Here is a 114,245-nt window from a genome sequence, read left to right as displayed (position 1 = left end):
TCGGCGCTGTCGATCGGTGACAGCGACAACGGCCAGCCATTGATCGCGCCGCCGTCGGACATGCTGCTGGTGCTGGACGAAGGCCATCACATCGGCAACGTGGCGATCGACCAGGGTGCGGCCAGCCTCGCGCTGGACGAGATGGCCAAGCGCACCGGCCGCCTGCAGATCCTGATCGCCGGTGCCTACCGCGCGGTCGACAAGGACCGCCTTGGCAACCTGTTGCCGAACGAAGCGATCGAGGTCGCCAGCAACGTCGCCAAGCAGCTGCGCGCGTTCCGTGACCACATCGAACGGGTGTGGATGCCGGCGCCGGCGGACGAAGAGCCGATGTGGCGCGCGGCCAATGGTCGCCTGCCCGAGGCCTGGCGCGAGCCGATCGAAGCGCTGGCCGACGATACCCGCAGCCTCTACAACTGGGCGCATGCCGCCACCGCGCAGGTGGCCAAGGGCAAGCCGGACGATGCCGCGCGCGAGCGCCTGCAGCGCAACCTGGGCATGGCGCTGGAAATGATCGAGCAGCAGTACAACCTGTGGCAGGCGTGGCGCCGCGAAGACAAGGACGGCGCACCACCGATGGCACGCTGGGTGACTGCCACCCGCGATGGCGACCTGGTGCTGCACGGCTCGCCGGTGTCGGCCGCGCACGTGCTGCGCAAGCTGCTGTGGGACGAAGTGGATTCGGTGGTGATGACCTCGGCGACGCTGACCGGTGGTGGCGACTTCCAGTCGCTGGCGATCGACAACGGCATTCCGGAAGAGGCCGAGATGGTCTCGCTGTCGTCGCCGTTCGACCTGCCCAACCAGGCCGAGCTGATCGTGCCGAAGTTCCCGGTCACGCCGGACGACCGCGAAGGCCACCCGCGCGAAGTGGCGCGTTACCTCGACACCGAACTGGACTGGGCCAAGGGCTCGATGGTGCTGTTCACCTCGCGCTGGAAGATGGAGAAGGTGGCCGGGCTGATGTCGGCCGCGCGCCGCAAGCAGGTGCTGGTGCAGGGCGAGATGTCCAAGACCCGGCTGATCGACGAGCACCTGCGCCGCGTGGCGGCAGGCGAAGGCTCGGTGCTGTTCGGGCTGAATTCGTTCGGCGAAGGCCTCGACCTGCCCGGTGAGGCCTGCACCACCGTGGTGATCACCCAGGTGCCGTTCGCGGTGCCGACCGATCCGCAGACCGCCACCCTCAGCGAGTGGTTCGAGGGGCGCGGGCTCAACGCGTTCAACCTGATCGCTATTCCGCATGCGCTGCGCACGCTGACCCAGTTCGCCGGCCGCCTGATCCGCACCTCCACCGACACCGGCCGCGTGGTCATTCTCGATTCGCGGCTGCTGACCCGCCGCTACGGCAAGCGCATCATCGACGCGCTGCCACCGTTCAAGCGCGTGATCGGCTGAGAAAAGGGGACGGAGGGGATTAAGTCGCAAGTGGCACTAACGACCTGATCCCATCCGTCGCCGGTGGCTATCGCCGCAGCGGCAGCCATTGCCCTTCGCTGGCACTGCGCCACAGCCATTCGACCGGCCCGAAGCGATGGCCGCGCAGCCACCACGCGCTCGCCCACAGCTGCAGCGGGAACACCACCGCCGCCACCAGCAGCACTGGCCACAGCCCGTACTGCGGGCCGATACCCAGCCCGAAGCCGGCAAACAGCGGCACGCAGATCGCGCTTTGCAGCAGGTAGTTGCTCAGTGCCATGCGCCCGGCCGGCACGAACACGCGCAGCATGCGCTCGGCCCACGGGCGCAGATAGAGCAGGGTGAAGATCGCCGCCGCAGCAATGCCCAGTGCCAGCGGCGCAACGCGATAGGACACGCGCAGCAGATAGCCGGGCATGCCCGAACGCAGCGCCGGCCATGTCGGTTTGAGCGCATCGGCCTGGGCATCGATCCACAGGAATACCGCTGTCAGCAGCAGGCTGCCGATGGCGATCGAGCGCAGCAGCGGCAGATGCGCCTGCGGCTGCTGCAGCAGCCCGCGACGGCCGGCCCAGTAGCCCAGCAGGAAGCGGCCGAGCACGAAGAACAGCAGCGCCCAGTTGCTCAGCTTCAGCCATGCGGCCAGCTGCAGGTTGTGCCACCACGCCTGCGCCAGCGTGCCGTGCGCCAGAGCATCGAGCGCCATGGCGTTCATCTGCGCGCGCGGTGTGAGCAGGGCGACCCATTCGCGGATCCACGGCGACAGCAGCGGTGGCAGCAACAGGGCAATGAACACCCCGCTGAACAGCAGTGCGCGATCACCCAGGTGACGGAACAGCGGCAGCAGCAGCCCCACCAGCGCATACACCAGCAGGATGTCACCCCACCACAGCAGCACCGAATGCAGCAGGCCGATCACCAGCAGCACGCCCATGCGTCGCAGGTGCGCGGCCATGCTGCCCTGGGCATTGCCATCCATCTGCATCGCCACGCCCATGCCGAACAGCAGCGAGAACAGGGTGATCGCCTTCATGTCCACCAGCCATTCCATGCCGGTACGGATGGCGTGGTCGAGCGCCGCGCTGGGCAGTGCCTGCTGCGCGGCCTCGGTCATCAACGCATCGAGCGAGAAGAAGCGCAGGTTGACCAGGAACACGCCGAGCAGTGCGAACCCACGCAGGGCATCGATGAGGGGCTGGCGCGGCGGGCGATGGGTCATGCCGCGCAGCGTACCGGATCGGTAGTGCCGGCCGCTGGCTGGCAACCTCATTGATGTGCAGACGCATTGTGCAGATGCCGGCCAGCGGCCGGCACTACCGCACTGGGATCAATCGCCGAGCAGCGCGGTGTTGCGTACGGCGCCCTTGTCGGCACTGGTGGCCAGCAGCGCGTAAGCCTTCAGCGCGCTGGTGACCTTGCGCGGGCGCGGTGCGCGCGGTTTCCAGCCGCGTGCATCGGCGTCGGCGCGACGCTGGGCCAGTGCGGCTTCATCCAGCAGCAGGTCGATGCGGCGGGCCGGGATGTCGATGCGGATGCGGTCGCCGTTTTCCACCAGGCCGATGACACCGCCGCTGGCGGCTTCCGGCGAGACGTGGCCGATCGACAGGCCCGAGGTGCCGCCGGAAAAGCGGCCATCGGTGAGCAGCGCGCATTGCTTGCCCAGCCCCTTCGATTTCAGGTAGCTGGTCGGGTACAGCATCTCCTGCATGCCGGGGCCGCCCTTCGGGCCTTCGTAGCGGATCACCACCACGTCACCCGGCTGCACTTCGTCGGCGAGGATGCCGGCGACGGCGGCGTCCTGGCTTTCGTAGACGCGCGCAGGGCCTTCGAACACATGGATCGACTCGTCCACGCCGGCGGTCTTCACCACGCAGCCATCCACGGCCAGGTTGCCGCGCAGCACGGCGAGGCCGCCTTCCAGTGAATACGCGTGCTGCAGCGAGCGGATGCAGCCTTCGGCGCGGTCCACGTCCAGGGTCGGCCAGCGCGTGGCCTGGCTGAAGGCCTCCTGGGTGGGGATACCGGCCGGGCCGGCCTTGAAGAAGGCATGCAGGGTGTCGTTGTCACTGCGCACCACGTCCCAGCGTTCCAGCGCGTCGGCCAGGCTGGTGCTGTGCACGGTCGGCACCGTGGTATCGAGCAGGCCGGCGCGGTCCAGCTCACCGAGGATGCCGAACACGCCGCCGGCGCGATGCACGTCTTCGATGTGGTACTTCGGCGTGTTCGGTGCCACCTTGCACAGCTGCGGGACGCGCCGCGACAGTGCATCGATGTGGGTCAGGTCGAAGTCGACTTCGGCTTCCTGCGCGGCAGCCAGCAGGTGCAGGATGGTGTTGGTGGAGCCGCCCATGGCGATGTCCAGGGTCATCGCATTGGCGAAGGCGGCCTGGGTGGCGATGCCGCGCGGCAGCGCGCTCGGGTCTTCGCCGCCATACCAGCGGTGGCAGAGTTCGACGATCAGGCGGCCGGCGCGGCGGAACAGCGCCTCGCGGTCAGCGTGGGTGGCCAGGGTGGTGCCGTTGCCGGGCAGCGACAGGCCCAGCGCTTCGGTCAGGCAGTTCATCGAGTTGGCGGTGAACATGCCCGAGCAGGAACCGCAGGTGGGGCAGGCGCTGCGCTCGAACGCGGCGACCTTCTCGTCGGAGGCGCTGTCATCGGCGGCCACCACCATCGCGTCGACCAGGTCCAGCTTGTGCTCGGACAGCTTGGTCTTGCCCGCTTCCATCGGCCCGCCGGAGACGAACACCACCGGGACGTTGAGGCGCAGCGCGGCCATCAGCATGCCAGGGGTGATCTTGTCGCAGTTGCTGATGCACACCAGCGCGTCGGCGCAATGCGCGTTGACCATGTATTCCACGGCGTCGGCGATGATCTCGCGGCTGGGCAGCGAATACAGCATGCCGTCGTGGCCCATCGCGATGCCATCGTCCACGGCGATGGTGTTGAATTCCTTGGCGACGCCGCCGACCTGCTCGATCTCGCGCGCGACCAGCTGGCCGAGGTCCTTCAGGTGCACGTGGCCGGGCACGAACTGGGTGAAGGAGTTGGCGATGGCGATGATCGGCTTGTGGAAGTCGCCGTCCTTCATGCCGGTGGCGCGCCACAGGGCGCGGGCGCCGGCCATGTTGCGACCGGCGGTGGAGGTGCGGGAACGGTATTCGGGCATGGCTGGCGGAACGGGCGGGCCGTACGACGTGGGGGTCGCCTGATCATGGCCAATTTTTTCGGTTGCTGCTGCAACCACCTTCACCGCTTGCAGCGGCTTGGTGGTCCGCGCATTTCCCCTTATCCCCGCGCCTTCGGCGCGCCCCCTTGAACAACAAGGGGGCTTCTTGCCGGAGACTTGGCTGCGCGCGCCGGGCCTAGCGGGGCGTCGCGGGGTGTGTGCCAACCAAGGTTGGCACACACCAGAGCGGTGCGCCGCCCGGGGTCGGATCCCATCGCGGCGCGATGGGCTCTGGCCCCAATAACCGACGAAAATGAAAGTCTGTTCATCTTTCCAACTTTGCCGATTCCGGTTGCTGGTCCGGATTTGGCATCATTGGGGCATTGATCCGTCGACAGGGCATGAGGCCATGAAACGTTCCCGCACCACCGCGCTGCTGCTGATGAGCGCCGCGCCGCTGCTGTTCACCGCCTGCCAGAAGGAGCCGGAGGTGAAGGTGCAGGAAGGCCTGTATACCTCGGTGGAGGCCTGCACCGAGGCCACCGGCGATCCGTCGTCGTGCCGCAATGCGTTCGCCGAAGCGCAGAAGCAGGCCGCCGATGCGGCGCCGAAGTACGCCAGCAAGGAAGCCTGCGAGAAGGACTACAAGCCGGAGCAGTGCGTGCAGCAGCACACCTCGGCCGGTACCTCGTTCATCGGCCCGATGATGATGGGCTTCTTCATGTCGCAGATGCTGAGCAACCGCGGCGGCCTCGCCCCGCAGGCGCCGGCCGCGTCGCCGGCCTACCAGGACAAGAGCGCCGGCTGGGCGCGCCCGGCTCCGGGCGGCAGCGGTGGCCTGAACACCGCCAGCGGCATTGGCGCCGGCAAGGCCGGCCTGGCCCCGGTCACCAGCGAGCCGAACCGTGCGGTCACTGCCAGCCGTGGTGGCTTCGGCAACACCAGCGCGCGCCGCAGCACCAGCGGCAGCTACGGCGGCTGATCGACCCATGCAGCGCATCCGGATTGCCGAGCGTGCCCAGTGGCGGGCACGCGCGGAAGAAGCGGGTTTCCGCTTCCACACCATCGACGGCCAGCCGTACTGGGATGAAAGCGCGTACTACGCCTTCACCCTGCGCCAGATAGAGCAGGACATCGAAGACCCCAGCGCCGAGCTGCACCAGATGGCGCTGGACCTGGTCGGTGATGTCATCGGCAGCGAACGGTTGATGGACCAGTTGGCGATTCCGTCGCACTACCGCGACTGGATCGCCGACAGCTGGCGCCAGCGCCAGCCGCATCTGTACGGTCGCCTGGATCTGGCCTACGACGGCACCGGCCCGGCCAAGCTGTACGAACTGAACTACGACACGCCGACCTCGCTGTTCGAGGCCAGCTTCTTCCAGTGGCAGTGGCTGGAAGACCAGCGCAACGCCGGTCGTCTGCCGCAGCACGCTGACCAGTTCAATGCGATCCATGAGGCGCTGGTCGAACGCTTCGGCGAACTGGCCACGCAGCTGCCGCCGCCGCTGTATTTCAGCGCCGTGGGCAGTTCGGAAGAGGACCGTGGCACCGTCGACTACCTGCGCGACTGTGCATCGCAGGCCGGCCTGCATGGCCAGGCCATCGCCATCGAGGATATCGGCCTGTCCGAGGACGGCCGCTTCACCGCGCTGGATGATTCGGTGATCGGCACGCTGTTCAAGCTGTATCCGCTGGAAGACCTGATGGCCGAAGAGTTCGGCCGCGCGCTGCCCGGTTCAGGCGTGCAGCTGCTGGAGCCGGCGTGGAAAGCGGTGCTGAGCAACAAGGGCATCCTGCCGCTGCTGTGGCAGCGCAACGTGGGTCATCCGAATCTGCTGGAAGCGCATTTCGATGACGGCAGCACGCTGGCGTCGGGCTGGGTACGCAAGCCGCTGTTCTCGCGCGAAGGTGCCAACATCGAGATGCACCTGGCCGATGGCAGCACCCAACGCAGCGACGGGCCCTACGACGGCCCGGCGATCATCCAGCGCGCGCATCCGCTCACCCGCTTCGAAGGCGGCTATCCGCTGATCGGCAGCTGGGTGGTGGGCGACCACGCCTGCGGCATCGGCATCCGCGAGGACGACAGCGCGATCACCCGCGACAGTGCGCGCTTCGTGCCGCACGCAATCGTTGATGAGGCGCCGACGCGGATCTACGTCTGATGGCGGTGCGGCGCAATCGCGACCTGCGGCCTGCGCCACTGCCGGGTCGGCATCTGGATGACGGCCACGCCCTGTGGCGCTATGCCGACCGTATCGCGGTGCGTTGCCACCGCTGCGATACCCCCGGCTGGGTGGTGGGTACGTCGGAATCGCGACGCTTCCGCTGCCTGGGCTGCAGCGAAGCACTGAACGGAGGCTGCGGCTGCAGTCGTTGTGGCCCGGGTGACTGGGTGGGACCGGTGCGCTACGGCGGCTACCGGCCTTGCGGCTACTGCGGCCACAAGTGGGTAAGCGCTGAAGTGCATCGTGCACGCGCGACGCCGCCACTGCGGACGCTGGCGGCGGACTGCAGTCAGTGCGGACGTAGCAGCGAGGTGGAGGTCACGCTGTCGCGATGGCGTGGCAATGAGGCGATCGACCCGCATTTCGGCCTGCCGCTGCGGTTGGTCGAAAAGACGGCGGCGGGCGTGCTGTGGGCCTACAACGAGGCCCATCTGCAGGCACTGCACGATTATGCCGCCGCGCCTCTGCGCGAGCGCGCGGGCGTCACCAATGGCTCCATGTTCTCGCGCCTGCCGCAGTGGATGAAGCTGGCCCGCAACCGGGTGTTGCTGCGGCGCGCGGTGGAGCGGTTGCAGCGGCGATTGCTGCAGGGGTGATGCCGGCCGCTGGCCGGCAATCGGTGTTGGTAGATGCCGACCTTGGTCGGCGCTGTGGGCTTCGTGCCAACCAAGGTTGGCACCTACCCGGGCGATGCGTCGGCTGTTGCAGGGGTAGTGCCGGCCGCTGGCCGGCAATCGGTGTTGGTAGATGCCGACCTTGGTCGGCGGTTTGGGTTTCGTGCCAACCAAGGTTGGCACCCACCAGAGCGATGCGTCGGCTGTTGCAGGGGTAGTGCCGGCCGCTGGCCGGCAACCGCCGTGGGTAGATGCCGATCTTGGTCGGCGGTTTGGGTTTCGTGCCAACCAAGGTTGGCACCCACCAGAGCGATCGTTGGTATCAGAGCAGCCCTTCGCGCTTCACCGCCAGGTAGCGCTCCACCAGCGCGCCGGGCAGGGCATCGGCGGTGACGTCCAGCACCATCACCTTCTCGCTGCGCAGCGCCTCATGCGCCTTCGCGCGCTGCTGCAGGTACAGCGCCGCGGCACCGGCCTGGGTCGCGTCTTCCAGCGTCTGCACTTCGCCCTCCAAGGCGCCGTCCAGCTCACGCTCGCGCAGGCTGGCCACGCACACCAGGTGGCGCCGCTGCAGCAGGCGCACCGCCGCCAGCAGGTCTTCGATGTCCTCGTCGCGCACGTTGCTGACCAGCATCACCAGCGCGCGCCGGCGCTGGCGCAGCGACACTTCGGTGGCGGCGGCCAGATAATCGGTGGCCACTGCACGTGGCTGCAGGTCGTAGCTGGCGCGCAGCAGGTGCTCGACGGTGCCCATGCCACGCTGCGGCGCCACCCAGCGGCGCTCGCCACCGGTGGCGAACAGGCCGGCGGCATCGCCCTGGCGCAACGCCAGGTAGGCCACCACCAGTGAGGCGTTCAAGGCATGGTCGAAGTGCGAGAGCCCGCCTTCGCTGGCCAGCATGCGCCGGCCACTGTCGAGCATCAGCAGCAGCTGCTGGTTCTTCTCGTCCTGGTATTCGCGCGAGATCAGCTTGCGCGCGCGTGCGGTGGCCTTCCAGTCGAGCTGGCGCAGGCTGTCGCCGATGCGGTACTCGCGCATCTGGTGGAAGTCGGTGCCTTCACCGCGGCGGCGCTTCACGTGCGCACCGACCAGCCGCGAGGCCTGGTCGGCACTGAACAGGGCGAAGCGGGTGAGCGGCACGAAGTTCGGATAGACCCGCACGTCCAGCGCCGGTGGCAGCGTGCGTTGCTGCCACCACAGCCGCCACGGCGAGCGCATGCGCAGGTGCACGCCTTCAAAGCGGAAGTGCCCACGCTGCAGCGGCTGCAGGTGGTAGTGCAACGTGGAGGCACTGCCGGCCTGCAGGCGCACGCGCTGCGGCAGCGCTTCCAGCGGCCAGCCACCGGGGACCAGATCGAACACCTGCACCGTCATCGGTGCGTCCGCCTGCAGCCGCAGCGCGGCCTCGCGGCGCACGCCCAGCGCAAGTGCTTCGGGCAGCTCGCGTTGTACATGCGGCGACGGACGCCGCGACTGGCGCCACAGATCCATCAGCGCCGGCACGGCAATCGCCAGCGCCGCCAGCGCCCAGCTCCAGCGCGGCAGCAACCCGCCCAGCACCAGGCCACCCAGGGCAGCCCAGGCCAGCAGCAGCGCCAGCAGCAGCGGGGCCGGCCTCATCGGCGCGGCGCTTCCACCTTGGCCAGCAACGCGCCCAGCACATCGTCGGCGTCCTGGCCTTCGATCTGCAGTTCCGGGGCCAGTGCAATGCGGTGGCGCAGCGCGGGGCGCGCGATGTCGCGCACATCGTCCGGAGTGACGAAGTCACGGCCGGCCAGCACCGCCTGCGCGCGCGAGGCACGCACCAGCGCGATGCTGCCGCGCGGGCCAGCGCCGACCGCGATGCCCGGCCACTGCCTCGTGGCGGCCACAATCCGCACCGCGTAGTCGATCACTTCGTCATCGACGGTGATCGCCGCGGTCGCGCGCTGCAGTTCCAGCAGCTCGCCAGCCCCCAGTACACGCGGCACCTGGCTCAGGTCGAAATCGCTGGCGGCACGGCCACTGGTGATCGCGGTCACCATGCGCTTCTCGTCCTCCAGCTGCGGGTAGTCGATCAGCACCTTCAGCAGGAAACGGTCCAGCTGTGCTTCCGGCAACGGGTAGGTGCCTTCCTGTTCCAGGGGGTTCTGCGTGGCCAGCGCCATGAACGGCGGCGCCAGGGTGAAGGCCTTGCCTTCGATGGTCACCTGGCCTTCCTGCATCACTTCCAGCAGCGCGGACTGGGTCTTGGCCGGCGCACGGTTGATCTCGTCGGCCAGCAGCAGGTTGGTGAACACCGGGCCGCGGCGGATCTTGAAGCTCTCGCTCTTCGGGTCGTACACCGCATGGCCACTGACGTCGCTGGGCATCAGGTCGGGGGTGAACTGCACGCGGCCGTAGTCCAGCTCCAGGGCCTGTGCCAGTGCGCGCACCAGCAGGGTCTTGCCCAGCCCGGGCACGCCCTCGATCAGCACGTGGCCACCGGCCAGCAGTGCCACCAGGATCTGGTCCAGTACATCGGCCTGGCCAATGAAGGCGTGGCCGACGGCATCGCGGATGGCATCGACGCGTTCGATCAGGCGGGCGTTGGCGGCCGCCGGCAGCTCGGGGACTTCGGTCATAGCAGGGATCTCATCTGGAGCAGCAAGCGGATGCGCTCGCGCAGGGCGGAGGAATCGTGCGGCGGAGGGGGCGTGAGCGCGCTGGCAACGCGGCCCTGCGGCCAGGACAGCAGTTCGGCGATGGCCTGTTCGCGCGGCGCGCCCTCCAGGGCGGCGGCCACCGGTGCGCGCAGGCGCAGGCGATGCAGGAACATGGCGAGCACGGCGTCATACAGGCGCGCGCCGTGGCCGAAACGCAGCAGCAGTTCGCCGCTGGCACGCACGTGTTCCAGCAACGAGCGACGTTCCAGCACCGGCGACGGCAGGCGGCTGCCGAAGCGTTGCGAACGGCCCCACAGCCAGCCCAGCAGGGCCAGCAGCAGCGGCGCCCACACCGGCCAGCCCAGGTAGAACACGCGCGCCCACAGCGACGGCGGGCGGCTGGCGTAGACCAGCCAGAAAGCGCCCTTGCCGTAGTTCGGATCGAGCAGGTAACGGGTCAGGTCGCGGTGCGAGAGATCGTGCAGGCCGTCGCTGGCCTTGCCCGCGGCCGACGCCAGGCGTGCCGCCGGCGAATCCACCTCGCCGCGCATGAATTCCATGTCGGCCAGCACGCTCACCTTGCCCTGGCCATGGCGCAGTCGCGCGAACACCAGGTTGCGCTCGTTGCCCCAGCGTCGTTCGGCCTGCGCACGGGCGGCAAAGCCCAGCGTGAAGCGACGGCCGCCGCAGAACTCCACATGGCTGGGATCGTCGATGACGTGGAACGGCTGGCAGTCGCTCTGCTGGTACAGGCTGTCCACGCCCAGCTGGTCCAGCAGCGGGCCCTGCGTGCTGCTGGCGTCGTCCTCGGCCGGTGGCGGCGTCCGCACCAGCAGATGGCCACCACCATCGACCCAGGCCAGCAGGGCCCTGGCCGCCGGCGCCGGCAGCTCGCTGCTGTCCTGCAGCAGCACCACCGTATCGTGCGGGCCCAGCGCCATCTGCTGCAGGTCCAGCCGCGGCCGCGCGTGCACGTCGATGCCATCAGCGCGCAGGGCCTGGCCGAGCACGTACAGCGGGTTGTAGCCCGCTTCGCCCTGCGGCGGCAGCTGCACGGTCTCGGTCACGCGTTCGTGCGTGCGCAGGTAAAGGATCGTCAGCGGCACGCCGAACAGCACCAGCGCGCCCAGCAGCAGCGACCAGAACAGGCGCGGGCTCATGCCAGCCACCTGTACTGCTGGCGCAGGGTATCGGCCAATGCATCGAAATCGGCGCGGCTGGGCAGGCGGCCACCGTAGGCGGCGTACTGCCACATGCGCACGATGCGCGCGAACAGGTCACGGTCGGTGGCATCGGGCATGCGCCGCGAGGCGCGCAGGCATTGCGCTTCGGTGGCACCGGGCGGAAGCGCGATGCCGCTGCGCTCGCCCACCGTGCGCACGCTGGCGCGGTACAGCAGGGCCAGCGCCTGCCGAGGCCGCCCCTGGTCCCACAGCAGGCCGGCCTGGGTGGCCACGTCCGGCGGCAGTACGACCGGCAGCTCCACCTGTTCCTCCACCACCTGCGGTGCAGCGTCGGCCTTGCGCCGGCCACTGCCGCGCAGCCACGGCAGCCACAGCCGCGCGGTCAGCAGCAGCACCAGCAGCAGGATGCCGAGCAGGCCCCACAGGCCCCACTCGGCCAGGCGCGCCAGCCAGGCGATGCCGGCCTTGCGGTTGCTGCGCTCGCCCTTGTTGCTGCTGTCGCCCTGTGGCGACGCATCTTCCTTCTTCTTTTCCTCGGCCTGTTCGATCGGCTTCCAGCGCGTGACCTGGCGGGTAGGGCGCTGCAGCGGATCTTCATAGGCGCGGTTCACCGCCTGGCGGAAGCCGGCGGTGTCCACTGGCGCCGCACCGAAGATCATGGCCGGTGCATTGGCCGGATCGTTCGCCGCGGTGGCGGGTTCCTCCGCGCTGTCTTCGTCCTCGTCGGCATCGTCTGCCTGCTCCGCGACCGTCTGCGCGTCCTGCGCATGCACCGGCATGGACACCAGCGGCAGGGCTAGGCACAGCAGCAGGGCCAGCGTCGACGCCGCCGGCAGCAGCCGCTCGCGCAGGCGGCGCAGGGCGATCTCCACATCCCAGGCTTCCATCTGCGTGCGCCGGTTCAAGTAGAGGCCGAAGCCGGCGCCGACGTAGAACGGCCCGATCAGCACCGACGCCAGCCAGCACGCCAGGTTGAAGCCCAGCCGCGCCCATGCAGGCGTGTCCTGGCCGATCATGTCCCATGCGGCCCGCCACGATTCGGACATCAGCTCCAGTGGCATGAACATGAACACCGCGCCGATTGCGCCGGACACCAGCACCGCTTCAAAGGCCATGCAGGCCATGGTCAGCACGACAGCGGCGCCCGCGGCACCGGCGACCACGGCGCGGCGGCGTGCGCCGCGCTGGGCCGGCGCATTGCCTTCCAGCAGGTTCACCGGCAGGCACAGGCTGCGCAGCACGCTGAAACGGCGCCAGCCCAGGTAGCCCCAGAATCCGCTGTTGCCCCAGTGACGTTGCGCGCGCAGCGCCGCCAGCGTACCAACCGGCTCGCCGAAGATGCCGCGCGACAGCACGTACAGCGGCGCACGTTCGAACAGCGGCTTGCACCACCACATCGCCAGCCAGGCCCAGCCGAACGCATCCAGCCACCAGCCCAGCGCGTTGAAGACCACGAACAGCGGCGCACTGGCCAGCAGCCAGCTGCCCCATACCGCGCGCGCGTGGCGGCGTGACAGGGCACTGCCCAGCTCCATCGCTTCCCAGCCGCTGCGCGCGCGCAGCACGACGTCCAGGTGGTCAATGCGCATTGCCGCCTCCGCGTCCGCCGCGCCACAGCCACAGCAGCACGCCGGCCCACAGCACGCCGGCCACGCTGAACTTGCCCCACGCCGGTACTTCGGCAATCGACGACCAGAAGGCCTCGATGAAGGCGGCCACCAGCAGCATGAACGCCACGCCCAGGCACAGGCGCGCACCGATGCGGCCGCCCTCGACCAGCGCATCCAGGCGGCTGCGCCGGCCGGGTGCCAGTAGTTTCATGCCCAGCTGCAGGCCGGCACCGCCGGCGATCACGATCGCGGTCAACTCGAAGGCGCCATGGCCGACCACGAAGCGCCAGAACGGGCTACCGTGGCCGATGTGCTGCAGGTGGCCGGCCACCGCACCGATGGTCACGCCGTTGAACAGCAGTACCAGCAGCGTGCCCAGCCCGGCCAGCAGGCCGCTGGCGAAGGTGCGCAGGGCGATGCTGATGTTGTTCATGACGTAGTGGCCGAACATCATCCAGTCGGTGCCGCTGTCGCGCCCCAGGCGCTCGGCGGCAGGATCGTACATGCGCTCCATCTCGGCGATCTGGCGGTTGTCCATCACCATGTGGATCAGGTCCGGATAGACCTGCGCCAGCACGAAGCAGGCCAGCGCCGGCAGCGCGAACATCGCCAGCGCCACCCACATGCTGCGCGCCTGGCTGCGCACCAGCAACGGGAAGTCGGCCACCAGGAATTCCAGTGCACCGCGCCAGCGCGTCGGCGGCGTGCGGTACAGCACGCTGTGGCCCTGCTGCATCAACTGCTGCAGGCGCTGCACCAGCTGCGGGCTGTAGCCGCGCTCGCGGGCCAGCGCCAGCTGCTGGCACAGGCGCCGGTAGCGCTGCGGGAAGGCGGTATCGTCCAGCGCCAGCGCGCTGGCCTTGCGCCGCGTGCGGCGCGAAGCACCGGCGCGCAGCAGCAGCCAGTGTTCCAGGTCCTGCCATTCCTGCTGGTAGCGGGCGACGAACTGTTCCTGCTTCATCGCCGCCCCAGCAGCCAGTTGGCCATGGCATACAGGCGCAGCACGCCGACCTGGCCGTGGGTGCCGGTCAGGGGCTCGGCAATGCCAGCCAGCTCCTGCTGGCGTGCCGCCGACAAGCGCGGCGCGCGCTCGGCGAAGGCCATCAGTGCCGCCTGTTCCTCCGGCCGCAGCGGCTGCGGCGGGGCCAGCACGCTGTCGATGGTGGGCGGAGGCGGCAGGTACAGCACCGGCGCATGCACCACCACGGTGCCGGCCACCAGATCGCCGAGGCGGCGGCCGTGGGGATCGAACAGACTGCTGACCAGGCCCAGTGCATAGCCGAACGGCAGCATGTCCACGGTGCGCAGCAGGTTGCGGGTGATCGACGCCATCCAGCCCACCGGTGCGCCATCGCGCGACAGTACGCGCAGGCCCAGTGCGCGCTTGCCCAGGGTACGGCCCCACAGTGCCTCGCAGACGATCGGGTAGGCCCAGTAGACCAGGAACATCAGCACCAGGTAGAGGCCGGAGCCGAACTTGTCCAGCAATGCCAGCGGGATCGACATCATCACCAGCACCGCGATGCGCACGCCCAGATCCACCAGCCAGGCCATCGCCCGTGGCACCGGGCCGGCCGCCGGCAACTGCAGCGGCACACCCTCTGGCGTCACCACCTCGCGGTAGGTATCGAGCATCGGTGCGGCCATCAGTGCGATGGCCTTCGTTGTGGGCGGCGGAGTCCTCTCCGGCAGGCAGCCACAGGCATGGGGGGTCTCGACAGGTCCTGGTCGGGCCCAGACTTTAGCAGAGCCGCATGGCGGCGTTGGCCGCTCAGCCCAGGTATTCGTCCTTCAGCCGCACGTAGTGGTCGGCCGAGTAGTGCAGCGACTCGATCTCCTTGTCGCTCAGCGTGCGCGCCGGGCGGGCAGGGTTGCCGACCCAGAGCTCGCCTTCGCCGACCACCTTGCCCGGGCCGACCACCGCACCGGCACCGACGAAGCCATGGCGTTCCACGCGGGCGCCATCGAGGATGCAGGCGCCCATGCCGATCAGGCTGTAATCACCGATGGTGCAGGCGTGGATGATGCAGCCATGGCCGACGGTCACGCCTTCGCCGATCAGGGTCGGGTAGCCGGCCTTGTTGTAAGGGCTGTGGTGGCTGACGTGGATGATCGTGCCGTCCTGCACATTGGTGCGCGCACCGATGCGCACGTAGTTGACGTCGCCGCGGATGATCGTGCCCGGCCACACCGACACATCCTCGGCCAGTTCCACGTCACCGATGAGGGTGCAGGCCGGATCGATGTACACGCGCTCGCCGAGGACGGGCATCTTGTCGCGGAAGGGGCGCAGCGGGTTCATCGGTGTCTCCGGAAATCAGGGCGTTCACCGCGATGATACCCGCGTGGTCCGCACGCCGCGTGCGTGCCAGGGGGTAGTGCCGGCCGCTGGCCGGGAACTACGGAAATCCAGGCGCGCCATGAGGTTGCCGGCCAGCGGCCGGCACTACCAGGCGCAGCTGCGGCGCTTCATGCAGGCGCGTGTTCGGCCAGCATCTTCCGGAACAGCGCGTCCAGCCACGCGCTGTCGCCCTGTCCAGCCGGCAGCGACGGGGCCTGCGCGGCGCGCACGGCCATTGCGTGGTCGATGTAGTCGCTGATGATGACGACGCGCGGACGGGCCGTGACTTCGGCGCTGGCTCGCTTCACCACCAGCAGGGCGTCGATGGCGTCGCGCACGGGACCGTCCGGCAGCAGCCGGTCCAGCAGATCCTCGAAGGCCATGGGCGGCGGCGTGGGCTCGCTCTCGATCCACTGGCAGGCAAGCAGGGCACGCAGCACGTACAGGTACTTCTTGGTACTGATGGTGGGCTCGCCCAGATGGCGGTTGTACGTGGTCTTCGCCATGCTCATGTAGTGCCACCAGCTGCCCAGCGGCGAATAGAACTCCTTCGCCGCCTCCCACAGCTGCGCCACCGCAGCGTCCTCCTGCCGGTACACGATCGGCGAACGCAGCCACTCGATCAGCGTTGGATTGGATTTGGAGACCAGCCGCAGTGCCTTGCGCAGGTCCCAGCCGCTGACATCGAGCTCCTCGTCGATCGGCAGCTCGATCACATCGCGCTGTGCTTCGCCGGGGCCGGTGGATTCGTTGACGCTGAGGTACCACGACTGGCGATGCACGTAGATGAAGCGCGCATCGTAGTCGCTGTCCGGCGAAGAGAAGCCCCAGCCACGGCTGCCCGATTCGCAGGCCAGCAGCACACGCACATCGTGGCGCTGTTCGATCCCGGCGAGGGTGGAAAGGAGGGCGGCGCGCTTGTCCGGCGCGATCGGGTGGATGTCGTCCATGCAGTCGTGATTCGTTGATGTCGAGCGTGCTCGACTGTAACGCAGTTGCGCACGGGTCGTGCCGGCCGCTGGCCGGCAACCTCATGGGCGCAGCTGGAATTCTGCGGTTGCCCGCCAGCGGCCGGCACGACCGGTTAGGGTTCGTAGCTGTAGCCCATCCCGTATACCGAACGGATCGGCTCGCCTTCCATGCCGGCGTCGGCCAGCTTGCGGCGCAGGTTGCGCACATGGCTGTCGACGGTGCGGTCGACCACCACGCGGTGGTCCAGATAGAGGCGGTCAAGCAGTTCGTCGCGTGCCCAGATCCGGCCTGGCGTGGCCAGCAGGGTGCGCAGCAGGCGGTATTCCACCGGCGTCAGGTCCAGGCCCTTGCCGTTCCAGGTGGCGCGTGCCGCCGGTTCGTCGATGTGCAGCCCGCTGTTGGCGCGTGCAGCGGGGTCCGGGCGATAGCGGCGCAGTACCGCCACCACCCGCGCGACCACTTCGCGCGGGCTGAACGGCTTGCAGATGTAGTCGTCGGCACCGATGTCCAGACCGAGCAGGCGATCGATCTCTTCCACCCGCGCGGTGACCATGATCACCGGCACGTCGCTGCTGGCGCGCAGTTCGCGGCACAGGTCCACGCCATCGCGTTGCGGCAGCATCAGGTCCAGCAGCACCAGGTCGGGCTGGTAGCGCGTGAACGCGTCGATCACCAGGCCGCCATCATCCACCCATTCGCTGGTCATGCCGGCGGCGGCCAGGTAGTCACGCAGCACCGAGGCCAGGCGTGGCTCGTCCTCGACGATCAGGATCTTCGCGGACGTGGCGGCGGACGTGCTCATGCAGACTCCGGCAGGGTGATGACCACGCGCAGCCCGCCCAGTGGCGAGGGTTCGGCGTGGATGTGGCCGTGGTGGGCGAGGATGATGTTGTGGCTGATGGCCAGGCCCAGCCCGCTGCCGCCGCTGGCACGGTTGCGCGAACTCTCCACCCGGTAGAAGCGCTCGAACAGCAGCGCGCATTTGTCGGCCGGCACGCCCGGCGCGGTGTTTTCCACGATCAGCTGCACGCCGGAAGGTACGCGCGCGGCCTGCACACGTACGCGGCCGCCGGTATGGGTATAGCGCAGCGCATTTTCCAGCAGGTTGGCCAGGACCTGCTGCAGGCGCCGTTCGTCGCCGGATACCTGCAGTGGCGTCGCGGGCAGCGCTTCTTCCAGGGCCAGCCCCGCCGCGGAGAAGCGTACGCGCATGCCATTGAGCTCGCTGCGCAGCAATGCCACCAGGTCCAGCGGGGCGAAGCGGTAGGCCAGGCCCCCGGACTGGGTCATCGACAGGTCGTGCAGGTCGTCGATCAGTTTGCCCAGCTGGCGGATCTCGCCCTGCAGGGCACCGAGATTGGCGCGGTCCAGCGGGCGGATGCCGTCTTCGATCGCCTCCAGTTCGGCGCGCACCACCGCCAGCGGCGTGCGCAGTTCGTGCGAGATGTCGGCGATGAAGGCGCGGCGGTTGCGCTCGGTGTCGTCCAGCGCCTGTGCCATCCGGTTGAAGTCGTTGACCAGTGCATCGAGCTCGTCATCGCTGGTGCGCTCGATGCGGGTGGCGTAGTCGCCAGCGGCGAGCCGGTGGGTGGCGGCGGCCAGCTTGGCCAGGCGCTGGCGCAGCGCGCGCGACACCAGCCAGGCCAGCAATACCGTCACCAGCAGCAGCGAGATGCCGATCACCCACCATGCGCGCATCTGGGTGTTGTAGAAATTCAGGTCATTGGTGGCGATGACGGTCTGGAACGGCACCATGCCCAGCCAGCCGACGGTGTGCCCATCCAGCAGCACCGGATGCGGATCATCATCACTGGTGGCATCGGGATTGCCGGCCACGAACCGATGCTGCGCATCGAACAGGCCGAGCCGCGAGGGAACGCCGGTCTGGTCGGACAGCGGCGGCACCGGGCCTTCGTGCCCATGGGCCAGGTCCGGGCGCAGCAGCCGCGCCCAGCGGTCACTGTCACCGCGCAGATGCTCCCAGCCGCCGTGTGCGCTGTACTCGCGCTGCAGGTGCGGCATCAGGCGCTGCATGCGCAGGTCGCCCTGGTCGTTGAGGTAGTCCAGGAAGCCGGTCTGGAACGCCACGCGGCTGGCAATGCCGTTCACTGCCAGCACCAGCAGGCAGGCGGTGAAGATCGCGAGGAAGGTCTTCGCGGTCAGGCCGAATTTGAGTCGAATCTTCGCCATCGCGGGGGCCATTAGCGGCGCATGCGGCGCCGAAAGCAAGCGCCAGCTGAGCCGGTCGCACAATCTCCATATTCTCTGCACAGTTTCACGGCAGCGTGCGAGGGTCAACGAAAGGCCCCCACGCCCCCCATGTCACTCCTGCGTCCGCTGTCCCGCTCCCCCCGTCCGCTGTTGTTGCCCCTGCTGCTGGCCCTGGCGGCCTGCTCGGCGGGCCGGACCGAGGCCCCGGCCACCCCCGAAGTGGGCGTCATCACCGCCAGCGCGCAGCCGCTGGCACTGCAGCAGACCCTGCCCGGCCGGGCGGTACCGTTCGAGGTATCCGAGGTGCGGCCGCAGATCGGTGGGCTGATCCGCCAGCGGTTGTTCACCGAAGGCCAGCAGGTCAAGGCCGGCCAGCTGCTGTACCAGGTCGATCCGGCGCCGTACCAGGCCGCCTTCGATACCGCGCGTGGCCAGCTGGCGCAGGCCGAGGCCACCGTGCTGTCGGCGCAGCCGAAGGCCGAGCGCACCCGCACGCTGCTGGGCATGGACGCAGCCAGCAAGCAGGACGCCGACGATGCCACCTCGGCACTGAAGCAGGCCCAGGCCAATGTGATCGCCGCGCGCGCTGCGCTGCAGGCCGCCCGCATCAACCTCGACTACACCCGGGTGACCGCACCGATCGAGGGCCGCATCGGTACCTCCAGCGTCACCGCCGGCGCGCTTGTTGCTGCCGGCCAGGACGCGGCGCTGGCGACCATCCAGCGGTTGGACCCGGTCTATCTGGACGTCACCCAGTCCAGCACGCAGATGCTGGCGCTGCGCAAGCAGCTCGATGCCGGCCTGGTGAAGGCCATCGATGGCAAGGCGCAGGTGAAGGTGCTGCTGGAGGACGGCAGCACCTATGCCCATGAAGGCACGCTGGAGTTCGTAGGCAGCGCGGTCGATCCGGGCACCGGCAACGTGGTGCTGCGCGCGGTCATTCCGAACCCGGACGGCCTGCTGCTGCCGGGCATGTACCTGAAGGCGGTGCTGCCGATGGCCACCGATGCGCGCGCGCTGCTGGTGCCGCAGAAGGCGGTGGTGCGCAATGAACGTGGCGAGCCGCTGCTGCGCCTGCTCGACGCAAAGGATCGCGTGGTCGAGCGGCGGGTCAGCACCGGCCAGGTGGTGGGCAACCAGTGGCAGATCACGCAGGGCCTGAAGGCCGGCGAGCGGGTGATCGTCAGCAACGGCAGTGCGGTTTCGCTCGGCCAGCAGGTGAAGGCGGTGGCGGCCACCACCGCACAGCTGGCAGCAATGCCGGCGATCGACCCGAACGGCAACACCGACGAAAAGTCGCACTGAGGCCTGCCGCGCATGGTTCGTTTCTTCATCGACCGGCCGATCTTTGCCTGGGTGATCGCCATCGCGGTCAGCCTGCTCGGCCTGCTCGCGATCCTGATCCTGCCGGTGGACCGCTACCCGCAGATCGCCCCGCCCACCATCACCATCCGCGCCACCTACACCGGTGCCTCGTCGCAGACCGTGGAAAACGCGGTCACCCAGGTCATCGAGCAGTCCCAGCAGAGCCTGGACCACCTGATGTACATGACCTCCACCAGTGCCTCCGATGGCTCGGCGCAGGTCAACCTGGTGTTCGCCACCGGCACCAACCCGGACACTGCGCAGGTGCAGGTACAGAACCAGCTGCAGGCGGCCATGGCGACGTTGCCGCAGGCGGTGCAGCAGAACGGCCTGACCATCACCAAGTCCAGTGGTTCGATCTTCGAGGTGCTGTCGTTCACCAGCGAAGACGGCAGCATGGACAACTTCGATGTCGCCAACTTCATGGAAGCGCGCATTGACGACCAGATCAGCCGTGTCAGCGGCGTCGGCAACATCCAGCCGATCGGCCAGGAATACGCCATGCGTATCTGGCTGGATCCGGAAAAGATGCGCCAGTACGCACTGATGCCGTCGGACGTCGAGACCGCACTGCAGGCGCAGAACACCGACGTGTCGGCCGGTGAACTCGGTGGCCAGCCGGCGCTGAAGGGCCAGCAGCTGGATGCCACCGTGACCGCGCGCAGCCGCCTGCACACCCCCGAGCAGTTCGCGCAGGTGGTGCTCAAGGCCGATGCCAATGGCAGCGTGGTGCACCTGGACGACGTGGCGACGATCGGCCTGGGGCCTGAGAGCTACGACAGCATCAGCACCTTCAACGGCAAGCCGTCGGCCTCGCTGGGCATCGAGCTCAATGCCGGTGCGAACGCCATCGCCGTGTCCAAGGCCATCGATGCACGGCTTCAGCAGCTGCAGAAGTACTGGCCGCATGGCTACACGGCCCACGTGGCATTCACCACCACGCCGTTCGTGACCATCTCGCTGAAGGAAGTAGTGATCACCCTGATCGAGGCGATCGCGCTGGTCGTGCTGGTGATGTACCTGTTCCTGCAGAACTGGCGGGCCACGTTGATCCCGACCATCGCGGTGCCGGTGGTGCTGCTGGGCACGTTCGGCGTGCTGGCGGCCTTCGGCTATTCGATCAACACGCTGACCATGTTCGCGCTGGTGCTGGCCATCGGCCTGCTGGTGGACGATGCCATCGTGGTCGTGGAGAACGTGGAGCGGGTGATGACCTTCGAAGGGCTGGCACCGAAGCCGGCCACGCTGAAGGCGATGGGCCAGATCACCGGCGCGCTGGTCGGCATCGTGCTGGTGCTCACCGCAGTGTTCCTGCCGATGGCGTTCTTCAGCGGTGTCACCGGCGTGATCTATCGCCAGTTCTCGGTGACGATCGCCGCGGCGATGATCCTGTCGGTGCTGGTGGCGATGACCATCACCCCGGCGCTGTGCGGCAGCATCCTGCACCAGATTCCCAAGGGCGGCCACCCGCATGGTGACCACGGCGGCGAGCCGAGCCTGCTGGGCAAGTTCTTCATCTGGTTCAACCACCGCTTCGAGCGCACCTCCAACGGCCTGCGCCATCGCGTGGATGGTTTCCTTGGCCGGCGCACGCTGGGCGTACTGTTCTACCTGGTGCTGAGCGTGGCCACCGGCCTGCTGCTGTGGCACCTGCCCGGCGCATTCCTGCCCGATGAGGACCAGGGCATGCTCAACGCGCTGGTGAAGCTGCCAGCCGGCTCCACCCTGGAGCAGACCCGTGCAGTGATGGATCGCCTCAGTGCCGCTGCGGTGAAGGACGACAGCGTGCTCTCGATCCAGGCCACCGCTGGTTTCAGTGTCACCGGCAGCGGCCAGAACGTCGGCCAGGCCTTCATCCGGCTGAAGGACTGGGATGACCGCAAGGACGATGCCGATACCATCGCCGCGCGCTTGACCGCGGCCATGGCCAGCGTGCCCGATGCGCAGGTATTCATCACCTCGCCACCGGCCATTCTTGGCCTGGGCGATGCGGGCGGTTTCACCCTGGAACTGCAGGACGAAGGCGGTGCCGGCCATGCCGCCGCCGTGGCCGCGCGCAACACGCTGCTGAAGGAGGCGGCCAAGGATCCGAAGCTGGTCAACGTGCGTTATGCCAGCCTGGAAGACGCGCCAGTGTACGCGGTGAAGGTGGACGACGCGAAGGCACAGGCCATGGGCGTGAATCCGCAGGACATCAATGACACCTTGAACGCGGCGTTGGGCGGCGACTTCGTCAACAACTTCATCTACAAGGGCCGCATCAAGAAGGTGTTCATCCAGGGCACCGCTGAAGCGCGCATGCAGCCGCAGGACATCGAGCGCTGGAGCGTGCGCAACCAGGCTGGGCAGATGGTGCCGCTGTCGTCGCTGGTCAGCGCCCACTGGACCAGCGCGCCGGCCGCACTGCAGCGCTACAACGGCGTATCGGCGATGGAAATCACCGGCCAGCCGGCGCCGGGCGTCAGCTCCGGTGAAGCGATGGCCGAGATCGCGCGCCTGGCCGACACACTGCCGGAAGGCTTCAGCCATGCCTGGTCGGACATGGCCTACCAGGAACAGCTGTCGGGCAATCAGGCGCCGATGCTGTACGCCATCTCGCTGCTGTTCGTGTTCCTGTGCCTGGCCGCGCTGTATGAAAGCTGGGCGGTGCCGTTCGCGGTGATGCTGGCGGTGCCGGTGGGCGTGTTCGGTGCCGTGCTGATGATGAACCTGCGTGGCCTCAACAACGACGTGTACTTCCAGGTCGGCCTGTTGACCACGATTGGTCTGGCCGCGAAGAACGGCATCCTGATCGTCGAGTTCGCGCGCATCCTCGAACAGCAGGGCAAGCGCACCCGCGAAGCGATCCTGCAGGCGGTCTATCTGCGGCTGCGCCCGATCGTGATGACCTCGCTGGCGTTCCTGATGGGCGTGCTGCCGCTGGTGTTCGCCACCGGCGCCGGTTCGGCCGCGCGCCGTTCGCTGGGTACTGGCGTGGCCGGTGGTACGGTCGCCTCGATGGTGCTGGGCATGTTCTTCGTGCCGTTGTTCTACCTGCTGGTGCGCCGCCTGTTCCCGGGCCGCGCACCGGCCGAAGCCACTGCCACGGAGGCAAGTCCATGAAGCCGATGCTGCTGCGCGCCCTGGCGGCCGCAACGATGACCACCGTGCTGGGCGGCTGCGTGAGCATGGCACCGCACTACCAGCGCCCCGAGGCACCGGTGCCGGCGCAGTTCGGCAATGCCGCCACCGGCGAGGCCGGGCCGGCACTGGCGATGCCGGCCTGGCGCGAGGTGTTCCTGGAACCGCGCCTGCAGCAGGTGATCGCGCTGGCGCTGCAGAACAACCGCGACCTGCGCGTGGCGGTGCTGCAGGTGGAGAAGGAACGCGCGCAGTACCGCATCCAGCGCGCGGCGCTGCTGCCGTCGGTGGATGCCAGCGGCAGTGTCACCCGCGCGCGGGTGAGTGATGCCAACAGCGAGATCGGCGTCAGCCAGGTGACCGAATCCGATGCCGTGCAGGTGGGTATCAGCAGCTGGGAGCTGGAACTGTTCGGGCGCATCCGCAGCCTGAAGAACGAGGCCCTGCAGAACTGGCTGGCCAGCGCCGAGAACCAGCGCGCCGCGCGCACCAGCCTGGTGGCCGAAGTGGCCACGGCGTGGCTGGCGCTGGCGGCGGACGAGCAGTCGCTGGCGTTCACCCGGCAGACCCTGGACAGCCAGCAGCAGACCCTGCGGCGCACCGAGGCCCGCCACGCACAAGGTCTGGCCTCGGGACTGGACCTGTCGCAGGTGCAGACCAGCGTGGAAGCCGCGCGCGCTGCGCTGGCCAGGCTGCAGACCCAGCAGGCGCAGGATCGTGATGCGCTGCAGTTGCTGGTGGGTGCGCCGCTGGACGCGGCATTGCTGCCGAGCGCGCAGGCACTGGACGGCACCGTGGCGTTGGCGCCGTTGCCGGCCAACCTGCCGTCAAGCGTGCTGCTGCAGCGCCCGGACGTGCTGACTGCCGAACACGCGTTGCAGGCGGCCAATGCCGATATCGGTGCGGCGCGCGCCGCGTTCTTCCCGACGCTGACGCTGACCGCGAACTACGGCCACAGCTCCACCGCGTTGTCGACGCTGTTCTCGGCCGGCACCCGCGGCTGGTCGTTCGCGCCCAGCATCACCGCGCCGATCTTCCACGCCGGCGCGCTGAAGGCCTCGCTGGATGCCTCGAAGATCGGCAAGGACATCGGCGTCGCCCAGTACGAGAAGGCGATCCAGCAGGCCTTCAGTGAAGTGGCCGATGCCCTCGCCACGCGCGATCACCTGGCCACGCAGATGGACGCCCAGCGTGCACTGGTCGCCGCCAGCCAGCGCAGCTACACGCTGGCCGATGCGCGTTACCGCACCGGGCTGGACGGCTATCTGCAGGCACTGGATGCGCAGCGCAGCCTGTTTGCCGCGCAGCAGGACCTGATCGCCCTGCAGCAGCAGGAGGCGGGCAACCGGGTGACGTTGTTCAAGGTGCTGGGCGGTGGCGCGGACGCACGGTAACGCGCCCGCCAATGTGTATATGTCTTCCGCTCCGGTGGGTGCCGACCTTGGTCGGCACGGAAGCATGCGATCAGATGATTCGTGCCGACCAAGGTCGGCACCCACCAGGGCAGAGTCATGTGCCGACCAGGGGCGGCACCCACCAGAAGCAGATTCGACCGCGTTACGCCACGCGGCCGCGGCGCGCCCGCTCCAGGTGCACCAGCAGCAGCGAGATTGCCGCCGGGGTCATGCCCGGGATGCGCTGCGCCTGGCCGATGGTCTGCGGGCGCACGCGCTCCAGCTTCTGCAGCGCTTCGGCCGACAGCCCGCGCACCGTCGCGTAGTCGAAGGCTTCAGCGATCGGTGTGGCTTCATGCCGCTGCTGGCGCTCGATCTCCTCGCGCTGGCGGTCCAGGTAGCCGGCGTACTTCACGCCGATCTCCACCTGCTCGGCCACCTTGCCGTCGGCCACGGCCGGGCCCAGCGACGGCACCTGCATCAGCTGCGCGTAATCCAGCTCGGGGCGCTTGATCAGGTCCAGCACGTTGGTTTCGCGACTGACCGCCACGCCCAGCGTGTCCTGCACCTCGCGGCCCAGCGCATTGGCCGGGGTTGCCCACAGTGCGCCCAGGCGTGCGCGCTCGGCGGCGACCGCGGCCTGCTTGGTCTCGAACGCGTTCCAGCGGCGGTCATCCACCAGGCCCATCTCGCGGCCGGCCGGGGTCAGGCGCTGGTCGGCATTGTCCTCGCGCAGCTGCAGGCGGTACTCGGCGCGGCTGGTGAACATGCGGTACGGCTCGTTGGTGCCGTGGGTGATCAGATCATCCACCAGCACGCCGAGGTACGCCTCGTCGCGGCGCGGGCACCAGCTGTCCAGCCCGCGCACCTGGCGCGCGGCGTTGAGGCCGGCCAGCAGGCCCTGCGCGGCGGCTTCTTCATAGCCGGTGGTGCCGTTGATCTGGCCGGCGAAGAACAGGCCGTTGACCAGCTTGGTTTCCAGCGAGGCCTTCAGCCCGCGCGGGTCGAAGAAGTCGTACTCGATCGCGTAGCCGGGGCGGGTGATGTGCGCGTTCTCGAAGCCGCGGATGCTGCGCACCATCTCCAGCTGCACGTCGAACGGCAGCGAGGTGGAGATGCCGTTGGGGTAGATCTCGACGATGCCCAGGCCTTCGGGTTCGACGAAGATCTGGTGGCTGGCCTTCTCGGCAAAGCGCACCACCTTGTCTTCGATGGACGGGCAGTAGCGCGGGCCGATGCCTTCGATCTGGCCGCTGTACAGCGGCGAGCGGTGCAGCGCGTCGCGGATGATCTGGTGGGTCTGTTCGGTGGTGTGGGTGATCCAGCAGCTGACCTGCTGCGGATGCTCGTCCACCGAGCCGAGGAAGGACATCACCGGCCGCGGTGTGTCGCCGGGCTGCTCGTCCATCACACTGTAGTCCAGCGAGCGGCCATCGATGCGCGGCGGCGTGCCGGTCTTCAGGCGGTCGACCTGGAACGGGCGCTCGCGCAGGCGCGCCGCCAGCGTGGTGGCCGGCGGATCGCCCATGCGGCCGGCGGCGTACTGGGTCGGGCCGACGTGGATCTTGCCGGCCAGGAACGTGCCGGCCGTCAGCACTACGGCCTCGGCGTCGAAGCGCAGCCCGGTCTGGGTGATCACCCCACGCACGGCGTCGCCTTCGATGACCAGGTCATCGACCGCCGCCTGGAACACGGTCAGGTTGGCCTGGCCTTCGACGATGGCGCGGATCGCCATGCGGTACAGGTTGCGGTCGGCCTGGCAGCGGGTGGCGCGCACAGCCGGGCCCTTGGAGGCGTTGAGCGTGCGCCACTGGATACCGGCGCGGTCGGCGGCATGCGCCATCGCACCGCCCAGGGCGTCGATTTCCTTGACCAGGTGGCCCTTGCCGATGCCGCCGATGGCCGGGTTGCAGCTCATTGCGCCCACCGTCTCGATGTTGTGGGTCAGCAGCAGGGTGCGCACGCCGGTACGGGCCGCGGCCAGCGCGGCTTCGGTGCCGGCGTGGCCACCGCCGATGACGATGACGTCGTAACGATGGAAGGACGGGTTCATGGGGGCTGTTCAGCTGGGGGCGGGCGCGGACCGGGGGCGGCGCCGGGGTGGCGATTTTAGCGCCATTCGGGGCCGGGACGTCGGTGCCGGCCGGCCGGCGTCGAAATCAGCCCTAAAGTTGGCAGGATTTTTGCAGATAACCCAATAGCACCCACCGTGGCTGGCGCCGTAGGCGCCCGTGACCGGAATTGGAACAGGGGCCGGTACAGGCGCACGGTGGGGGAGCAGAGGGCCGGCAGTCGGGGGACTGTCCGGCCCTGTTTTTTGGGGCTGTCGGGAAGGCCCCATCCACGCATGGCGTGGATCTACTGATGCTGGGGCTCTCGCCGAAAACAAACGACCCCGCATTGCGGGGCCGTCTGCCTTCAGAGGTGCCGACATCCGACAGGGCCGGAACAGGGGGGATCCAGATGTTCCTGTCGGATATCGACGTAGAGCTTTTTGCGGCGGCCCGTGTCGTTTTTGTCACTTTGTGACGCGGGCCGTCACTGGTCCCGTAGAGTGCGGCTTGGACCGTGTGAAATGCAAGACGGTTCAGCGCTCAACTGTGCGCTGCGTCCCACGATCCATGTTGCGCCAGGGGGAACCGTTCATCCTTGGCGCACTGGGCGCCGGGGCCGGACGGGCCTGCGGCGGAGGCGCCGACGGCTGGATGTTCGACTGCGGCGGGCGACGCATCGAGTCCATGTTCCGCCACGGCGAACCGCCGTTGTACGACGGCCGCGACGGCGGCGGCGGACGGTTCTCGCCACCATTGCCGGGCGGGCGCGGCGGCGGGCGGTGGTTGTGCGGCGGGCGGTAGACCGGGCGCGAGTAGTACGGATTGCCATAGCCGCCGTAGTAGCCGCCATAGCCGCCGTAGTACGGGTAGCCGTAGTTGTAGGGATAGCCGGCCGGGTAGCGGTATTCCACCGACGGCGCACCGTGGTAGTAGCTGCCGCTGCGGCCACCGCCGACGTAGTCGTAGGTGGTGCAGCCGGTCAGGGCCAGCATCAGGCCACCGGCAAGCATCAGGCGCGTTTTCATGGTGGGTCCCCCCAGAGGACGGGTTGTGCAGTCAGCTTCGTGCGCAGGCGTTGAATCGGCCCTTAACTTCACTGGCCAGGATGAATGGAGGTGAAGGCCCTCATGCTGGCATGACCTGTGCCGGGGTCGCCAGCGTGGAGCCATACGTTAATCTTGCGTCATGAGCGATTCACTGTTGCCCCGTGCCGACGATGTCCTGGTTGCCGCCGCGCGGATCGCGCCGCACGCCAGCGTGACCCCGGTGCTGCGCTCGCGCACGCTTGATGCGCTGGCCGGCGCGCAGCTGGCGTTCAAGGCCGAACACCTGCAGCGCGGCGGCGCATTCAAGTTCCGTGGTGCCTGCAACGCGGTGTGGTCGCTGGATGCCGATCGCGCCCGTGCCGGCGTGGTCACCCATTCCTCCGGCAACCACGGCGCTGCCCTGGCCCTGGCCGCGCGCACCCGTGGCATCCCCTGCCACGTGGTGGTGCCCGAAGGTGCGGTGGCGGCCAAGCTGGCCAACATCGCCCGGCACGGTGCCACCCTCTGGCGCTGCCCGCCGACCATCGCCGACCGTGAGGCTACCTGCGCCAAGGTGCAGGCCGATACCGGCGCGACCCTGGTCCATCCGTATGCGGACCCGGCGGTGATGGCCGGACAGGGCACCGCGGCGCTGGAACTGCTGCACAGCGACGGCCCGTTCGATGTGCTGGTGGTGCCGGTGGGGGGCGGTGGCCTGGCCAGCGGTACCGCGCTGGCCCTGCAGTACGCCAGCCCGCAGACCCGGCTGGTGCTGGCCGAACCGGCCGGTGCCGATGACACCGCACGCTCGCTGGCCGCAGGCGAGCGCCAGGCGGCTTTCACCCCGGACACGATCTGCGATGGCCTGCGTACCCTGATCGGCGCCCCCAACTTCGCGCTGCTGCGTGCGGCCGGCGCCGAGGTGATCGTGGTCGACGACGCCGCCACCACGGCCGCGATGCGCCTGCTGTGGGAGGTGCTCAAGCAGGTGGTCGAACCGTCCTCGGCCACCGTGCTGGCTGCGGTGCTGGCACAGCCGCAGCAGTTCGCCGGCCTGCGCGTGGGCCTGGTGCTGTCCGGTGGCAATGTCGACCTGCCCGCGCTGCGCTGGGGGGCGCCTTGAGCCGCGACCGGCACCGGCATCGCACCGGCCTGCTGGGCTGGCTGTGGCGGCTGTTCGTGCTGCTGGTGATCTGGCTGCTGGGGGTGACCGCCTGGATCGTCTGGGTGGGTGAGCGTGATCAGGCGGCCAAGGCCGACGCGATCATCGTGCTCGGCGCGGCGGCCTATGACGCCAAGCCGTCGCCGGTGTTCGAAGAACGCATCCGCCATGGCCTGGATCTCTATGAGGCCCAGTACGCGCCACTGTTGATCTTCACTGGTGGCTATGGCGGCACCGGCGCGCGCTTTTCCGAATCGCAGGTGGCGCGGCGTTATGCGCTCAAGCATGGCGTGCCGGACGACGCGATCCTGATCGAGACCGCCTCGCGCAACACCGTGCAGAACCTGGTCGAAGCCAAGCGGCTGATGGACCAGCGCGACCTGCACCGGGTGATCATCGTCAGCGACCCGCTGCACATGGCGCGCGCGCTGCGCCTGAGCAAGGCGCTGGGCATCGATGCGCTGGCTTCGTCCACGCCCAGCACGCGCTTCCGCAGCTTCCACACCAGCTGGCGCTTCCTGGTGCAGGAAATCTATTTCTTCCACCGCGACCTGGTGCGCCCGCCGCTGAGTTCGCCGGCCAATACCTGATTGGTTGCAGTCGGTAGTGCCGGCCGCTGGCCGGCAACCTCATGATTCCATGGTGGACATCTGCCGGCCAGCGGCCGGCACTACCGGATGATCGGTAGAGGCCAACCAAGGTTGGCACCCGCCAGAAGCAGGCGCGCGGTCGCGCGATCAGGTCTGCTTGCGCCGGATCGGAATCGCCGACACCGGTACCGATGCCACGTCATGCCCGCCTTCGCGGATCGGTGCGCCCGGGTCCGGTGCCCAGGCGTGGGCATAGATCACTTCCCAGCTGCTGGGCAGCTTGCCGTCGGCGCGCCGCATCGGTTCATACGCTGCTGCCGCAGCGGCGAAACGGCCACGCCCGGTCAGCGTGTGGCGGCGGTCCACCCGCGCATTGGTCGCGCCCATCGCGCGCAGCTCGCGCATCAGCGAGGGCAGGTCGTCGTAGGTCAGGGTGAACAGATCGCGGTCCAGCACCGGGTCGCGGAAGCCGGCCATCATCAGCGCATCGCCGAACTGGGCGATCTGCGCGAAGCGGCTGACGTGCGGGCGGTCATCGGCGGCCGCGAAGGCTTCGTTGAGTTCGACCAGCGTGTCCGGGCCGAAGGTGGAGCACAACAGCAGGCCACCGGGCTTGAGCACGCGACGGAACCCGGCGAACACTGCCGGCAGGTCGTCCACCCACTGCAGGCACAGGTTGCTGAAGATCACGTCCACGCTGTTGTCGGCCAGCGGCAGCGCGGCGGCGTCGCCGCACAGGCGCTGGAACGGCTTCCACCAGCCAGCCTGGCGCTTGGCCTGGTCCAGCATCGGCAGCGCCACGTCCAGCGCGATCACCTGCGCCTTCGGCCAGCGCTTCTTCATCAGTGCACTGGCGTGGCCGGTGCCGGCACCGATGTCCAGCACCACCTCCGGCTTGCGTGCCTCCAGGTAGTCCAGCGATTCGATCAGCCGCGCCTGCACCTCGCGCTGCAGGGCGGCGGCGGCGTCATAGCTGTTGGCGGCGCGGGCGAACGCGCGGCGGACATGGCGGGCATCGAAGTGGGACGGCATTGCGAAAGTCTCTTAGAACGTACCGGGGTAGGCGCCGCCGTCGATCAGCAGGTTCTGCCCGGTGAGGTAACCGGCCTGTGCACTGCACAGGAAGGCGCAGGCGGCGCCGAATTCATCCGGCGTGCCGAAGCGGCCGGCGGGGATCTGCTGGCGGCGGCGTTCGGCCACTTCCGCAGCATCGCCGTCCTTGCCCGCAGAGTGGGCGAAGTTGGCGCGCAGGCGGTCGGTGTCGAACTGGCCGGGCAGCAGGTTGTTGATGGTGACGTTGTGCGCCACGGTGCGGCGCGACAGCCCGGCGACGAAGCCGGTCAGGCCACTGCGCGCGCCGTTGGACAGCGCCAGGATGTCGATCGGGGCTTTCACTGCCGAGGACGTGATGTTGACGATGCGGCCGAAGCCGCGCGCGATCATCGCGTCCACGGTGGCGCGGATCAGCGCGATCGGCGCCAGCATGTTGGCGTCCAGTGCGGCGATCCAGTCGTCGCGCTCGAAGCTGCGGAAATCGCCCGGCGGCGGGCCACCGGCGTTGGTGACCAGGATGTCCACCTGCGGGCACGCGGCCAGCGCCGCGGCACGGCCGGCCTCGGCGGTGACGTCGGCGGCGACCACGCGGACTTCCGCGGCGCCGGGCAGGGCACGCAGCTCTTCAGCGGCGGCCTGCAGGGTGGCTTCGCCCCGGGCCACGATCACCACGTTGACGCCCTCGCGCACCAGTGCCCGCGCGCAGCCCAGGCCCAACCCCTTGCTTGCGCCGCAGACCAGTGCCCAGCGGCCGTTGATACCCAGATCCATGCGTCAATCCCGCGGAATGAGGAAGGCGCTCATTGTCCGCCATCGGCCGGTGACAGGCCGGCAACGAAGTGTTGCAGGGCCGCGGCGACCTCGTCGGCATGGCCGAGGAAGGGCGCATGGCCGCCGTGGGCGATGGTCAGCGCCTGCCCGCCCGGGGCCAGTGCCGCAGCGGCCTGCATCGCCGTCGGCGACACCAGCCGGTCACGCTGGCCGGCGATCCACAGGCTGGGTTTGCCCAGCGTCGGCAGTGCGCCGCGCAGGTCGGTGCCTTCCAGCAGGCGCAGGCCTTCCAGCAGGGCGCGTTCGGTGGGTGCACCGCGCTCGACCAGGCGCTGGCGCAGCGTGCGCAGCTCCTCGCGGGCGTGTGCCGAGCCCATCACGTCCAGCGCCAGGAAGCGCTCCAAGGTGCCGCCGAAATCGCTGGCCAGCTCGCGCCCGAACTGCTCGAACACCGCCGGTTCCACCGCATGCGGCCAGTCTTCGCCACGCACGAAGCGCGGCGTGGCCGCGATCATCGCCAGCCCGCGCACCTTCGGCAGCGTTGCGGCGGCGTGCAGTGCGAACAGGCCGCCCAGCGACCAACCACACCACACCGCCGGCGGCGTGGCCGCGGCGATGGCGTTGACCACGAACGGCAGGCGCAGCGGCGTGGTGTCCTCGCGGCTGTGGCCATGGCCCGGCAGATCAACCAGATGCAGGGTGAAGCGATCGGCCAGGCGTTGCACCAGCGGCGCGAACACGCCGCCCTGCAGGGCCCAGCCATGGATCAGTACCAGGTCCGGCCCCTGGCCGGTGACGTCGATATGCATGGGAAAACGGCAACAGGCTCAGGCAAAGACCGGCAGCGGCGGTGGCGCGGCCTCACGCGCGGCCAGGTCGACGCGATCGCGCGCGCTGGCAATGGCTTCGACCACGCCACGCACCTGCTCGGGGGTGTGCAACGCGGACAGGGTGACGCGCAGGCGCGCCTTGCCTTCGGGAACCGTGGGCGGGCGGATCGCGCCGACCAGCCAACCGGCCTGTTCCAATGCCTTGGACATCGCCACGGCGCGGTGGTCGTCGCCGCACAGCAGCGGCTGGATCGGCGTTTCCGAGGCCATCAGGTCCAGGCCATGGCGGCGGGCTTCGCCGCGGAACAGCGCGATCAGGTCGGTCAGTTTCGAACGCCGCCAGTTGTCACGGCGGGCCAGGCGCACCGCTTCCAGTGCTGCGGCGGCCAGCGGCGGCGGCATCGCGGTGGTGTAGATGTAGGGGCGCGCGGTTTCGGCCAGGTGCTCGACCAGGTCGTCGCGGCCCAGCACCAGCGCGCCGGAACCGCCCAGTGCCTTGCCCAGCGTGACCAGCTGTAGCGGCACATCGTCCACGCCCAGTCCGGCAGCCGCGACCGCGCCACGGCCATCGCCCACCACGCCCACGCCATGCGCATCGTCCACATAGAACAGCGCCTGCTGCAGGCGTGCCACAAGCGACAATGCACGCAGCGGTGCGATGTCACCATCCATGCTGAAGACACCATCGGTGGCCAGCATCGCCGCGCCATCGGGCGCGTGCTTGAGCTGGCGCATCGCGCCTTCGGCATCAAGGTGCGGATAACGGCGCAGGCGCGCACCGGCCAGCCGCGTCGCATCGAGCAGGCTGGCGTGGTTGAGCTTGTCCTGCACGCACACATCGTTCTCTTCGCTCAGCAGCGCCTGCTGCACGGCCAGGTTGGCGGCGAAGCCACTGCCGAACAGCAGCGCGCGCGGGTAGCCCAGCCACTCTGCCACTTCGCGCTCCAGCGCGTCATGCAGGGCGTGGTGGCCGCAGACCAGATGCGAGGCACCCGCGCCGGTGCCTTCGCGTGCGGCCGCATCCTGCAGTGCGTTGACCACGCTGAACTGCTGGGCCAGGCCCAGGTAATCGTTGCTGCAGAAGCCGGTCAGCCACTGGCCGTCCACTTCCAGGCGGACGCCGTCACGACGGGTGACCGTGCGCCGCGTGCGGCGACGGCCTTGGGCATCGCGCAGGGCGCGTTGGGCGTGGAGGCGGGCGGTCAGGTCGGGGCGGGCCATGGCGGCTGAATGCGGCGACGGGGCGGCTAGGGTAGCGCGTTGCCGCGGCGCCTGCTTGCGACCCGTCTCAGGCCGCGTGAGCGCAGCCACAGGCCGGCGCATCGGCGCTGATATCGGCGTGCACGGTACCGCCGTGGTCATGACCCTCGGCATCCACCTGCACCGCCATCGGTTGCAATCCCAGCCGAGCGAACAAGGCCAGGTCGCGCTCGCTCTCCGGGTTGCCGGTGGTCAGCAGCTTGTCGCCGTAGAAGATCGAGTTGGCACCGGCCAGGAAGCACAGCGCCTGCAGTTCGTCGCTCATCGCCTCGCGCCCGGCCGACAGCCGTACCATCGAGCGCGGCATGGCGATGCGTGCCACCGCGATCATGCGCACGAACTCGAACGGGTCCAGCTCGGCGCTGCCGTGCAGCGGCGTACCCGCCACCTGCACCAGCTTGTTGATCGGCACCGAATCGGGATGTGCCGGCAGCGTGGCCAGCGCCAGCAGCAGGCCGACGCGCTGCGCGCGCGTCTCGCCCATGCCGACGATGCCACCGCAGCAGGTCTTCAGGCCGGCATCGCGCACGTGCTCCAGCGTGTCCAGGCGGTCCTGGTACTGGCGCGTGTGGATGATCGAATCGTAGTAGTCCGGCGCTGTGTCGAGGTTGTGGTTGTAGTAGTCCAGGCCGGCGTCCTTCAGCGCACGTGCCTGTTCGCCGCTGAGCATGCCCAGCGTGGCGCAGGTCTCCAGGCCAAGCGCCTTCACCCCGGCGATCATTGCCGCCACCTTCGGAATGTCGCGGTCCTTCGGCGAACGCCACGCGGCACCCATGCAGAAGCGCGAGGCACCGGCGGCCTTGGCCTGGCGTGCCTTGGCCAGCACCGCATCGGTCTCCATCAGCTTCTGCGCGTTCACGCCGGTGCTGTAGCGCTGCGCCTGCGGGCAGTACGCGCAGTCTTCCGGGCAGCCGCCGGTCTTCACCGACAGCAACGTGGAGACCTGCACCTGCGATGGGTCGAAATGCTCGCGATGGACCGCGGCGGCGCGGAACAGCAGCTCGGGAAACGGCAGATCGAACAGCGCCTGCAGTTCGTCGTGTTGCCAGTCGTGGCGGATGGCAGCAGCCATGGCGGGACCTTGGGTACGAGTGGAGCGAGGGCGGCAGTGTGGGTGGGCTGGCGAGGCCTGTCAACTTAAATATTCTTGTGCAGTTTACAGAAATCGACCGCCAGAAATGCGCGCTACGGTGTAAGTTCATTGCTGCATACGGACTCGCGAGCATGAGCCATGGACAGCTACCAGCCCTACCCGATCCGCCCCGATGCGGTGCTGTGCAGCCTGGCCGAACTGCCTGACGGCGGCCTGCGCGTGGTGATGGATGATCTGCGCCAGACGAGTGAACCCGGTCACTGGCAGAACCGCATCTTCGTGACCTTCAAGGACTACGCGGCGGGGCAGCTCGATCCCTCGACGCTGCCCGACGAGGAGTTGCAGGCGTTCGGTCTGTACGTGCTGGTTCGCCTGCTGGCCATCAATGGCTGCCTGCGCGACACCGAGGAGGAGCCCGACAGCGATGCCCACCTTACCGAGCAGCAGCGGCAGAACATCGCCGCGCTGACCGACGAGGACATCGCCTGGATCGATGCGCAACTGCTTTCCCACTGCGATGGGCAGTTCCGGAAAATCGCCTTCATCGTGGGCAACGCGATGTCGCTGGACCCGCAGCGCCGCCCCGGCATTGCCGATGTCTTCTACGCCCAGCGCGTGCGCAAACTGGTCGCGCGCGGCGTACTGGAAGCGCAGGGCGACCTGGCGCGCATGCGCCATGGCGAAGTGCGCATCCGGCAGCAGCCCTGACCGGTGATGCGAGCGATGATGAGTTGGCACATCTGCCGCGCTATCTGGATTGGCTGCGGTAGCAGCCCAACGTGCGCAGCGTGGAAAAGCGCCGGTGGCGGGAGCGCCTGCCCGTCCAGCGGTGCACGCACGGGGCAGGCTGTCAGCAGGATCCACGGCCGGGCATTTCACCGCATCCTGCAAGGCCTTCAGCCACAGTAGCCGCTGTCCGCCTTCCTCCGCAGCGTCCAGACTGCCCCGCATGACCGATCTCCATCGCCTCCGCGGCCGTATCACCGCGCTGGTTCTCAGTGAGGCCTGGCGCCGCCGCGCCGCACTCTGGGGCGGCGCCGTGGCCGTGGCACTGGTGGCCATCCTGTTCGCCAAGGCCAGCGACGCGGCCTTCCACCTGTTCCAGCGCATCACCTCGCATTCGCCGTGGTGGGCCCTGCTGCTCACACCGGGCATCTTCGCGTTGTTGGCGTGGCTCACTTCTGGCGTGCTGAAGCCCACACGGGGCAGCGGCATTCCGCAGGTCATCGCCGCACTGGACAAGCCGGATGAGTCGTTCCGCAGGACCAATCTTTCGCCTGCGGTCTCGGCGGGCAAGCTGTTGCTGACGTCGTTGTCGCTGCTGGGCGGCGCGTCGGTCGGGCGCGAGGGCCCGACGGTGCATGTGGGTGCCAGCCTGATGTACCTGTTCGGCCGCTGGTTCGGCTTCAAGGACCCACGCGAGCTCTCGCACTTCCTGCTGGCGGGCGGCGCGGCGGGCATTGCGGCGGCGTTCAACACGCCGCTGGCCGGCATCGTCTTCGCCATCGAGGAGCTCAGCGGCCGTTTCGAGCATCGGTTCTCCGGCACCTTGCTGACCGCAGTGATTGTCGGTGGCGTGGTGTCGCTCGGCCTGCTCGGCAACTACACCTACTTCGGTCATGTGAGCGCGCGGCTGCCGCTGGGACAGGGCTGGCTGGCGATCCTGCTGTGCGGCGCAGTGGCCGGATTGCTGGGTGGATTGTTCGCGCGCGCGGTGCTGGCGAGTGCGGCGGGCCGCCCGCGTTGGCTGGGCCAGCTGCGGCAGCGGCATCCCGTGCTGCTGGCTGCAGGCTGCGGCCTGGTGGTGGTGGCGCTGGCGTTGACGTTCGGCGAAGGCGCGTTCGGCACCGGCTACGAGCAGGCGCGCAGCCTGGTGCAGGGGCAGGCGATGGTCGGCCATGAATTCGGTCTGATGAAGCTGCTGGCGAATCTGGCGTCCTACGTGGCGGGTATCCCCGGTGGCCTGTTCTCGCCGGCGCTGGCGGTCGGTGCCGGCCTTGGGCATAACCTGGCGGTACTGATGCCGGGCGTGGATCCGCGAGCATTTGTACTGTTAGGCATGTGCGCCTATCTGACCGGCGTCACCCAGGCACCGCTGACCTCGGCGGTGATTTCGCTGGAGCTGACCGACAGCGGCGACCTGCTGCTGCCGATCCTGGCCACGGTGCTGATCGCGCGTGGTGTGTCCGGGTTGGTGTGCCGGGTGCCGATCTATCGTGGGTTGGCGGAGTTGTTGATGATGCCCGTCGTCGCGCCACACTCGCCTTCCAGCGGAAAGGATTTCACGAAGTGAGCTACACCATCGCCCCTGAACAGGTCATCGATTACCCGCCCGAGCGCTTGCGCGAGTTCCATGGCAGCGTGGTCGAGTACATCGACAACCGGGTGTTCATGCTGGATCCGGGGCAACTGGTCGGCGAGGCTGCCGCGCAGGCCTACCGGGAGACCGCAGCCGGGATGTTCACCGCCCTGGGCTGGCAGGGAGATGGCCGCATCGAGCTGTTGTGGCTGCCCGCCTTTGTTTTCCCGCTGTCGGAGCACATGGCGGATGTCGGTGTTGGCGTCTGGCACGTCAAGCAGGAAGAAGACGGCATCTCCTACCTGTTGTCGCCGGTGCCGATGCCGTTCGAGGCACTGCACAACACGCCACACTGGAAGGAGGTCCGCCAGGCGGCAGAACGCAGGCGCGGTGCACTGGGCCGAGCGGTGGATGAAGTCCTGCACTATGTATGGGATCCAATAGGCATCCAGGCCAATCCGGACTGCCGTGGCGAGTACGCCGCCTACGCAGATCGCATCGAGTCCCAGCTGCTGCGCGGTGCAGGCGAACAGGAACTGTGTGCGGCCCTTGCCGGCATGGCGCGCAATGAAATGGGCGTCAATCCGGATGAGTACAGGACCCAGCGCGCCGCCGCCGCCCTGGTGGCCTGGCGGGCATCCCTGCGTGACTGACCCGATGAGACGACCGACGGTACTGCGTCCGCTTTCCTGACCGTCCGGTGTGGTTGCCGGTGATGGTTCCGGCATCGCTGCGCGGGCAGGTTGGGGTATGCCTCTTGCCTACCTCCCTCTACCGGCGGATTGGCCCGCAGCGCTGCTTCGCGTGCTCCTGCCACTGCGGTGTCTGGTCTGCGGCGACCCGGGCCACGATGATCTTGACCTGTGCCGCGCCTGCCTTGCCGACCTGCCGTGGTCCGGCCGTGCCTGCCTGCGCTGTGCGTTGCCGTTGCCCGACACGGCGTTGATCGTCTGCGGCAGCTGCCGCGAGGAAGCACCACCGCAGACGGCCACCCATGCCAGCCTGTTGTACCTGCCTACGCACGTTAGAAATGATTGGCGGCAGAACTCCACAATGTTTGTCGCTGATCTCTTCAGATAGTTGCGGTAGAATCCAAAAGCTACGTGCCACTCCATTCTGGCTGAGTTCCACCTTTGGAGCGTCGAGTGGCCATAGTTGGTCCTATATCGGACGCTCTGTGTTCCAGGCGCAGATGAAATGCTCCTGCTCACGTGTCTCGATCGCACCAGGTCGAACCTGACGGACTAGGTCCATTGCCTGCATGCCAGTCGCAGCCATCCCCGTTTCCAGTAGCAACATACAAGCAATGGTGCCAGCTCTCCCGAGTCCGCCCTTGCAATGCACCACAACTCGACGTCCACCCAGCAGCTCCTGACAGAGTGCTGGGCTAAGTACCTGCCATTCCTTCAGGAAGATCCTGTCGGGAGCTGCACCATCCACAATTGGAAGTCCATGCCATGCGATACCTAGAGCTGTTGCTCGCTGAGGCAGCTCCACGATCCTGAGCTCATCGAACTCCCAAGGCTCAATGAGGGAAATCAGGTGTGTGGCCCCCCATCTGTGAATCGCGCGTAGATCCACGTCGAGATCGCGGTTCCATGTTCCCGTCATGGCCGCCTCCTGATACTTCCCCGGTGCGAATGTCACGCCTATCGCGCCGCCATTACTTCCTACGGCGAGCGTAGCGACATGTAGCGGATGGGAGAGGCTAGTTCTAAACATTACGGCACCCTCGTCGCGGGAAGAAAGAGAGCCGTGATGCAAGCGGGCGATGCAAGGCTTGCTGCGTTGATCCGTCAGCTCTGGCATTGTCTTTCGCCAGAGTGGATCGCCGGGACACGGCTTGGTTAAGGTGGTCCCTTTGCGACCTACATGCAAGAAGTACCAGTAGGCTCACGCAATGTGCGTACCAGCAAGAACAGACTCGCGTACCAGTAGGCTCACGCTATGGACAGTGATTCACCTCGGGAGCAAGGTATACGGATGCACCCTTAGCAGAGGCAGCAAATGAAGCCGACCATCTTGGCGTTAGACCTTGAAGGAACGCTTATCTCCAATGCGATCAGCCAGATTCCAAGGCCTGGCCTCCATCAGTTCTTGGAAGATGTTCAATCGCAATTCAGTCAGTTGATGATGTTCACGACTGTGTCGGAGGAGCGCTTTCGGAGCATTGCCAATCTACTGGCTCGGGAGGGCAGTGCCCCCGATTGGTTCGCAGGTCTGCGCTACGTTCACTGGACGGGAAAGACAAAGGACCTTCGTCTTGTAACGCCTTGCCTAGGCGAGGCGTTGCTGCTCGACGATCATGGTCCGTACGTACACCCTGGACAAGAGCACCTCTGGGTTCAGATTCCGCTGTTTGGATCTCCCTATTCGCATGACGACGATGGTTTCAGGGTTGCACGTCGACGATTGGTCGAACGGATCAGAACGGAGAACACCTTGGCCCCGACCCATCAAAAGGGGCCAGCTCGGCCAGGCGGGTTCTAACAGGGAGTAACACAGCTTGGGAGCCCCATGAGAAAGGTACAATGAGAAAGCCCAATGAAAGCAGCGCGGCCGGCATTGCGACGCCAGCCCTGCGGGTGTTCATGGAAATTGCAGAAGCTTGGAAGCTAACCCATCAAGAACAAGCGGGTATTCTTGGAGTACCTGTGGGCGTCGCGCAGGCACGATTGGAGGCCTTCGAGGTGAATGACCTTCTGCCTGAGACGCTAGAGAGGATCAGCTATCTGCTCGGTATCTATCGCGCGTTGCACACGTTGTTCCCTAATGAGCAGCAAGCAAACACTTGGGTACGCCGTCCAAACACCGGTGCTCCGTTCAACGGAGACACAGCGTTACGCTTGATGTGTGCGGGTCGGATCGGCGAACTTGCCACTGTTCGTGAGTACCTGGAGGCTCAAGGGATCTCGGCCCCCTGAAGTTTCCTACATCAGCCAACAGAACCGGCGCTGGAGAAGTGGACACAAAACCAGCCCTCATTTTGCCTTTCCGAACTTCTTCAAAGCAGCGTTCAGATCTCGGGCAGGGTCTGACGAGAGCGGACGCCGAACATAAGGGCAGTGCGCTCGCGATGAGGTCACCAAGTGAAGAATGTGCAGCACTCATAGTGCCGATCAAGTTTGGATTGTCACGTCATCTACCATCTTTCGCTGATGATCTGCCGAAGTCGGCCAAGCTCAGCGAGCGTGGCGTGACGGCGCCTACAGAGATAGAGCGAAATGGGATCAACCTGAGTGGTATGCGGACTCAACCTCGCTGGGCAGCGATTCCAGATCTCAACTTCGGCGAATGAACCTGCGTCATAAGGTGACAGGCCAATTCCCATTGACCGCAGAAGACGTTGGTGTATTGCAAGGTGACGCGGATGCTCGTCCTGGCTGCACCCCCTCCAAGAGAGAGCGGCCTCACCTGCGATGCGCATCTGTCCGAGGCGCGCCGCGGAACGCGTGCGAACACGTAGAACTTCGATGACCGGAGTCGACAGCATTGGCTCCACCCTCGCCCAAGTGACACTGCACTCATCCATCTCGACATGAGACCTTGCTCTGATGCGATCTACTGCGCCAACTCCGGCAAGAACTAGCTCGTGGCTGACACAGCCGAGCTGCTTCAGCGGAATTGCGAGTTCGGCTAACGTCCCTGAAATCTCATAGCGGCACTTGCCGTTGTTGAGCGCATGAGTAAGCACGGCCTGTGTCGCGACCGACAGCTTGGCACTGGGAAGGGGAGCGGGAGTTCTTGCGGCAGTGTTGACGCTCAGACTTGGGATGAAGATCTCTCGATCTATGATGATGTAGGACAGTCCGGCGGACATCAATGCAACCCGCTCCGCGGCCAGAAGACTCTCAGCGGAGACGGTCACTATGTCGTACAGCCCTGATGTTCGGTAGGCAAGGTGCATGGCTACTATCCAGTCAAGCTTGTACCCGCCGCGCGAGCAGGCCAGGAGTACGCGCATTCCGCGCATCTCAAACTCAAGGAAGCTGAAGCTGTTACTGAGGATCTCGTCCTGATCCAATGAATGGATTGAAGGCTTGGAAACTTCACTAATCTCACCGATCCTTGCAAGTGCTGAGAAGGCACGCTTCGAGATGCTGCTCGGAAGGTGGGGCATGATTTCCACTCCATTGAGCCTTGCTGGACTAAGGATGGGGTCAGTGCGCTGAGGTTTGGCAGTCTAAGGAGTTCGGGCGGTGCGCCTCCGCCTACATTGACGAAGCAGCGTGCGGGCTGATCCGTGGCTCATGTCGAGCTCTTCCTCGAGCATGCTGAGCACTTCTCCATCGGTGAGGTATGGGAGTTTTCCTTCTTGGTCAAGACGCTCAATTAGCGCCATGCCCGTCTCTCGCCGTAGCATCAGTTGCGCCTGTCGTCTAACTTTCCCCACGTAGCTCTGAGCAAGGTCTGGGAACTCAAGTCGGAACGAGAAGCTGCGCAGGTGAAACAGTGTCGAGATCTCAGCGAGTGTTGGGATGCGGATTCCATTGGGGGCAGCAAGTCCCCTCTCCATTAGTGCGCGAACGTCATCGATGATCTCGTTGTAACTACGCCCTTCGAAGGGCATCCCTTTGCCTGGGCAGGCCAGAGCCAGTCCGAAGGACGCTTTCGCAGCAAGCTCAGGATCAGTCGCAAGCTGCGCGATCGAGACTTGGTGTCGCACGGAAATATCGATCAAGTTGCTCAAAGTCGAGGAGTTCTTCACTCCCCGAGAAGAAACTTTCTCCTTCATCTTGCGCCTATCAATTCGGTGCAAAGGTGCGCACATCGCATCCAACGTGCGATAGAACCTGGGGACAACATCGGGGGCGATACTGGAGATGTCTCCGGATGCAATAGCGGAAACCAGCTCTACGCACTCCTGCTCTCCGTAGTGGGGATGAAAGTCCGGCTGGATGAGACTTCTATCACCAACGAGAAACGAACTGCATGAGTAGCAATGGTCAAGGCCGAGCCTCATGTTGTGGTACTTTTGAGGCTGGAAGCAGGATGGGCAGCTGGCGCGAAGCCGCACCCGATGGAATGGACATCTTTCGATGTAGCTGATGGTCCAGATCAGCCGATCATGTGCACCGATATGGTGTCTCGCATCTTCCAACAAGCACATCTCGCACCAGGTGCGTAGACGTGCGATGTTCTTTGTTCCAGCACGCACGCTCCGGCCCGTCCTGGGGAGGTGTGACGGAAGCGCGAACAGCGTGAGCCGGTTGAGATCGGTTCTGCCAAGCCCCCGTTCTAGGAGATCCGAAACTCCCCTTACCCACTGACCTGAGCCATTGAGCCCATTGCCCGTGTAGAGCCTGGATTCGCCGTCAGCGGCGGCGTCTGGATTGAAGGCGCCTCGCAGCGCTCGGAGGAGTTGCGAGCTGCCATATCCGTGAAGAATCGCCACTCTGGAGTAGAAGGAAGAGAGCGACTCGGTCTCTACAGTTCCAAACGATAAGGGTTGGACAGGTAGCAAGAAGGTGTTCATCAGTCAGCCTCCTGGGACTCGTGCAGGCTTTCGCTGGAATGGACGACTACCGGCGAGTCGCTTCTTACGTGTTGGGCTGGTGCTGCTCTTTGTGCCCTCAGCGCGCTTTGCGGCGCGGCCGCCTTCGCGGTTCGAGTCGATGTGGGGTGCCCCAGGCGTGATTACATCGGAAACCTGGGCAAGGGCGGCCTTGCCAAGCTCGATGTCCCTCGCGATCGTGGACCATTCGGCTTGCACCGGCTTGACTGCGCGAATCATCTTAGTGTTGATGCTTTCGTTACAGGCGGCTGCGAACGCAATCACCTGCTGGAGGCGTTTGTCCAGAACACCAATGCACCCATGGCATTGGATGTAAAGTTCGCGACTGCAGGCTCTCAGTGCGCCACTCTCGCCGATACCATGGGGGTTCGCCTTCTCAATAGCTTTGATGATGCTCTGCCAAGCGCCATAGTCAGCCTCGCCCTCATAGGGGGCCAGATGGACAATCGTGACTCTCGCGGCCAGGTGTGCTCTGTGGGCTAGCAGTGGGCCAAGTAGCTCATATCCCCCGGTGAGGACGAGGTTCTGTCCCGGCCCTGACAGTACTTTCAGGGCCTCCAGAAGCGTGGCTCCGAACTCCTCGTTCTTCGTGCGTGCAATGCTCTGTGCGTCATCCAGCAGTACGAATTCGATCCTGCTAATGGAGAACAGGTTCCTGAGCAGCTTTAGGTGGTCGCCCTCAGTCTTGGATCCAGCACTTCCGCGATGGCGCGACTGCTCTAGCTTCACCGGATCGTAAAGAGGATGGCGAGCATCACCGAGAAGCATCTGAATCACGTACTTCGGCGTTACGCGGGTATCATTAGAAGGCAGGACGAAAGCGCCAATGATGGGAGTTGACTCTGGCTTTGCCGCTTTGAAGACAACCTCTCGGAGATGCTTGGCTAGCCTCAGGAGAAGAAGAGACTTCCCGCAGTTTGATGGGCCAATGATCGCAATGATGTTTCCTCCGCCGATGTTCTCGCAGAATGTTCTAAGGAACACCTCTGTCGCTATGAAGTTGCGATGCCCGACAACTCCGATGAGTCTTGGCGTGATGCGATCAAGATCGCGCTCGAATGACGTTGGCTCTGCCGTCATGAGACACCTGTCGCAGGATCCACAGGTGCCGGCTGGACGTCATCCCAGCCATCGTTCACACACAGGCTGGATGTGCAAGTCGGAGGAAGCTGTTCACTGTCGGCCAAGCCCTGTCTGGACTGTTCCGCGAGCTCCGAATTCCTGCCTGCCTTTACAGAGCCTTCAGTGGGAACGAAGTCATCAGCCCGCGCCGCCCGATCGTATGCTCTCTGCTCTATCTCTATCGCCCTGTGCATTGGATGGATCCCCCTTTTTGACGAGGGCCTGGTGGCGAATGGTGCAGTTCCGGACAGCAGTTCGTCGCTGATGCCTGTGCGAAGACTGTGCTTCCGACAGACTGCCCTATGCCAAGCTTTATCGAGATAGAAGTAGATGACATTGCCGTCACTCTCTGGATCCAGTCGAGGTGAGAGGTTCGCAACCGCGATGGATTTCGAGATAAGGACAGTCGAGGTGAAGTAGCGCTGATCCCAGCGGATAGCGCCCCGAGGGTTGGTGTACCCGCGGATTTCAATGAAGGGTGAAGTGGTAATGAAGAAATGGAGATCCTTCTTGACCGGAACACCCTGTTCTCCATAGATCTTCTCTAGGTTATGGCGCGTGTCGATGAGGCTTGGCGCGCCCTCCCACGCAGTGCCCTGGTTGATCATGTCTATAGCCACGGAGACTTTCTTGAGAACTCGGCTACGCAGTTGCTTACTCCTGGCCTCAGGGCTATGACTAGCAGATACGGCGCGGCTGCTCTTTACGTCTACCTTGAAGCCTGTTGCTCCACGAATGGCCGCTTCCTGAACTAGGTTATGTCTACGCTCAACCTGACTCCCACTTTTCGGGTGTGCGGCTCCTCGCTGGAGGAAGTTGATCTTGAGATCCCAAAGGGATAACTGGAAGGCATCACTGCGGAAGTCGCTACCGCCGTCGGAGTAGATCGTCCTAGGAAGCCGTCCATGCCTGCGGACGCAATCGCGCAGGAGTAGAGAGTTTGTAGTCGAGCTTGGCGGTGAGAACAGAATTATCCAAGCGAGTACTTCCTCGTTCACTTGGTCAACTAGCATGCTGAGGATCGCGTCGCCCTTCACCTCGCAGGCCACGGGCAAAGTGCAGTGATCTACCTGGGCGATCTGGAATGGCATGACGGCAAGTGGAGCTTGCTTCTCAGTGGCCACACGCCCCGCGTCCGCATTGGCAGCTCGCTTCCCTCCAGCCCTCAGTGCGTCGATCCTGTTGTGATCGCGTAGGTGCCATAGCCGGTTGTAGGATGCCTTGGACATTGGATGAAGCCCATGCGTCCCTGCGCTCATGCTCTCCACTGTCACGCAGTAGCTCGCATAGGACTTCTCAATCGTCACCCCATTCCCTGACGATCGGTCAGACGCTATCTGGCAAACTGCGATGTCAAGATTGGCATCCGTAATCGAGCGGGGGCGGCCGGCGTTCTCTGATCGTGGCGCGAGTCCTGCTAGTCCATGATCTCTATAGCTCGCGCGCCAGCGCTGAACAGTTCGTTCGCTAACCTCAGCTGATTCGGGAAACAGGGCCAGGGCCTGTCCATTGATGACGGCAAGCCGGAACCCAATTTTCTCAAGGTATCGCGGATTGAACAGCTGCTCGGCCTCGCCGAGGCCTCTCTGCAGCACGTGATCCCTCTGCTCGATCGCAATGCCAATCTTTGTAGCGCGGTCAAGCGTTGAGCAGATTGTGGAGGAGTCGGGTTCCCACAGACAGCACCGGGAGAGATCCACGTATACCTTCTGCAGCAGAATGGCCTGGAGTACCGGCAGTCCGCTCGCCAGACCGCAATGGTTCATTACCCCTTCAATGGACACCGGCTGCCTGCGATGAACCGCACGTTGCACTGCCTTGATCGCCGCCTGATCGGCATCGGTGATGGGGTGTGGGACGGGTTCCAGCAGAGAGAGGTTACGGGCGAGAATCCAAGGGATTGTCTCAGTCGGAACAACTTCGTGGTCGATACCGATGGATCCGAAGTGGTCTTCGGCGGGGCCGAAGGAGAATCTTCCATCGCGGAACGTCCAAAGGTCTGGGCGACGTTGGTGGTTTTGCAGGAGTGCCTGTAAGGGTTTAACTTCAATCGCGACCACTCTATCAGACATGACCAATAGGTAGTCTGGCGTATACCTGCGTGGCTGTCGGCGACCAATTGAGTCGGCGTAGGTCACTGCGACAGTGCTGGGCTGATCCAAGAGGATCAACGTAGACGGATTGCAGGACACGATCTCCGCAAAGGCCATCTCACCATCTGACTCGGTCTGAACGCGCGCTTCAGAGTCTTCTGAAAGAAAGCTCCCCTGGACGTAGCCATGGCGTTCGCCAACTCGGTTTGTTCCGTGCGAGTTTCCGACCTTTCTGGCCGGGGGGAGCAGGATGGCCGAGATCAGATACTCGATCCCAGGAGGAGTCACACCAAGAGATCTTGCGTGGCGCTCTACTTCCTCTTGGGGCAATGGCGCAATGTGGCTTTCACGCGTGCGGGGCGTGAAAGCTGGGGTCCACACCAGCAGATCGGAGCGCACCAAGTCCTCCGCTCGTACTGAAGGTGTCGTTCCTTCGCTCTCCCCGGCCTGATCGACTTGTCGCGGTACATTTGACTTGCCCATTTTCTAGGCGCAAAGCAAAGCCGTCCCGCCTTGACGGGCACCCAAGAAGATCCTATCTTGGGCTCGTCTAGCCTCCAAAGCAGACAAGCCCAGTTGTAGGCGAAGCCCGTGCCCCTAAGCACGGGCTTTGCTTTTCAGGTTCGGCCTATTTCAGTGCGCAGCCTCCTGTGCTGGTTGCCGTACTTGTGGTCATGCTGACCTGCCAAAGTGACGGAAGAGCCAATGGGCCAGATCGACAGATCTCACCACGCGGGCCCTTCTCCCTGGGATCTGAATGCACTCCATGCCCAGCCTGTCGCTGGCGGCCGCTCGGCGCGCAGCTCCCTGCGACGGATAGCCCAGTGCCTGCCAAGCGTCAGCCACTGGCACGAAGAGGCCGTGATCCATCGTGATTTGCTCTGCCAGATCGTCTTCGCTGGTTGCGCGAAGGGCCAGCAACTGGATTGAACTGTGCATCGGGAGAACCTAAACGATTTCCCGCGGATAGCAAAGATGAGTAGCACCGGTTCCGCGTGCTTTTCTGAAGAGCATCCACCTGAGGCTTGCGACAGAAATTTTGACTTCCCGACGAATCAGCAAGTTGCGAGGGCTTAAGGTGTGTTGCGAAAGCGCGTTTGCGGATCGCAACTTCGATGTCGTGATGCGCGATTTCTCACGGACGAGGTCGAATGTGCGCAAAATTAACGTTGCTGCCTTGGTGACCGCACGCTTCAGAGATGTTTCCCCGGGGAAACACTTGGATGCTCCGCGCACGGTGTGGGCCAACTTTGTTTCCCCGGGGAAACAAAGTTGGCCGCTGCGCCCTTGGTAGCAGGTTTGTCGGGCTTCCGATTCCGATAACCTCCTTTCGAACTAACCAAAGTCCGTGTGCGCCAATGCTAGGCTGCGTCCAAATGCCAGTTATGCTCCAAGCGCCAGGAGTCGTCCGAAGATGATCCTGCTGTGCGGTACTATCGTGATCCGCTGCGCCGTGGATCACGGGCCGGTGCCTGATGAAATGAGACTGGCACGCCAGAATGTTCGAGGAAGTAGCTCTGGATGTGTCGTGCTGGATCAGAGGTCAGGAGGGTCGATCGTAGATGAGTACGCTCACGTCCACGTTGGGATATACGTGATAGAGCGGATGCGATCGATAATCACGCGCTGGTCTAATGGTGATACTTGTGCGGTCGCCCCCTCGGGCGACATAACCTTTCCTCGCCTTCTGCTGCTAGCCCAGCCGCAGTGTCAGCGCGCCCGAATGAAAAATTTCAATGTCATTCAAGGTTTTACCCGACAACCTTGTAGCGCTAAGGATAGGGCCGGGCTTGATCTCGTTACCAAAAACTCTCTCGAATATTTCCGCCTTGATGATGCGACTCTTGGATTGATCGCCATGCTGGGCGAAAATGTAGGAAAGTGCGAAGTTTCCAAACACGTCAGCCAATTGGATGACGCGCGATTTTGCGTCACTCAACGCACGAATGCCGCCAGCGCCGAGTCTGGGTGAGCCTTGAAACTGTTGTTTTCTATGCGCCTCGTATGCCCAGCGCAGAAGATTGGCTGCCTGCACGGATCGTCCATTGGTCGAGACTGTATTCAGTGAGAGTTTCTTGGAAACATGATCTGAATCTATCTCAATATCGATAGCTTCCAGATTTGATGACGCCGTAAGTCGCTGGAAAGTGATAAGGCCGGGAAAGAGGTGCTGGGCTATCGCTAGCGCATCGCTATCATTCACGCCCGCGCCTTCCAGTCCCCCGGAAACTAGGCGGTTTGAGAACTCAATGAATTCACTCTTCCAGGAAAGATCAAGAAGTGTAAATGTTAGAGATGAATTCTGATGCTTAAGCAGCTCATTCCGTGCTGCAGAAAGAAAAGTCTCATACTGCGACTCTTGCGCCTTCTTGAATTTCTTTCCGTGAAAATTTTTGACGTTACAACTTGAAACGGCATGATCAATAGCTGAGATGGCGATGTCAGGTAGGATGGCGTAAGTCCAGCCTTCTGACATTTGAGTTTCGGAACCTACTTCATCGACACCCGCAATCCAGTTCATATGCCGTCACAGTTGATTTACAAGCTCTCATTGTATATGAGAATGCGCTATCGACTGCCTGGTGATTCCGGAATGCCCTGATCTCAGGAGTAGAGATCAGGGGAGTCCAAGTCGCATTGCAGTGGCCTTGATCGCCATCTGTTGGGCTAGGGCAGCTGGTGCCAAGTGCTCCGCATCTTCCTTGGCCGTTCGACGTCGTATTCCCGCCATCAGGTTTCGATCTCGGTGCCGGCGTGCAGTACTGTCTCCTTTAGGCATTCGTCGCAGAGGCGGTCGTTGAAGCTCTTGTTGTTGGTGTCTGATTCGGTTTTCATCGTTGGGTCAAGCTCAACCTCTGTCACGACTCACATTTGACGCGACTGGTTCATAAATTGCGCGACTGGCAGTTAGATTGCGCATACCAAGCCCCTAGCCCCCCTCTGTAGTTTTAAGCACTTAGGCGCCCTGGGCTTGCCCTCTAGAACTGAATTGCCCCCGATATGAGTAGCGGCTACCCAGTGCCTGGGACCGGCGTAGGATCTGGCGCCCCTTTTTGGAAGCCGCCGCAAGGACCGGCCGCGGAGAAGTGATGTTCGGGGAGCGCGGTCGACCAAAGACATCGCTCTCTGTAGCTATACTCTCGCTAGCATGGGTCGCTCGGGGGCGCAACAATGGGACGGGCAAAGCACGAATGGCTGGAGGATCAGGAGAGAGGCTGGAGCTCCATCAAGGGGAGCACCTGCGAGGATTGCCTGAATCAGGCAGATATCTGGCGACTGTCGAAGGCCAACATTTGCCAAGGCGAGTGCGACTACTGTGACAAGAGCAGCATCCCTGTTCTTCCTGTCGAACACGTTCAAGAACACCTCTACGAAGTGGTGGGAAAGTACTACGCCGAGCCTGCAAATGCGGGTACTCCCTGGATGGACGGAGGGTGGATCGTTCCCACCCTGGACACGGACGATGTTCTGGACGTGCTCGGCTTCTATCCGGCCGACGCGCTGCGTAAGGATATTGTCGAGGCTGATGTCACTGGATACTGGGTTGAAGCTGCGCGCGGGCATTGGGCGGATGTCCAGGACGAGGAACTCATGCTCCACTCTTGGAAGAGCTTCTCCTATGCGGTGAAGCATCAGACTCGATTCAACTTCCGAAACGTTCGTGCGGATACGGACTCGCAGGAGATACCCGTCGCCGACATGCTGGAAGTCGTCGGTGTGGAAATAAGCTCCTTGATCAGGCCGCTCGAAACCGGAACGGACCTGTACAGGGCAAGGTATCTCCCGGCTGACGGATCCATTGAGGTATCAGGGTCGACCCTAGGGCCGCCTCCGAAAGAGCGGGCCACGGCCGGCCGTATGAACCCTGCAGGGATCCCATACTTCTATGCCGCATTCGATGCGAAAACCGCCCTTGCGGAGATCGGCGCGGCCCCCGAAGGCACGTTGCCCGCGACCGCGGTCTTCCGTACCGATCGACTGCTTAACGTTGTGGACCTAGTGGAGCTTCCTCGAGCGCCCTCTGTCTTTGCAACTGACCTAAGGTCTGAGCGCATCAGGGCGCTGTTCTTGGCCGGCTTCGTGACGGCAATCACACAGCCTGTCGATAAGGATGGCAGAGAACATATTGACTATGTCCCCTCGCAGATCGTTTGTGAGTACGTAGCTCAGTCTTTTTCCCGAGACGATGGCGTTTCCATCGACGGACTAATCTTCCCAAGCGCGGCCCACCCAGGCGGAGTGAATCTGGTAATTTTCCCGTCAGGGAGCCCCTTCCAGCACAATCGATTCAAGGCTATCTCTTTCAGTAGTGCCGTCTCGATGTGAAGGCGCTGTTCCAACCCACCGCTTGGGTGGGATCCACTAGCCCTGCTTGGGGATGGCCTTCTTTCTGCGGGCTTAGACTTTCTGGCAACGTTCTCGATTGATCGGCTTCCATCGCGCCAAGGTTGCCGCAGGCGGCGCCATGCTGGAGTACGCCATTCTCGTGACTCAAGCCACTGCGTTCAAGTGGCTGAAACTGGACAGCACCCGACCGGCCCGATCATTGCCGTCTACCGGTAGTGTCGATGGTTGACGTTGGAGCCACAGGCATAGCAGCGCCGATAGGCACCTCCCATCCGGGCGCGGCCGGCACGCTCGGGGCCGAGCGGCCCACCGCAATGAGAGCAGTCATGGCCCGCACCACGCTGCCACCTGTGCAGCCGGTAGGTAGCCATCCCCATCAGCCCCAGGCTTGCGGCCACAAGGCCGACAGGCACCAAGCTGGCCATGGACTTCAGACCAGCAAGCAGAGGGTTCTGGGGCCAAGCTGAAAGCATGGCTACACATAGCGCGGCCAGTACCAGCAGCGACGCCGATAGACCGTACGCTCGCACCACCACCCAGTTTCCTCGTTCCATGATCCCCGCCTATCTCGTGGTTGACTGAGCGATCATCAGCATCAGGCGTCTCACAGCGTGAGATTCTGGCCGACAGCAGACATGCCGGCGCCAGGCGGCGCGACCAAGAATGCTAGAGTCCGCTATCGACCCGTAGCGGCCATTGATGCCGCCGCCAAGCCTAGTGCTGCGTCAGGCTATCGCTGTCTTGTTAGCCGGACACAGCCGCCCTAAGATCGAGCTGTATCAAGGGAAAAGCCCATCATGCGGTGCTTCTTGGGTAAGTCGTATGCACGGACCCACGGGTCCGTCTATTAGGTATTCGGCCATCAGGGAGGTGTCATGGCGACCAAAAATTTGAAGGATCATGCAATAACAGCATCGCTCAACATATTACTAGAACTGTTGAGTGACAAATCATTGCAAGATCCTAAGGTCGCTTCGGATGAAGCAGCTCAGTTCAATCGAGACAAGCTTCTTAACGTCGTACGAAGCTTAAGAACCCTTGTAAACCAGAGTTCGGCGACCATGGTTTCAGAGTCAGCTCTGAATCAAATGAACTCAAACCTTCAACTGCCAATATCTGAGCTAACATCATTCGTTTCCAATCGAAACGTCGGCCACCTTGCAAACGCAGTATCTTATATTGATCAGAACGTCCTAAATTACGCATGGGCCTTCTACCCAAGAGCTTCGCCTGCCTCCAAAGCTGAAGTTGCTGAAGTTCTTGATGCTGTCCAAGAAAAATCAAGAGAAACCTTCGGAATTCTGGACGAGCAGAAGAATGAGCTCGCTGAGCAGATTGGCCAACTCATCAAGCAGATTGAGGCGCAAAAGAATCGGCTCGACGAGATTCAAGACGCATCCACGAGGTCAAAAGCTGAGATGACAGCTGCTCTCGCGAACCTCGAAACAGTCTTCAACAAAGATCAAACTAAGCGCGACACTGAGTACGCCGAGTTTCTGCAGCAAGTGAGAGGTGACTTTTCTACGGCCAAGACTGACTTCTTCAGCAACGCCGAAGCAGTTCTGTCCGCGCTTGAGGGCCATAAGAGTGATGCGGCAAGAATTGTTCAAGTCGTCGGGGATATTGGCGTAACCGGCAACTACCAAGCCATTGCAAATAAAGAAACAAGTCAAGCGAACCTGTGGCGCTGGATCACTATTGGTCTTTTTACATGTGGGCTAGCAATGGCAGGCATCACCTTCAATAAGTTCTATCATGAGCCGGTAACGCCAACTAACACATTAGCGATTGCCGTCCGCCTGCTCTATGCACTTGCTATCGCAGCGCCAGCGTTCTACACCGCGCGTGAGTCAGCGCGCCATAGGACAAATGCTGATCGAGCTCGTCAAACTGAACTTGAACTGGCCTCGTTGGGACCGTTCATTGAGCTCCTACAAGATCAGGACAAAGACGAGATCAGGAAGTCACTGATCTCTACCTACTTCGGACGCCCTGTGGACCCACACGAGATCCGAACCATTCTTGACCCAGGCAAAAAAACTGATGGCTAATAATTCGTTCAAACCGACGCCGCGGTGCGGTGCAGCTTTACTCAAGCGTTGAATGGCCGCTGCTGGCCGAAAGAGGATGTGGGTGCAACGTTGAGTGTTTGCAGTCTGGCGCCGATAGATAGTTTGTCTTGCGACGCTCTACAGCTGCCTGGTCGTTTTGCCAAGGACCTAAAATGGGGTAAAGCATTGCCTATAGGTATCAATCGCTGGCCACCGAGAAAGCGATAGCGGTCTTCATATTTTTGATGCGCTTATTAAATATTCTGGGGGGGTCTTTGCGACGCCGAAAGCGCCCTGTAGGCATATATGTCGCCTCGGCCCCCAGCCGACCGATCCCCCTTTTTTCCCGCTCAGAGCTTGGAAGCTATGTCTCTCTTTGATGATCTCCTCGGCCGAGGCTATTTTCCGATTCAACTTCCGCCGGGCTTCACCACTTCGACCTTCAGCAGCGAGCGTGGCTCATACGAGGACGACTGGCCAGGGAAGCCACCTATAACGATGGCGGAGCGGTTCTCCGTGCCACGGTCATCTTTTTATCGACGCAATACCGCCATCCTTAATCCGATAGGTTTCTACCATCTTGCGCATAGAGTTAGTCTCTATTGGGACGAGATCAAAGAGCATTACGAGAAGAGCAATACATCGAGAAGCATCCCGAAATCTGGAGGAACGCTTCGTGCGATCAAACTCACCAAGTTCAGTGAGCTACAGGAGGACAAGGTCACTGAATCCTCAGGATTCAGGTTTGCTCTCGTGACCGATATCTCCAGCTTCTTTCCATCGATCTATACGCATTCGATTCCATGGGCCCTTCACGGAAAAGTGGTTGCGAAGGCCAATCGAGGGAAGACCGACGAATTATTTGGAAACTGGCTAGATGCGCGCAGCCAGAACGCGCAAGACGGCCAAACTATTGGGCTGCCTATTGGTCCCGATACATCACATATCATTGCCGAGACGATAGGTGTCGCCATCGACATCGAAGTCGCAGCTTCTTTGGGCGCCAGACCTGCTGGATTTCGGTATGTCGACGATTTCTATCTCTTCTTCAATGAACGCGCAGATGCAGAGCGCGCGCTAGCCGCCGTTGTGAAGGCGGCTGGTATCTACGAGCTGCAGATAAATCCGGCCAAGACGCGCATTGTAGAAGTTCAGGATATCGTTGAGGACTCTTGGAAATTCTCCGTCAAGAAGCTCCGTATCGGCCCAAAGCGGCGTGCGCAGCGTAATGACCTGCACCACTACTTCGAGGCACTCCTTTCTCTCGAGAGACGCTTCAAAGATGAGAGCATTGTCAAGTATGGCCTTAAGCAACTTTCCTCAATGATCGTAAAGAAGCCCAACTGGGACGTTCTTGAGGCCTACCTGTACAAGTGCGGTTATGGGTTCCCGAACACAATTCAGATCGTGGCGCACTTTCTTGCCACGTACAAATTCCATGGTTACGACATAGATCATGCGGCTGCTACGAGATTCTGTAACAATCTTTTACTTTCCTGCGCAGCCTCAGATCACCACGGCGAAGTTGCCTGGCTTCTGTGGATAAGCAAGGAGCTCGAAGTGACGCTCACCGATGACGCCGTCTTGGAAGTCGCGAAGATGGGGAGTCCAGCATGTACGCTGATCCTACTTGACCTCCATCACAAGGGAATCGCGCCGAGCCCGATTCCTGTTGAGTACCTACAGCCCCACACGAATTCGCTCGCCCTCAGAGGACAGCATTGGCTTCTCGCCTATGAGGCAGGACGCCGCAAGTGGCTCGGCAACACGAATATCAGTTACATAAAGAATGATCCGTACTTCGGGCCGATGCTCCGCGCGGGTGTTGAATTTTACGACGCAGATCACCGGTTGCCCCCCATTTTTAAGCTGAAGGACGATGCGGACCAAGCCTTCGAGTTTGACTCCGATGACGATATCGCCAGCGATTTCGACTTCGACGACATGGATGAAGAGTACTTCGACACCGACGATGAACACGACGACGACGACGACGACGACGACGACGAGGACGAGGACGAGGACGAGGACGTCGACGAGGACGAGGACGATTAACCCTCCCCTCAGTTGGAGTTACAGCCTGGCCTACGCATACTCAAGCGAAGTGGCGACGGCGGGCGTTATCTGTCATGTCCGCTTCTGGCCGGAAGCGGACATCAGCTCTGCGTCGGCGCTTGGCCTGGTGCTATTCTCCGCTTTCGACCCTAAGCGGACCTTGTTGCGTTCCCGTGAGCAAATTCCGGTAACTTGCACGGACTTGCACCAGGCGTAGGAGATGAAGGTGGGGGAATTTACGAAGCGAGTCCGCGACGGCGATATCGCCGGGCCGCTGAGGCGGGCATTCACGCCTGACAAGTGGAACCGCGCATTCGGTGACCTGCCCGCGCCGGACGCCGTAGATCACGACATACATGCCGCTGGGCTAGCCCTACACGAAAAGCTCGCGGTGATTCGCGGGGTCCTGAAGCTTTCCTCATCCGACACGATCTCCGCGACGACCAAACTTCGGGCGTTTCTTGCGATCGCGAACTACGACTTATTCGTCACGCGCGATAAGACCAAGCTCGCGATCGAGAAATTTCAGGCGGATAGAGAGGGCGAATCGGATGAGATCTACGCCATGGAGGAAATGGCGGGGGTGAAACTCAGCTTGCCAGGGGGATTCGACTGGATGCCCAACGAGGTCGTGGAAAGCCTTGTGGATGGGATCGAACTACCAATCCGGGTTGTTCTGCAAGCCAACCCTGGCTTGGCCGGCAATCCTCGAATGAATCAGATCCCGTGGATCGAGGCCGGCCGCGAGCTGAACCTAGGCATCCTGTATCGCTTCGCCGAGGACGTGTGGGATGACTGCCTCTGGAACAGTTACAAGATGGTCGACAAGGGGCGAGTCAAGGTTTTCCTGCCGCAGGATATCGATGTACTCCGCGCCTATCGAATAGGCCTGGCGCGCCGGACTTCGCTCTCAATGGCTTTTAACGTAGTGGCGACGCACTTCCAGCGCGACGTGCTCGCTAGCGGTGCGCGGCTGAGAGTCCGTGAGGTCTACGGCATCGAGCGTCGTGGTAAACGGCAAATCATCAAGGTCGCCAAGCACGGCGTCTCTACCGAGGTGATCCAGGACCTCACTGTCCTGCGCACCCATGCCGCCGAGCCGTATTACGGAGAGTTGCTTGAGGAACGTCTTGAATCTCTCCAAGGATTGACCTTGTCCGCGCTCATCGACGCCTGGACGGTCATCTCGCGCGCCGCGCATGTGCTGGTTCAGTCCATTGGCGAGAAACATGCCCGTAATGTTGGGGACGATCGTGTGCATGCCTGGATGCCCGAATACGCGCCCACGCTGCAGGTCGGGGCGCTAGTGGACGCACTAGCGGCCGCGACCGGGATCAACAAGCCGGAAGGTAGGCAAATCGTGGAGTTCTTCACGTTCCGTGGCAATGCGGGACAGGAGATCTGGGCGCAGCCACTGGTACCTGTTGGGCCGGAGACCGTGGTACCTATCTTCGCAGCGGTCGTATCCCCAAATTTGAGGCGGCTAGTCGATGTGTGGATGCGACAGGCCGGCGTGGACCTAGGCAGACGAGGACCCGCGTTCGAAACCCACATTCGGAAGGTTGTCATAGACGCAATTCGGGGATCGAAACTCTTGTCCCCCGTAGCCGCGTGCATTACGGACGACTATACGTTCAGAGCCGCTGGCAGCCGCGAGGAGCAGATCGATCTGATCTTCTCCATCGGCAACACCGTGTTCGTGGCGGAAGCCAAGTGCATCCTCGAGCCCACCGATGCCAAAGGCATCGCCATGCACCGCAAAACAGTGCTGGGCGCTGCCGAGCAGGCGTTGCGAAAGGCCAAAGCGCTTGAGGATAACCGCACTGCCTTCATTGGGGATGCGCGCCGGCTCGGCATGGCGTTGGCCGAAGACTTCAAGGTCAAACCCTTGGTCATCGTGAGCACCAGCACCCACGTTGGCATTGCCGCGCGGACTGTGCCTGTAATCGACGAGTACATTCTCGGCCGCTTTTTGGATGGCGAGCTGGAGGACATCGCCTATCAGCCGGGCGATCCGTCTTCCTCGAAGCGACTCAAGACCCGGTTCTACTCCAACGCTGCTGAAGCTGAAGAGCGCGCTCCCGGTTACTTTGCATCTCCGCCGCAGATGAAGCGCTTCATCGATGGTGTGCGCGGACGTGTCGTGCCGATCTGCGCCGCGAACGGAAGTGATTGGGAGGGCCACATCGTGACGATGGAATGCGTGACGGGAGGTGTCCCACTCTCACTTCAAAAGCAGGCGAGCTCGGAGATCGCAGTCGTACCCGTCGCGGGAATCGCTCACGAAGACCAAGTCGGCGAGCCAAACGAAAATTGACCCGTCATCGCGCGCCGCAAGGTAGCTTCGGCTGACATTCGTTACGGGACACCTTTGCATGTCCGCCCGAACATTGCTTGGGCCGAACTCATTAACAGACAGCTACTGGAACAGACAGCTACTGGCCGCTCCTGGACCTTCGATTGGCGAGGAGCGACCCTTATGGACTCAGACATCAGTCTGCTCGCAATCTCTAAGGCATCATCGACCTCGATGCCTAGGTAACGCACGGTGCTCTTGAGCTTCGTGTGCCAAGCAATAGCTGGACAGCCCTGAGGCTTCGCGTCCTGCCGTAGGTCAACGAAGCTTTGGTCCTGCGCATCGTGTGCGTGCCATAGGAGCCCGGCTCGAGACCAGCTTCCTCCACCCAGCGGTGGGCAATCCTAGCGTACTGCCTCGTCGAAAGGTGGGGCGAGTCCGACACGCGGCTCGCGAACAGGAAGTCCGAGGCCTTCAGGTCAGCATGAGTGATCCAAGCCTGTACAGCCTCGCGAGTCGATTGGGTAATTTCGAACTGGACAAGGCGACCGGTCTTCTGTCGCATCACCATAACTCGCGAAGCCATCTGCCTGCCGTGAGATACATCGGACACCCGGAGTTTCACCATGTCGTAGGCGCGGAGCTAGGAGTCGATTGCCAGATTGAACAGGGCTAGATCTCGAACCTTGTGGCCAAGCTGAAGTCTGATCCGGATGGCCCAGATATCTTTCAGCTTGAGCGGCGCCTTCTGGCCGATCAGCTTTCCCTTGTTCCAGGGCTCGTGGGGCTGGTGTGTGTAAACAATTGCCATGACCTACTCCTGTTGAAGGGAGTGGTCAGGCTTCGCCCGAGCCTAGAAGCAAGGCGTGATGCGACCCGAAGGAGACGTTCACCAGCTTTCGGCTAGACCCAATCGAAGGTGCGGGTGCTCACCATGTCGGGCGCACAAGTCAAGGCAATACGACCGGCCGCAAGTCCAGCTGACGAACCACGAGCAGCGACTCAAATCCCAGCCCGGCGACGATGTCGTCCGCATCGACCTGCAGCAGGGCGATGACTTCCTCGACATCGATCAGGTGTCCGTCCTCGGGGTGTTTCCATTGCCTGGACGTTGCAAGCGAAATCATCAGGCAGCCCACTCGGCGCGCTTCCGGCACCATGTATCGACCCACCAGCTGGTCGCGCAGGGCCTTGCGCAAGTCCGCCACCGAGTAGTCCTTGTCACCCACCTTCAGCTCGATCACGGCCTCGATGGGATAGCCGGAGAAGCGCAGGCGAACGTCCGTTTCCTTCTCCTCTCCGGTGACTTGCTCTTGCGACACGCTGTACGCGCCGTTGGCCAGGTGCTCGAGCTCTGCGGCAACCAGCCGTCGCAGTTCCGTCTCTTCCCGAAGCCGAGCCCACAGTTGCCGCGGGGAGGAATCCTGGCGCAGCCGATCATCAAGCTCGCTCAGGCGATCAAGCAGCAAGGCCGCCATATCCGCCCGCGTAACTGGCGCCATTTCATGGATCGATTCGAGCGCGGCCACGTCCGACAGGCGATACAGCGGTGCATCCCATTCTTGCGCCATGGTCTGCTCCGCCAGGGCGGTGACGCGTTCTCTGAAGCGCGCCGCCAGGGGATCTCGCGCGAACTTCAACTTGTACTCCCAAGCGACCGCACCTTTACTTTCGAACAAGAGTTGGGCCAGTCGGCTTCGGGCGACTTCGGCATTGCTGCGCGAATCTGATCGCCTAGGCCCATCGTTCTCGCGATCGTCAGCGACACGGACATGGCGGTAAGCCAGCAGCACTAGGCGATACAACAGCTCGGGGTCCGTCAGCAGCTCCGTGGTCACGGCCTCGCCGCGTGAGTGATGGCCGAACAGCACGCCGAGCCAATCGGTCACGATCGACATGAGGGCGGGCGTGACGGGCGCTGCCAACCGCTCCATCTCGTCCACAGCCTGGCGCGGGGCAAGCCGCAACAGCAGGGGCAGCCAGAACAACAGCCCTTGTTGATCCAGGCCACGCGCTATGAACGTTTGCGCGGCGGCAACAATCGACGCCGCATCTCCGGGCGTACCGTGGATGAGCAACAGGTCGATAGCCCGTTCGAACTTGTTGGATCCGTGGAGGGAGGCGCCGGAGGCCAAGGCAGCGGTGAGCCAGGCCCGGATCGTGTCCACGAACAGGGCGTTGACGCTGGGTCCGGAGTGTTCGGTGTTCGGTCTCAACGATGCAAGTGAGACCTTGGTAGACCGCTTGGGAAAGCATCGTACGCCAGGCGCCACACGGTCGTCGGGTCATTGAACAGATGAGCGAAGCGGGCACCGAGGGGTGCCCGCTTCCTTTTCGGCAGTCATCGAGTTGACATATGGCAAGGCAATACTTCGATTATTCTAGATAAATGGTTGCGATGACATGCGTCCCCTGAATGTTCTGTTCCTTTGCACAGGCAACTCGGCGCGCAGCATTCTTGCCGAAGCACTGGCCAGCCATTTAGGGCGTGAACGTATCCGCGCTTACAGTGCGGGCAGTCATCCCAAGGGCGTAGTTCATCCGGTGGCCCTGCAGGTGCTCTCGGAGATTGGCTTCGACGTTGCCGGGCTGTCGAGCAAGCCGTGGGATGCATTCGCAGGTCCGGAAGCACCGCAGATGGATCTCATCGTAACGGTGTGCGATCGTGCCGCGGGTGAAGCGTGTCCCGTGTGGCCAGGCCACCCGGCTACCGCCCACTGGGGCATCCCCGACCCGGCCGCAGTGCAGGGCAGTGCTGATCTGGTCCATAAGGCGTTCCTGAGCACGCTTCACCAGCTCCAGCACCGTCTCGGATTGCTGTTGGCGCTTAAGCCTGAAGCGCTGGACCGCATGGCCCTGCAATCGCAGGTGCGGGCGCTGGGCAATGGCGCCGAGGCTCACGCGCCAGATAACACCGGAGAAGCCTCCCCGATGTAGTCGCTGATCTGCCTTACTGCCTCGCGCGCGTATCGGGTCACCCCGATCAGCGTGGCCGATGCTGCGCCATTCCAGTCGCCATAGCCAAGCAGCCAAATCGATGGCGCTGCGACCGACCGAACCTGGGTGTCATCCACGTCGATCCGACCACGAGCGTTGACAATGCCCAGTCCTTCCAGGTGCGACAATACCGGCCGGAAGCCGGTGCACCATATCACCGCGTCGAAGTTGCGTTCGCTGCCATCTGCCCACTGCATACCGGTGGCGGTGAAACGGACGGGTGGCGGCATGGAGACCAGCACGCCGCGGCGCCGTGCGTCCACCACCGGCGGCACCATCACGATGTCGCCAAAACCATCTCGCTGAATATCCGGCTCGCGTCCTTCCTGCTGAGCCCTCCACTTCTCGGTTGCGCGTGCGAAGAGAACGCGCCCGTCGACATCGTCGGCCAGGAAGGCTGGCTCCCGCTGGGTGATCCACGTGGTCTTGGCCACCTTGGAGACCTCGGCCAGAATCTGTGCGCCTGAGTTGCCGCTGCCGATGATGGCCACGCGCATTCCGGCGAAGGGTTCGGGATGGCTGTAGTGGGCCGAGTGCAGCTGCACGCCACCGAAAGCGTTCAGACCTTCATATCCGGGCGTGCAGGGATGCCGCCACGTACCCGTGGCGCTGATCACTGCACGTGTCTGCCACTGCCGGCCGTCATCTGCTTCCACCCGCAGCCGGCTCCCCGAGCGGCTGATGCGTTTTACCTGCACGGGACGGATGACAGGCAGCGCATACTTATGCTCGTAGCGCGCGAGGTAGTCGAGCACTTCCGCCTGCGACGGGTACGGTTCCCGGGTAGCAGGCATCGGCCAACCGGGAATCGAGCTCCAGCCCGCCGGCGAGAACAGATGCAGGGATTTCCACGCATGCTGCCACGCCCCGCCAGGTGACGTTTCGGCATCAAGAATCACATAGGACAGCCCGCTGCGACGCAGAAAGTAGCCAGCCGAAAGACCCGCCTGGCCACCTCCGATCACCACGACATCGACGCTTTCCATCGGGACTTCCTCATGCTGCAGCACCTAGGCGGTTCAGCGGCTCCGTGCATCGGCAGGAAAGTAGCTTTTGCCCAGGCGCAGGGCGACGTGGACCAGCAGAATCAGCACGGGCACTTCCACCAGCGGGCCGATAACAGCCGCGAAGGCTACCGGGGAAGCCAGCCCGAACGCCGCGATCGCCACGGCGATGGCCAGTTCGAAGTTGTTGCCTGCTGCGGTGAACGCGATCGCGGTGGTGCGGGGGTAGTCTTTGGCGATCAGCTTGCCCATGAAGAAACTGATGACAAACTGGATGATGAAGTACAACGTCAGCGGGATCGCGATGCGTACCGCGTCCATCGGAATCCTCAGCACATCGCCGCCCTTCAGGCTGAACATCGCCACGATGGTAAACAGCAGTGCGGCGAGGGTTACCGGGCTGATGGCGGGCAGGAACGTCTCTTCATACCATTGCACGCCCTTGCGCGCCTTCAACCATCGGCGGGTGAGGAAGCCCGCCAGGAACGGGATACCAAGGTAGATCAGAACAGCCTCGGCGATGGTCCAGAAACTGACATCGATGACGCTGCCCTGCAGACCGAACACCGGCGGCAACCAGGACAGGAAGAACCACGCGTAGACGCTGAACAGCGCAATCTGGAAGATCGAGTTGAATGCCACCAGCCCAGCGACGTACTGGCCGTCACCGCGGGCAAGCTGATTCCAGACCAGCACCATGGCGATGCAGCGTGCCAGCCCGATCAGGATCAGGCCGGTCATGTACTCGGGGTAATCGCGCAGGAACAGCACGGCCAGGCCGAACATCAGGAACGGACCGACGATCCAGTTCTGCAGCAGCGAGAGCATCAGTACCCGTTTGTCGGCGAAGACCCGCGGCAGTTCCTCGTACTTCACCTTGGCCAGCGGCGGATACATCATCAGGATCAGACCAATCGCGATCGGGATGTTGGTCGACCCTATGGAGAGGCTGTTCAACGCGCTGGGCACACCCTCGAACAACGCCCCCATACCAACGCCGAGCGCCATGGCGGCGAAGATCCAGAGCGTGAGATACCGGTCCAGGAAGGACAGGCGGGAGGTATCAGTGGTCATGGGGATTTCCGGAAGGACGGTCAGTTGATCTGTGCGATCGGGTCGAGCCGGGCCTTGAGGGCCTCGCTGTCATCCCAGACGCGATCGGAGATCTCCAGGAAGGCCCTCAGGCGCGCCTTGATGATCTGGTGCGCGCGATCGAAGGCTTCGGCTTTCTCTCCGTCCGAGCCTTCAACGCCGGCCGGATCGAACAGGCCCCAGTGCACCCGTACAAAGTCGCCGAACACTACCGGGCATGCCTCGACCGCCGCGCTGTCGCAGACGGTGACGATCAGATCCATCGGCGCGGCATCCGCTTCGGCGAACTCGTCCCACGACTTGCTGCGAAGGCCGTCCACTGGGAAACCCTCGCGCTGCAACTGAGCAATGGCAAACGGGTTGACACGGCCGGCCGGCTGGCTGCCGGCGCTGAAGGACTCGTAGCGGTCTTGGCCCCACTTTTTCAGGGTCGATTCGGCCAACACACTGCGAGCGGAATTACCGGTACACAAGAACAGGACGCGACGGGTCATCTGAGCGATCTCTAAGGTGGGTTGGTCAGCAGCCTGCGGGGCGTTCACAGGCCTGTTCGTCGGCACAGCAGTTTTCAGTGAGGTAGGCCACCAGCTCGTTCATTGCCACGAACTCGGCCCGGTAGCAGATGGTCCGGCCACGTTGCTCGGCGCTGATAAGTCCCGCAGCCAGCAGTTCCTTCAGGTGGAAGGAGAGCGTGGCGCCAGGCAAGCAGAGCGTCTGGGCAATGTCACCGGCCAGCTTGCCGCCGCTGCCGGCCTGTACCAGCAGGCGGAAGATCGACAGGCGGGTGGCGTGGCCCAGGGCAGCAAGAGCGTGGGTTGCAGTGTTATGTTCCATAATTCTAGAATAATGGAATCGATATCGCAGGACAACCCCGTGCAGCAGATCCCCAACGTGGTCCCAGGTGCCTTGGACATCCCGACGGCCACCAAGCTCAACAACCCGGCGGCGCAGCCGCACCGCCCGCGCATCCTGATCCTGTACGGCTCGCTGCGGCCTCAGTCGTTCAGCCGCAAGCTGGCGCTGGAGGCGCAGCGGCTGCTGGAACAGCTCGGGGCGGAAACCCGCCTGTTCGATCCACACGAGCTGCCGATGCTTGACTCGGTGCCAGCCACCCACCCAAAGGTGCAGGAGCTGCGCCAGGCCTCGCTGTGGTCGGAGGGCCACGTGTGGGTCAGCCCGGAACGCCATGGCACCCTTACCGCGGTATTCAAGAACCAGATCGACTGGCTGCCACTGGAAGAGGGCGGCGTGCGCCCCACCCAAGGCCGCACGCTGGCCGTGATGCAGGTCTGCGGCGGTTCGCAGTCGTTCAACGTCGTCAACGCGCTGCGTGTGCTCGGCCGGTGGATGCGGATGGTGACGATCCCCAACCAGTCCTCGGTCGCCAAGGCCTGGCAGGAGTTCGACGACGAAGGTCGAATGAAGCCTTCGGCGTACTACGATCGCGTGGTGGACGTCATGGAGGAACTGGTCAAGTTCACCCTGCTGGTGCGTGGGCGCAGCGACTACCTGGTGGACCGTTACAGCGAGCGCAAGGGGGCCATCGAGGCGGCGGCGCTGGCGGCCGCTGCAGGGGTGGTGGAAACTGTTTTTAACGAGGAGGAAAGTGCGTGAACGCGGTCATCTACCACAACCCCAAGTGCGGCACCTCGCGCAACACTCTGGCGATGATCCGCTTCGCCGGGATCGAGCCGGAAGTGATCGACTACCTGGCCCACCCGCCCAGCCGCGCGCGCCTGGTCGACCTCATTAGGGCCGCGGGCTTGAGCGTGCGCGACGCCATCCGCCAGAAGGGCACTCCTTATGACGAGCTAGCACTGGGCGATGCGGCACTGAGCGACGACGCGTTGCTTGATGCCATGCTGGCGCACCCAATACTCATCAATCGTCCTTTCGTGCAAACCGATAATGGCACGCGCCTGTGCCGGCCTTCCGAACTGGTGCTGGATATCCTGCCGAAGCTTCCCGGACCATTCCGGAAGGAAGATGGAGAGTTGGTGGCCGAGCACAGGGGAGGCCCGGCGACCTAATCTGGGTGCTGGGCCGGGCTGGCCGCCTTTGAGAACAACCGGAGATCCTGCCCCATGCCGACGCTCCATCCCGCAAAAAGCGAAAGTGCGTGGCGTGACTTTCTGGTGTTCCTATGACTGGGACTGACCTCGTTCGGTGGCCCGATTGCCCATCTGAGCTACTTCCGCCTCGAGTTTGTCGAGCGCCGCCGGTGGCTGACGGACCGTAGCTACTCGGATCTGGTGGCCTTGTGCCAGTTGCTTCCAGGCCCAGCCAGCAGCCAGGTTGGGGTGTTGCTGGGCTTGGCCCGCGCCGGCTGGCTTGGCCTGCTGGCCGCCTGGGCAGGTTAATCGCATGGGTCAGGTCGCGTTGGCGCTGCACCAGTTCGGCTACGCGCGCCGCCATGCGGTTGGAATGATCGATGATGACCCGGATCTGCGAGCGCGGCGAGACCGGGCAGCGTCGAATCCCCGCTAGGAAGCGGATCCTGCCAGATCGGAGGGCAGCTGTCGGCCAGAAGTGGATACTGCAATCATTGCTGCCTGAGCCCACTCTCCAAAGGCAAGGGGGAGCGCCTGCTGTTCGCCCGCTGTCACATCAACTGCGACTAGCTGAAATCTTTGATCGCCTACCTGGCAGGGCATTGCGCGCACCAGCATCCTGTTCGATCTGATGACTAATGATTCTCAGGACTTGCTGCGGTACCGGTGTGCGGCTACCTCGCTATCACTACTTGATCAGGAAGTCATTCAGTGATTTTCCACTTGCTACCAGCTCGGCTATCCATCGCGGTTGCCGCCCTCGACCGGACCACGTCTGGCCGCGCACTGCAGGATTGCGGTACTTGGGAGCGATCTTGGACACTGTCGATTTGGCAGGCCTCCGATCACCTCGCTTCTTGGCGGTTTCGGAGGGCACGATCACTGAAGCGCCGTAGAGTTCCTCTATCGTGTATCCATGATCCTTGACGTACTTGTTGATCTTGGCGCGCATCGCTGTGGCCTTAGGGCGTGACAGCACCTTGGACTGCTGCTTCTCCGCCTGAGCAATCAGTGAGCGAAGCTCCTTGGCAGAAAGGCCGCTGATATCAATAGTCATGAATTCTTCCCCGATGTCGAGGCCCTAGCCTATTCTCAAATGACATTGCGTGTCACTCCATGTCCACTATGAGTCGCTCAATCTCAGGATCGACTACTAAAAAGTGGATCGTGTTAGCTACTCTCTCACTACACATGATTTTCACGTGGCATATGGACCTGAGGACTAAAGACGCGCCGTGAGTGATTGCTGTGGCGTCGCCAAGAGTTCTTTGAGATCGCCAGTTTGAGGCATTGGATGAATCGACGTTAGACTCAAGCGCTTTCCGTAGCAGATCAGGGAGGCAAGGCGCATAACCGTGAGATCAATTCCCTTCATTGTCGCTGCCGCGTTGGCGGGAACTTCGCTGGCTGCAGATGCTTCTGAGGATAACCTCCATAGAGATCCTTACTTTGATCCAGGAGGCGCCGTCAGGTTCAACTATGGCTGGCTCGACTACGGGCCGTCCAGCCGCCTGCAGCTTGAACTGCTGCGTGCAGACCTTGACGCTGGAACCGGACCGTTCTCCTTTTCTGCCCAGTACCGCTGGTATGATGGCTTCGACGCCGTGCATCACGCGTACGCGGGCTGGCAGTTCTCCGATGCTACCCAGCTGAAGGCAGGTATCCAGCAGATCCCGTTCGGGCTGCTCCCTACCGTTTCGCAGAGCTTCTGGTTCGGCTCCGGCTACTACTTGGGCATTGAGGATGATTACGATCCGGGCCTTGTAGTGATTCACCGCACCGGCAGCACGACCTGGCATCTCGGCTGGTTCTCCGGAGACGAATACGGGTCCGGGGCTCGCTATGATCGCTACTCCTTTGATGTCGCGCAGACCGAGGCGTTGCCGTATCGCGAGCGGCAACGACTGCATGCACGCGTGGAGAGTGCGCGCGCCTGGGGCGGCGGCGAGCTGTTGCTGGGCGCATCAGCGTTTGCTGGCAAGGTGCAGAACACTCAGACACGGCGTCACTACGGTCATCAGGGCGCGGCCCTCCATGCACAGTGGCAGCGCGATGGTTGGACCGCGCAGTTGCAGTGGGCGCGGTACCGGTATGACGTGCCCGGAGATCGCATCGCAATGTCGGCGTTCCAATCCCCCTTCCAGGTTGCAGCGCAGGCGGATGTGCCAAGCGCCAACATCGCCTATTCGTTCGGCCAGAAGGGCTGGCTGGATGACATCACCTGCTATAACAACCTCAGCATGACCCGCCCGGTCGGGCACCGCGCTGGCCTTCGTGATTCGTGGCAGAACGTGACCGGTTGCAGCCTGCAGAAAGGCATCATGCTCACCTATGTCGACTGGATCGCTGGCCGCAACATGTGGTTTGCCGGTGGTGATGGTATCGGCATCGACGAAGGAGGCCTTTCCAGCTGGCATTCGCGGCTGAACCTCAATATCGGCTTCTACTTCTGATCGGCCTCGCGCAAGCCGCAGGTTTTTCCACCCAATAACACGGAGGTATCCATGCAGAGCACGGCTCCGCAACATCCCCCCGTTCGCCAGCGGATCCTTTCGCAGGTGTTCATTCCCACGGCAGCCATCGTCATCGCGCTGCTGGCGCTTGCCGCCTTCGCGCCCGAAATGGCCACGCGGTGGTTCACCGCGGCCAAGTCATGGGCCGCCAATGATGCAGGTTGGTTCACCATCCTTGCAGTAGCCGGCTTCCTGGTCTTCGTCGTCGGCGTCGCCATCAGCAGTTACGGCCGCATCAAGCTCGGCCCTGACCACAGTACGCCGGACTACAGCTACGGCTCCTGGTTCGCAATGTTGTTCGCTGCCGGCATGGGCATCGGTCTGATGTTCTTCGGCGTTGCCGAGCCCATCATGCACTACGCCACGCCGCCGGTTGGTTCGCCTGAGTCCGCCGCCGCTGCCCGCCAGGCAATGCGCATCACCTTCTTCCACTGGGGCATCCACGCATGGGCGATCTACGCGGTGGTTGCGCTGTCGCTGGCGTACTTTGCGTACCGACACAATCTCCCGCTGCGTGTCCGCTCCGCGCTGTATCCGCTCATCGGCGACCGTATCCACGGCCCGTTGGGACATGCCGTAGACACGTTTGCCGCGCTGGGTACCATCTTCGGCCTGGCCACCTCGCTGGGACTGGGCGTCATGCAGATCAACGCCGGCCTGAACTACCTGTTCGGCCTGGAGGTCAGTACGCTCGTCCAGGTTGGCTTGATCACCGTCATCACACTGGTGGCCACCGGCTCCGTCGTGGCTGGCCTGGACAGCGGCGTACGCAGGCTGTCCGAGCTCAACATGATCCTGGCGGCAGCGTTGCTGGCCTTCGTGCTGGTCTGTGGACCCACCGTGCACCTGATGCAGGCACTGGTGCAGAACACCGGCATGTACGTTTCCCAGCTGTTCTCGATGACCTTCAACCTTTATGCCTACGAACCCACGGGTTGGCTGGGTGGCTGGACGCTGTTCTACTGGGGCTGGTGGATTGCCTGGTCGCCCTTCGTTGGCATGTTCATCGCGCGCATCTCACGTGGACGCACCGTCCGTGAGTTCGTGGTGGGGGTGTTGCTTGTGCCGCTTGGCTTCACATTCCTCTGGATGACCATCTACGGCAACACCGCGTTGCACATGGTGCGGGCGGAGGGCATCCAGCAGTTGGTGCAGGCGGTCTCAACCGACAGCTCGATGGCGCTCTTCGAGTTCCTGGAGCACCTGCCGCTGACCATGCTGACCTCTTCGCTGGCGGTCATCCTGGTTGCGCTGTTCTTCGTAACCTCAGCGGACTCCGGTGCCCTGGTAATCGACATGCTTACCTCGAAGGGTGAGGAGGAATCGCCGGTCTGGCAGCGGATCTTCTGGGCGCTGCTGGTCGGCGGCCTTGCGATTGCCCTGCTGGTGGCCGGCGGCTTGGAATCATTGCAGGCGGCCACCATTGCCAGTGCGTTGCCATTTACGATCGTCATGATCCTGATGTGCTGGGGACTGCTGAAGGCCATGCATCTGGATGCAACCAAGCGCTCGATCCTGCGCGAGGCACGTATCTTGCCGGGTACCAGCGAGGATTGGCGGGCGCGCCTGCGCCTGCTGGCGCACAATCCGTTGAAGATCGAGGTGACCGGCTTCATCGAGCAGCGTGTCATCCCGGCATTGGAAGAGGTTGCGGCTGAGCTGCGCAAGCAGGATCTGCCGGTCCAAGTCTCCAAGGGGGAGGATGGTCGTGCGTGGCTGCAGGTTGGCCATGGCGAGGAGATGGACTTCTTCTACTCGGTACGGCCCCAGCCCTATGAGCCGCCGACGTTCGCCCTGCAGGATCCCCGTCGGCCGGTCAGCGAGGGTACCCGTCATTACCGTGCGGAGGTCTATCTGCGGGAGGGCGGGCAGGACTACGACGTCATGGGATGGACCAAGGTTCAACTCATCCACGATGTGCTCGATCAATACGAGCGCCACCGTCAGTTCCTGGACAAGGTGCGCTCGTAGAATCTGCACACAGATGCCGCCCGGAGTAGCGGCATCTGCCTTGGGTCGGGCATGACCCTGCGTTGACGTGGCCTCGGCGCCCGGCCGTGCTATTGATGGTCGAACTTCCCAGGAAGTAGCCCATGCTCACCAGATTGAGGCTTGCAGCCAGCAAAGTTACAAAGCGGATGTGGTTCCGCTCGACCCTGTATGGCGCCCTAGGCATCATCACGGCGTTGGCGGGCGCGTTCCTGAAGTTCCTCATTCCCGTCGGCCTAGCCGCACGGATCGGCGCAGATTCCGTCGGCAACATTCTTGGCATTCTTGCCGCGTCGATGCTGACGGTAACCACCTTCTCGCTGTCCACCATGGTCTCGGCATACGGGTCCGCGTCCAGCAGCGCCACCCCGCGCGCGGCCCGCCTGCTGATCGAAGACACCCGGGCCCAAGGTGCGCTGGCCACCTTCATTGGTGCCTTCCTGTTCTCGATCGTGGGCCTCATCGCGCTCAGCACCGGCATCTACGGGGACAGCGGCCGGCTTGTGCTGTTCGGGGCAACCATCGCGGTCATCATTGTCATCACAGTGACGTTGCTCAGGGCTATCGAGCAGTTCTCACGCTTTGGCCGCGTTGGCGAAACCATCGATCTGGTGGAGCGGGCGACCAAAGCGGCAATGAAGCGCCGCGCCGCGGAGCCTCGGCTCGGCGGAGCCAGTGCTGTCCCGGTAGGGGAGGGGGCGGTACTGCTGGTTGGCGATCAGGTTGCCTACGTTGAACATGTGGACGTCGCCCGGATCGACGGCATTGCACAGGAACATGATCTGCGCGTTCATCTGCTCTGCCAGCCGGGTACGTTCGCAACTCCGGCCCGTCCCTTGATAGCCATCGAGGGAAATCCACTTCCGGACGTGCAGAGTGAAGTGATCTCAGCCATTTCCTTTAGCGACGCGCGCTCCATCGAAAATGACCCACGGTTCGGGCTGGTCGTGCTTGCGGAAATTGCCCAGCGAGCCATGTCACCTGCGGTGAACGACCCTGGGACCTGCATCGACGTCATCGGGACATGTGTCAGGCTGCTCTGTGCATGGTCCAGCCACGCAGGGGACGCTGCGACAGGCGAGGTGCTGTATCCGCGCGTGCACGTGCAGTGTCTCGACGTACGCGACATGTTTGAGGACGCGTTCACTCCGATTGCCAGGGATGCCGCCGCGTCCCTGGAGGTCAGTATCCGGCTGCAGAAGGCCTTCGCAGCGTTGGCAGGGTCCTCGAATGAAGCGACAAGAGTCGCATCACAGGCGCATGCCCGCATCGCGTTGGAGCGCGGCCTATTGGCCATGGATTTCGAAGCTGATCGCGAGGCGCTTCGAGCCGTCGCATCTTATTTGACTCTGGAAGATGTGGACCACCGTTCGTAGTGTCTTCCTATCAAAGCCTTTGAAGCGCTGCGCTGGCTATCAGTGCTCGGCTGTGGTCTGGAGCACATCCGGTCAGCTCACCTTCCACAGCATGTATGCGGCAGTAATGAAGATCAGTACTGCAAATACCGTGTTCAGAGCTCCACGATAGTTGGCAAGCTTCGTCGAAATTGCTGCTCCTGCAGTACCGCCAGCCATCCCGGCAACGACGAACACTGCCGCGAGCTTCCAGTTGATCAGGCCTGCATGCGCGTAGTTCAGTGCGGTGGTCATGCCGAATGCGGCGACGGCGAGGAGCGAGCTTCCGACTGCGGCAATGATCGGCATTCCCGTCGCGGCCACAAGTGCGGGCACGATGAGGAAACCTCCGCCAATGCCAAAGAAGCCAGAAAGCCCACCGGCAGTGGCGCCCAGCCCAATCAGTGCGGGTGCATTGCGCCTGCCGAGCCGAGCGTCCGCGAAGCCAAGCGTGTTGCGCCTGCGAAGCATGGCGATGCCGACAATGACCATGACCACAGCAAACAGAGCCAGCAGTCTCTTGCCGTCGAACGCCTTGCCCAAGCTGGAACCCAGGTAGGCGCCCGCGATCCCCGCCAAGGCGAAGACCGAGGCACAGGGCCAGCGAACATTCCCTTTACGGGCATGCATCACCAGATTCGACACCGCATTGACCGCCACTGCCAGGGCGCTGGTGCCGATAGCCACATGCGGATCTTCCACCCCGACCACGTAGAGCATCAGTGGTACCGCAAGGATGGATCCGCCCCCACCAACCACGCCAAGGACGAAGCCGACCAGGACGCCAGACAGGCCGCCCAGCGCCCACTGCAGCATAGATAGCGTTTCCATATGTCAGTCGGCGGACGCCGGACCTTGCTGCAGCCGTGTTGCGATGGAGGAAAGGTCGTAGCCTGCGTCCGAAGCAACAGACAGGACGTCAGCAAATGCCGCTCCATTGTGAACGACTTCCGACAGCGCCCACAGCATCGCAGCACGGGTGCCGGTTCTGCAGTACGCGACAACAGGGCGTGGCAGCGCGTCGATCAACTTGGCAAAGGTATGCACCTGATCATCGGTAATGACACCAGGCACTACCGGAAGATAGGCAAACTGCATGCCCGCCTGGTCGCAGGCAGCCTGCAGCGCATGGTGACTGGGCTGCTCCGGCTGTTCGTCGTCGGGCCGGTTGCAGATCACGCTCGCAAAGGCCTGCTCCTTCAGGGCTTCAATGTCCTTTGGCAGGAGCTGACCGGACACCTTGAGGCTGGCAGAGAGTGGCTTGAGGTTCATGGTTGTCCCGTAGTTGCGGTGGGGCGATGAATGAGGCCATGCAGGAGCACGCCAGCGATCATTGCCGTGGCAAAGATGATCGCGAAGGGCTGGCCGGTTCCCAGCAACGCGATGGCCGGGCCGGGACACACTCCGGCCAGTCCCCAACCCAGGCCGAATATCGCCGCACCGATGACCAGGCGCCGATCGATGATGCGAAGGGTGGGAATGTGCAGCGATGCGGCAAGCAGTGGTGTTCCTCGGGCGCGTATCCACAGGTAGGCTGCGCCGGAAGGAATCAGTGCGCCCAGCATGACCAGCGCCAGGGAGGGGTCCCAGGCGTCGCTCACATCCAGGAAAGCAAGCACGCGGGCTGGGTTGGCCATATCGGATACGACCAGGCCCAATCCGAAGAGTGCGCCGCACAGGAACGCGGCAAGACGGATCATGCCGGGCCTCCGGTCGCAATCTGTACCAGGGTTGCCGTGGCCATGCCCACGAGCATGAACACGCAGGTCGCCACCACCGAACGCGGCGATGCCCGGCCTAGTCCGCAGACACCGTGCCCACTGGTACAGCCAGCGCCAAGGCGAGTTCCGTAACCCACCAGCAGTCCGGCAATCACCAATACCACTGCTCCGTTTGCGGAGAGCGCCGGCAGGGGTATGGGCCTGGCCACCATTGCCAAGCCTGATGCCAGGGCAAGTCCCGCCAGGAACAGGGCAGCACTGCTGCGTCCGCCGTCACCCGGCATGCCCAGTGTCCTGGCAAGCAGACCCGAGATGCCAGCAACGCGCCCGAGAAGGAGTAGATAGGCTCCGGCCGCTGTTCCGATCATGGCACCGCCAGCGAGCGGCCAATACCAGGCCAGATGAGAGAGCGTCATAGCAGGTCCATCGGCAGCTTGAGGTAGCGCACGCCGTTTTCTTCGGGTTCGGGCAGATGGCCGGCGCACATGTTGACCTGCACTGACGGCAGGATCAGCCGTGGCATCGGAAGCGTGGCATCACGAGCCTCCCGCAGTTCCACGAACATGGCTTCACTCACGCCCTCGTGCACATGCATGTTTGTTGTCCTTTCGGCACCGATGGTTGTTTCCCATGCGAAATGGTCCCGGCCGGTGGCTTTGTAGTCATGGCACAGGAATACGCGGGCGGCGTCGGGCAGGGACAGCAGGCGCTGGATCGAGCGATACAACTGGCGCGCCGAGCCACCTGGAAAGTCGCATCGGGCGGTGCCGTAGTCCGGCATGAACAGCGTGTCTCCAGGAAATACGGCGTCGCCGATCACGTACGCCAGACAAGCGGGGGTATGGCCTGGCACGTGCAGCGACATCGCGTGCAGATTACCGATGCGGAAGGAGGCACCGTCGGCGAACAGGCGATCGAACTGGCTGCCATCCCGCTTGAATGCAGTGCCGGCGTTGAAGACCTTGCCGAAGGTTTCCTGGACTGCGGTGATGTGTTCGCCAATAGCCAGCGCGCCTCCCACCTGCTCCTGCAGCCATGGAGCCGCGGACAGGTGGTCGGCATGCGCGTGGGTTTCCAGCAACCATTGCACCTGTAGGCGCTCGGCCCGCACGTAGTCCACCAACGCCGATGCGGAGGCAGTGGAGGTGCGGGCTGCGGCCATGTCGAAGTCAAGGACGCTGTCGATGATGGCGCACGCTGAAGAAGATGGATCGCGTACGACGTGACTGGCAGTGAAAGTGGCAGGATCGAAGAAGGTCTTTACATGAGGCGAGGGGAGCAGGCCGGCACGGGCATCGTTGACGACGCGGACAGCCTGCTCCAAGGGGGCGTCTACCGCTACGGATTGGTTCACGACTGGCTCCGGGGGGATTGGTTGCTTAATCATTACATAGTTACATAAGGTGTGCAACTATAGAAGCATGCTAGACTGGGCGCCTTCCCCATGGTGTTTGCATCACATCACCCGGCCAAGTTGCCCTTACCCGTGACCAGCCCCCCATTCAGCCCGTCAGACCTAGCCACGATGAAGGAGCGCGTGCCCGAAGTGGCCGAGTTGCTGCGCTTCATGGCCACTCCCTCCCGCCTGTTGCTGCTGTGCCAGCTCGCGCAAGGTGAAATGACGGTGAGCGGACTGGAGGACGCCACCGGCATCCGACAGCCGGCGCTCTCCCAGCAACTGGCCGAACTCCGCCAACGAAAGCTTGTAGCGACCCGACGGGAATCGCGGTCGATCGTCTACCGCATGGCAGACCCGCGCGTTGCAGCACTGCTGGGCGCGATGCATGGGATCTTCTGTGCGGACGATACATCAACTTGAAGTGGCCTAAGGCGTCTAGAAGGGACGGGCTAGACTCACTGACCTAGGGGAATTTAGGCCATCGGCGTAGTCTGCCCCAAAACCAATTGACCGCAGCAGGCTCGAGGTCTGCTGCGGCCTAGGGATGTTTATCAGGGATGGGGTGGATGTCTGCTTATGGCCGAAAGCGGACGTCGATTGGGAGTAGCGCGTATCAACTGTCATCGCAGGGGCGCAAGGCAATGTGTTGGGAGACCTACCGTTCCCGGTCGAAGCTCTTCTTGTGCTCGGGCGTTCTGCCCAACTCAGCGGATCTCTCCCATGAGCGGGTTCTTGGCATATCAAGGAGCTGCTCCAATGAATCAGCCGAACGGATTCTGTAGCCTTGCGCCGTACTGGCGACGGCTAGCCACTGCGCTGGCGGTTCTCCGCTTCCCATCAGCTTCCTCATTACGCTGAGTCGCCTCAGATAGGATTCGAGGACCCTTGGTGCCACGCCAAGCGGAGACGTTTGTCTATCAAGCCCAGTGCAGTTAACCAGGAGATCCACCATCGCCGTTCCTCTGGTGGCCTGACCTTTGCTCGCTTCGGGGTCCCGCAAGAATGCGGAGTAGCGCATTGCACCAATCGTTATTTCATCTTGATCCTTCGCGCCGAAGCACAAGAAATGGGCCTTCTTGGCGATATCCTGCATCTGCTTATCCTCCAGATAGCGCTGAAGGTTGGCTGGTGGCCACTTGCCGCGTTCTGAGCGTGCGGCCGGCCAGCTGCGCTTGAACTCCAACGCCACACACCAGTCCCCCCCCGCGATGAGATCGCCGAACGTGCCGTCGAGAGGGGTCTGCTGGAACAGATTCACAGGCAAGGGTTTTCCAGTTCTACCGCTCTCGTAACCCAATGCGTAGATGAAGGCACCTAGGAGCTGGTTCTCGTAGGCGATGCCTGGACGTGCAGCCGATTGAAGACTGGTACTCAATTGCTTCTCTCCTGATGACACGATTCGCGCGCTCGGTTCGACTGTCCGCACGGGTCGCTCGCGGGATTTGATGGCTTGATAAGTCCGGAGAGGGGGCGGCCGCATCCAGGCACCGCCCCTCCGACCTAGCTCAGCGCTTTGTCTTGGTGGGATCGACCAGTCGGTAGGTTGATCCGCGGGTCGGCGTCGGTGGCAGGGGTTCCCGGCGCACTACGGTGCGCTCGGGACCTTGCCCCCCACGTGGGCCGATGATCTGGTACTGACCCGACGTCGGGGCGGGCTGACCCGGCTTGAGTCCACTGGGCTTGCTCATACTGGCCTCCTTGGGCGATATCGGTATTGCATGAGTGGATGTTCGGTGGACCGAACAAGGCGGAGTGTGCCGTGCATATTCGCTACTGTCAAAAATCTTGTTCGGTATAGTGCAACTTGCGATTGCACTGACCTTATGCACAAACATGAACAAAGCCTTTCAGACCAAGGTCAAAGATCTTCGGAAAAAGTCCGGCCTCACACTCGACGCCTTGGCGGATGCCAGTGGCATCAGTAAGAGCTATTTGTGGGAGATAGAGAATCGCAAGGAAGCTCCCAGTCCCTCAGCTGAGAAGCTGGGTGCGATCGCTGGCGTCTTTGGCGTTACGGTCGACTTCCTGCTTCACGAAGAAGCCGGGAGCCCGGAGGAGAGGCACTTGGATGAAGCCTTCTTCCGCAACTACAGCAACCTTGAGCCGGAGGACAGGGAACGTGTCCGGAAGATCGTCGACAGCTTCAGAAAGGGATAGGTCCGCGGCGCTGACCCCGCCGAAGGCCGCTTACAGGCTTACGAATCTGCTAAATGCCATCTCGCAAGCCCACGGCACGCCTAGATTTCCTATAGACGTGCAGGGCCTGGCGTTGGAGGCCGCGAACATCTTCAAGTGGGATGATCCCATCACCGAAGTGCGTGGGGAGGCGATCAACAACTTCGACGGCGCTCTGTTCCCGGATGACAGGCGCAAACGCTGGCTTCTTCTGTACAACAGTGCCCTAAGGTCACTCGGCAGGATCAAATTCACCCAGGCTCACGAACTAGGGCACTATTTATTACACCGCCATGAACGCGAGTGCTTTCAGTGCACCGATGAAGATATGGTCGATCTCGACCTGGATGAACGGGATATTGAAGCCGAGGCGGACTACTTCGCGTCGACATTGTTGATGCCGCTAGACGACTTTCGTGCGCAGATGGGCACTGACGCTAGTCTTGATGCCATAAGCGGTTGTGCCGATAGATACGGGGTATCTCTGACTGCTGCACTACTTCGCTGGATTGGTTACACAGACCACAACGCTGTGGTAGTTATTCACCGCGATGGGTACGTCCTGAAGTCCAAAGCAAGCCAGTCCGCGTTTCGTAGCGGGGCGTTCTTCCCGTCGCGGCGGAAGGTCATCGCAGTCCCAGACGATGTACTTGCGTCTAGTGACGTGCCGAAGAATACGATAGGCGTTGAAACGGACGCTAAGCTCTGGTTTCCATATGTGGCAAGTGGAACAAGTCTTCGTGAAATGAAGGTCACTGCCGACCACTATGACTTCGCCATCTCACTCTTGGTTCTGCCACGAGGGACCTCTGCTTGGAAGCCGCGCTGCTCAGACAAGGCATGATTCAGTGGGATTCGCGGTCAAGCTGCTGTAGATGAGACGTCTCCTTTTGGCCGAGAGCAAACTTTGCCGCACTCGCTGAGCTGTACGCTTTGGCTGCTTAAGGTCTATGGCACTCAGCTCCGATCTGCTCAGTGAGAACTGTTAGGGATTGCTGGAATGCGGCCGCAAATTGCTGACCACCGACTCTCTCGTGGCTATGAGCGATCGAGGGAAGCAGTCTGGTTCACGTGTCGAGAAGGATCTCTTGGTCTTTGTGTGTTAGAAACGAAACCCGCAACCCATACTCCATTGCTTTGAGGTAGCCGCGGTGCATCTCAAGCGCGGCCTCGCAAGCGTGGAGGCGCTCAAGGATTTCTGTGATCTCGGAGGTCATGGCAGTCTGGACAGGCAAGGGGCGGGAAGGCGATAGTCTGCGATCGTCTAGACGAGTTCGCCATGAGCATCCTCAACCTTTTGCTCACTCGTGACCACCTTGTCGTTGCGGTAGATACCTTGGCAGAGGATGCTCTCACAGGGGCACATTCCGCTGGGGCAAAGCTGCTGCTGATCCCTCAGCACAACCTTGTGTTTGCTACGCGAGGTTCTATGCAGTTCTTCCTTCGCATTTATGAGTTGGCGCTGCAGGCCAGCTTTCGCGCAGATTTCTCAATGGAGCAGTTATCTGCCGAGCTGGGGTTTGTGGTGGACCAGTTGTGGCCGAACTACGAGAAGGCGGCGGCCAAGGCGGGATTGCCAATCGAGCAGCTCGGGACCGAGTTGGTGCTTGGTGGCTGGTCGCCGAAGAACGGCCGGATGATGGCCACGGCATATGCCAAAAGCGGCAACCAGCGCCCTTGTGTGGCCCAGCCGATTGGGGGGCAGCTGGCGTCGCCAGGCGAACCGCTCCAGGCTGTGATTCCTAGCATGGCCCAGACGGATCTACTGGCCCATGCGCGCCTGCAGGCCAGCCACCTCAACGAGCAACTGGGCCGGCGGGTGGCGGGAGGCCGGCTGCTGGCTGGGTTCCTGCAAAAGGGGCAAGCCGTGCTCAAGGATCTAGGAGAGATCTAGGTCGTTGGCGTTAATCCGGCCAAGGCCAGAATTCCCGCCGCGGCGAACTGGTCGAAGTTCTTTCTGACTGGGCCCGACCGTCGTTTCCACTACACATCATCTATCCACCGGGAGGACTTCGAAGTGCGCGTCTCCCGGAATTCATCGACTGGATGTTGCGGTGGCCACCACTGCCGCTCAACGCCTGAATGTCAATCACCGTGTACCAGCACGTCCGTCTGCAATGGAAGACCTTTACTCCGGACACCGGCCCTTGGGGGCGGCAGCAACGATCAGCTCGACCAGGGCTGCCAGGTACTACATGGCCGTTACTGGCGGAGCCGTCCCGCCAGTGCGCTGCATCAAACTGGTCTAATCCGAACGTGCAAGTCGCAGCCACGCTCCTGCGGAACTCGCTGGCAGCACATTGGCCAGTATGCGAGGCGCCGTGGTCCGATGCGCCCACGGCAAAGCAATACCAGCTCGGTGTGGCTGGTTGAACATAAGCAGCGCAAGTATTCAGCCGAAACGCCGCTCATTGGTCCCTCCGTGTAGGAGAGGAAGCGGCAGCCATCGAGCAGGGCGACCTCACTGACAACTACTTCTCGAATGAAGCAAGACGCGTCGCACATGATGGCCGAGAGTCGATATTGACTGAGATCTGCGGCCACTGAGATTACAAACACCACAGGCGTATTTGGCACGATCCCCCCGCTGTGAACTTGGGAGTGGACGTCCAGACACACTACAGTTCATGAACGTGCTGCACCCCGCGCTTGAGCATGAATTCTTGTCGCCTGCGTGGCGCAGTGTACGTGAGATTCATGGATCAATGACGTACACGAATTCAGCGACACAAATTTCGAATATGTGATGAATGTTTGTCATGGGCGACAACAATTTGGGACGTGCATACTGCCACCGGTCGACCAGCTGCTGGTGCGCTACAAGTTTCATCAGGACCTGGCGGCCGGCCGCCTGCTGGCGCAGTTGATGCGACGCGCACCGCCGCCCTGGTCATGCCCACCGCTGGTGCCGGTACCGCTGCACCGGCGCCGCCTGCGCCAGCGCGGCTACAACCAGGCCGCCGAACTGTGTCGCCTGCTGCCGATGCCGGTCTGGCACGGGCTGTACCGGCAGCGGCATACGGCGCCGCAGTCCGAACGCACGGCCGAACAGCGCCGGGAGAACCTGTTCGATGCGTTCGATGTACGCGATCCGGTGCCACCGCGACTGACCGTGGTCGACGACGTGATGACCACCGGCAGTACGGTGATGGAGATTGCCGAAACGCTGCGCTGCGTGGGCGCTGAAGAGGTGCGGGTATGGGTGTGCGCGCGGGTGCCGTGATCGTCCTCTTCATCGCCAGGGGCTAGGATGAGGCCGGTTCCGGATCGAAGGAGTGGCCATGAATTCCCCCTTGTCTCCCTTGTTGTCGGCGGTGGGTCGCAGCTGGTGGATCCTGCTGCTGTATGGGCTGGTTGCGCTGGGCTTCGGCATCATCGCCATTGGCTGGCCGCTGTCCGCCGCCATGGCACTGGCGTGGACGCTGGGCGTGATGGCCATCGTTGAAGGTGTCATCAGCCTGTTCGCACTGGTCAGCGGCGGCAGCGGTGCGTCGCGTGGCTGGCTGGCACTGTATGCCATCGCCTCGCTGGGTTTCGGCATCCTGGCGGTGATCAATCCGCTGGCCACCGCCAGCGTGCTGGTGCTGTTCCTGGCGGCATGGCTGCTGGTGGCCGGCATCTATCGCATCGTGTTCGCGATCCGCGTACGCAAGCAGATCCAGGGCGAGTGGCTGCTGATTCTCAGTGGCGTGCTGGCGGTGGTGCTGGGCCTGCTGTTCGCTGCCAATCCGTATGCAGGCGTGGCGGTGACCACGCTGTGGATCGGCATCGGCAGCCTGCTGTACGGGCTGTTGCAGGTGCTTGTGGCGTTCAAGCTGCGGAAGCTGAAGTGAGGGTTGCGCTTCCGCTTCTGCTGGGGGCGGCGCTGGTGCTGGCCGGATGCATGCCAGGTGCCGCGCCCGGTGCGCTGGCAGGCAAGGAGCATGCGCCACGCCCCGGCGTGGATGTGCGCCTGAGCGCGGTCGATGCAGACGGCAAGGGTACCCAAGCGCAGTGGCAGGGCGAGACGCTGGCCCTGCGCGAGCCGCCGATTGCCGGCAGCGCGGACATCGCCGATGTGCGCTATGTGCTGGATGAAGGCAAGCAGCCGGGCCTGCAGATCCGCTATCGGCCGGAGGCGCACCAGCGCATCCACGATGGCACCGCGGCCCTGGTGGGCCAGCGGGCGGCGATCAGCGTGGACGGCCGCGTGCTGATGGTGGCGACGGTGCAGGGACCGTTCGGCGAATCGATGATGCTGAGCGGGCTGTCCAGCGTTGCCGAAGCGCAGGCGCTGGCCAGGCACATCACGGGCGAATGACGGGCGCGCCTGCAACCCCGCGCTGCGCGCGGAGGTCGACCCAGGTCGACTGCTACCGCGCGAAGCGGGCCTCGATCTCTTCCAGCGACTTGCCCTTGGTCTCCGGCAGCCAGAACGCGGCTACCAGGAAGAACACGAAGGTGCACGCCGCCCAGAACACGAACATGCTGGCGTAGCCGTAGTGGCCCACCGTGGGCAGGAAGATCGCGGCGATGGTGGTCGACACGAACTGGTTGATCAGCAGTGCGATGCTCATGCCGTTGGAGCGGATGCGGTTCGGCATCAGCTCCGACAGCGCCAGCCACACGCAGACGCCGGGGCCGACCGCGAAGAACGCGACGAACACCAGGATGCAGGCGGCCACCGCCCAGCCGTGGGCCGGCGGCGGCACCGGGCCGATGCGTGCCTGCTCGATGCGCAGCGGTGCCTGCGCGGCCTTGGCCGGGTCGGCGAACGGGTTCAGATGCAGTTTGCGGAAGAACGCGCCGATCACGCTGTCCGGCTGCACGGTGCCGGCACGCTCGATGCGCAGCTCGCGGTCGGTCAGATTGTCGCTGCGCAGGGCGCGCACATTGGTGAAGTCGCCATAGGCATACGACACGGTCAGCTGCAGCGGCCTGCCTTCGCTGTCGATGCCAACACCCAAGCGCTGCCACTGCGCGTCATCCAGTACCAGTTGCAGGCCATCGCCGCTGACCGCCGCCTGCAGCTGCGGCTGCACGTCGGTACGGCCGCGCTCGGCCTGGAAGAACAGCGTGGCGGCGGCCAGCAGGGCCACGCAGATGCCGCCGCTGCCGAGCATCAGCAGGAATTTGCGGCCCTTGCGGTCGACCAGCAGCAGCGCGACCACGGTCATCACCGCATTGAGCAGCTTGATCGCCACGTCAGCGCCATTGGCCACCGAGCCGGACAGGCCCGCCTGGTTGAGGATGTTCACTGCGTAGGCCAGCACCGAGTTGATGCCAGTGGCCTGGGTGCAGGCCAGCACCACGCAGGCGAGCAGGAACGGCACCACGTAGCGGCGGCTGAGCAGCGGGTCGCGCTTGCCGCTGCTGCTGCGCGATTCCGGTGCCTGGATCTGTGCAAGCGTGGGTTCCACCTCCGCAGCCGGCAGCACGCGCTGCAGGCTGCGGCGCGCGTCATCGATGCGGCCGCGCCGCACCAGCCAGCGCGGTGACTCGGACAGCCAGAAGATGCCGGCGCAGAACAGCAGGCCCGGCGCCAGGCACGTCCAGAAGATGGTGCGCCAGGCGTGGTCCTTCACCGCAAACAGCTCCTGCGCCTGCTGCGCGACCGGCAGTGAGCGCACGGCTTCGGCGGCGGCATCCACTGCATGGGCCTGGTACAGGCCGATCAGCGCCGCCAGCACCAGGCCGACGGTCAGCAGCAGCTGGAACATCGCCGCGCCGCGCCCGCGTCGTTCGGGGCTGAGCACTTCGGCCAGGTACAGCGGAATCACCACGCCGATCAGGCCGCCACTGATGCCCTGCAGCAGCCGGCCGAGCAGCAGCGGCGTGTAGCCCGAAGCCAACGCCATGATCGGAATCGAGGCGGTGAACAGCAGACCGGCCAGCAGCATCGCGCCGCGGCGGCCAATCAGGTCGGCGACCATGCCGGCGAACAGCGAGGACAACACACTGCCCAGCAGCACTGCCGCGACGACGAAGCCGAGCTGCTGGCTGCTGAGCTGCCACGCGTGGCTGGCCGTTGCCTCCAGGTAGGGCAGGGCACCGGCGATGATGCCGATGTCGATGCCGTACAGCAGGCCACCGAGGCCGCCGATGAAGAGCAGGTAGCGTACGGGCCAGCGCGGGGTGGTGGAAGCGGGTACGGCAGGTGCGGCGGCTGCGGTCATCGGCGTATTCCTGGAATAACGGGGATGGTGCGTGGCTGAGGCATTGCGCTTGCGCGCTTCATGTAGAGCCGAGCCATGCTCGGCTTGCCGCGCGAAGCGCGGCACGGACGTCATCGATGTCGGTATGAAAAGCAGCCGAGCCTGGCTATGCCGATCGTCCTGATCGGCACCCTCCGGGCCGTCGCAAGCGACGTTGGCAATGGCTCCTGCCATTGCCTTCGGCTCTACAAAAACGCAGATATCAGGCGTTTGCGGCGTTCAAATCGACTACCCGCCCGCCCACCACCACCTGCTGCAGGCGCAGTTCGGCATCCAGCACCACCAGGTCGGCGCGGGCGTCGGGCGCGATGCGGCCGCGATCGTCCAGGCCGAGATACGCGGCGGGGAAGGTGGAAACACGCTGCGACGCGTCGGCCAGCTCCAGGCCGACCCGCACCAGGTTGCGCAGCGCCTGGTCCATGGTCAGCGCGCTGCCGGCCAGCGAACCGGTCGCCAGGCGCACGCAGCCGCCGCACTTGTGCACGCGCTGTTCGCCCAGCGCGTACTCGCCATCGGGCATGCCCGTGGCGGCGGTGGCGTCGGTCACCGCGTACAGGCGCGGGATCGCACGCGCGGCCAGGCGGATCACGCCGGGGTGGATGTGCTGCAGGTCGGGGATGATCTCGGCGTACTGTGCATGTGCCAGCGCCGCTGCGGCGATGCCCGGGCGATAGTGATCGACGCCGGTCATGCCATTGAACAGGTGGGTGAAGCCGGAGGCGCCGGCCTGCAGCGCGGCCACGCCTTCCTCGTAGGTGCCGGCGCTGTGGCCAAGCTGCACGCGGATGCCCATCGCCGAAAGCGCAGGTATCAGCGCGGTGTGCTCGCCGATTTCCGGGGCCAGCGTCATCACCCGGATCGGTGCCAGCGCATGCAGCTGTTGCACCAGCGCCAGCGTCGCCTCGATGGTGCGGTTGGGCTGCGCGCCCAGGCGCTGCGGGCTGATGAACGGGCCTTCCAGATGCACGCCGGCAATGCAGGCGGCGTCGGCATCGGGCGCCGCCATGGTGGCGGCCACACCCTGCAGCGCGTGCTCGATCTCGTCCAGCCCGGCGGTCATGGTGGTCGCCAGCAGCGTGGTGGTACCGAAGCGCAGATGGGTGCGGGCGATGGTGCGTGCCACGTCGCCGCCCTGCATCAGGTCCACGCCGGCCGCGCCGTGCACATGCAGGTCGATGAAGCCGGGCAGGATCACCGGCAGCTGCAGGTCGTCAGCGCCGCTGTGGTCATCCACCTGCAGCTGGCGCACCTGCGAATCGAAGTGGACGTGACCACGCCGCCAACCCAGCGGGGTGAGGATGCGGCCATGCAGGGTGCGGGTGTCGGTCATGCGGTGGGCTCGGCGATGATCACTTCGATGCCCAGCCGCTGCAGCCCTTCGCGGGTTGCATCGTCGATGCCGGCGTCGGTGATGATGGCGTGGATCTGATCCAGCAGGGCGATGCGGTGCAGGCTGACGCGGCCGAACTTGGAGGCATCGGTCAGCACCACGATGCGGCGCGCGCGCTCGACCATGCGGTGGTTGAGGCGGGCTTCGGCCTCGTCGTGGGTGGTCAGGCCGAACTGCAGGTCCAGGCCGTCCACGCCCAGGAACAGGGTGTCGAAGCTGTACGAGTTGAGGCTGGCCTCGGCCTGGCTGCCCTGCAGCGACAGCGACTGCTGGCGCAGCAGGCCGCCGGTCAGCAGCACGGTGATGCCTGCGGCATTGGCCAGTTCCCAGGCGATGTTCAGGCCGTTGGTCATCACCGTCACGTCGCGATGCGCGCGCAGGTGGCGGGCCAGGGTCATCGTGGTCGAGCCGGAGTCGATGATGATGTTGTCGCCGGGCTGCACCAGGCGCGCGGCGCGCGCACCGATCGATTCCTTCAGCGGCAGGTTCAGTGCGTCCTTCTCGTGGATGTCCTGTTCCTGCGGCGGCGTACGAACGAGCGTGGCACCACCGTGGGTACGGTTGGCCAGGCCCTGCGACTCGAAGTGGGTCAGATCGGCACGGATGGTCACCGTCGACACGCCGAAGCGCTCGACCAGATCGGCCACCTGTACCGAGCCGTGCTCGATCAGCAGCTGCAGGATCTGTTGCCGGCGGGAGCGGGTGTTGCGCATGGCCATTCTCGGTTTCGCGGGAAAAGGTAGAGATTAGCCGTTCGCAGGAACGCCGGCAGCCGAACCTGCGCTCTGCACGCGGGTGCCGGCCTGGTTGGCGCTGCAGGCGCGGGCGTACTCGCCCAGGCACAGGCCGATGCGGTGCTGCACCAGGGCGGTGGGGGTGTTGACCAGGCGGCCTTCGCGCACGGCGCGGTACTGCTCCGGCAGGTACTGGCTGAGCAGTACCAGCGGCGGCGCGTGCTGCTCCAGGTTGTCGAACAGGGTCTGCACCGCCTGCACCAGCGCCGGCTCGCCCCAGTAGTAGCGGCAGCGGTCGCTGAAGGAGTAGCTGCGCAGCAGCCGCAGCGCGGCGTCATCGCCCTGGTAATAGGACTGCCAGTACTTCGGCTGCGCCACCATCACCTCGTCCAGCACCTGCGGCAGGCGCGAGCACTGTGCGGCCGGCAGCAGTTCGGCTTCGATCGCGGCCAGCGCGAACAGCGCCTCGCGGTAGGCGAAGGTGGCGGCCGGGCCGACCTTCAGGATGGCGAAGTGGTCGCGTACCAGCGCGTGCAGGCCACTTTCGCGCTGGTAGTCGGTGGAATGCGCTTCGAACACGATGCGCGGCTGCTGTTCGAGGAAATCGGCCAGCGCACTGGCGGCGGCCGGGTCGTATTCGTGCACGCTGCTGTGGTCGAAGTCCACGCCGGGCTGCACCACCATCGCGATCACGCGCTGCCACGCGTCGCGCAGCTGCGGGGTATCGAACGCCTGCTGGTGGATGGCCAGGGTCTGCGCGGCGGCGGCCGGCGTGGTCACCTGCAGGCCTTCGGCCAGCGAGGCTTCGCCACCGGGAATCGGCACTTCGGTGCCGATCACGTAGACCGGCGGCGGCAGGCCGTGTTCGGCGGCGGTGCGCTCGGCGATCTCGGCCAGCTCGGCCGAACGCGCGGCGACGATGGCATCGGGCAGCGGCACCGGGTCGTCGGCGCAGGACATGCTGCAGTCCAGGTGGATCTTGTGGAAACCGGCGGCGACGTAGGCTTCGATCAGCACGCGCGCGTGGGTCATCGCTTCGGCCGCCGGGCGCTTCTGCCAGGCATTCGGGCCGAGATGGTCACCGCCCAGGATCAGCCGCTCGCGCGGGAAGCCTTCCTCATCGGCCAGCGTGCCGACGTAATCGCGGTACTGCGGCGGGGTCATGCCGGTGTAGCCGCCGAACTGGTCGACCTGGTTGGAGGTGGCCTCGACCAGCAGCACGGTGCCATGTGCCTGCGCCACGTGCATGGCTGCGCGCAGCACCTGCTCGTTGCTGCAGCAGACGCTGTACAGGCCGACGTTGGCACCAGCGCGGTGGGAGGCAAGCAGGGTCTGCAACGGGGACATGGTCAGGCTCCGGACATCAGGAAAACGAGGGTTGGCAGGCGAGCAGGGCAGCACCACGTGCGCCGCCGGCATCGCCAAAGCGTGGCGGCACGATCGGTGGCACCTGCACGCCCTTGAACAGATGGGCGGCGATGGCGGCGGGCAGGTGCTCGTAGAGCGGCGCGTACTGCGAAAGACCGCCGCCGAGCACGATCACGTGCGGGTCCAACGCCAGCACCAGCGCGGCCAGGCTGTGGCCGAGCAGGTCGCGATGGATGTCCAGCGCCTTGCGCGCGCGCGCATCACCGGCTTCGGCCAGGGCGATCACCGCACTGGCGTCGGCGGCGCTGCCACCAAGGTGGCGCTCGATCATCGCCACGCCACTGCCGGACACATAGCGCTCCACGCAGCCCTGCAGGCCACAGGCGCAGTCGATCAGCGGCAGGCCGTGGCGCTGCAGCAGATGCCCGGGCACGCTCCAGTGGCCCCATTCGCCGGCCAGCCCGTTGAAACCGGACAGCAGCCGGCCCTGCAGGCAGAAGCCACCACCCGCACCCGTGCCGAGGATGGCGCCGAACATGCTGGGGTAGCCATCGGCGGCGCCGCCGTGCGCTTCGGAAAGGGCAAAGCACTGCAGGTCATTGCCGAAATGCAGTGGGCGCTGCAGCCGGGCCTGCAGATCGGCGGCGACGCTGTGGCCGGTCAGTGCCGGCACGTTCGCACTGAGCTGGCGACCCGTGCGGCGATCACGCACGCCGGGCAGGGCGATGCCGATGGCCGCATCACTGCGGCCAAGTGCAGCGTCTGCCTCGGCCACCAGCGCCACCACCGCCTGCAGGAAACCGTCGTAGTCGCCCTGCGGCGTGCTGACGCGACGGCGCCAGGTGACCTGCATCGCCGCATCGCACGCCACCAGCTCGATCTTGGTGCCGCCGATGTCGATGCCGTAGCAGGCGTGGGCGATCAGCTCAGCCATGGTGGATGGTGACGCCCTTGACGACGCGGTTGACGGTGCCGTCCGGGAACGGGTTGTCCGGGGTCAGCCCGAGCGCGGCCGAGCGCTGCAGCGCGAACAGCTGCGCGAAGCCCAGCCATACCGGCGCCAGCCACGGATCGTCCAGTGCCGGCACGATCAGGGGGTATTCGTCATCGGCGCCGATGTCCGAATGCGGGCCGATCGCCAGTACCTGGCCGGCCACGCCGTCGCGGCGCAGCTCTTCCAGCAGGTCCTGTTCGTAGCGGCGCGCCAGCGGCTGCACGCTGCGCAGCACCACCACCAGGGTGTTGCCGTCCAGCGTCGATTTCGGGCCATGGCGGAAGCCCAGCGGGGTGTTGGCCAGCGCCAGCACGCGGCCGGCGGTCAGCTCCAGCACCTTCAGCGCGCACTCGCGTGCCAGCGCTTCCAGCGGGCCGCTGCCGAGGTAGATGATGCGGTTGAACGGGCGTTGCGCCAGCGCCGCCACCGGTGCATCCCACTGTGCCTGGCCTTCGCGGGCCAGCGCGGCGATCTGCTTCAGGCGCGCCACGCGCGCATCCCACGGCGAACGATCGAACACGGTCAATGCGGCCAGCAGCATGCAGGTCAGGCTGCTGGTCATGGCGAAGGCACGGTCGCAGCTGGCGGAGGGCATCAGCAGGGTGCAGGTGTCGGCACGGCCGGCGCCACGACGGGCCAGTTCGCCATCGGCGTTGCAGGTGATGTCGAGGAAGCGCGCGTCATCCACGTCGCTGCGCACGCGGTCCACTGCCGCCACGCTCTCCGGGCTGGAGCCGCTGCGGCCGAACGAGACCAGCAGGGTCGGGCGGTCGCGCTGCAGGTACAGCGCCGGGTGGGTCAGCAGGCTGGTGGTGTGCACCACGCGCACATCAGCTGGCCACTGCGCGTTGATCGCGTCGGCCACCATCTCGGCAATGAAGCCGGAGCTGCCGGCGCCGGTGAACAGCACGCGCTGGTTGGGATCGTTGAGGCTGTCGCCAAGGAAGGCCTGCAGGCGGTCGCGGGCACGCGACAGGTCCTGTGCGAGGGCTTCCCACAGCGCGGGCTGCTGGGCGATTTCGGTAGCGGTATCGGCTCCGCCAAGGCGCTGCCAGGCGGACACATCGGAAAGCAGGGTGACGTCCATTCGGAGGTTCCAGTTGGGCCAGCGCACCATCTGCGTTTTCTTTCGAAATGTCAAACATCGAAAGTAAAAAGAAAGAAAACGGGTGGGTGGCTTTTCCCGTCGCGAGGTGCCCAGGAAAACGAAAGGATCGACGAAATGCCGTATCGCACAATGCTTAACAGGCGACTGCAAGCGCTTACACAAAGTATTGCGACGCAACAACTTTCGTTTCAATGGAATATATCTTCCTTTTTCCTTTCAATTTGTTGACATCTTTCGAATCGCTGCCCTAGAGTCGGCCCAACCGCTTTCGAAACGCCCGGTGAACGGGTTGGGAGTCCGCGTGGAAAACTGCGTTCGTCGCTCGCCGCTGATGCTGGCCCTGTTGCCGGCATTGATGCTGGCGTCCATGCCGGCCAGCGCCGAGCCGGTCGGCAACCTGCGTTCGGTCAGTGCCAGCGCCAGCCGCGACGGCGTGCAGGGCTGGGACCTGCAGACCGACAAGGGCGCGCGCATCCGCATCGAACTTCCGGCCACCGACATCATCCGCGTGCAGGCCGGTCGCAACGGCACGCTGACCGGTGCCGGCGACAAGGCCGCACCGATCGTGCTGCCGCAGCCCAAGGCGAGCGTGCAGGCGCAGCTGGAAGAAGACGCGCAGGAAATCCGCGTGCGCACCGATGCACTGGTGCTGCATGTACAGCGGCAGCCGCTGCGCCTGCGCCTGGAACGCCTGGACAATGGCCAGCCCATCGCGCTGTGGCAGGAACTGCAGCCGCTGGACCTGGATGCCACGCAGAGCGTGCAGGTGCTGTCCTCGCAGGCCGATGAAGGCTATTACGGCGGTGGCCAGCAGAACGGCCGCTACCAGTTCAAGGGCCGCGAGCTGGAAGTGTCCTACTCCGGCGGCTGGGAAGAGGGTGACCGCCCCAGCCCTGCACCGATGCTGCTGAGCAGCCGCGGCTGGGGCATGCTGCGCAACACTTGGAGCGATGGCAGCTACGATCTGCGCGAGGCCGACCAGGCCACGCTGCTGCACCGCGAAGACCGCTTCGACGCGTACTACTTCGTGGGTGCCGATCTGCCGAAGCTAATCGAACGCTACACCCAGCTGACCGGCCGCCCCAACATGGTGGCGCGCTGGGCGCTGTCCTACGGCGATGCCGATTGCTACAACGACGGCGACAACCGCAAGAAGCCCGGCACCGTGCCTGAAGGCTGGAGCGACGGCCCGACCGGCACCACGCCGGATGTGATCGACAGCGTGGCCAGGCAGTACCGCGCCAACGACATGCCCGGTGGCTGGATCCTGCCCAATGATGGTTACGGCTGCGGCTACAAGCAGTTGCCGGAGACGGTGAAGGGCCTGGCCACGTACGGCTTCCGCACCGGCCTGTGGACCGAGAACGGTGTCGACAAGATCGCCTGGGAAGTGGGCAAGGCCGGCAGCCGCGTGCAGAAGCTGGACGTGGCCTGGACCGGCAAGGGCTACCAGTTCGCGATGGATGCCAACCGCCAGGCGTTCAACGGCATCCTCGACAATTCTGATTCGCGCCCGTTCCTGTGGACGGTGATGGGCTGGGCAGGCATCCAGCGCTATGCCGTAGCGTGGACCGGCGACCAGAGCAGCAGCTGGGACTACATCCGCTGGCACGTACCGACCCTGGTCGGTTCGGGTCTGTCCGGCATGGCCTACGCCAGCGGCGACGTCGATGCGATCTTCGGCGGCAGCGCCGAGACCTTTACCCGCGATCTGCAGTGGAAGGCATTCACCCCGGTGCTGATGGGCATGAGCGGCTGGTCGTCGAATGCGCGCAAGCACCCTTGGTGGTACGACGAGCCCTACCGCAGCATCAACCGCGATTACCTGAAGTTGAAGATGCGCCTGACCCCGTACATGTATGGGCTGGTGCACGAGGCTGCGCAGACCGGTGCACCGCCGGTGCGTGGCCTGATGTGGGACAACCCGCGCGACCCGCACGCGCAGGATGAAACCTACAAGTACCAGTTCCTGCTCGGCCGCGACCTGCTGGTGGCGCCGGTGTACCGCAGCCAGGCGGCCAGCCGTGGCTGGCGCCGCGACATCCACCTGCCGGCCGGCGGCTGGATCGACTACTGGGACGGCCGCCGCGTGCAGGCCACCGCCGATGGCCGCCAGCTCGACCGCCAGGTGGACCTGGCGACGCTGCCGGTGTTCGTGCGTGCCGGCGCGATCCTGCCGATGTACGCGTCGATGCTGTTCGACGGTGAGAAACCTCTCGACGAAGTGACGTTCGACCTGTACCCGCAGGGCGATTCGCAGTACACGCTGTACGAAGACGACGGCAACACCCGCCGCTACCAGCAGGGCGAATCGAGCACGCAGCAGATCCGCGTGCAGGCGCCGGCACAAGGCAGTGGCCCGGTGCAGGTGCAGATTGACGCCGTGCAAGGCCAGTACAACGGCCAGCTGGCGCAGCGCCGCTATGGCCTGCGCGTGCTCAGCCGCCAGGCGCCGCGCGCGGTGCAGGCCGGTGGTCGCGCGCTGCCGGCGCTGGCCGATGCCGCCGCCTTCAACAGCGCCAACGAAGGCTGGTACTTCGACGCGCAGGAGCGCCGCGGCACGCTGCATGTGCGCACGGCCACACAGGATATCCGCCAGCCGCTGCAGCTGCAGCTGGAATTCGCGGTGGCCGCCGCAGCCGCCGACGATGCCTATCCGGCCGCGCCGGTGCTGGGCCGCGAACTTCCGGCCGACAGCCTGCTGATGGTCAACCGCCCGGCCGAAGAGCCCGGCCATGCGCTGGAAAATGCCTTCGATGATGATCCGGGCACCTGGTTCCGCAGCGTGCGCAACCAGGCCGTGCGCACCGGCGCGCACGAGTGGGTGATCGGCTTCGGCGAGCGCAAAATGATCGATGGCATCGACATTGCGCCGCGCAACGACAAGAACTGGAAGCACGGCCAGGTGCGCGATTACGAGGTGTACCTGGGCGACAGCAATGGCGAGTGGGGCGAGCCGGTCGCACGTGGCCGCCTGCAGCTGAAGGAAGGCGTGCAGCGCATCGACTTCCCGGCGCATGCCGGCCGACTGCTGCGCTTCCGCGTGCTGAGCGTGCAGAACCCGGAAGGCGACGGCGCCAGCAGCACCGACCCGATGGTGACCGCCGCACAGGGCAGCGCCCGCGCGTTCGATGCATTGCAGCCGCGCGATGTCGGCCCGATCGCACTGTCCACCTTCCACATTCTTGAACACCAGGAACCGGAGCGACCGGCCCGGCAGCGCTATCTCTCCGAGCTGCCGGTGCCGGCCGCGCTGGCCAGCCAGGTGCGCACCGACCAGTCCTTCCGTGGCGACGCCGGCATGCGCATGAACGGGCTGCAGTTCCGCCGTGGCCTGGGCGTCGGCGCCAACAGCCGCATCGACCTGCGCCTGCAGGGCGGCTGGCACCTGCTGCGCGCCGACCTCGGCATCGACGACGCCTGCCGCAACGCCGGTGGCCTGCAGTTCCAGGTCTGGGGTGACAACCGCCTGCTGTACGACAGCGGCCTGGTGAAGGCGCCCGGCGTGGTCAAGCCGGAGCTGGACATCCGAGGCCTTTCCACCCTGAGCCTGCGCACGCTGGGTGCGCAGGGCAGCCAACCCGCCCAGGTCTGTGCCAACTGGGCCAACGCCGTGCTGATCGGCCAGGAGGGCGACTCCGCCAGCATCGTCGCCCCATGACTCCCTCGTAACACCGCTCCTCCCCCCGCCCATTCCGACTACGGCCCTCATGGCCGTGGCCCGGGAGCGTTTTGCCCGCCGAACGCCCACGCGCTCACTTTTTGCGCCGCACCCCTGCCAGGAGAGAACCCCGATGTTGCCCGCCCGCCACCACCGCCCCCCCTGTCGTTCGATCGCTCCGCTGTCGCTGGCCATCGCCGGCGTGCTGCTGTCGGTCGCCGTTCCTGCCTTCGCCCAGGAGAGCAAGGACAAGGCCACCGACCTGGCCCGCATCGAGGTCACCGGCTCCAACATCCGCCGCACCGACGTTGAAACCGCGTCGCCGGTGCAGGTGATCAGCAAGCAGGACATCCAGAACATGGGTGCGCGCACGCTGCTGCAGGTGCTCGACAACCTGCCCGCCGCACGCCCGGCGCAACAGGACGCGCGTTCGCTGTTCACCGGCTCCGACGGTGCCTCGCAGGCCAACCTGCGTGGCCTCGGCGCACAGGGCACGCTGGTGCTGCTGAACGGTCGCCGCCTGTCGTACTACGGTGCGCCGGCCGGCTTCCAGACCCAGTTCGTCAACATCGATGCGATCCCGGCCGCGGCCATCGAGCGCATGGAAGTGCTGACCGACGGCGCCTCGGCGGTGTACGGCACTGACGCGGTGGCCGGCGTGATCAACGTGATCACCAAGCGCAACTTCCAGGGCGCCGAGATCAGCTTCACCAACGACACCTCGTCGCGCATCGATTCCTACGGCGAGCGCCAGGCCAGCATCACCGCCGGCTTCGGTGACCTGACCGAGAACCGCTTCAACATCTACGGCGCGGTGAACATGTACCGCCGCGACGCGATTCCGCTCAGCGACTTCTACGACAAGCGGCCCGACCAGTACTACGTCAACAACCCGAACTACCTCAACAACCTGCGCCTGGGCGTGGGCAGCAAGCCGGGCGAATTCAACCCGGGCAGCTACTTCGCGTTCGATCCGGTCACCGGCCGTCGCGTGCAGGAAGCGGCACCGGGCTGCAAGAACGTGCTGACCAGTGAAGCGGCCGGACCGCGTTGCGTCTGGGAAACCTGGATGAACAACGAGATCGATGCCGGCGCCAAGTCCGAGCGCAACACGGCCTACCTCAACGGCACGTTCCTGGTGGGCGACAGCACCGAGATCTTCGCCGAGGCGACCTACACCGACATCGACCTGCGTGCCAACGGCGGCACGCCGCGCACCTACGGCACCACCACCGGCAACCCGACCAGCTGGTTCTCGCGCAACACCGGCAACAACGTCAACCAGTTCCTGTACCCGTTCCTGGGCCCGAACAACGAGTACAACCACGCCAGCCCGGAAATGAAGGCGATGATGGGTGGTGTGGTCGGCCTGAACTACCTGCTGCAGGATGCCGGCCCGAACTACTTCGGCCAGCGCAACACCGACAAGAGCTACCGCGTGCTGGCCGGCGTGCGTGGCGACGTGGGTGACTGGAACTGGGAGACCGCGTTCGCCAGCGCCGGTACGCATTCCACCACGTACCAGACGATCAACGTCAACATCAAGGGCTTCGAAAAGGCCTTCGGCCCGTACTCGATCGATCCGACCACGGGTCGCGTGATCATCTCCGACCACCCGGCGTACAAGTTCGGCGAGATCAGCGACGCCAACGCTGCGCTGATCCGCGAAGCATTCCCGACCTTCGACATCCAGTCGTGGACGCGCCTGCACACCCTGGACGGCAAGATCGAAGGCCCGCTGTTCCAGCTGCCGGCCGGCGAGATGCGCGCCGCGTTCGGCTTCAACGCCAGCCGCGAAACCTTCTACACCCCGGGCAACGCCGATGCAGCCAATGGCCTGATTTCCCAGCAGGGCGGCTCGTGGTTCGACGGCAAGCGCAACACCTACGCGCTGTTCGCCGAGACCGTGGCACCGATCACCGACAAGCTGGAACTGGATGCCGCGGTGCGCGTGGACAAGTACCCGAACTTCAGCGCCAACGTCGCGCCGAAGATCGGCTTCAAGTACCAGGCGTTCGACCAGCTGATGCTGCGCGGTACGTACTCCACCGGTTTCCGTGCACCGAGCCTGGCCGAGTCCGGCAACGGTGGCGTGTTCGCTCAGCTCGGCGGCTTCCGTGACGAGCTGCGCTGCAACGAGACCAACGCCATCGCCAACCTGTTGCTGAAGTCGCAGCGGCCGGGCGATGTCGATCTCGGCAAGACCCTGCTCAACGTCGACTGCAGCCGCACCGTGGCGCGCATGACCCAGCCGAACAAGGACCTGAAGCCGGAGAAGGCGAAGATCGCCACCCTTGGCTTCGTCTACGAGCCGGCGAGCTGGCTGTCGGTGTCGGCCGACTACTGGTTCATCTACCGCAACAATGAAATCGTCGCGCCGGACTATCGCCGCATGGAAGACATCATCTCGATGTCGCGCTCGCCGATCACCGACAGCGACCGTGCCAACCTGGCCCAGCTGGCGGCGATGTGCGCCGACCCGGCCAGCGGCGTGAGCTGCCCGGCGAACCTGCCGGGCTACTCGGCCGGCAACGTGGCCAGCGTGGTGGGCCAGTACAAGAACCGCGGCAAGACCCTGATCGACGGCTTCGACATCGATGCGCGTAGTCGCTTCTCGCTGGGCGACTGGGGCAACCTGAACATCGGCCTGGCCGCCACCATCGCCAACCGCAACCGCTTCTACATGGACGCCGAGAACGGCTGGTACTACGGCGACGTGGTCGGCTACTACAACAACCCGCGCCTGCGTGCCACGCTCAATGCCGACTGGACCTACAAGCAGGTGACCACCAGCATGTTCGTCAACTACGTCGGCGGCACCAAGTGGGCCACCGACCAGGTCGATGAAGTGAGCAACAACAAGGAGACCTGCACCGGCGGCTACCTGGCCCTGCAGAAGAGCAAGTGTGACGGCGCGCCGTCGTGGTGGACCGCCAACATGAGCGTCACCTGGCGCCCGGATGATGCGTGGAACCTGAGCTTCACTGTCAAGAACCTGTTCAACCGCCTGCCGTTCTACGACCCGAACAGCTTCCTGGGTGACTCCAGTGACTACGCAACCATCTTCGGCCGTGGTTACAGTGTGACCATCGGCTACCGGTTCAAGTAATTCCGTTTGCGTGACCTGGCGTGCCGGCTACGGCCGGCACGCTGCCAAGAGGAGAGATGTTTGCCATGAAGCGTAGGGAATTCATCGCGGCCAGTGCCGCTGTCGCCGCCAGCAGCCTGCTGCCGCAGACCCCGGCCTGGGCACGCGGGCGCAAGGTGCGCCTGGCCATGATCGGTACCGGCATGCGTGGCCTGGTGCTGCTGAAGGAACTGGTGCGCCGCGACGACGTCGAAGTGGTTGCCGTCTGCGATATCGAGCCGATCATGCTCGGCCGCGCCGTGGACATGGTGGCCAAGGCCGGCAAGCCGGCGCCGAAGACCTACGGCCAGGACCGCGACACCAATGCGTGGAAGCGCCTGCTGGAGCAGAAGGGCATCGATGGCGTGATCATCGCCACGCCGTGGGAATACCACGCGCCGATGGCGATTGCCGCGATGCAGGCCGGCGTGGCCGTGGGCTGCGAAGTGGTGGCCGGCATCACCCTGCAGGACCACTGGGACGTGCTGAAGACCCAGCTGGGCACCGGCACCCCGTACATGCTGCTGGAGAACGTCTGCTACCGCCGCGACGTAATGGCCGCATTGCAGATGGTGCGCCAGGGCCTGTTCGGCGAACTGGTGCATCTGCAGGCCGGCTACCAGCACGACCTGCGCGGCGTGAAGTTCAATTCCGGCGACCCGAACCAGCCCTACGACAGCGGCGTGGAATTCGGCCCCAAGGGCTGGAGCGAAGCACGCTGGCGCACCGAGCATTCGGTGGAGCGCAACGGCGAGCTGTATCCCAGCCATGGCATCGGCCCGTGCGCGATGTACACCGGCATCAACCGTGGCAACCGCTTCACCCACATCAACGCCTTCGCGACCAAGGCGCGCGGCCTGCATGAATACACCGTGGCCAAGAGTGGCGGCACCACCCACCCCAGCACCAAGGTGAAGTTCAAGCTGGGCGACATCGTGACCACCACGCTGGCCTGCGAGAACGGCGAGACCATCCTGCTGCAGCACGATACCTCGCTGCCGCGCCCGTACTCGATGGGCTTCCGCGTGCAGGGCACCAAGGGCTTGTGGATGGACGTGAACCATTCGATCCACATCGAAGGCCGCAGCCCGCCGCACCAGTGGGAAGAGTTCAAGAAGTACCAGGACGAGTACGAGCACCCGCTGTGGAAGCAGAATGCCGACACCGCTGCCAGCGCCGGCCACGGCGGCATGGACTGGTTCGTCATCCATGCGTTTGTTGAAGCGCTGAAGGCCAAGGCACCGATGCCGATCGACATCTACGACGCGGTGACCTGGAGTGCGATCACCCCGTTGAGCGAGCAGTCGATCGCGAACAGCTTCCAGACGCTGGAGTTCCCGGACTTCACCGCCGGTGCGTGGAAGCAGCGCAAGCCGATCTTCGCGTTCGACGGCAAGTACTGAGGTTTACCCCTTCCATGCTGTGACGGAAACGCCGGGCCATGCCCGGCGTTGCTGTATATGGCGTACTGGCCCCTGTAGCGCCGGACCCACGCTCGGCCGCCTGTTCGGTCGGCCGCCCGCTTTATCAGAAAACTCTGAAATCCGACCCATTCCACAGTTTCTGACTTGAATGTGTAAACCACATCGGAGATAACGTCCCCCGTGCGGTCAGCCCGCATTCCGGACCAGGGACGATCCGAAGCATGACGTGGTGAGGCAACCGCCCCACGTTCTCGTTCCCGCCGGCGCTGTGTTCGTCCAGGAAGGAGAACAGGGATGTTGAAGCGATTGAAGGATCTGTCGAGCACAGTGCTGGCGATGGCCGCGCTGGGATGCATGGGCACCTCTGCGGTTCAGGCGCAGGAGGTGAAGAAGCAGTGGTTCGCGTTCGCGTCCGGCAACCAGCCCCGCGCGACGGAGAAGCTGGTACAGAAGGACATTGAAACCCGCTTTGCCGCCCATCAGGCCTATGGCCCCTTCAGCTGGGAGATGCGGGGGACCACTACCCTGACCGACAAGATCATCTATGACTACGCGATCAAACCCGCGAAGCTGATCAAGACCGATTGGACATACCGCTTCGACAGCCAGGCGCATGGCTCGGAGGAGGCCCTGTTCGAGGCGCTCAGGCTGACGGTGCCCAAGGAGCCCGCCTGCCCGGCGCCGCAGGTTTCGATGACGCAGGCGTGGACGGGGATCCCTGGCGGTGGCGCAGGTGCCGGCGCCGATGGCAGCAATGTGGGTGAGCAGGGCGTGGCCACCGTTTCCTACCACTTCTTCAATGCAGGCAGTGCAACTGCGAGCCGATGACAGCGCCACGCCCTGTCCAGCGGACACGGGAAGTGAAGTGCCCCAATACCAGCAGCACCATCATGAAGTGGCGTGAAGATCTGCAGATGTGCGGCATGCCCCCGGCGCTTGAGACGGGGACGGCGGCGATGACCCGCCGATACCACAGCCCGATGATCGCGCAACAGTGTGATGCACCTGGAAATCCATGCGACCCGACAACAGGTGACAAGACCCAGCCCGAGCCCGATTTCGATCTGGGCTGGATCAGCTTCCGCCGTCACTACCACTCGCTGACCAGCACGCCTGGAGCCGCCTTGGGCACGGGTTGGACGCACTCGCACAACCTGCGGTTGACGGTCGGTGTGGACAGCACCACGTTCCCACCGGGCACCGAAGTGAAGGTCGGTCGGATCGGTCAGGACGGCACGCACCTCGCTTTCCCCAAGCGCGGCGCCTACTACGAAGCCAATGACGGCAGCGGCGAGCGGGTAACGCAGCAGGGTTCCAACTGGCTGCTCTCACGCGCCGGGGAGCGCATCCTGTTCAGTTCCACCGGCCTGATGCAGCGTCGCGATTTCGAGGACGGAACGTCGCTGACCTATGCGCACGACAGCCGTGGCCGCCTGCTCAGCGTCACCCATTCAACCGGGCGGCGTCTGGATATTCAGTACCTCCTGCCAGGTGACGACTCGCTGATCTCCGCGGTGATGGTCGCCGGCCAGCCTGTGGTGAGCTACGCCTATTCACCGGCCGGCGAACTGATCCGTGCGACCTACGCAGACGGCGCCAGTCGTACTTACCATTATGAGGACGCCCGCTTCCCGGGTTACCTGACTGGCATTACCGCCGAAGACAACCAGCGCTACAGCTGGTACGGCTATGACACGCAAGGGCGGGTCACCTGCAGCCGCCATTCCGGCGATTGCAGCCAAGCCGACGTGGGCATTGATGGCGTGCGCCTGGAGTACACCCCGGCAGGCACCACCATCGTCACCGACGCACTGGGCAAGCAGAGCACCTACGCATTGACCGCCAGCGGTACCAGCGGCCTTCCGCGCAAGGTCAATGGCATCACCGAAAGCAACGGCAGCATCACTCGCGCCTATCTGCCCGAGGGCACCGATTTCCGGCGTCGGCTGCAGTCGTTGACCGATCGCCGTGGTGTTGTCACCAACTACGCCTATGCCGAGGCCAGCGATTCTGCCGCAGGCGCCGTCAGCGTGACCACCACGACGGAAGCGGCGGGTACCCCGGATCAGCGCATCAGCGAAACGCGCGTGGCCATGGACAGCAATCGGCTGGTGCAGCAAACCGTCGGTAGCCGTGAGATCCGCATCGCACGCAATGCACGCCTCCAGCCGACCACCATCACGGTGCGCGACATGGTGACCGGTGACACCCGCGTCACCACGCAGACCTACTGTGAGGCAGAGGGCCCGGAGTGCCCGCTGGTAGGACTGCTGCGTAGCGTGGATGGCCCACGCAGTGATGTGGCGGATGTCTCCACCTATGCCTACTACACCGCGGACGACGCGGGATGCGCGGCCAATGGTGCCTGCAGTTATCGCAAGGGCGACCTGCGCAGTGTGACCAATGCGCTGGGCCAGACGGTTGAGACCCTGGCCTACGACGCACTCGGGCGGCCGTTGTCGGCGAGGGATGCCAACGGCGTGGTCACCGCCTACACCTACCATGCCCGTGGCTGGCCGACCTCGATCACCGTGCGCGGTGCCACTACAGCCGAGGACCGCGTTACCCAGATCAGCTACTGGCCGACCGGCCAGGTGCAACAGGTCACCGAGCCTGACGGCAGCAGCGTTACCTATGTCTACGACGCCGCCCAGAGGCTGACGGACATCGCGGACAGTGCGGGCAGCACCATTCACTATGCGCTGGACAACGCCGGCAACCGCCTCAAGGAAGACACGCTGGATGCCGGCGGCACCCTGCGCCGTACCCTGGCACGGACGTTCAACACGCTCGGCCAGCTGACCGCATTGAAGGACGCAGGCAATCACGCCACCGGCTTTGTCTACGACGCCAACGGCAACCCGCAGACGATCACCGACGCCCTGCAGCGCGTGACCAGCCAGCAGTACGACCCGCTGAACCGCCTGGCGCAGACCCTGCAGGACGTCGGCGGCGTCGCGGCCGAGATCCGCAGCCAGTACAACGCGCTGGACCAGGTCACCCAGGTCACCGACCCGAAGGGCCTGCATACCACCTACGCCTACAACGGGTTCGGTGACCTGACCGGCCAGGTCAGCCCGGACAGTGGCGCCAGCAGCTTCACCGTGGATGCGGCAGGCAACCGCAAGACCACTACCGATGCACGCGGCGTCACCGCCACCTATCACTACGATGCACTCAACCGCCTGATCGGCATTGCCTACCCGGACCCCAACCTGGACGTGGGCTACAACTACGACGTGGCACCGACCGCCTGTGCCGCCGACGAGCGCTTCGCGAAGGGACGGCTGGGGCAGGTGCTGCACGCCAATGGCAGCACCCAGTACTGCCACGACCGCTTCGGCCAGGTCACCCGCAAGGTGCAGACCGTCAACGGCGTTGCCAGCACGCTGCGCTATGCCTACAGCAAGTCGGGTCGCCTGACCGCGCTGACCTACCCCGATGGCAGTGTGGCCGACTACGTGCGCGATACCCAGGGGCGCATCAGCCAGATCGGCCTGACCCGGCCCGGCCAGGCGCGCCAGATCGTGGTGAACAACGTGACCTATGCGGCCTTCGGCCCGGCGACCGGTTGGACTTATGGCAATGGCCGCCAGCTGCAGCGTCCGCTCGACCTGGACTATCGCCCGCAGGCGGTGCACGACCCGGCCGCGGGCGGACTGTCGCTGGGCTACGGCTATGACCCGGTGGGTTCGATCACCGAGCTGAAGAACGGCGCAGGCTCGGCGGTGCTGGCCAAGTACGCTTACGACGCGCTGGGTCGCCTGACCCAGACCCAGGACGGCGCGACCGGCACGCCGATTGAAACCTATGCGTATGACGCCACCGGCAATCGCACCGCCCTGACCACCTCTGCAGGCACCGCCAGCTACACCTATCCCGCAACCAGCCACCGGCTGACTGCCGTGGACGGCGAGGTACGCAGCCATGACGCGGTGGGCAACACCACCGGCATCGGTGGCAAGACGTTCATCTACAACGATGCCAACCGCATGAACGCGGTTAAGCAGGGCAATGCCGTACTGGAAAGCTACGCCTACAACCATCGTGGGGAGCGCGTGCTGCGTACCCCGGCTGGTGGTGCAGCGCAGATCACGCTGTACGATGAGGCCGGGCAGTGGCTGGGCAATTATTCCGCCACGGGCAAGGCCCAGCAGCAGGCCATCTGGCTGGACAACTACCCGGTGGCGCTGATCAACGCGCCAAGCGCTGGAGTGCCGGAGTTGGCCTACGTCCAGCCGGATCATCTGGGTACGCCGCGCGTGGTGATCGATCCGGTGCGCGATGTGGCGATCTGGGAGTGGAGCAACAAGAGCGAGGTGTTCGGTAATCAGATTCCGAGTGCTGACCCGGATGGCGATGGTGTGGTGTTCGAGCTGGTGCTGCGCTTCCCAGGCCAGCAGGCGACGGATGCGAGTGGGCTGTTCTACAACTATCAGCGGGAATACGACCCGGCGGTGGGGCGGTATTCGCAGAGTGATCCGATTGGGTTGATGGGAGGGATTGGTACGTACCCGTATGCCTCCGGGAAGCCTCTTTCGAAGGTCGATGAAAAGGGGCTGGTCGATGTCTGGGTATGGATGCCACTCCCCTATGAGGGAGGGCTGCCGAGCTATGGAAAGCTGCATTCCTCTTTCGGGCACATATCGACAACTTCAAATGGTGTCGATTACTCATTTGGCCCTGCGGGCAACTCAATAAGTACAAACTATGTTTCATCTCAGCTTAATTTGCGCACTGGAATTAAGCACACAATAGAACTTACACCGCAGCAGGAGTCAAAACTATCGGCATGTCTCGCGAGGCCGCAGGGGGCGTACAGTGCAATAAATAATAACTGCGGGACGCCGTTGCAGAATTGCATGCGGGAGATTGGCAAGGAGCTTCAGCCTGTGAACATGATTCTTCCGGAATCAATAAATCACCTACTTTGGTGGATGTCTGATGAATCAACCATTCAGCGCGGGAAAAGATGATGAAATTGATTCCTTGTATTTTTTTTATCTTCTCAGTATTCACTGTCACCTCTTGCGAGCACAAGGGCAGGGAGGTTGTGCCGGAGGGCGTGATCGAAGTTTATGATTCGGCAGAGGGGGGTGCCGTAATTGGTACAAGTACTACTCCGGTTCCGGTTGTTGGATATGTTTATCCGGACAAGACTCGTTACGTGCTGAAGGTCTGCCATCTGGGTCACATAGGATATGTGCGGGATGGAATACGAGAGCTAAGAGCAACAGTAAACCGGAGCTCATCCTGCCCGGAAACCGCGAGGAGCGCGGACTAGAATTAACTAAGCGGGGCGAAACTGAGATCATCAAGCTGGAGACTGTGGCGAAACAGGCGCTGCCACTGCGTGAATTACCGGGTTGGATATGGGCCAGGGCGTACCCCAGCCAGGTTGGGAAGACACAGTGATGGCAGGGCACCTCGGTGCGGTGAGGCCTGCTGAGGGATGCACGGGGGCTCGGCGCCCCCGCCAACTACACCTGTCCCGCAACCAGCCATCGCCTGACTGCGGTGGACGGCGAAGCGCGCAACCATGACGCAGCGGGCAACACCACCAGCATCGGCAGCAAGACGTTCACCTACAGCGATGCCAACCGCATGAGCGCGGTGAAGCAGGGTGATGCTGTACTGGAAAGCTACAGCTACAACCATCGCGGTGAGCGCGTGCTGCGTACCCCGGCTAGTGGCGCAGCGCAGATCACCCTGTACGATGAGGCCGGGCAGTGGCTGGGCAACTACTCGGCCACGGGCCAAGTGCAGCAGCAGGCCATCTGGCTGGACAACTACCCGGTGGCGCTGATCAATGTGCCGGCTACCGGCGTGCCGGAACTTGCCTACGTGCAGCCGGATCATCTGGGTACGCCGCGCGTGGTGATCGATCCGGTGCGTGATGTGGCGATCTGGGAGTGGAACAACAAGAGCGAAGTGTTCGGCAACCAGATTCCGAGTGCGGACCCGGACGGCGATGGCGTGGTGTTCGAGCTGGCGCTGCGCTTCCCGGGCCAGCAGGCGACGGATGCGAGTGGGTTGTTCTACAACTACCAGCGCGAGTACGACCCGGCAGTGGGGCGGTATTCGCAGAGTGATCCGATTGGACTGGACGGGGGCATTAATACCTTCGCTTACGTTGAGGGAGATCCCCTTCTGGGAGTAGATCCACACGGGTTAGCGAACTCGGGCCGAACCGAGAAAGTTACTGGTGGGCGCCCGACCACTGTTCGAGTGGATAATCCGCATGTTGAGGGGCAACAACGTCACGCCCACGTTTGTGCGAAAGGCTGTAAGGAGATCGTCGTGAACCAGGACGGAAGTGGGAGTCACGGGACGGACCCGGCGGGCCTTTCTGATAGAGTCAAGCAGTTCCTTCGTGGGAAGGGATTTTCGCTCTCGATGTGTGGCGGAGCTCTGAATGTAGCCAAAGAAATTGCTCGCGAGGGATGCGAGCGTGGTGATCCAGTCAAGTGCGACATATTCAAGGCTCTCGGCGGAGAAGTCATAGTGGAAGGAAACGAAGGGGCATGAAATAGATGAAGATTTACGGGAAAAGACAGCTCGTTGATGACCCCGGTCGGCTAGAGGAGGTGGTTCTACAGGTCGGGCCCGCTGAAGCGCGCCTCCTTGCCGCGTTCCTGACTGAGTGTGCTCAGGAGATGGAAAGTAGCGATGCATGGGAGCATCGCCACTTCTCTGATTGGCAGAGAGGTGCGGATGTAGAGGGGGCGTGTGAATTGATCGTCTTCAGGCCATGACAGCCTGAAGCGGTAATCCGTCCGAAGATGAATTAGGCACAGTCTCCAAGTGCAGTCCGGCCGCTCGCCGCGCGTGCTGCGCTCTCCGGCCGGTGGCGAAGCGCAGATCACCCTGTACGACGAGGCTGTATGGTGGATTTGTAACTACTCGGCCACGTGCCAAGAACAGCAGCAGGCCATCTGGCCTGAATGTGCTGGATTGATACGGAAGCTCGAAGTCGGACGGGCAAGTGCGGCCGTTCTCGGCAGGATGCGGGAAATATGCAGATAGTGATTTTCAGATACTCTTCGTCTCACCTACAGTATGGGGCGCAGATGCCCGCTGTGGGTCGGTAGGCGCAATCTTCTTTTCAGTACCACCCTGGCCCTATGAAATTCGAATTTGGTGTCTAGCATTAAGATGAATTTGGACACCTTGGAAAAGGTCTCATCAATATTGTTCGACGAGCTGTGCTCCAAGGGCTTGCAAGAGATTGAAGTGGAGGACGTGTTTTACCGCGTGGTGCCATGGTCGGAACGTCACTCCATGGGCGGTGAGCGGGTGGAGCTTGAAGTTGGAAGTCTTTTCGATGACTACTCTGATATTCAAAGAGTCGCATTGGGGCAGCAGGAACCACTGGCCTATCATCTTTCCGCCCTGGCCTGCCTTCTCTACGAGATAGGGGGGAGGTTGAGTGAAGAAGTGTGATTGCAGATATGCGTGCAGGTTCCGGAGCATCCCATGCACCGTGTGATCGCTGTGAGCTTGAAGGAGAAGCCCAGCAGTGTCTTCGCAGGATGTTCTGCAGCGCGCTGACAGCTCTGTTCGTTGTCGCCGGTCCAGAGTAATCAGTGCAAAGGCTGGAATGGGATGGGTAATCCAAATGACGTGGTTGAATGGACGGTGATTTACCATGGAGCTTGAAGCGAAAAGGGTAGTTTTCTTTTCTCAACAGGATGAACGGTTCTTCTTCGAGTGGATTGGTCGAATCGGCTGCATCGGGAATGTGGTCGGCAGAGGGGATGTCATCTATCTACCCCTGGATCCAGATGCGGTTCTGGAGGAGGAGGTCTGGGAACTGGCTGCACTGTTCAGGAGATATCGGATTCCGCTGGTCCAGCTGCAAATGCTGGAGGCAGGCAGGTACTCTCGAGCGCTGCGCGATGCATTGCGCGAGTAGGGCGCCAAGCGGGAGGCAAGGTGCATGAGCTCCCGCGCTCCTCCACAAAAGAACGCGATCGGTCTGCACGCTCTCGGAGAGATACAAGATGAAAGCCAGGCAGATTCTTCGGTACGGGCTGGCCTACGCGGTGTCGTGTGGAGCGCTCTGGCTGTTCCTGCACATTGTGGGCAGGGCGCTTTACGCCTTCGACTCACATCAGGTTTTCTTCTGGCTGTATGCCGTCAGCCTTCTGTTGCTGGGATTTGGCGCACGGGTTCCCGCCGCTGGCCGCCTGACGATCAGGCGGCTTGCCAAGGGGGCTGGCTTGGGGCTGCTCGCGGGCCTTCTGGCCCAGGTCGTGGTGCTTGCACTGGAAGCCTATAGATTCAGCGGGTTCAGGTCATCGCTGCTCTGGCAGGTACCGGTTTCGCTGACGGTGATGAACGTCGTGCTGCTCACGCCGCTCTGGGGCGTAGTGCTGGTTGCCCTCACCGCCGCATGCCGCCGCGACAACAACCCACATCAGGCCTCGAACCCATGAAGCGACTGACTGCCTTTTGCCTCGTGGTTGCACTGACATCCTGTGCGGCGCATCCGAACCGCACCACGAAGTGTCCGCCGGCCCATTTCACCTATGTCGGCACCGAGAGAGTCGACGGGTTGACCTACGGGCGCTTCCAGATCACCCACAACGCTGATCAGCCACTTCAGCTGTGGGTGGATGAAAGACGCAGGTTGAACTCAAGGACTGCTCGCGCAGAGATGAGGCGTACAGGCGAGGATGCCTGGCGGCCTTACAACGTGATCCTTGAGGAAATCACACCGGGAGCGATCGGGCTGTCGATCGGGCAGGGTGAACAGCAGAGCGTTTTGTTCGATGGTGATGGCGTATTCCTGCCCGGCCAATCCAGCGCGGACACGGAGTACTCCATCGTGGTACGGGATGCAGCCGGTTGCGAGCGTCGCTCGGCATCGTTCATTCCCTGACGTTCCCGCCGTGTGCGAGATTCACGGGCACCACTCGTTCAGTGGCACCCGCCGCATGCGCAGCGGGTACGCCACAGCGGGCAGCGCGAGCTCAATCGGCAGACCAGCGCTCATTCACCCGGTACGCCAGCACCAGCTCGGCATCTGAGGTCAAACTACAATAAATGCCAATGTCCGGCGAACTGATCTTCATAAGGTGCATGAAGGGCGCAGCTGCAGTTGGAGCGTTGGCGATCTGCTGCGCGCTGATTGAGTCCATGATGAGTATGGGCTGTCCAGTCGTTGGATACTCTCCATCAGTTATGTTTGCTCTTTTTGTGGCATTGCTGGTGCTGTTTGTGTATTCCAAGTTCGAACTGGCGAGAAGGGGAATTCTGTCGGTTGAGGTTAGGCGAGTGCGATTCGCATTCGCCATGGCTTTCCTGGCCGAGATGTTCATGATTGGGTTGCTGGTCGCCCGCAACCTCGAATGCGATAGCTTCGTTCGCGCGATTCCCATTCCTGGGGCACTACTTGTTTTCTATACAGCTGCCGCCTTCTCATTTGTATTCAGTGACTTCTATCTTGGTGCCGCGCGAAAAATCATCAGACATGGCGCTCGGCCGAGGAACTTCTTAAGAGACAAATAGTTGGCACTGCCTTTGTGGTGCTCCGCAGGGATAGCGCCAGTACTGACTCAATCGGCACGCCATCCCGCAGCCACCCGGTCCGCCAGCACCAGCTCGGTATCCACCTGCCGGCCATCGCGCAGATAACGGATGCCCACGCGCGTCCCAACCGGGCGCTCACGCAGCAGCGCACGCCAGTCCGCCAGTCTCCGCGTGGCAATCGGCTCGCCTGAAATCATGACGATGCGATCATCCCTTCGCAGCCCGGCGCGCGCACCAGCGCTGGTCGGCGCCACATCGGCCACACGCAGTGCACCGTGCTCGGCTTGCAACCACAGCCCGCTGCGGTCGAAGGCATCGGCCTGCGTGCTTTCAGCGTTGGGCACCAGATAGAGACGTTTGGCATCGTAGTCGATGCCCATGGAGAAGCGCCGCAGCACGCCGCCACCGAGAATCGCGCCATAGTCGGCCAGGGCCAGCGCGCCCTTGTCGGTGCTGGACAGGTCACCGACCAGGCCGGTGACCTCGATGCTGCCCATGCGCAGCACACCGAGCCGGGCCGGTCGCGCGCGGCCCGGGCCTCCGAGGCCCCACCCAAGCACCGCCTCCTCACTGGCGTGGTACTTCTCCAACAGACCATGGGTACGCACGAACGGGCTGCTCAGGCTCAGCGAGTTGCGTGAGCCGGTGTCCAGCCACAACCGCAGCGGGATGCCGTCCAGTTCGCCATTCAGTACCGGTGCGCGGTCATCCTGCTCGAACGGCAGCACCACCGCGTTGGCGGGTGGCTGGTAGTGGCCTGGCCGGGTGAAGCTGAGCACACGCGCGCCATAGTCGAAGGTGGTGACGAAGCGCAGGAAGGTTTCGTCGCCGATGAAGCCATCGTGTGGCACGCCCATCGAGTTGATCTGCTGGCCGAGGTCGATGATGTGGAACACCGGGTTTGCAAGGTGCGCGCCACCGATGCGCAGGTGGCGGGCCTGTGCCAGGCCCAGGTCGCTGGCGTTGTCGCCGGCACCATGCACGCTCAGGCGGCCCGCTGTGGTCAGTCCCAGGCGTTTGGCGGCGATCGGTGTCAGCAGGTTGATGGCGCCGGTGTCCACCAGGAAGCGCGCCGGCTGGCCGTCCACTTCGGCCTCGATGTAGACATGGTTGTTGATCAGGTCGAACGGGACACGGGTGGTGCCGCTGGCATCCTCGATGTAGCTGTCGTCGGCCATCGCTGGTGGTGCATACAGTACATCCGGCACGGGGAAATCCACCCGGTAGCGCTGCACCTGCACGTCGCTGCGCAGTCGCGGATCAGCACGGCCCTGGGCATCGAGCGTATCGGTGATGAGGCGATGGGGCAGCAGCAGGCCATCGACCGCCCGGTAGTCTTCCAGCGTGGTGGCGGTGGGGGTGCGCGCGGAGGCGATGACCACCCGGCCGAGCAGGCCGCTGCGGGTGTCGAACCAGAGTTCGATCGGGTCCGCGCCCTCCGGCGTCGTCGACAGCACGTCATAGCGCTGCCCGTCGTGGGCCTCGGTGCGAGGGCCCGCAAAGCGCGAGGCCGGATAGGCGCTGGACCAGTAGGCGCGGGTGGCCAGCCACGCCTGCGTGCGCGCGGTCCGACGTGGCACGGTGCCATCCAGCAGGCCGACCTCGCCGCCATAGTCGCGCCGCCAGGACAGCTGGCCGTCGAACCCCTGGGCGACGGTGAAGTCTCCCAGTTGCGCCTGTTCGGCATAGCGCCCGGCGCGCAGGTCCTGGTTGAGCTGCCAGCGCCCGTGCAGGCCGCCCACCGACTGCTCGCCCTCCGCCTGCAGGCGCTGTACCGACAGCCACGGCTCGCCGCCACTGGCTGCACGGGCCCGGGCCAGCACGCTCGCCGCATCCCCCACCGCAGCCTGCACGGGAACCGCCAGCATCCACAGCAGGCCGAACATCATCCGTTGCCATCGCATCGCATCACCTTCTTCGTCGGGTCGAGCGTTGATGGCAACGCAGCGGCGGGCGCCGTTCGACCGGGCGTGAAGGATTGGACGTTCAGTCGGACGTGGTGAGGCGGCGGTACTCGCTCGGTGTCTGCCCGGTGGCGCGCTTGAACGCGCTGTTGAAGGTCGACTTGCTGCCGAAGCCGGCGGCCAGGCCGATGTCCAGCACGCTGCGGAGGTCGGACGGATCGGACAGGCATGCCCTCGCGGCAGCGACGCGGAAGCTGTTCACGAACTCGGAAAAGCTCTGGCCGAGGCCCTGGTTGAGCGCCTGCGAGACCTGGTTGGGTGACCACCCGCTGCGCTGGCTGAGGGACTGAAGGTCCAGCCCGGGCGCTTCATGCAGGCGTTCGTCCCGCATCAATGCGGTCAGCGCGCTGGCGATGGCCGCGCACTGCGCGGCGTCGATGCCCGAGCGCTCGTAGCGTGCGACGGCGACGTCCTCGATGGGCGCGGGGATGAGATTCCCCACGCCCGGTGCGGCGGCATTCACAGGCGCGCGCAGCTGCTGCCGCACCACGCGGCAGGCCAGCAGATATATGCCGGCGGTGGTCAGCAGGCTGAGCCCGATGCTGGCCAGCAGCGGAGCGGCGTGCGGCGGCCATCGGTTCATCGCGCTGGCAAGCCAGCAGCCTGTCATCACGATCGCCAGCCCGCGCAGTCCGCTGCGTTGGATCGCGGTTCCGCGCGGGGCCGAAGACGTACGCAGCGACAGCCACAGCGTGGCCAGCAGGTAGGGCGTGCCCTGCAGCAGCCAGCCATGGAAGCTGAGCTGGAACAGCGCCTTGCCCAGCGGCGAGACGTCGAAAGGCGCAACAGCGTTCAACAGGGAAACGACGAACGCGAGCATGGCCGGCAGCAGATGCGCGAGCGGCAGCAACGAAGTGTGGCCCGGTGCGGGCAACAGCAGCGCACGCGCATGGCCATACAGCAGCGGACCGAGCAGATAGACCAGCGGCACTTCGATGACCCGCAGCCAGCGCACCGCGTCGGCCGAGTGCCAGGCCTGGCCACCCAACAGCACCAGTCCGAACAGATTGGCGGCGGCGAAACAGGCGAAGAAGATGGTGAGCAGATGACTGCCACGCCGAGCGCGGCCGAAGCTCACTCCGGTGGACAAGGCGGCCAGGCCCAGAATCGCAGCGCCTGCCGCCAGCTGCAGCAGATCCCGTGGCGTCATGCGCGCAGTGTTGATGAAGCGCGCGGCAACGTCCAGCGCGGGCTGGCGGCATGCAGGCAACACAGGGGGAGATGGCGCGCCCGGAGGGATTCGAACCCCCGACCAATGGCTTCGGAAGCCACTACTCTATCCGGCTGAGCTACGGGCGCGTTGTAGAACCGCCGCGCCGTCGGCCGGTGCCGGGGCGGGCATCGCAGCGCCATGAAGCGGTGCGGGACCGGCATTCTATCCAGTTTCGCCGAACAAATCTCCCCCCACGGGCAAAGCCCTGCCAGAGGGGCAGGAGTATCCTATCGCCATGGCTGATACCCCCCTCACTTCGCCGCAGTCGCCGGCGACGCCGCGTTGGCGGCATTACTGGAGTCTGATGCGCGCTGATCGCCCGATCGGCACGTTGCTGCTGCTGTGGCCCACCTGGTGGGCATTGTGGCTGGCCGCGGGCGGCCTGCCGCCGCTGTGGACGCTGTTCGTGTTCACCGCCGGCGTGTGGCTGACCCGCTCGGCCGGTTGCGTCATCAACGACTACGCCGACCGCTGGCTCGACCCGCATGTGGAACGCACCAAGGCGCGTCCGCTGGCCACCGGCGCAATCAGCGGCCGTGCCGCGCTGGCACTGTTTGCCGTGCTGATGCTGGTGGCGTTCGGCCTGGTGCTGACCCTGAACGGGTTGACCATCGGCCTCAGTTTCATCGGCGTGTTCCTGGCCGCCAGCTATCCGTACCTGAAGCGCTACACCCATCTGCCGCAGGTCTACCTGGGCATGTCGTTCGGCTGGGGCATCCCGATGGCGTTCGCCGCCGTGCAGGGCGAGGTGCCGATGCTGGGCTGGCTGCTGTATGCCGGCAACATCCTGTGGTCCACCGCCTACGACACCTGGTATGCCATGGTCGACCGCGAAGACGACCTGAAGATGGGCTCGCACTCCACCGCGATCCTGTTCGGTGATCTCGACCTGGTCATCCAGGGCGTGTTGTACGCGCTGTTCCTGGCCACCATGGCGCTGGTCGGCGTGCGTGGCGGGCTGGGCGGGTACTATCTGGCCGGCGTGGCCGTCGCCACCGCGCTGGTGGTGTACGAGTTCTGGATCTGCCGCCACCGCGAACGCGGCCCGTGCTTCAAGGCGTTCCTGCACAACAACTGGGTGGGTGCCGCGCTGTTTGCCGGTATCGCAGTGGACCTGGCGCTGCGTTGATCGCCCGGGGTCGGATCCCTTTCCCGCCGGGAAAGGGCTCTGACCCTTCTGCCGCGCCGATACCCGGCTCGGGGTCAGAGCCCTCTCCTGTGGAGAGGGATCCGACCCCGCCACCTACGACCAATAGGTGGCTGACAGCCCGCACCCCACCGCCCAGAATCGGTCCATCGAACCTGGGAGGGTAGGCGATGGCCTCGACGGCAGCAGTACAGGACGGCTGGATGGCGCGTGCAGCATTGCGCTCGGCCGCCTGGGCGGAAAAGTGGTTCCCCGACGCGTATGTGTTCGCGGTGCTGGGCGTGGTCATTGTCGCGCTGGCCGCGATGGGCTTCGGCTCGACCCCGCAGGCCACCGCCAGCGCCTTCGGTGACGGCTTCTGGAGCCTGATTCCCTTCACCATGCAGATGGCCTTCGTGGTCATCGGTGGCTACGCCGTGGCCACCGCGCCGGTGGTCGCGCGCTTCATCGACTTCCTGGCCCGGGTGCCGCGCACTGGCCGTGGTGCGGTGGTGTACGTGGGCCTGGTCAGCATGCTCGCCTCGCTGCTCAGCTGGGGTTTCTCGCTGGTGTTCGGCGGTCTGCTGGTGCGCGCGCTGGCCCGCCGTACCGAACTGCGCATGGACTACCGCGCGGCCGGTGCGTCGGCGTATCTCGGTCTGGGTGCGGTGTGGGCGATGGGGCTGAGCTCATCGGCCGCACAACTGCAGGCCAACCCGGCCAGCATGCCGCCGGGGCTGGTGGAGATCACCGGCGTGCTGCCGTTCACCGAAACCATCTTCCTGTGGCAGTCGATCGCGCTGACCTCGGTACTGATCCTGGCCTCGCTGCTGATTGCCTGGTTGACCGCACCCGCCGCCGGCAGCGCCCGCACCGCCGAGGAGTTCCCCGGCGCTGCGCAGGCCGAGCCGGAGCCGCTGCAGCGACGCACGCGCCCGGGCGAATGGCTGGAATACAGCCCGTTGCTGACCTTGCTGCTCTCGCTGCTGGCGTTCGGCTGGCTGTTCAACGAGTTCGCCAACAAGCCGGTGATCACGGCGATCGCCAACCTCAATACCTACAACTTCCTGTTCATTTCGCTGGGCCTGCTGCTGCACTGGCGCCCGCGCAGCTTCCTCAACGCGGTGGCCAAGGCGGTGCCGAGCACCACCGGCGTACTGATCCAGTTCCCGCTGTACGGCGGCATCGCGATGATCCTCACCCACGCCGCTGGCGGTGACGGTCAGACCCTGGCGCACCGGCTGTCGAGCCTGTTCGTGCACGTGGCCAGCACCGATTCGTTCGCGCTGGTGATGGGCGTCTACTCGGCGGTGCTGGGCTTCTTCGTGCCGTCCGGTGGCGGCAAGTGGATCATCGAGGCGCCGTACGTGATGCAGGCCGCCAACGAACTGAAGGCGCACCTGGGCTGGGCGGTGCAGGTCTACAACGCGGCCGAAGCGCTGCCGAACCTGATCAACCCGTTCTGGATGCTGCCGCTGCTGGGCGTGCTGGGCCTGAAGGCGCGCGACATCGTGGGGTTCACCTTCATCCAGCTGCTGGTGCATATCCCGCTGGTGCTGGGCCTGCTGTGGCTGCTGGGCATGACCCTGGCGTATGTGCCGCCGGTGATGCCCTGAATGCAGGGCTGGCGTCCGTGCTCGACCAGGACGCCAGCCTCGTTCAGCGCGTGTTTCCGGCGGAGCACGCCATGAATGGGCATGGCGCCAAGGCCGGCATGAGCACATGCCGATCCCGCATGAATCCTTCAGGCGCTTGTGCCTCAAGGGTCTTTGCGCGTTCATTCACGCGCGTACACACGAATGTAGCCGGCCCCCCACGCGTGATTAACCAATCGCTGCAGACGATGGCCCCGTCCACCGCATTCCGCGCGTGGCTTTCGGAGAACGGACATGGCACAGCAGAACCAGAACCCGAACCAGAAGCAACCGGGTCAGCAGAATCAGCAGGACCAGCAGCAGGGACGCCGTGACCAGCAGCAGCAACAGCAGCAGGATCAGCAGCGCAAAGAGCGCAACCAGCAGCAGGGCGGCCACGACGAAGAAGAATGACCGCGCCGCGCACGCGGAGTGACTGGCGAAGCCCCGCCCTGTGCGGGGCTTCGCTTATTCCAGCACGCCGATGCGCTGCAGGACCGGCGCCGCCGACATGTCGTTGGGATTGGTCCCGGGCTGGTCCTGTGGCACCTCCATGCCCATGCCGCGGTAAAGATCGACCCAGTGCTGTGCGATCTGCCCGGTCTGCGGGTTGCGGAAGTTCATCGGCTGCAGTGCGAACACGTGGTGCGCACGGAACGCGCGTTCGATGAAGTCCGAGCAGTAGTAGCTGTCTTCGTTCAACACGTATGACGTGTTGTACGGTTTGCCGAGCATCGTGCGCGCGGTGGCGACCGCATCCTTGATCGTTGCCTGCTGCGGTGCGCGCAGGCGATAGATCACGATCTGCCGCTGCTTGGCCCGGGCATCCTGGCGGAACTCGACCAGCGATTGCCGGCGCGATCCCTTCTCGTCCGCATGCAGTACCTCCCAGCCGTTTGACGCCGCGGCGACCAGGGCCACGTGATCGAAGCTGGGTGCGCCCTGCTTGCCGGTGGCATCGTCGATGGCGGCGCTGAGCCCGCTGCGGCCGGCGGTGACGAACAGCAGATCGCCCTCGTGGACATCGACGGCCATCGCCACCGCTGGCCACAGGGCGGGCAGCAGCAGGCCGATCAGGAGCAGGAGGCGACGCATGGGGTATCTCGGACCGGCGGAATGCCGGAATTGTAGGGCGCGCGGTAGCATGGGGCGACCGAACCGGATTCAGGATGAGCCCATGCGTCGAAACCGTTCCGCTGCCGTGCTGGTGCTTGCCTGTGGCGTGGCGCTGGTTGCCTGCACGCCCGAGCCCCAGGCGACGCCCGCGGAAGCCGCACCTGCACATCCCGCGCCGTCGTCCACGACGGCAGCGGTCCAGCACGCACCGGTGCCTGCCAGCGGTGAATGCCCCTATCCGCAGTTCGATGCGTTCCTGAAGCACTTCGGCAACGAGATCACGCTGCAGGAAAAGGCCACTGCCGATCCGCTGCTGGACAGCTACATCGATGCCGAGGCCGAGCCGGAACCGCGCAAGGTGGAAAGCCGACTGGCGCTGGCCGATGTCGAGTGGCCGGTGATGCCCGATCCCGCCGCGTTGGCCGGGCAGGGCCGTGAGATGCAGGTCAGCACGCTGGCCGATGGGCAACGACAGGTTCAGATCCGCACGCCGGACAGCAGCGACCAGCAGACCTACACCTTCGCACAGTCGCCCTGCTGGACGCTGGTCAAGCGTGAGGATGAGTCGATCTGACGCCTGTTCCGGCACAGGCGCGGCCGGGCAGCGCCTGCTAGGCTCGGAGCCTGATCCAGGCAGGGAGACGCCGATGCAGGCTCGCAGGATGCGTACCATCACCGCCACCATGGCCGTCGTGCTGGCGATGGCGCCCTTCACCGGCGCCCAGGCGCAGTCGCTGCGGGCCGACGATCGCGCCTACTTCGCCAGTGCGGCAGCCGAACAGGCTGCGCGTGACGAACTGGGCAAGCGTGTCGAGGCCTTGCAGCAGGCTTCCGCGCTTGCACCTGCGCAACGCTTCCAGCAGGCCGAGGCATTGCAGGCGCAGTGCCTGCGCCATCACACCTATCTGCATCTGCAGGCCGCCCGCAACGCGCGCGATCTTCGCCCGGCGCAGGCGCTGGACCAGGTGATGGGGCTGTGCAGCCGCATCGCCCGCACTGGTCGCGCGGCGCTGCGCGAAGCGCCCGCGGATGCGGCGTGGGCAGCACCGTATGCCTTCCTGCGCGCACGTGCGCTGAAGGAAGCTGCAGCCCCGGCCAATATCGTGCTGGATGAGGCCGTGGAGGCGCTGGCCGATCCGGCGCTGGACAGTTTCGCGCGGCTGCGTGGGCAGATCCTGCGCAGTGCCGAGTACCCGCAGATCGAGCGTGATGGTCGGCACTGGGACACCGGGCACGACAAGCAGGCACTGGCCCAGCAGCAGGACCGCGCGTTGCGGGAAGCGGGCTGGAAGGGTTACTGGCAGGGCCTGCACTCGCGCCGTGAGCCGATGGCCTCGGTGCTGCTGGGCCTGGTGCAGGTGAACGATGCCGCCGCGCGCCTGCAGGGCGATGGCTCCGCACCGGCGCGGGGCTACCAGCGGATGGGCCTGGATGCATCGGCGGTGGATGCGACGCTGCAGGCGATCGAACGCCATGCAGGGGATCGTCGCGCCTACCAGGACATGCTGCTGCACCACGCTGCGCGCTCCGGCATCGACGCGCCGCAGATCTGGGATACCACCGTGCCCGATACCGGTTACACGCCACCGGTGCTGACGCTGGCGCAGTTGCGCGACAATGCCGCCGATGCCATGCAGCACCTTGGCCCGACGTATGTTGCCGAGCTGCGCGCGCTGCTCGATCCGGTCAACCAGCGCATGGACCTGGCCACCGAGCAAGGCAATCGCAGCCATGATGCGTTCGCAGTGAATGCTCCTGGCGCGCCGGCGATGCTGTACGTCGGGGTGCGCAGGGGGGATCTGGAAAGCGATGTTGAAATCGCCCACGAAGCTGGTCATGCCATGCACGGTGAGTGGATGCAGCGCGGCCATGCGTCGCCGCTGCAGCGCAATGGCAGCCAGTGGCTGACCGAGGCGTTCGCGATCTACAACGAGCTGCGCTTCCGCGACCAGCTGTACCAGCAGGCACAGGACCCGCGCGCCAAGGCCTACTACCTGAAATCGCTGCTGGACGACATGGTGCTGCAGCTGTTCACCTCGTCCGAGGAAGCGCAGCTGGAGCAGTCGATCTATCGGGGCGTGGCCGCGGGCACCTTGGGCACCGCCGATGATCTGGACGCGCTGACCGGCCAGGTGCTGGCGCGCTTCGGTCAGGATCCGGAGCGCTATCCGCAACTGCGCAACAGCTGGATCGGCAAGCGCTTGATGTTTGAAGATCCGAACTATCTGGTGAACTACCTCTATGCAGGGCTGCTGGCAGTGCAGCTCTATGTGCAGGACCAGCGCGACCCCGAAGGGTTCCGTGAGCGCTATCTTGCCGTGCTGGGCGAAGGCTTCGACCGCGCGCCGACCGAGCAGGTGACGCAGCTGTTGGGGCACGCGCCCGACTGGCCGGCATTGGTCGATGCCGATCTGCAGGTGTTCAACCAGACGGCGGCGCAGCTGCAGGCGCTGCATGCGCAGGTTGAAGCGGGGCAGGGTGTGCGCACGCGGTAGCGCGCATCAGGTCTGGAACGGCAGGTCAGGTCGAGAAAACCCGCCAGCCCAAGGCATCGTCGCGGAGTTCGCCGGTGCCGGCGACGTCACCCATACGCAGCAACAGTCCCTGCGCATTCGGCAGGTCCTTCTGCTCGGGGAACCAGCGACGATCCGCCGCAACCACGATCAGCAGACCCTCGTCGTCGCCCATCGGTGCGAACTGCGGCGAAGCCGGGCTGATCGGTTGCAGGCCGAAACGTTGACAGGACTGTTCGCGCACCGCATCGACATCGTGGCTGGGCAGGCCGACTTCGCTCAGGCAGGTCAGCTCGCTGCCATGGAAAACGCCTTCGCGCGCACTGGCTGGCAGGCGGCGGCGGCCGATCAGTTCCAGGATCAGGCCGTCCGGGCCGGTGAAGTACACCGACTGCGATTGCCAGCTGCTTTCCAGCGCGAAGTAATCCAGTCCTGCCGGGTTGCGCTGTAGTGGCGTACGCTCGAGCAGCCAGGCCATCGCCTCGCTGAAGCGGTTGTCCGGCACGTTGAAGGCCAGGTGCACGCCTCCGACCGGACGCCCAGCCGCAGGCTGCAGTTCGATCGTGCTCCAGCCGATGTGCACATGATTGCCGACCACGCGCTGCTGCAGCACATCGTGGAAATACGCGGCGACGGTGGTGACGTCGGACACCGGCAGGGTGAGGTGAAGCAGGCGCATGGCCAATCCTCCTTGGATGCAGCCACTGTAGCGCCGGGCCATGCCCGGCGGCCACTACCGCAGTGCTTCGGCGAAGAAGCGCACCGCGACATCCACTGCCTGCGCGTGGGTGCCCGCCTTCGGAACTGAACTGCTGCAGAGCTCGGGCAGCCTCTGCAAACCAACTGCTGTACAGCCCGCCAGGAAGTCGTAGTGACCGACATCCGGCAGACGCTGCAGCGCGGCGCCCGCAATCAGTGCCTGTGCGGCCTCGCCATTGCTCTGTG

At 64.3% G+C, this 114,245-nt stretch carries 96 protein-coding genes, 1 tRNA gene and 4 pseudogenes (2 of these 101 cut by a window edge); 50 read left to right on the top strand and 51 right to left on the bottom strand.

The window, feature by feature from the left end:
* A protein-coding gene (gene dinG / locus ACUZUJ_RS21200; protein ID WP_014038872.1) for an ATP-dependent DNA helicase DinG crosses the window boundary here: on the top strand, positions 1-1,395 show its 3' portion. 708 nt of this gene lie to the left of the window's left edge; the window shows 1,395 of its 2,103 coding nt (coding positions 709-2,103); its start codon lies beyond the left edge, outside the window; its stop codon occupies positions 1,393-1,395.
* Positions 1,396-1,462: 67 nt separating this feature from the next.
* Here dinG and ACUZUJ_RS21195 read toward each other — a convergent pair whose 3' ends face one another.
* Entirely contained in the window at positions 1,463-2,635 is a 1,173-nt protein-coding gene (locus ACUZUJ_RS21195; protein WP_101766271.1) for a DUF418 domain-containing protein, read from the bottom strand.
* Positions 2,636-2,743: 108 nt separating this feature from the next.
* Positions 2,744-4,582 carry a dihydroxy-acid dehydratase gene (ilvD, locus tag ACUZUJ_RS21190; RefSeq protein ID WP_458220530.1) on the bottom strand — a complete coding sequence of 613 codons (1,839 nt, stop codon included), beginning with the start codon at positions 4,580-4,582 and terminating at the stop codon, positions 2,744-2,746.
* Between the two features lie 409 nt (positions 4,583-4,991).
* On the opposite strand from ilvD, the gene ACUZUJ_RS21185 reads away from it, so the two are divergent.
* The 3 genes from ACUZUJ_RS21185 to ACUZUJ_RS21175 are packed head-to-tail and all read left to right on the top strand — an operon-like array spanning position 4,992 to position 7,409.
* Positions 4,992-5,564: a DUF1190 domain-containing protein gene (locus ACUZUJ_RS21185; protein ID WP_014038869.1), complete on the top strand. Its 573-nt coding sequence runs from the start codon at positions 4,992-4,994 to the stop codon at positions 5,562-5,564.
* Positions 5,565-5,571: 7 nt separating this feature from the next.
* Complete coding sequence (locus tag ACUZUJ_RS21180; protein WP_049444208.1) at positions 5,572-6,750, top strand: glutathionylspermidine synthase family protein; 1,179 nt, start codon at positions 5,572-5,574, stop codon at positions 6,748-6,750.
* On the top strand, positions 6,750-7,409 hold the full coding sequence (locus tag ACUZUJ_RS21175) for a hypothetical protein (protein WP_101766268.1): 660 nt from the start codon (positions 6,750-6,752) through the stop codon (positions 7,407-7,409). Before ACUZUJ_RS21180 ends, ACUZUJ_RS21175 begins: the two co-directional genes overlap by 1 nt.
* A gap of 340 nt (positions 7,410-7,749) precedes the next feature.
* Here ACUZUJ_RS21175 and ACUZUJ_RS21170 read toward each other — a convergent pair whose 3' ends face one another.
* From ACUZUJ_RS21170 to baeS, 10 genes are all read right to left on the bottom strand, one after another.
* Positions 7,750-9,048, bottom strand: coding sequence for a DUF58 domain-containing protein (locus ACUZUJ_RS21170; RefSeq protein WP_458220529.1), 1,299 nt, complete (start codon positions 9,046-9,048; stop codon positions 7,750-7,752).
* Positions 9,045-10,031: an AAA family ATPase gene (locus tag ACUZUJ_RS21165; RefSeq protein WP_005411535.1), complete on the bottom strand. Its 987-nt coding sequence runs from the start codon at positions 10,029-10,031 to the stop codon at positions 9,045-9,047. The genes ACUZUJ_RS21170 and ACUZUJ_RS21165 overlap by 4 nt, the downstream gene beginning before the upstream one ends.
* A complete protein-coding gene (locus ACUZUJ_RS21160; RefSeq protein ID WP_458220528.1) occupies positions 10,028-11,212 on the bottom strand; it encodes a DUF4350 domain-containing protein in 1,185 nt (394 codons plus the stop codon). Before ACUZUJ_RS21160 ends, ACUZUJ_RS21165 begins: the two co-directional genes overlap by 4 nt.
* A complete protein-coding gene (locus tag ACUZUJ_RS21155; protein WP_458220527.1) occupies positions 11,209-12,825 on the bottom strand; it encodes a DUF4129 domain-containing protein in 1,617 nt (538 codons plus the stop codon). Before ACUZUJ_RS21155 ends, ACUZUJ_RS21160 begins: the two co-directional genes overlap by 4 nt.
* A complete protein-coding gene (locus ACUZUJ_RS21150) occupies positions 12,815-13,807 on the bottom strand; it encodes a stage II sporulation protein M (protein WP_458220526.1) in 993 nt (330 codons plus the stop codon). The genes ACUZUJ_RS21155 and ACUZUJ_RS21150 overlap by 11 nt, the downstream gene beginning before the upstream one ends.
* Entirely contained in the window at positions 13,804-14,493 is a 690-nt protein-coding gene (locus ACUZUJ_RS21145; protein WP_101766263.1) for an RDD family protein, read from the bottom strand. Before ACUZUJ_RS21145 ends, ACUZUJ_RS21150 begins: the two co-directional genes overlap by 4 nt.
* A gap of 124 nt (positions 14,494-14,617) precedes the next feature.
* Positions 14,618-15,148, bottom strand: a complete 531-nt coding sequence (locus ACUZUJ_RS21140) for a gamma carbonic anhydrase family protein (protein WP_014038860.1) — start codon at positions 15,146-15,148, stop codon at positions 14,618-14,620.
* A gap of 167 nt (positions 15,149-15,315) precedes the next feature.
* On the bottom strand, positions 15,316-16,137 hold the full coding sequence (locus ACUZUJ_RS21135) for a nucleotidyltransferase domain-containing protein (RefSeq protein ID WP_458220525.1): 822 nt from the start codon (positions 16,135-16,137) through the stop codon (positions 15,316-15,318).
* A gap of 134 nt (positions 16,138-16,271) precedes the next feature.
* Positions 16,272-16,961, bottom strand: a complete 690-nt coding sequence (locus tag ACUZUJ_RS21130) for a response regulator (RefSeq protein WP_049444191.1) — start codon at positions 16,959-16,961, stop codon at positions 16,272-16,274.
* The gene (gene baeS / locus ACUZUJ_RS21125; RefSeq protein ID WP_458220524.1) at positions 16,958-18,361 is read right to left on the bottom strand and encodes a sensor histidine kinase efflux regulator BaeS; all 1,404 of its coding nucleotides are present in this window, start codon (positions 18,359-18,361) and stop codon (positions 16,958-16,960) included. The genes ACUZUJ_RS21130 and baeS overlap by 4 nt, the downstream gene beginning before the upstream one ends.
* 117 nt (positions 18,362-18,478) lie before the next feature.
* Here baeS and smeA point away from each other — a divergent pair, with 117 nt between their 5' ends.
* Genes smeA through smeC form a run of 3 tightly spaced genes read left to right on the top strand, consistent with a single transcriptional unit; the run spans position 18,479 to position 24,249 of the window.
* On the top strand, positions 18,479-19,675 hold the full coding sequence (gene smeA, locus ACUZUJ_RS21120; RefSeq protein ID WP_014038856.1) for a multidrug efflux RND transporter periplasmic adaptor subunit SmeA: 1,197 nt from the start codon (positions 18,479-18,481) through the stop codon (positions 19,673-19,675).
* Positions 19,676-19,687: 12 nt separating this feature from the next.
* Positions 19,688-22,837, top strand: coding sequence for a multidrug efflux RND transporter permease subunit SmeB (smeB, locus tag ACUZUJ_RS21115; RefSeq protein ID WP_458220523.1), 3,150 nt, complete (start codon positions 19,688-19,690; stop codon positions 22,835-22,837).
* Positions 22,834-24,249 carry a multidrug efflux transporter outer membrane subunit SmeC gene (smeC, locus tag ACUZUJ_RS21110; protein ID WP_458220522.1) on the top strand — a complete coding sequence of 472 codons (1,416 nt, stop codon included), beginning with the start codon at positions 22,834-22,836 and terminating at the stop codon, positions 24,247-24,249. The genes smeB and smeC overlap by 4 nt, the downstream gene beginning before the upstream one ends.
* A 163-nt stretch (positions 24,250-24,412) precedes the next feature.
* On the opposite strand, the gene mnmG is transcribed toward smeC, so the two are convergent.
* On the bottom strand, positions 24,413-26,302 hold the full coding sequence (gene mnmG, locus ACUZUJ_RS21105; protein ID WP_458220521.1) for a tRNA uridine-5-carboxymethylaminomethyl(34) synthesis enzyme MnmG: 1,890 nt from the start codon (positions 26,300-26,302) through the stop codon (positions 24,413-24,415).
* 534 nt (positions 26,303-26,836) lie between these two features.
* Positions 26,837-27,328 (bottom strand): hypothetical protein, encoded by a 492-nt coding sequence (locus ACUZUJ_RS21100; RefSeq protein WP_014038852.1) that lies wholly within the window; start codon positions 27,326-27,328, stop codon positions 26,837-26,839.
* Positions 27,329-27,488: 160 nt separating this feature from the next.
* Between ACUZUJ_RS21100 and ACUZUJ_RS21095 the strand changes: the two genes are divergently transcribed.
* Together ACUZUJ_RS21095 and ACUZUJ_RS21090 are read left to right on the top strand one after the other, a co-directional pair.
* A complete protein-coding gene (locus tag ACUZUJ_RS21095; protein ID WP_458220520.1) occupies positions 27,489-28,451 on the top strand; it encodes a pyridoxal-phosphate dependent enzyme in 963 nt (320 codons plus the stop codon).
* A complete protein-coding gene (locus ACUZUJ_RS21090; RefSeq protein WP_014038850.1) occupies positions 28,448-29,080 on the top strand; it encodes a YdcF family protein in 633 nt (210 codons plus the stop codon). Before ACUZUJ_RS21095 ends, ACUZUJ_RS21090 begins: the two co-directional genes overlap by 4 nt.
* 147 nt (positions 29,081-29,227) lie before the next feature.
* Here ACUZUJ_RS21090 and bioC read toward each other — a convergent pair whose 3' ends face one another.
* The 5 genes from bioC to bioB all read right to left on the bottom strand — a co-directional run bounded on the left by bioC (position 29,228) and on the right by bioB (position 34,066).
* Entirely contained in the window at positions 29,228-30,112 is an 885-nt protein-coding gene (gene bioC, locus ACUZUJ_RS21085; RefSeq protein ID WP_049444172.1) for a malonyl-ACP O-methyltransferase BioC, read from the bottom strand.
* 12 nt (positions 30,113-30,124) lie between these two features.
* Positions 30,125-30,904, bottom strand: coding sequence for an SDR family oxidoreductase (locus ACUZUJ_RS21080; protein WP_101766258.1), 780 nt, complete (start codon positions 30,902-30,904; stop codon positions 30,125-30,127).
* Positions 30,905-30,933: 29 nt separating this feature from the next.
* The gene (gene bioH, locus ACUZUJ_RS21075) at positions 30,934-31,713 is read right to left on the bottom strand and encodes a pimeloyl-ACP methyl ester esterase BioH (RefSeq protein ID WP_049444168.1); all 780 of its coding nucleotides are present in this window, start codon (positions 31,711-31,713) and stop codon (positions 30,934-30,936) included.
* Between the two features lie 18 nt (positions 31,714-31,731).
* Entirely contained in the window at positions 31,732-32,955 is a 1,224-nt protein-coding gene (gene bioF, locus ACUZUJ_RS21070; protein ID WP_101766257.1) for an 8-amino-7-oxononanoate synthase, read from the bottom strand.
* 67 nt (positions 32,956-33,022) lie between these two features.
* Positions 33,023-34,066 carry a biotin synthase BioB gene (bioB, locus tag ACUZUJ_RS21065; RefSeq protein ID WP_049444160.1) on the bottom strand — a complete coding sequence of 348 codons (1,044 nt, stop codon included), beginning with the start codon at positions 34,064-34,066 and terminating at the stop codon, positions 33,023-33,025.
* Between the two features lie 159 nt (positions 34,067-34,225).
* Here bioB and ACUZUJ_RS21060 point away from each other — a divergent pair, with 159 nt between their 5' ends.
* The 4 genes and pseudogenes from ACUZUJ_RS21060 to ACUZUJ_RS21045 form a co-directional block, all read left to right on the top strand.
* Complete coding sequence (locus ACUZUJ_RS21060; protein WP_049444159.1) at positions 34,226-34,795, top strand: DUF3658 domain-containing protein; 570 nt, start codon at positions 34,226-34,228, stop codon at positions 34,793-34,795.
* 241 nt (positions 34,796-35,036) lie between these two features.
* Complete coding sequence (locus tag ACUZUJ_RS21055) at positions 35,037-36,380, top strand: chloride channel protein (RefSeq protein ID WP_049444157.1); 1,344 nt, start codon at positions 35,037-35,039, stop codon at positions 36,378-36,380.
* Entirely contained in the window at positions 36,377-37,039 is a 663-nt protein-coding gene (locus ACUZUJ_RS21050; RefSeq protein WP_101766256.1) for a hypothetical protein, read from the top strand. Before ACUZUJ_RS21055 ends, ACUZUJ_RS21050 begins: the two co-directional genes overlap by 4 nt.
* Positions 37,040-37,136: 97 nt before the next feature.
* Positions 37,137-37,403: pseudogene (locus tag ACUZUJ_RS21045) on the top strand (double zinc ribbon domain-containing protein); the annotation flags it as partial.
* A 144-nt stretch (positions 37,404-37,547) separates the two neighbouring features.
* Here the strand turns inward: ACUZUJ_RS21045 and ACUZUJ_RS21040 are convergent.
* Positions 37,548-37,997 (bottom strand): cyclin-dependent kinase inhibitor 3 family protein, encoded by a 450-nt coding sequence (locus ACUZUJ_RS21040; RefSeq protein WP_458220535.1) that lies wholly within the window; start codon positions 37,995-37,997, stop codon positions 37,548-37,550.
* Positions 37,998-38,393: 396 nt separating this feature from the next.
* Between ACUZUJ_RS21040 and ACUZUJ_RS21035 the strand changes: the two genes are divergently transcribed.
* Entirely contained in the window at positions 38,394-38,876 is a 483-nt protein-coding gene (locus ACUZUJ_RS21035) for an NIF family HAD-type phosphatase (protein ID WP_043399788.1), read from the top strand.
* Positions 38,877-38,917: 41 nt separating this feature from the next.
* Positions 38,918-39,310 carry an MbcA/ParS/Xre antitoxin family protein gene (locus tag ACUZUJ_RS21030; RefSeq protein ID WP_458220519.1) on the top strand — a complete coding sequence of 131 codons (393 nt, stop codon included), beginning with the start codon at positions 38,918-38,920 and terminating at the stop codon, positions 39,308-39,310.
* A 218-nt stretch (positions 39,311-39,528) separates the two neighbouring features.
* Here ACUZUJ_RS21030 and ACUZUJ_RS21025 read toward each other — a convergent pair whose 3' ends face one another.
* From ACUZUJ_RS21025 to ACUZUJ_RS21005, 5 genes are all read right to left on the bottom strand, one after another.
* Positions 39,529-40,506, bottom strand: coding sequence for a hypothetical protein (locus tag ACUZUJ_RS21025; protein ID WP_180883089.1), 978 nt, complete (start codon positions 40,504-40,506; stop codon positions 39,529-39,531).
* Between the two features lie 63 nt (positions 40,507-40,569).
* Positions 40,570-41,862: a TniQ family protein gene (locus tag ACUZUJ_RS21020; RefSeq protein ID WP_458220518.1), complete on the bottom strand. Its 1,293-nt coding sequence runs from the start codon at positions 41,860-41,862 to the stop codon at positions 40,570-40,572.
* A 3-nt stretch (positions 41,863-41,865) separates the two neighbouring features.
* Positions 41,866-42,981: an AAA family ATPase gene (locus ACUZUJ_RS21015; RefSeq protein ID WP_458220517.1), complete on the bottom strand. Its 1,116-nt coding sequence runs from the start codon at positions 42,979-42,981 to the stop codon at positions 41,866-41,868.
* Positions 42,978-45,515, bottom strand: coding sequence for a hypothetical protein (locus ACUZUJ_RS21010; RefSeq protein ID WP_458220516.1), 2,538 nt, complete (start codon positions 45,513-45,515; stop codon positions 42,978-42,980). Before ACUZUJ_RS21010 ends, ACUZUJ_RS21015 begins: the two co-directional genes overlap by 4 nt.
* Positions 45,516-46,809: 1,294 nt before the next feature.
* Positions 46,810-47,637, bottom strand: coding sequence for a hypothetical protein (locus ACUZUJ_RS21005; protein ID WP_458220515.1), 828 nt, complete (start codon positions 47,635-47,637; stop codon positions 46,810-46,812).
* 650 nt (positions 47,638-48,287) lie between these two features.
* Here ACUZUJ_RS21005 and ACUZUJ_RS21000 point away from each other — a divergent pair.
* The 4 genes from ACUZUJ_RS21000 (at position 48,288) to ACUZUJ_RS20985 (ending at position 55,886) form a co-directional block, all read left to right on the top strand.
* Positions 48,288-49,442, top strand: coding sequence for a HEPN-associated N-terminal domain-containing protein (locus ACUZUJ_RS21000; protein WP_458220514.1), 1,155 nt, complete (start codon positions 48,288-48,290; stop codon positions 49,440-49,442).
* Between the two features lie 896 nt (positions 49,443-50,338).
* On the top strand, positions 50,339-51,514 hold the full coding sequence (locus tag ACUZUJ_RS20995) for a hypothetical protein (protein WP_458220513.1): 1,176 nt from the start codon (positions 50,339-50,341) through the stop codon (positions 51,512-51,514).
* Between the two features lie 366 nt (positions 51,515-51,880).
* A complete protein-coding gene (locus tag ACUZUJ_RS20990) occupies positions 51,881-53,569 on the top strand; it encodes an RNA-directed DNA polymerase (RefSeq protein ID WP_458220512.1) in 1,689 nt (562 codons plus the stop codon).
* Between the two features lie 220 nt (positions 53,570-53,789).
* The gene (locus ACUZUJ_RS20985) at positions 53,790-55,886 is read left to right on the top strand and encodes a hypothetical protein (RefSeq protein WP_458220511.1); all 2,097 of its coding nucleotides are present in this window, start codon (positions 53,790-53,792) and stop codon (positions 55,884-55,886) included.
* Positions 55,887-56,103: 217 nt separating this feature from the next.
* Here ACUZUJ_RS20985 and ACUZUJ_RS20980 read toward each other — a convergent pair whose 3' ends face one another.
* The 3 genes from ACUZUJ_RS20980 to ACUZUJ_RS20970 form a co-directional block, all read right to left on the bottom strand.
* Complete coding sequence (locus ACUZUJ_RS20980; RefSeq protein ID WP_458220510.1) at positions 56,104-56,451, bottom strand: tyrosine-type recombinase/integrase; 348 nt, start codon at positions 56,449-56,451, stop codon at positions 56,104-56,106.
* Positions 56,452-56,508: 57 nt separating this feature from the next.
* Positions 56,509-56,676: an integrase gene (locus tag ACUZUJ_RS20975; RefSeq protein ID WP_458220509.1), complete on the bottom strand. Its 168-nt coding sequence runs from the start codon at positions 56,674-56,676 to the stop codon at positions 56,509-56,511.
* Between the two features lie 139 nt (positions 56,677-56,815).
* A complete protein-coding gene (locus tag ACUZUJ_RS20970) occupies positions 56,816-58,081 on the bottom strand; it encodes a hypothetical protein (protein WP_510468089.1) in 1,266 nt (421 codons plus the stop codon).
* Between the two features lie 187 nt (positions 58,082-58,268).
* On the opposite strand from ACUZUJ_RS20970, the gene ACUZUJ_RS20965 reads away from it, so the two are divergent.
* A complete protein-coding gene (locus tag ACUZUJ_RS20965) occupies positions 58,269-58,802 on the top strand; it encodes an arsenate reductase ArsC (protein WP_458220507.1) in 534 nt (177 codons plus the stop codon).
* Here ACUZUJ_RS20965 and ACUZUJ_RS20960 read toward each other — a convergent pair.
* The 4 genes from ACUZUJ_RS20960 to ACUZUJ_RS20945 are packed head-to-tail and all read right to left on the bottom strand — an operon-like array spanning position 58,763 to position 61,792.
* Positions 58,763-59,848, bottom strand: a complete 1,086-nt coding sequence (locus ACUZUJ_RS20960) for an ArsO family NAD(P)H-dependent flavin-containing monooxygenase (RefSeq protein WP_134967892.1) — start codon at positions 59,846-59,848, stop codon at positions 58,763-58,765. The two genes, ACUZUJ_RS20965 and ACUZUJ_RS20960, sit on opposite strands and share 40 nt — an antisense overlap.
* Positions 59,849-59,881: 33 nt before the next feature.
* A complete protein-coding gene (gene arsB, locus ACUZUJ_RS20955; protein ID WP_005420869.1) occupies positions 59,882-60,940 on the bottom strand; it encodes an ACR3 family arsenite efflux transporter in 1,059 nt (352 codons plus the stop codon).
* Between the two features lie 20 nt (positions 60,941-60,960).
* Positions 60,961-61,452 carry an arsenate reductase ArsC gene (locus ACUZUJ_RS20950; protein WP_134967890.1) on the bottom strand — a complete coding sequence of 164 codons (492 nt, stop codon included), beginning with the start codon at positions 61,450-61,452 and terminating at the stop codon, positions 60,961-60,963.
* 25 nt (positions 61,453-61,477) lie between these two features.
* The gene (locus ACUZUJ_RS20945) at positions 61,478-61,792 is read right to left on the bottom strand and encodes an ArsR/SmtB family transcription factor (RefSeq protein WP_005420865.1); all 315 of its coding nucleotides are present in this window, start codon (positions 61,790-61,792) and stop codon (positions 61,478-61,480) included.
* Between the two features lie 39 nt (positions 61,793-61,831).
* Between ACUZUJ_RS20945 and arsH the strand changes: the two genes are divergently transcribed.
* The 3 genes from arsH to ACUZUJ_RS20930 all read left to right on the top strand — a co-directional run bounded on the left by arsH (position 61,832) and on the right by ACUZUJ_RS20930 (position 63,318).
* Positions 61,832-62,572 (top strand): arsenical resistance protein ArsH, encoded by a 741-nt coding sequence (gene arsH, locus ACUZUJ_RS20940; protein WP_510468058.1) that lies wholly within the window; start codon positions 61,832-61,834, stop codon positions 62,570-62,572.
* The gene (gene arsC, locus ACUZUJ_RS20935; protein WP_065178723.1) at positions 62,569-62,988 is read left to right on the top strand and encodes an arsenate reductase (glutaredoxin); all 420 of its coding nucleotides are present in this window, start codon (positions 62,569-62,571) and stop codon (positions 62,986-62,988) included. The genes arsH and arsC overlap by 4 nt, the downstream gene beginning before the upstream one ends.
* A gap of 117 nt (positions 62,989-63,105) precedes the next feature.
* Complete coding sequence (locus ACUZUJ_RS20930) at positions 63,106-63,318, top strand: chromate transporter (RefSeq protein ID WP_458220534.1); 213 nt, start codon at positions 63,106-63,108, stop codon at positions 63,316-63,318.
* 379 nt (positions 63,319-63,697) lie between these two features.
* On the opposite strand, the gene ACUZUJ_RS20925 is transcribed toward ACUZUJ_RS20930, so the two are convergent.
* Positions 63,698-64,066: an H-NS histone family protein gene (locus tag ACUZUJ_RS20925; RefSeq protein ID WP_134967888.1), complete on the bottom strand. Its 369-nt coding sequence runs from the start codon at positions 64,064-64,066 to the stop codon at positions 63,698-63,700.
* 298 nt (positions 64,067-64,364) lie between these two features.
* On the opposite strand from ACUZUJ_RS20925, the gene ACUZUJ_RS20920 reads away from it, so the two are divergent.
* The 3 genes from ACUZUJ_RS20920 to ACUZUJ_RS20910 all read left to right on the top strand — a co-directional run bounded on the left by ACUZUJ_RS20920 (position 64,365) and on the right by ACUZUJ_RS20910 (position 68,887).
* Positions 64,365-65,462: a hypothetical protein gene (locus ACUZUJ_RS20920; protein WP_458220506.1), complete on the top strand. Its 1,098-nt coding sequence runs from the start codon at positions 64,365-64,367 to the stop codon at positions 65,460-65,462.
* Positions 65,463-65,513: 51 nt separating this feature from the next.
* Complete coding sequence (locus tag ACUZUJ_RS20915) at positions 65,514-67,493, top strand: BCCT family transporter (RefSeq protein ID WP_458220505.1); 1,980 nt, start codon at positions 65,514-65,516, stop codon at positions 67,491-67,493.
* Between the two features lie 122 nt (positions 67,494-67,615).
* On the top strand, positions 67,616-68,887 hold the full coding sequence (locus ACUZUJ_RS20910; RefSeq protein ID WP_458220504.1) for a DUF2254 domain-containing protein: 1,272 nt from the start codon (positions 67,616-67,618) through the stop codon (positions 68,885-68,887).
* Positions 68,888-68,959: 72 nt separating this feature from the next.
* On the opposite strand, the gene ACUZUJ_RS20905 is transcribed toward ACUZUJ_RS20910, so the two are convergent.
* The 5 genes from ACUZUJ_RS20905 to ACUZUJ_RS20885 are packed head-to-tail and all read right to left on the bottom strand — an operon-like array spanning position 68,960 to position 71,980.
* On the bottom strand, positions 68,960-69,721 hold the full coding sequence (locus ACUZUJ_RS20905; RefSeq protein ID WP_180889752.1) for a sulfite exporter TauE/SafE family protein: 762 nt from the start codon (positions 69,719-69,721) through the stop codon (positions 68,960-68,962).
* A gap of 18 nt (positions 69,722-69,739) precedes the next feature.
* Positions 69,740-70,177, bottom strand: coding sequence for a protein tyrosine phosphatase family protein (locus tag ACUZUJ_RS20900; RefSeq protein WP_005420843.1), 438 nt, complete (start codon positions 70,175-70,177; stop codon positions 69,740-69,742).
* On the bottom strand, positions 70,174-70,605 hold the full coding sequence (locus ACUZUJ_RS20895) for a DUF6691 family protein (protein ID WP_005420840.1): 432 nt from the start codon (positions 70,603-70,605) through the stop codon (positions 70,174-70,176). The genes ACUZUJ_RS20900 and ACUZUJ_RS20895 overlap by 4 nt, the downstream gene beginning before the upstream one ends.
* Entirely contained in the window at positions 70,602-71,042 is a 441-nt protein-coding gene (locus ACUZUJ_RS20890; protein ID WP_005420838.1) for a YeeE/YedE family protein, read from the bottom strand. The genes ACUZUJ_RS20895 and ACUZUJ_RS20890 overlap by 4 nt, the downstream gene beginning before the upstream one ends.
* A complete protein-coding gene (locus ACUZUJ_RS20885) occupies positions 71,039-71,980 on the bottom strand; it encodes an MBL fold metallo-hydrolase (RefSeq protein ID WP_458220503.1) in 942 nt (313 codons plus the stop codon). Before ACUZUJ_RS20885 ends, ACUZUJ_RS20890 begins: the two co-directional genes overlap by 4 nt.
* A gap of 171 nt (positions 71,981-72,151) precedes the next feature.
* Between ACUZUJ_RS20885 and ACUZUJ_RS20880 the strand changes: the two genes are divergently transcribed.
* Complete coding sequence (locus ACUZUJ_RS20880; RefSeq protein ID WP_021202108.1) at positions 72,152-72,445, top strand: ArsR/SmtB family transcription factor; 294 nt, start codon at positions 72,152-72,154, stop codon at positions 72,443-72,445.
* 235 nt (positions 72,446-72,680) lie between these two features.
* Here the strand turns inward: ACUZUJ_RS20880 and ACUZUJ_RS20875 are convergent, their stop codons facing one another.
* Positions 72,681-73,400: a hypothetical protein gene (locus ACUZUJ_RS20875; protein WP_458220502.1), complete on the bottom strand. Its 720-nt coding sequence runs from the start codon at positions 73,398-73,400 to the stop codon at positions 72,681-72,683.
* Between the two features lie 458 nt (positions 73,401-73,858).
* On the opposite strand from ACUZUJ_RS20875, the gene ACUZUJ_RS20870 reads away from it, so the two are divergent.
* The 6 genes and pseudogenes from ACUZUJ_RS20870 (at position 73,859) to ACUZUJ_RS20845 (ending at position 78,500) form a co-directional block, all read left to right on the top strand.
* Positions 73,859-74,182, top strand: a complete 324-nt coding sequence (locus ACUZUJ_RS20870; RefSeq protein WP_074725740.1) for a helix-turn-helix domain-containing protein — start codon at positions 73,859-73,861, stop codon at positions 74,180-74,182.
* Positions 74,183-74,279: 97 nt separating this feature from the next.
* Complete coding sequence (locus tag ACUZUJ_RS20865) at positions 74,280-75,044, top strand: ImmA/IrrE family metallo-endopeptidase (protein WP_244152977.1); 765 nt, start codon at positions 74,280-74,282, stop codon at positions 75,042-75,044.
* A 435-nt stretch (positions 75,045-75,479) separates the two neighbouring features.
* Complete coding sequence (locus ACUZUJ_RS20860; protein ID WP_458220501.1) at positions 75,480-76,094, top strand: hypothetical protein; 615 nt, start codon at positions 75,480-75,482, stop codon at positions 76,092-76,094.
* An 894-nt stretch (positions 76,095-76,988) separates the two neighbouring features.
* Positions 76,989-77,423 (top strand): annotated as a pseudogene (locus ACUZUJ_RS20855) (ComF family protein); the annotation flags it as partial.
* Positions 77,424-77,481: 58 nt separating this feature from the next.
* Positions 77,482-78,033: an HdeD family acid-resistance protein gene (locus ACUZUJ_RS20850; protein ID WP_049400854.1), complete on the top strand. Its 552-nt coding sequence runs from the start codon at positions 77,482-77,484 to the stop codon at positions 78,031-78,033.
* Positions 78,030-78,500: a SecDF P1 head subdomain-containing protein gene (locus ACUZUJ_RS20845; protein ID WP_049444150.1), complete on the top strand. Its 471-nt coding sequence runs from the start codon at positions 78,030-78,032 to the stop codon at positions 78,498-78,500. Before ACUZUJ_RS20850 ends, ACUZUJ_RS20845 begins: the two co-directional genes overlap by 4 nt.
* 52 nt (positions 78,501-78,552) lie before the next feature.
* On the opposite strand, the gene ACUZUJ_RS20840 is transcribed toward ACUZUJ_RS20845, so the two are convergent.
* The 6 genes from ACUZUJ_RS20840 to ACUZUJ_RS20815 all read right to left on the bottom strand — a co-directional run bounded on the left by ACUZUJ_RS20840 (position 78,553) and on the right by ACUZUJ_RS20815 (position 85,967).
* Positions 78,553-80,355 carry an MFS transporter gene (locus ACUZUJ_RS20840; protein WP_049444148.1) on the bottom strand — a complete coding sequence of 601 codons (1,803 nt, stop codon included), beginning with the start codon at positions 80,353-80,355 and terminating at the stop codon, positions 78,553-78,555.
* A 241-nt stretch (positions 80,356-80,596) separates the two neighbouring features.
* Entirely contained in the window at positions 80,597-81,724 is a 1,128-nt protein-coding gene (gene nagA, locus ACUZUJ_RS20835) for an N-acetylglucosamine-6-phosphate deacetylase (RefSeq protein ID WP_101766255.1), read from the bottom strand.
* On the bottom strand, positions 81,721-82,497 hold the full coding sequence (locus ACUZUJ_RS20830) for a DeoR family transcriptional regulator (protein ID WP_458220500.1): 777 nt from the start codon (positions 82,495-82,497) through the stop codon (positions 81,721-81,723). The genes nagA and ACUZUJ_RS20830 overlap by 4 nt, the downstream gene beginning before the upstream one ends.
* 33 nt (positions 82,498-82,530) lie before the next feature.
* Positions 82,531-83,865: a D-tagatose-bisphosphate aldolase, class II, non-catalytic subunit gene (locus ACUZUJ_RS20825; RefSeq protein ID WP_049444144.1), complete on the bottom strand. Its 1,335-nt coding sequence runs from the start codon at positions 83,863-83,865 to the stop codon at positions 82,531-82,533.
* Between the two features lie 16 nt (positions 83,866-83,881).
* Positions 83,882-84,820: an ROK family protein gene (locus tag ACUZUJ_RS20820; protein ID WP_049444141.1), complete on the bottom strand. Its 939-nt coding sequence runs from the start codon at positions 84,818-84,820 to the stop codon at positions 83,882-83,884.
* A complete protein-coding gene (locus tag ACUZUJ_RS20815; RefSeq protein WP_049444240.1) occupies positions 84,813-85,967 on the bottom strand; it encodes an SIS domain-containing protein in 1,155 nt (384 codons plus the stop codon). The genes ACUZUJ_RS20820 and ACUZUJ_RS20815 overlap by 8 nt, the downstream gene beginning before the upstream one ends.
* A gap of 322 nt (positions 85,968-86,289) precedes the next feature.
* On the opposite strand from ACUZUJ_RS20815, the gene ACUZUJ_RS20810 reads away from it, so the two are divergent.
* From ACUZUJ_RS20810 to ACUZUJ_RS20755, 12 genes and pseudogenes are all read left to right on the top strand, one after another.
* Entirely contained in the window at positions 86,290-89,649 is a 3,360-nt protein-coding gene (locus ACUZUJ_RS20810; RefSeq protein WP_458220499.1) for a TIM-barrel domain-containing protein, read from the top strand.
* Positions 89,650-89,782: 133 nt separating this feature from the next.
* Positions 89,783-92,758, top strand: coding sequence for a TonB-dependent receptor (locus ACUZUJ_RS20805; protein ID WP_458220498.1), 2,976 nt, complete (start codon positions 89,783-89,785; stop codon positions 92,756-92,758).
* Positions 92,759-92,823: 65 nt separating this feature from the next.
* Positions 92,824-94,179, top strand: coding sequence for a Gfo/Idh/MocA family protein (locus tag ACUZUJ_RS20800; RefSeq protein ID WP_101766458.1), 1,356 nt, complete (start codon positions 92,824-92,826; stop codon positions 94,177-94,179).
* A gap of 315 nt (positions 94,180-94,494) precedes the next feature.
* Positions 94,495-95,028, top strand: a complete 534-nt coding sequence (locus ACUZUJ_RS20795; protein WP_458220497.1) for a hypothetical protein — start codon at positions 94,495-94,497, stop codon at positions 95,026-95,028.
* A 62-nt stretch (positions 95,029-95,090) separates the two neighbouring features.
* Complete coding sequence (locus tag ACUZUJ_RS20790) at positions 95,091-99,176, top strand: RHS repeat-associated core domain-containing protein (protein WP_510468057.1); 4,086 nt, start codon at positions 95,091-95,093, stop codon at positions 99,174-99,176.
* Positions 99,177-99,675: 499 nt separating this feature from the next.
* Positions 99,676-100,380 (top strand): annotated as a pseudogene (locus tag ACUZUJ_RS20785) (RHS repeat-associated core domain-containing protein); the annotation flags it as partial.
* Between the two features lie 636 nt (positions 100,381-101,016).
* Positions 101,017-101,139: pseudogene (locus ACUZUJ_RS20780) on the top strand (RHS repeat domain-containing protein); the annotation flags it as partial.
* A gap of 216 nt (positions 101,140-101,355) precedes the next feature.
* Positions 101,356-101,643, top strand: a complete 288-nt coding sequence (locus tag ACUZUJ_RS20775; protein ID WP_158298019.1) for a hypothetical protein — start codon at positions 101,356-101,358, stop codon at positions 101,641-101,643.
* A 205-nt stretch (positions 101,644-101,848) separates the two neighbouring features.
* A complete protein-coding gene (locus tag ACUZUJ_RS20770) occupies positions 101,849-102,115 on the top strand; it encodes a hypothetical protein (protein ID WP_101766248.1) in 267 nt (88 codons plus the stop codon).
* An 88-nt stretch (positions 102,116-102,203) separates the two neighbouring features.
* Positions 102,204-102,638 (top strand): hypothetical protein, encoded by a 435-nt coding sequence (locus tag ACUZUJ_RS20765; protein WP_101766247.1) that lies wholly within the window; start codon positions 102,204-102,206, stop codon positions 102,636-102,638.
* Positions 102,635-103,084 (top strand): adhesin, encoded by a 450-nt coding sequence (locus ACUZUJ_RS20760; RefSeq protein ID WP_101766246.1) that lies wholly within the window; start codon positions 102,635-102,637, stop codon positions 103,082-103,084. The genes ACUZUJ_RS20765 and ACUZUJ_RS20760 overlap by 4 nt, the downstream gene beginning before the upstream one ends.
* A gap of 170 nt (positions 103,085-103,254) precedes the next feature.
* Positions 103,255-103,713, top strand: a complete 459-nt coding sequence (locus ACUZUJ_RS20755) for a hypothetical protein (RefSeq protein WP_458220668.1) — start codon at positions 103,255-103,257, stop codon at positions 103,711-103,713.
* Between the two features lie 47 nt (positions 103,714-103,760).
* On the opposite strand, the gene ACUZUJ_RS20750 is transcribed toward ACUZUJ_RS20755, so the two are convergent.
* The 3 genes from ACUZUJ_RS20750 to ACUZUJ_RS20740 form a co-directional block, all read right to left on the bottom strand.
* Positions 103,761-105,638, bottom strand: coding sequence for an aspartyl protease family protein (locus ACUZUJ_RS20750; RefSeq protein WP_458220669.1), 1,878 nt, complete (start codon positions 105,636-105,638; stop codon positions 103,761-103,763).
* An 82-nt stretch (positions 105,639-105,720) separates the two neighbouring features.
* Positions 105,721-106,848 carry an AraC family transcriptional regulator gene (locus tag ACUZUJ_RS20745; RefSeq protein ID WP_458220670.1) on the bottom strand — a complete coding sequence of 376 codons (1,128 nt, stop codon included), beginning with the start codon at positions 106,846-106,848 and terminating at the stop codon, positions 105,721-105,723.
* A gap of 72 nt (positions 106,849-106,920) precedes the next feature.
* Positions 106,921-106,997: transfer RNA gene (locus ACUZUJ_RS20740), tRNA-Arg, on the bottom strand.
* A gap of 149 nt (positions 106,998-107,146) precedes the next feature.
* Here ACUZUJ_RS20740 and ubiA point away from each other — a divergent pair.
* The 3 genes from ubiA to ACUZUJ_RS20725 all read left to right on the top strand — a co-directional run bounded on the left by ubiA (position 107,147) and on the right by ACUZUJ_RS20725 (position 110,085).
* A complete protein-coding gene (gene ubiA / locus ACUZUJ_RS20735; RefSeq protein ID WP_049444132.1) occupies positions 107,147-108,040 on the top strand; it encodes a 4-hydroxybenzoate octaprenyltransferase in 894 nt (297 codons plus the stop codon).
* Between the two features lie 188 nt (positions 108,041-108,228).
* Positions 108,229-109,653, top strand: a complete 1,425-nt coding sequence (locus ACUZUJ_RS20730) for a short-chain fatty acid transporter (RefSeq protein ID WP_458220671.1) — start codon at positions 108,229-108,231, stop codon at positions 109,651-109,653.
* A gap of 273 nt (positions 109,654-109,926) precedes the next feature.
* Entirely contained in the window at positions 109,927-110,085 is a 159-nt protein-coding gene (locus tag ACUZUJ_RS20725) for a hypothetical protein (RefSeq protein WP_014038817.1), read from the top strand.
* Between the two features lie 54 nt (positions 110,086-110,139).
* Here ACUZUJ_RS20725 and ACUZUJ_RS20720 read toward each other — a convergent pair whose 3' ends face one another.
* Complete coding sequence (locus ACUZUJ_RS20720) at positions 110,140-110,766, bottom strand: YiiX/YebB-like N1pC/P60 family cysteine hydrolase (protein WP_049444131.1); 627 nt, start codon at positions 110,764-110,766, stop codon at positions 110,140-110,142.
* Positions 110,767-110,848: 82 nt separating this feature from the next.
* On the opposite strand from ACUZUJ_RS20720, the gene ACUZUJ_RS20715 reads away from it, so the two are divergent.
* Positions 110,849-111,361 carry a hypothetical protein gene (locus tag ACUZUJ_RS20715; RefSeq protein ID WP_049444130.1) on the top strand — a complete coding sequence of 171 codons (513 nt, stop codon included), beginning with the start codon at positions 110,849-110,851 and terminating at the stop codon, positions 111,359-111,361.
* A gap of 88 nt (positions 111,362-111,449) precedes the next feature.
* Positions 111,450-113,282, top strand: coding sequence for a M3 family metallopeptidase (locus ACUZUJ_RS20710; protein WP_458220672.1), 1,833 nt, complete (start codon positions 111,450-111,452; stop codon positions 113,280-113,282).
* Positions 113,283-113,307: 25 nt separating this feature from the next.
* On the opposite strand, the gene ACUZUJ_RS20705 is transcribed toward ACUZUJ_RS20710, so the two are convergent.
* Both ACUZUJ_RS20705 and ACUZUJ_RS20700 read right to left on the bottom strand, forming a co-directional pair.
* The gene (locus tag ACUZUJ_RS20705; protein WP_458220673.1) at positions 113,308-113,979 is read right to left on the bottom strand and encodes a VOC family protein; all 672 of its coding nucleotides are present in this window, start codon (positions 113,977-113,979) and stop codon (positions 113,308-113,310) included.
* A 54-nt stretch (positions 113,980-114,033) separates the two neighbouring features.
* Positions 114,034-114,245, bottom strand: the end of a protein-coding gene (locus ACUZUJ_RS20700) for an alpha/beta hydrolase family protein (protein WP_458220674.1). Its footprint extends 868 nt past the window's final position; only the last 212 of its 1,080 coding nucleotides appear in the window; its start codon lies beyond the right edge, outside the window; it ends in the stop codon at positions 114,034-114,036.

The organism is Stenotrophomonas sp. S4 (assembly GCF_054187805.2).
This window is presented reverse-complemented; position numbering and strand designations above follow the sequence as displayed.

What these genes read in the sequence shown, in the direction of transcription:
- ACUZUJ_RS21130 (WP_049444191.1), bottom strand. Translation starts at nt 16,961, where the DNA reads ATGAGCACGTCCGCCGCCACGTCCGCGAAGATCCTGATCGTCGAGGAC.
- bioB (WP_049444160.1), bottom strand. Translation starts at nt 34,066, where the DNA reads ATGGCTGCTGCCATCCGCCACGACTGGCAACACGACGAACTGCAGGCG.
- ACUZUJ_RS20960 (WP_134967892.1), bottom strand. Translation starts at nt 59,848, where the DNA reads ATGGAAAGCGTCGATGTCGTGGTGATCGGAGGTGGCCAGGCGGGTCTT.
- ACUZUJ_RS20870 (WP_074725740.1), top strand. Translation starts at nt 73,859, where the DNA reads ATGAACAAAGCCTTTCAGACCAAGGTCAAAGATCTTCGGAAAAAGTCC.
- ACUZUJ_RS21145 (WP_101766263.1), bottom strand. Translation starts at nt 14,493, where the DNA reads ATGGCCGCACCGATGCTCGATACCTACCGCGAGGTGGTGACGCCAGAG.
- ACUZUJ_RS20910 (WP_458220504.1), top strand. Translation starts at nt 67,616, where the DNA reads ATGCTCACCAGATTGAGGCTTGCAGCCAGCAAAGTTACAAAGCGGATG.
- ACUZUJ_RS20815 (WP_049444240.1), bottom strand. Translation starts at nt 85,967, where the DNA reads ATGGACGTCACCCTGCTTTCCGATGTGTCCGCCTGGCAGCGCCTTGGC.
- ACUZUJ_RS20905 (WP_180889752.1), bottom strand. Translation starts at nt 69,721, where the DNA reads ATGCTGCAGTGGGCGCTGGGCGGCCTGTCTGGCGTCCTGGTCGGCTTC.
- ACUZUJ_RS20770 (WP_101766248.1), top strand. Translation starts at nt 101,849, where the DNA reads ATGGAGCTTGAAGCGAAAAGGGTAGTTTTCTTTTCTCAACAGGATGAA.
- ACUZUJ_RS20975 (WP_458220509.1), bottom strand. Translation starts at nt 56,676, where the DNA reads ATGGCAATTGTTTACACACACCAGCCCCACGAGCCCTGGAACAAGGGA.
- ACUZUJ_RS21040 (WP_458220535.1), bottom strand. Translation starts at nt 37,997, where the DNA reads ATGACGGGAACATGGAACCGCGATCTCGACGTGGATCTACGCGCGATT.
- ACUZUJ_RS21005 (WP_458220515.1), bottom strand. Translation starts at nt 47,637, where the DNA reads ATGAACTGGATTGCGGGTGTCGATGAAGTAGGTTCCGAAACTCAAATG.
- ACUZUJ_RS20755 (WP_458220668.1), top strand. Translation starts at nt 103,255, where the DNA reads ATGTCCGGCGAACTGATCTTCATAAGGTGCATGAAGGGCGCAGCTGCA.
- ACUZUJ_RS21000 (WP_458220514.1), top strand. Translation starts at nt 48,288, where the DNA reads ATGGGACGGGCAAAGCACGAATGGCTGGAGGATCAGGAGAGAGGCTGG.
- ACUZUJ_RS20820 (WP_049444141.1), bottom strand. Translation starts at nt 84,820, where the DNA reads ATGGCTGAGCTGATCGCCCACGCCTGCTACGGCATCGACATCGGCGGC.
- ACUZUJ_RS20900 (WP_005420843.1), bottom strand. Translation starts at nt 70,177, where the DNA reads ATGAACCTCAAGCCACTCTCTGCCAGCCTCAAGGTGTCCGGTCAGCTC.
- ACUZUJ_RS20805 (WP_458220498.1), top strand. Translation starts at nt 89,783, where the DNA reads ATGTTGCCCGCCCGCCACCACCGCCCCCCCTGTCGTTCGATCGCTCCG.
- baeS (WP_458220524.1), bottom strand. Translation starts at nt 18,361, where the DNA reads ATGGCCCCCGCGATGGCGAAGATTCGACTCAAATTCGGCCTGACCGCG.
- ACUZUJ_RS20860 (WP_458220501.1), top strand. Translation starts at nt 75,480, where the DNA reads ATGAGCATCCTCAACCTTTTGCTCACTCGTGACCACCTTGTCGTTGCG.
- ACUZUJ_RS20705 (WP_458220673.1), bottom strand. Translation starts at nt 113,979, where the DNA reads ATGCGCCTGCTTCACCTCACCCTGCCGGTGTCCGACGTCACCACCGTC.
- ACUZUJ_RS21150 (WP_458220526.1), bottom strand. Translation starts at nt 13,807, where the DNA reads ATGAAGCAGGAACAGTTCGTCGCCCGCTACCAGCAGGAATGGCAGGAC.
- ACUZUJ_RS20915 (WP_458220505.1), top strand. Translation starts at nt 65,514, where the DNA reads ATGCAGAGCACGGCTCCGCAACATCCCCCCGTTCGCCAGCGGATCCTT.
- ACUZUJ_RS21175 (WP_101766268.1), top strand. Translation starts at nt 6,750, where the DNA reads ATGGCGGTGCGGCGCAATCGCGACCTGCGGCCTGCGCCACTGCCGGGT.
- ACUZUJ_RS21170 (WP_458220529.1), bottom strand. Translation starts at nt 9,048, where the DNA reads ATGAGGCCGGCCCCGCTGCTGCTGGCGCTGCTGCTGGCCTGGGCTGCC.
- ACUZUJ_RS20765 (WP_101766247.1), top strand. Translation starts at nt 102,204, where the DNA reads ATGAAAGCCAGGCAGATTCTTCGGTACGGGCTGGCCTACGCGGTGTCG.
- ACUZUJ_RS20800 (WP_101766458.1), top strand. Translation starts at nt 92,824, where the DNA reads ATGAAGCGTAGGGAATTCATCGCGGCCAGTGCCGCTGTCGCCGCCAGC.
- ACUZUJ_RS21080 (WP_101766258.1), bottom strand. Translation starts at nt 30,904, where the DNA reads ATGGATCTGGGTATCAACGGCCGCTGGGCACTGGTCTGCGGCGCAAGC.
- ACUZUJ_RS20995 (WP_458220513.1), top strand. Translation starts at nt 50,339, where the DNA reads ATGGCGACCAAAAATTTGAAGGATCATGCAATAACAGCATCGCTCAAC.
- ACUZUJ_RS20830 (WP_458220500.1), bottom strand. Translation starts at nt 82,497, where the DNA reads ATGCGCAACACCCGCTCCCGCCGGCAACAGATCCTGCAGCTGCTGATC.
- ACUZUJ_RS21060 (WP_049444159.1), top strand. Translation starts at nt 34,226, where the DNA reads ATGGACAGCTACCAGCCCTACCCGATCCGCCCCGATGCGGTGCTGTGC.
- ACUZUJ_RS20710 (WP_458220672.1), top strand. Translation starts at nt 111,450, where the DNA reads ATGCGTACCATCACCGCCACCATGGCCGTCGTGCTGGCGATGGCGCCC.
- ACUZUJ_RS20745 (WP_458220670.1), bottom strand. Translation starts at nt 106,848, where the DNA reads ATGACGCCACGGGATCTGCTGCAGCTGGCGGCAGGCGCTGCGATTCTG.
- ubiA (WP_049444132.1), top strand. Translation starts at nt 107,147, where the DNA reads ATGGCTGATACCCCCCTCACTTCGCCGCAGTCGCCGGCGACGCCGCGT.
- arsB (WP_005420869.1), bottom strand. Translation starts at nt 60,940, where the DNA reads ATGACCACTGATACCTCCCGCCTGTCCTTCCTGGACCGGTATCTCACG.
- ACUZUJ_RS21155 (WP_458220527.1), bottom strand. Translation starts at nt 12,825, where the DNA reads ATGCGCATTGACCACCTGGACGTCGTGCTGCGCGCGCGCAGCGGCTGG.
- smeC (WP_458220522.1), top strand. Translation starts at nt 22,834, where the DNA reads ATGAAGCCGATGCTGCTGCGCGCCCTGGCGGCCGCAACGATGACCACC.
- ACUZUJ_RS20925 (WP_134967888.1), bottom strand. Translation starts at nt 64,066, where the DNA reads ATGACTATTGATATCAGCGGCCTTTCTGCCAAGGAGCTTCGCTCACTG.
- ACUZUJ_RS20990 (WP_458220512.1), top strand. Translation starts at nt 51,881, where the DNA reads ATGTCTCTCTTTGATGATCTCCTCGGCCGAGGCTATTTTCCGATTCAA.
- nagA (WP_101766255.1), bottom strand. Translation starts at nt 81,724, where the DNA reads ATGACCGACACCCGCACCCTGCATGGCCGCATCCTCACCCCGCTGGGT.
- ilvD (WP_458220530.1), bottom strand. Translation starts at nt 4,582, where the DNA reads ATGCCCGAATACCGTTCCCGCACCTCCACCGCCGGTCGCAACATGGCC.
- ACUZUJ_RS21015 (WP_458220517.1), bottom strand. Translation starts at nt 42,981, where the DNA reads ATGACGGCAGAGCCAACGTCATTCGAGCGCGATCTTGATCGCATCACG.
- ACUZUJ_RS20980 (WP_458220510.1), bottom strand. Translation starts at nt 56,451, where the DNA reads ATGGCTTCGCGAGTTATGGTGATGCGACAGAAGACCGGTCGCCTTGTC.
- mnmG (WP_458220521.1), bottom strand. Translation starts at nt 26,302, where the DNA reads ATGAACCCGTCCTTCCATCGTTACGACGTCATCGTCATCGGCGGTGGC.
- ACUZUJ_RS21030 (WP_458220519.1), top strand. Translation starts at nt 38,918, where the DNA reads ATGAGAAAGCCCAATGAAAGCAGCGCGGCCGGCATTGCGACGCCAGCC.
- ACUZUJ_RS21180 (WP_049444208.1), top strand. Translation starts at nt 5,572, where the DNA reads ATGCAGCGCATCCGGATTGCCGAGCGTGCCCAGTGGCGGGCACGCGCG.
- ACUZUJ_RS21020 (WP_458220518.1), bottom strand. Translation starts at nt 41,862, where the DNA reads ATGAACACCTTCTTGCTACCTGTCCAACCCTTATCGTTTGGAACTGTA.
- ACUZUJ_RS20850 (WP_049400854.1), top strand. Translation starts at nt 77,482, where the DNA reads ATGAATTCCCCCTTGTCTCCCTTGTTGTCGGCGGTGGGTCGCAGCTGG.
- ACUZUJ_RS20720 (WP_049444131.1), bottom strand. Translation starts at nt 110,766, where the DNA reads ATGCGTCGCCTCCTGCTCCTGATCGGCCTGCTGCTGCCCGCCCTGTGG.
- ACUZUJ_RS20825 (WP_049444144.1), bottom strand. Translation starts at nt 83,865, where the DNA reads ATGTCCCCGTTGCAGACCCTGCTTGCCTCCCACCGCGCTGGTGCCAAC.
- ACUZUJ_RS20750 (WP_458220669.1), bottom strand. Translation starts at nt 105,638, where the DNA reads ATGCGATGGCAACGGATGATGTTCGGCCTGCTGTGGATGCTGGCGGTT.
- ACUZUJ_RS21055 (WP_049444157.1), top strand. Translation starts at nt 35,037, where the DNA reads ATGACCGATCTCCATCGCCTCCGCGGCCGTATCACCGCGCTGGTTCTC.
- smeB (WP_458220523.1), top strand. Translation starts at nt 19,688, where the DNA reads ATGGTTCGTTTCTTCATCGACCGGCCGATCTTTGCCTGGGTGATCGCC.
- ACUZUJ_RS20945 (WP_005420865.1), bottom strand. Translation starts at nt 61,792, where the DNA reads ATGGAACATAACACTGCAACCCACGCTCTTGCTGCCCTGGGCCACGCC.
- ACUZUJ_RS20950 (WP_134967890.1), bottom strand. Translation starts at nt 61,452, where the DNA reads ATGACCCGTCGCGTCCTGTTCTTGTGTACCGGTAATTCCGCTCGCAGT.
- ACUZUJ_RS21135 (WP_458220525.1), bottom strand. Translation starts at nt 16,137, where the DNA reads ATGGACGACATCCACCCGATCGCGCCGGACAAGCGCGCCGCCCTCCTT.
- ACUZUJ_RS21025 (WP_180883089.1), bottom strand. Translation starts at nt 40,506, where the DNA reads ATGCCCCACCTTCCGAGCAGCATCTCGAAGCGTGCCTTCTCAGCACTT.
- ACUZUJ_RS20715 (WP_049444130.1), top strand. Translation starts at nt 110,849, where the DNA reads ATGCGTCGAAACCGTTCCGCTGCCGTGCTGGTGCTTGCCTGTGGCGTG.
- ACUZUJ_RS20760 (WP_101766246.1), top strand. Translation starts at nt 102,635, where the DNA reads ATGAAGCGACTGACTGCCTTTTGCCTCGTGGTTGCACTGACATCCTGT.
- ACUZUJ_RS20895 (WP_005420840.1), bottom strand. Translation starts at nt 70,605, where the DNA reads ATGATCCGTCTTGCCGCGTTCCTGTGCGGCGCACTCTTCGGATTGGGC.
- bioH (WP_049444168.1), bottom strand. Translation starts at nt 31,713, where the DNA reads ATGCATATCGACGTCACCGGCCAGGGGCCGGACCTGGTACTGATCCAT.
- ACUZUJ_RS20795 (WP_458220497.1), top strand. Translation starts at nt 94,495, where the DNA reads ATGTTGAAGCGATTGAAGGATCTGTCGAGCACAGTGCTGGCGATGGCC.
- ACUZUJ_RS21165 (WP_005411535.1), bottom strand. Translation starts at nt 10,031, where the DNA reads ATGACCGAAGTCCCCGAGCTGCCGGCGGCCGCCAACGCCCGCCTGATC.
- ACUZUJ_RS21185 (WP_014038869.1), top strand. Translation starts at nt 4,992, where the DNA reads ATGAAACGTTCCCGCACCACCGCGCTGCTGCTGATGAGCGCCGCGCCG.
- ACUZUJ_RS21195 (WP_101766271.1), bottom strand. Translation starts at nt 2,635, where the DNA reads ATGACCCATCGCCCGCCGCGCCAGCCCCTCATCGATGCCCTGCGTGGG.
- ACUZUJ_RS20840 (WP_049444148.1), bottom strand. Translation starts at nt 80,355, where the DNA reads ATGACCGCAGCCGCCGCACCTGCCGTACCCGCTTCCACCACCCCGCGC.
- ACUZUJ_RS21100 (WP_014038852.1), bottom strand. Translation starts at nt 27,328, where the DNA reads ATGAAAACGCGCCTGATGCTTGCCGGTGGCCTGATGCTGGCCCTGACC.
- bioC (WP_049444172.1), bottom strand. Translation starts at nt 30,112, where the DNA reads ATGCCGTCCCACTTCGATGCCCGCCATGTCCGCCGCGCGTTCGCCCGC.
- ACUZUJ_RS20965 (WP_458220507.1), top strand. Translation starts at nt 58,269, where the DNA reads ATGCGTCCCCTGAATGTTCTGTTCCTTTGCACAGGCAACTCGGCGCGC.
- ACUZUJ_RS21160 (WP_458220528.1), bottom strand. Translation starts at nt 11,212, where the DNA reads ATGAGCCCGCGCCTGTTCTGGTCGCTGCTGCTGGGCGCGCTGGTGCTG.
- ACUZUJ_RS20790 (WP_510468057.1), top strand. Translation starts at nt 95,091, where the DNA reads ATGAAGTGGCGTGAAGATCTGCAGATGTGCGGCATGCCCCCGGCGCTT.
- ACUZUJ_RS20730 (WP_458220671.1), top strand. Translation starts at nt 108,229, where the DNA reads ATGGCCTCGACGGCAGCAGTACAGGACGGCTGGATGGCGCGTGCAGCA.
- ACUZUJ_RS20725 (WP_014038817.1), top strand. Translation starts at nt 109,927, where the DNA reads ATGGCACAGCAGAACCAGAACCCGAACCAGAAGCAACCGGGTCAGCAG.
- ACUZUJ_RS21035 (WP_043399788.1), top strand. Translation starts at nt 38,394, where the DNA reads ATGAAGCCGACCATCTTGGCGTTAGACCTTGAAGGAACGCTTATCTCC.
- ACUZUJ_RS20775 (WP_158298019.1), top strand. Translation starts at nt 101,356, where the DNA reads ATGAATTTGGACACCTTGGAAAAGGTCTCATCAATATTGTTCGACGAG.
- ACUZUJ_RS21095 (WP_458220520.1), top strand. Translation starts at nt 27,489, where the DNA reads ATGAGCGATTCACTGTTGCCCCGTGCCGACGATGTCCTGGTTGCCGCC.
- smeA (WP_014038856.1), top strand. Translation starts at nt 18,479, where the DNA reads ATGTCACTCCTGCGTCCGCTGTCCCGCTCCCCCCGTCCGCTGTTGTTG.
- ACUZUJ_RS20890 (WP_005420838.1), bottom strand. Translation starts at nt 71,042, where the DNA reads ATGACGCTCTCTCATCTGGCCTGGTATTGGCCGCTCGCTGGCGGTGCC.
- ACUZUJ_RS20880 (WP_021202108.1), top strand. Translation starts at nt 72,152, where the DNA reads ATGAAGGAGCGCGTGCCCGAAGTGGCCGAGTTGCTGCGCTTCATGGCC.
- ACUZUJ_RS21140 (WP_014038860.1), bottom strand. Translation starts at nt 15,148, where the DNA reads ATGAACCCGCTGCGCCCCTTCCGCGACAAGATGCCCGTCCTCGGCGAG.
- bioF (WP_101766257.1), bottom strand. Translation starts at nt 32,955, where the DNA reads ATGGCCCGCCCCGACCTGACCGCCCGCCTCCACGCCCAACGCGCCCTG.
- ACUZUJ_RS20985 (WP_458220511.1), top strand. Translation starts at nt 53,790, where the DNA reads ATGAAGGTGGGGGAATTTACGAAGCGAGTCCGCGACGGCGATATCGCC.